Here is a 109,050-nt window from a genome sequence, read left to right as displayed (position 1 = left end):
CGGCGTCGGTGAACACCTGGCTCAACTCCTCAACCCGGCGCAGCAATTGTTGGCGGGCCTGATCCGGATCCGTATCTCCGGACAAAACAAGCTGGGCCGCGTAGCACACCCGTCGGACAGGTGTATTGACCTCGTCCGGATGAATGGCGTCCCGCAACCGCAATACATTTGCCTCCGGCGTCATGATCGAGAACCGGCTGCGCCGGTCTCCGTTTTCGATCACCACCCCGTTGATCAGCACCCGTTCCTTTGGGGCAAGCTTCAGAACCAGCCCGCTCATCTTGGGTCTCCGTTTTGGCGAAGACCGCGCAGGACGGCCATGTTGATCTCAAGCAAAGGGTCCACCATTGCGTCGCTGCTTAGCACTTTGCTGCTGTGCTGTTCCGTGAACTCGGCCAGATAGAATATCCGGGCACGCAGTACGGCGGGCAGCGCATTTTCGGAATTTGAAACACCGCTGGCAAGCACCGACCACAACCGCCGGTTTTCGTGCAGCGCATGAACAAACCCGCCATAATCCGCATTACGGCGCGCGGATGCGGCCTTCAGCCTGTGAGTGATCTTGGAAATCGCCTCGTATTCCGTGTCGCGCGGCGTTCGTGTCGGCGCAGCGGTTTGAGCATAAGCGCGTTGGGCTAGAGTGAGAGGGGTCACATGAAATCCTTCCAGCAGGTCGTCTTCAGGCTGTCATTGCCGGGGCGGATCGCGCCCGCCCCGACAAGGTTTGGATATTACCGGAACAGCGACAGGATCGACTGCGGTGCCTGGTTGGCGATCGAAAGCGACTGGGTGGCCAACTGCTGCTGTACCTGTAGCGCCTGCAGGCGCGCCGAGGTCTCTTCCATGTCGGCGTCGACCAGCGAGCCGATCCCCGATTTGAACGAGTCCGCAAGGTTCGAAATGAACGCTTTTTGGGTTTCGATTCGACCCTGCGATGAGCCAAATGCCGCAGATGCGTCAATCGAGGTGTCGATCAGCGATTCGACCGCTGCCAGAGCCGCGGTCGCTCCTGCTCCGGTGGAGACATCGATCCCCGCCAGCGCGCCCAGGCCGCCGGATCCGGCGTTCACGTACTGGGCCGAGAACGAGATATCCTCGCCGGTGCCATTGGTCACGGACAGTGTCCCCGCCGTGCCTGAATCGTAATCGACGGTCAGGCCGGTAATGCCCAATTCCTCAATCTTTGCTTTCAGACCTACGGCGACCAGATCGCCGGTAGTGGTCGCAGCGGCATCCGCTGCCGACACCGTGTAGGATACAATCTGATCGTCAATCGCGACGACAACCTTGTCACCGGCGGCGAAGGCACCGCTGGATTCATCCGTCACCAGGGCGGTGGCGGACGTGGCGCCATTGTCAATTGTGGCCCCCACGCGGTCGTTGCCGGTCGACGCGCCGGTCGAGCCATCGAACACCTGCGCCGCCACATAGCCGCCCGTCGAAAGGTTCTGGCCTGCAACCGTGATGGACGACGCCGTTACCGCACCGGTATTGTCGCGATCCAGAGAGGCCAGGATTGACGCCGACCCGGCAGAGCCGTCCACCAGATTCAGGCCGTTGAACTGGGCCGCGCTGACCACGGACGCGATCTGGTCCTTCAATGCGGTCACGTCGTCATTGATCTTGCTGCGATCAACGTTGTCTTCCTGCGCCGCAACGATCTTGGCCTTCATTTGGGTCAGCAGATCCGTCACCGTCTCGGACGCATTGCGCGCCACGGCGACCGTCGATTCACCCAGTGCGAGGCTGTCCTTGATGGCGTTGAACCCTTTGACGTCCGACTCCATCACCTTGGAAATCGCCCAGACGGCAGAGTTGTCCTTGGCAGTCGCAACGTCTTTGCCTGTCGAGATCGCGTTCTGGGTCTGTGCTAGGTTCTTGTTGACCGACTTCAAGGTTTGCAGCGCCACCATTGCGCCGTTGTTTGTCAGAATACTGGACATGTCATTCATCCTTCTCCGTTCGGGCATTTCGGGCCCATGCTGTCCCGCCAAATTGGGCGGGCTTTGATGTCTTTCTGACGGATGCGATGCGCCGTTCGGTCGTTCGCGCCACCTGCTGTTTCCAGATGCAGGCTCACTATTGGTGCCGATCCCCTAACGGAGTGCTAAAGCGAAATGCCGCTAAAATTCCGATTTGAATCAAACCTGCGGCTATGCCCGTTTTTCCAGCTTTGCACTGCGCCGAACGGAAAAGCCGCTGCGTTGCCCGTCTGCCCCATAGGTGCTGAACTCCTGCTGAACACGGCGCAGCTCGGCGATGCGGTCAGCCACCGACCGGATACCTTCGGCCGCGCTTTTCAGCAGATCCTGATTCCGCGAAACCTTGCCTTGAACCCGCATCAGTTCATCCCGGCGAAAAACCTGCAGGTCATTGATCGCGTTAATCAGTTTTTCCTTCTCGGGCTCCAGATAAGCCACACGATCCAGATCACCTTCGGTGAGCGCGATGCGCTCAAGCTCCAGGATGCTTTCCAGTGACTTCAGCAGGTCAGCGTTTCGTTCAGTCGGCATCGGTGTTCTCCATCATGGCTTTCAACAGGATCTCGGACAGGCCCACACCGCCCGACAGGGCCAGTTGCTTTGCCTGATGCTGGACCAGAAAGGTCGAAAACTGATCTTCTCCTGCGCCGCCACCAAAGGTCTTGCGCGTATCGCCCAACCCGGCTGATTTCAGCATCTCGGCCAGAAACGTGGCCTCGAGCTCGATCGCGGCGGCCTGCAACCTGGTCAGAGGTGAAGACGGCTGAGGTGAGGCGGAAGGGGCGGCGATCTTCATGGCTTTCTCCGAAAATTGGATCGAACTTTCCTGATCAAAGGGGAAAGCGGTTAAAATAAACGTAACTTCCGCAAGGCATGTTTCCGGATACGCAAACGGAGCCCGGAGCAAAATGCCCAACCCGATTCTGATGTCCGCCCCGTCAAAACCTGTGCCCGCTAAAGCGGACGCGAACCCGCACCCGCGTGGTGACGTCAAAAAGGAGGCGACCTTCCAGGACATTCTGGCAGGGGAGATCGACACAACCGAGACCGTGGTTGATCCCGAAGCCCCTGAGGTGACGGACGCGGTGCCAGAGCTCAAAAAACAATTGCCGATGGAACAGGCCGAACCGCAAGCGACGCCGGAACAGCCCGCTCGCCCGGCACCTTCGGATGTGCTGGCGGCCGACGCTCCAGAAGTTGGTGGGGGACCGGATGACTGGACGGGGATTTCCGTGCCGCCGGACGGGGGGACAGACTTCAACGCATCACTAGAACCTCGGGCGGAAACCGCTCAGGCTTTGAGTCACCCCGTGCAGAGGGTGGAAATGGCTGATCAGGTCGGGCGCAAACCGTCATACTCTCCCATGCCCGCAAACCCTGAAGCTGCGCCGATCCAAGCGGCTATGTCTTCCCTGATAGACAAGCACGTGGTGGTGACTGCCACTACCGGGTCTGAACCGAAACAGCAGGGGGTCAGTGCCAACCTTGCGGAGATACCTCAGTGGGATAGTTCGGTCGCTTCGGAATTCAGGCCCGCACCCGCCCGCACCATCGGTGTGGCAGCTGCACCGGGCTTTGCTCAGATGCAATTGCTCGCGTCAGCCAAATCGGGCTCCAAGACCGAGCAGTCAGCGGTTCAGGAACTCGACATTTCACAATCGCCGGGTGACACCCGTTCACCTGTCGCGTCGCGCGAAGCATCACTTATGAGCAGCCCGCCGCCCACGCCCCCCGCAGATGTCGCGCGTGCCGTCGCAGGGCAGATGGCCGCCGTCATCTCGTCAAGGCCCGGCACCGGAGCCGTTGAGATCGCCCTGAACCCAGAAGACTTGGGACGGGTCTCGATTGTGTTGAACGGACGCGAGGACGGGTTGCACATGAGCATTACCGCTGAGCGTCCGGAAACGCTGGACCTGATGCGCCGGCATATCTCGGTTCTGGAAAGCGAGTTTCAGAAACTCGGTTTTGGGGGGCAGTCCTTCGAGTTCGGCACATCACCCGATATCGGATACGGCGGGTCGGACGCCCATCGCCCTGCAAGCGCGGACACCGGTTTGGCCGAGGCCGACCAGATCCTTGATCCGTCCGTTCCAAAAACAGGCCCTTCCAGGGGCATCTACATAAGGCTTTGACGCATGATCACACCGGCCCAATCCGTCACGCAGTCTACGACTCAGCTGCCTACTGCGGCACAATCCCGGGCATCTGCCCTTACATCGGATTTTGAAACCTTCCTTTTGATGCTGACAGCACAGGCCCGCAATCAGGATCCTTTGGAGCCCCTGGATTCGTCTGAATACGCATCTCAGCTGGCGCAGTTTTCAATGGTTGAGCAACAGGTCCAGACCAATGATTTGCTGACCAGCCTTGCCATGGCGATGACAGGAGCCAATCCCGAGCAACTTGCCAACTGGGTCGGAATGGACATCCGGTCTGCTTCGGCGTTTCAGTTTGATGGCCAGCCTGTCACCCTGTTTGTCGAACAGGAACCGGCTGCGGACCAAACCGTGCTGGTCATCCAGAATGCCGAAGGCGTTATCCTCGACCGGATAACCCTGCCCGACACAGAAACCGAACTGGACTGGGCCGGGGTGGATCCGTCCGGCAATCCTCTGCCTTCGGGCAGCTATTCCGCTACATTGGAAAGCTACAAAAGCGGCGAGTTGATATCGCGCAAGCTGGCCTCGGCCTACACGCGCGTTGTCGAGGCTCAGGTCGCGGAAGGAACGGTTCTTTTGATTCTGGAAAGCGGTGCGGCGGTTTCCACCGGCGATGTCACCGGTATCCGAACCGGCGCTTGATCTGCCGGGCCGTACAGGCCAAAGGTTGGCAAAACCCGACTCGTTATTAATCCCGGTAAAGCCCCTGTCCCGTCCGCTTCATCCTCCGACCGACCTTGTCGATCACCTCTGCCGTCAGAAGCTGATCGCGACCGATGCACAGTTTGAGACGCTTTATGGTGGTCGCACCAATCAGGTGTGGAAGGTGCTGGGCGAGGAGTATGACAGGGTGCTCAAGCTATATCGCACGGCACTGCGAAACCCTCTGTTCCGCAACGACGCGGGTCTGGAAGCTGGTTGTCTGCAAGCGCTGGCGCATACCGGGTTCGTACCGCGCCTGCGTGGTTCGGGGCAGTACGGAACGGATCGATGGGTTTTTTATGACCACGCCCCCGGATCGCCCTGGCAATCCGGGCCGGAAGAGGTCGCATCGCTGCTGAACAGGTTGCATTCCCTGCCTCCGGCGGTCGAGGCCCCGGACGGTTGCAACGGCAGCGCCGATCTGGCCCGTCATGGCCAGCAAATCCTTGAAGCCTGCACGTCCGCAGACCGGTCCCGGCTTGAGGGTTTGAAGCCGGACCGGCCTGTCGCCTCGTTGCCCCATCGCTGCCTGATCCACGGGGACCCGGTTCCGGGCAATATCCTTGTTGCATCATCGGGCCTGACTCTGATCGACTGGCAATGCCCGGCTTTGGGGGATCCGTGCGAAGACCTTGCCCTGTTTCTGTCGCCCGCAATGCAGGTTCTGTATCGCGGAGCAGCTTTGACGCGGGATGAAGAAGACCGGTTCCTGTCAGCCTACCAAAACGCAGCGGTTACGGATCGGTACCGGAGCCTGCGCCGCTGGTACACGTGGCGCATGGCGGCCTATTGCCTGTGGCGCAAGGAAAATGGCGCACCGGATTACGCAAAAGGGTTCGAATTGGAACTGGCCGCGCTTTGATCCGTGCTCAGAGATCGTCCAGCGCGAGCAGCGCATAGGCGGGGGGCATCAGGGCGCGCCGCCAGGGCCCTAGTGGGAAACGACGCGGCAAGCGGGCCATTGGCGGCGGAAGATCGTCAGGCTGTCCCAGGACAAGCCGGGCCAAGGCGCGGCCGCTATAGGTCCCCATGGCGACCCCGTTGCCATGGTAGGCAAAGCCGGCGAACATCCCGGTCTGCCCGGGAACAGCCCCGACAAATGGAACCAGATCGCGGGCCAGGCACACCATTCCGGACCATGTGTGCGTTACGTCCACATCGGCCCAGCCCGGGAACATGCGCCTGAAATCCTGTTTCACTTTCCGGCGAATGGCCGCCTCGGCGCGGGCCGAGGACAGCAACCCGCCGCGCATTCCGAACAAAAACCGCCGGTCGGGCATCAGCCGGAAATAGTGCAACAGGTTCCGGCTATCGTATGACATCTGATCCGTGGTCCAGCCCTGCGCCTGCAACTCGGCTTCGGACATGGGTCGGGTGACCAGAACCGTCGACTGGGCGGGCATGTACCGGCCCGCCATCCAGGGCGGGATGTTTTCACTGGAATAGCCGTTGGTGCAGACCAGCACGTTATCCGCACGCAAGTTGCCGTTCGGTGTTTTGAGTTCGAAGCCACCGCGGGTCTTTTCTATGTTTGAAACCGGACTGGACTGAAAGAACTGTGCACCGGACGATCCGGCGGCTGCTGCCAGACCGAACAGGTATTTCCGGGGATTCAGGGCAAAACCAACGGGAGTTGTGTAACCGCCGTAAAACGGACCGCCGAACCCCAAGTGCAACAATTCTTCCCGGTCGTGCAAGACACCGGACGCGTCCGCCTTTTTGCGCAGTGCATCCATCGCGCGTTTTGAATGGGCAAGCTGTGTCTCACCACCCGAATGGGTATCGGCCTCAATGCCGTGGGCCGAGAGCAGGTCGGCAACAAGCGCCACGGCGTCCTGTTCGGCCTGTTCATAACGCTCGGCTGCGGGTTCCCCAAAACGGCGGGCCAATCCCTTTCGGGTCAGTTTCGATCCCCCCAGACAGCAAAACCCGCCATTGCGCCCCGAGGCGCCCCAACCGGGCGTTGCCGCTTCGAGCACGGCGACCGAAACGCCTTTCCGGGCCAGGTGCAAGGCGGCGGAAACACCTGTGAAGCCGCCCCCGATGATGGCGACGTCAACCTGCGACCCGCCAGGAAACGTGGGCCAGTCCGGTGCTGCGATGGTTTCGTCCCACCAGCACCCCTGCCGGGGGGCGGGGCCGTAGGTATAATCAGGAAACAGGCGCTTCATTCAGTGCGCGCCGCCGCCGTCTCGTCCTGACGTTGCCGTACCATGGCCCTCTTGGTCACCAGTGACGCGGTGATTACCCCGACCGTCACCGCCGCAATCATGAGCGTGGACAGCGCATTGATCTCAGGGCTGACGCCCAGCCTGACGGCCGAGAATATCTTGATCGGCAAGGTCGTGGCCGACGGCCCCGAGGTGAAAGATGCGATCACCAGATCGTCCAGTGACAGGGTGAAAGCCAGCAGCCAGCCGGAGATCACCGCAGGCGCGATGATCGGCAACGTGACCAGCCGGAACGCCTGCGCCGGAGAGCAGCCCAGATCAAGCGCTGCCTCTTCCAGAGACTGATCGAACGTCACCAGCCGCGAGGAGACCACGACCGAAACGAAGCACATCGAAAAGGTTGTGTGGGCCAGAACGATGGTCAGGATGCCCCGGTCCAGACCGATGCCGATGAACAGCAGCAGCAGGGACAGGCCGGTGATCACTTCGGGCATGACCAGCGGCGCGTAGATCATGCCGGAGAACAGCGTACGGCCAAAGAACCGCCCGCCGCGCACCAGCACATAAGCCGCCGCCGTGCCCAGAATGGTGGCCAGCGTTGATGAGAATACCGCAACCCGGATCGTGACCCAGGCGGCATCCAGAAATGCTTCGTTCTGGACCAGTTCCCCATACCATTTGGTCGAGAACCCGGCCCAGACCGTGACCAGTTTGCTTTCGTTGAAGCTGAAGATGATCAGGATGATCATCGGAATGTAAAGGAAAGCGAAGCCCAGTGTCAGGGAAACCGCGTTGAACCAGCTTAGCCTGTTCATTTCTCGGCCTCCGTCTGTTTCTGCTGATTGCGCTGGAACAGCACGATCGGAATGATCAGGATCAGCAGCAGAACCACCGCCACGGCGCTTGCCACAGGCCAGTCGCGGTTCGAGAAGAACTCTTCCCACAACACCTTGCCGATCATCAGCGTTCCGGATCCGCCCAGAAGCGACGGGATCACGAACTCGCCAATCACGGGGATCATCACAAGGAAGCATCCGGCGATGATGCCGGGCCGCGACAGCGGGATTGTCACCAGCCAGAACGCCTGCAGACGTGAACATCCCAGATCTTCTGCGGCTTCGATCAGCGATCCGTCCATCCGTTCCAGCGCCGAATAGACCGGCAGGATCATGAAGGGCAGATATGTATAGACGATGCCGATATAGACCGCCGTGTTGGTGTTCAGGATGGTCAGCGGGGTCGAGATGATCCCGGTCGACAGCAGAAACTGGTTCAGATAGCCTTCGTTGCTCAAGATGCCCATCCAGGCGTAGACCCGGATCAGGAACGAGGTCCAGAACGGCAGGATCACCAGCATCATCAGCGTCGGGCGCCATTCCTCGGGCGCGCGGGCCATGCCGTAGGCAATTGGGTAGCCCACGATCAACGTCAGAACGGTCGAGATCAGGGCGATTTTGACGCTGGACAGGTAAGCCTTCCAGTAAAGGTCATCCTCGGTCAGCCAGACGAAATTCTCCAGATCCAGTTCACTGAAGAAGGCCTTGATGCCGGCCCACCCTTCGGACAGGTCCAGCGTCGGCGTATAGGGCGGGATGGCAAGGGCCGTGTCCGACAGCGAAATCTTCAGGACAATGAAGAATGGCACCATGAACAGCGCCAGCAGCCAGACATAGGGAAGTGCGATCAGCAGGGCCCGGCGCATCAGCGATCCAGCAGAACCGCGGCGGTCGCTGTCCAGGACAGCCAGACCGGGTCTTCCCATGTGAAGGATCGGCGCGAGATGCGGCGCGTATTGGCCGTTTGCGCCTTGATGATCGTGCCGTTCGGCAGTTCCACGTGATAGGTGGACAGATTGCCCAGATAGGCAATGTCATGCACCTTGCCCTGCACCGCGTTGATCGCGTCGGCGGGGCGTTCGGCCGAAATTGTCACTTTTTCGGGGCGGATCGCCAGATGACAGGTCTGACCGTTTGAAAATCCGCTTCTTGACTGTGCCGTCAGCGGTGCCTGCCCTTCGGCCCAGTCGATCTTGTACGTCTCTTCGCCATTTGCGGTCGCCCGGCCCTCGATGATGTTCACATCCCCGATGAAGTCTGCCACGTAGACCGAGTTTGGCGTCTCGTATATCCGGTCGGGGGTGGCCACCTGCTTGAGCTGCCCCTGATCCATGACGGCGACGCGGCTGGCGACGGTCATGGCTTCTTCCTGGTCGTGTGTCACGATTACGAAAGTGGTGCCCGTCTTTTCCTGAATATCCATCAGTTCGAACTGCGTGTCCTGCCGCAGTTTCTTGTCCAGCGCGCCCAACGGCTCGTCCAGCAGCAACAGTTTGGGCGCTTTTGCCAGCGAGCGTGCAAGCGCGACCCGCTGCCGCTGACCACCCGAGATCTGATGCGGCTTGCGGCGGGCAAACTGCTCCAGCCGGGTCAGACGCAACATTTCTTCGACCCGGTTTTCTAGATCACGCTTTGGCATGTTGTCCCGACGCAGGCCAAAGGCGATGTTGTCCCAGATGCTCAGGTGAGGAAACAGGGCATAGGACTGGAACATCATGTTTACCGCCCTTTTGTTGGGCGGGATCGGATCGATGTCCTGACCGCCAAGCATGATGTGCCCTTCGGTCGGGGTTTCGAACCCCGCCAGCATCCGCATCATGGTGGTCTTGCCACATCCGGACGGCCCGAGCAGAGCAAAGAACTCCTTTTCGAAGATATCCAGAGACAGATTGTCGATGGCGGTAAAGGCCCCAAAACGTTTGGTCACGTTCTGAAACTGGATCAGCGGTTTCGCCTGTGGGTCATCCCATGGCGCAAAGACGTCAGAAGTCACTGTGGCCCCCGTGTTGCCGGACTGGAAACAGGCGCAGGGCAGCCAAGGCCGCCCTGCGCCGATAAATCGGTCAGGTGCCCGATTTGATCTTGGTCCAAAGACGAGTCACAACCCGCTGGGTCTTCGACGGATAGGGTGTCGTGATGTACAGGTTCTGCATGGTCGCCTCATCCGGATAGATCGCCGGATCACCGATCACGTCTTCCTCGAGGAACTCCTGTGACGCCTTGTTGCCGTTGGCGTAGTAGACATAGTTCGAGGCGGCGGCCATGTTGTTGGCATCCAGAATGAAGTTCAGGAACTTGTGCGCGCCTTCCGGGTTCGGGGCATCCGCAGGAACCGCCATCTGGTCGAACCACATCAGCGAACCTTCGGCAAACGGGTGGTATTCGATTTCCACACCGTTTTCGGCCTCAGCCGCGCGATCCCGCGCCTGCAGGATGTCGCCTGACCATCCAACGGCCACACAGATGTCACCGTTTGCCAGCGCGTTGATGTACTCGGAGCTGTGGAATTTCTGAATATACGGACGTACACCCATCAGAACTTCCTCGGTCTTGCCGATTACGTCCTTGTCGTGGCTGTCCGGGTCCTCACCGATATACTGCAGCGCCATCGGAATGATTTCGGCAGGTGCATCCAGGAAGTGCACGCCGCATGAGGCCAGCTTCTCCATGTTCTCCGGCTTGAGAACCAGATCCATACTGTTCAGGGCAACGTCCTCGCCCAGCACTTCTTTGACCTTGCCGACATTCACGCCGATACCTGTGGTGCCCCACATATAGTTGATCGAATAGGCATTGTCCGGGTCATACCCTGCGGTACGGTTCTGAATGACATCCCAAAGGTTGCCCGCGTTGGACAGCTTTGAAGTATCCAGCTTCTGGAACGCGCCGGCCTGGATCTGACGCTGAAGGAATGTGCCGGATGGCACCACCACGTCATAGCCCGAGCCGCCCGCCAACATTTTGGTTTCCAAAACCTCGTTGCTGTCGAACACGTCATAGATCAGGGTCAGGCCCGTTTCTTCCTCGAACTTATTCAACAGTTCTTCGTCGATATAGTCTGACCAGTTGTAGACACGCACCTCTTCGGCAAATGCTGCCGAAGTCCCCAGTGCGACCACCGCTGTCAGTGTCAGCGTTTTGATGTTCATTTTCTTCTCCCTGCTTATTCACGCGTATTTTCACTTTTTTTGAGATTTGATCAAGTTTTGTGTTTTCTTGCAAGACCGACTAAGATTCATCCCGAACCAAAAGCTGCTGGTTCAGGTCCAGACAAACAGGGTGAAGCAATTGGATTTGATCAAAAATAAGCCATCCGGAACTTCGGCGGACAATGAAAAAAGCCCGGCACATGCGCAGGTCTATCACAGGCTGAAGTCGCAGATCCTGTTCGGTGAACTGGTCCCCGGTCAACCGGTGACGATCCAGGGTTTGACCGAATCTCTCGGTGTCGGCATGACCCCGGTGCGCGAGGCAATCCGCCGGCTGATCTCGGACGGTGCGCTGGTGTTTCAGGGCAACCGCCGTGTCAGCGTGCCTCTCTTGTCGAACGAGGATGTCGAGCAGGTGATATTCGCCAGAATATCAATAGAATCAGAGCTTTCCCGCCGTGCTGCGGCGCGTATTAGCCCTGCGGACATTGATCGGCTGGAAGAGATCGACCAGCGGCTGGACCGCACCATCGCGGATGGTGATGTCAGTGGATACCTGCGTCTGAACCATGAATTTCACGAGACGCTTTATTCCCATGCAGACGCCCCGATTCTCAGCGATCTGGCCGAGCGTTTGTGGTTGCGATTCGGCCCGTCCCTGCGGGTTGTCTGTGGTCGTTTCGGTACACAGAGCCTGCCCGACCGGCACAAAGACATTATTGGCGCGCTTCGCCGTGGGGATGCGGAAAGTGCCGGAAAGGCGGCCGCGCAGGACATCGAGCAAGGCATGGCACTGATGGCTGACACGCTGACTGACGCATAATGTGAAGTGATTCGATTGACAGCGTAGAATTTGATCATATTGTGTGACGCAACCATCGTTGCAGGGGATTCTCGGATGTCCATCATAACCAATCACATGCCCACCGCCGAACTTCAGGCCCTGGATGCGGCCCATCACATACACCCGTTTTCCGCAAACGGCTCTCTCGGAAAGGAAGGGGCCCGCGTCATCACCCGCGCCAGCGGCGTTTACCTGACTGACAGCGAAGGCGAAGAGATTCTTGACGCCATGGCCGGACTGTGGTGCGTCAATATCGGCTATGGCCGTGATGAACTGGCCGACGTGGCCGCGCGTCAGATGCGTGAACTGCCCTATTACAACACCTTCTTCAAAACGACCCACGTGCCCGCCATTGCACTGGCCGCCAAGATCGCCGAACTGGCCCCGGGCGACCTGAACCACGTCTTCTTCGCCGCCGGCGGGTCCGAGGCCAACGATACCAATATCCGCCTCGTGCGGACCTATTGGGCCGAAAAAGGCCAGCCCGACAAGAACATCATCATCAGCCGCCACAACGCCTATCACGGCTCGTCTGTGGGTTCGGCTTCGCTGGGCGGTATGGCAGGCATGCATGCGCAGGGCGGCATCCCGATCCCGAACATCCACCACATCAACCAGCCCAACTGGTGGGCCGAAGGCGGCGACATGTCGCCGGAGGAGTTCGGCCTGGCCCGCGCGCGAGAGCTGGAAGAAGCCATTCAGGAACTGGGCGAAGATCGGGTCGCGGCCTTTATTGCCGAACCGGTTCAGGGTGCAGGCGGCGTTATCGTCGCGCCCGACACATACTGGCCCGAGATCCAGAGGATTTGCGACAAATACGATATCCTGCTTATCGCCGATGAGGTGATCTGCGGTTTTGGCAGAACTGGAAACTGGTTCGGATCGCAAACCGTTGGCATCAAACCGCATATCATGACCATCGCCAAGGGCCTCAGCTCGGGCTATGCGCCAATCGGCGGCTCGATTGTGAACGATGAGATTGCCGAGGTCATCGGCGGCACTGAATTCAACCACGGCTACACCTACTCTGGTCATCCGGTCGCCGCGGCCGTCGCGCTGGAAAACCTGCGTATTCTCGAAGAGGAAAAGATCGTCGAGCATGTCCGCGATGTGGCCGCGCCTTATCTGAAGGAAAAGTGGGAGGCTCTGGCCGATCACCCATTGGTGGGTGAGGCGAAGATCGTCGGCATGATGGCATCGATCGCGCTGACCCCGGACAAGGCCAGCCGTGCCAAGTTCGCGTCCGAACCGGGCACGATCGGGTATATCTGCCGGGACCGCTGCTTTGCCAACAATTTGATTATGCGCCACGTGGGTGACCGCATGATCATCTCGCCGCCGCTGATCCTGACCCCGGCGGAAATCGATGAGATGTTCGTGCGCATCTACAAGTCATTGGATGAGGCGCAGGCCGAGATCATCAAGCAGGGGCTGATGAAGGCGGCATCCTGACGCCATTGCGCCGCGCCGCGTGATTGGGCCCCGAAATCCTGACAGGATTTCGGGGTCGTTTTCTTTCAGGAAAGCTGAGAATTTCGGGCAAGCCTAAACCAGAGCGGCCGGTCAGGGTTATTTCAAAATTAACACGCGCCGCATATTGCCACGTCTCACCCGGACCGGCACTGTCATCGGGATGACCCGCGATGAATTCAACACCTTCTGCGCCTCGCTCACAGCCACCAGACATGTGGTGCAGTGGGGCAACGCGGATGTGTGGAAAGTGGGCGGCAAGGTGTTTGCGATCTGCGGCTGGAACGAAGGGCGCGATGCGTTCACCTTCAAGGCTACCGATCTGGCTTTCGAGGTGCTGGGCGACGAACCCGGCATCCGCCCCGCGCCCTATCTGGCGTCGCGCGGGATGAAATGGCTGCAGGTCTATGAGCCGCGCGGAATGAGCGATGCCTCGCTGCGCGAGCATATCGTCACCTCATACGAAATGGTCGTGGCCAAGCTGACCAAGAAGGTAAGGGCGGAGTTGGGGCTGCAGGGTCGATGACCCATCCGGCCCGCCGACCGATCAGGACAGCTGGGCCCCGGCGCAGTCTCGAAAGATCCGAACTTGCGGTGCCGCGCCGGCCAATGGAAACTCGGTCAGCTTGTCCTGCGTAAATGCATAGGCGGTCTGATTGTATTCCAACCCATCCAGAACATTGCCAAACCCGGTATCCGTGACGGTCAGAGATTCGGCGTTTTCGGACAAAACATGGCGCGGCGTCGCGATTTCGATCGGGTTCGGTCCGTCAAAGCGCATGGCGAACCACGGCGCCTGCGTCCAACCCTCGGTCTTGCGGGTGATGGTCAGCGTATAAAGCGGTTGCGCCGGGTCATAGGTCAGAAAGATTTCGGCCGTGCTCGTGTCATGCGACAAGGTGCAAATCGACCCGACCGTGGCTTCCCAGGCGGAGGCTGGCGTGGCTAAGAGAAGAGACAAAAAAACAAAGCGCATCCTTTGGTAACTAGCCGCTGACCGCGTTGAGGCAAGTGTGACTATCCCTTCATCGCGTTCAGCAGGTCCAGCAACCGTTTCCGATCATCGTCATCCGCATAGTCGCCGGTGGCCAGACGTTCCGCGATGCTCAGGCGCAAACGTTCCCGCTGGGTGCGTACCTCTTCGCCAGCGGTTTCGGCCAGCGTCTTCATGATCACCGCCACTGCCTGTTGCCGCTTGGTGGTGGGGTTGGCGATATAGTCGACAAGGCTCTGCTGCCCGGAATCTAGGATGTTTTCGGCCAGAGCCCTCAACTGATCGCCATTCGGCAGCAGCGGGGCGGGGGTGCCCCCGGGCGGCAGGATTTCCGGCACGCTACGCGGGGTCTCGGCCAGAGCATTTGCGCCGTCGACAAAGGCCTCAGTAATCATCCGGGTGATCCTGATCGCGCGCGGGTCCTTGAACAGGGCTGAGGCGATGGCCACGCCGTAATCGGTATAGACCCACGGATTGACCCGCCGCCCACCGCGGCCCATTGGTTTTGAAATCACATTCCGTGATTGCAAATCGGCGACCTCGGCATCGGTCAGCTGAAAGCGATAACCCTCGAACAGGTCCTTGTTGCGCGACACGGCTTGGTTGAAGGCGCTGACGGACTTTCCGTAGAACTGTGCCAGATCCTCGGCCAGCACCACACGGGCACCGCGTACCCGGTGAATGGCGCTTTGGACCTCGTGCGTGCTGGGCAGGGTGTTCGGGTTCGACATGGCAACCGTCTGGAATCACAATTTGTGATTTCAAAAGTGAAGCAGCGGGCGCTGGGCTGCAACCTTGAAGTGTCAGCCGCCCGAATACGGTCAGGCGTAAAGTTGAAAACGCCCACATATCCCTCGTGTTAATGCGAGATTTCGCGCTGTCGTGCTAGGGTGCGCCCGGCGAGGCCGCTCCGGCCCCGCCACATGGCAATTTCGCCAGACGAGGGAGGAAAGTGATGTTTGCGCGAATTACTCAATACAAAATGAAGCCCGGCACGCGGGAAGCGGCGACGGCGAAGATGAGTGCATTGAAGTCAGAAATCATGGGTATGCCCGGGATGCACTGCTTTACCAACGTGATGAACGAGGACGGTTCGGGCTATGTGATCTCGGTCGTCGAGAGCGAGGCGACCTCGAACGCAAACGCGCCCAAAGTGGCCGAACTGTGGGGCCATTTCGCCGAGTTTATGGAAGGCCCGCCCTCACCGGTGGGATACGATGTGATTGCGCATTGGGACAAGGGGTAAAGGTTTGGGCGGGGTTACCCGCCCTTCTATTTTGTCGGAGAGAACGGCGCTTTGGACCTCATGCGTGCTGGGCAGGGCGTTTGGGTTCGTCATGGTAACCGTTTGGAATCACAATTTGTGATTTCAAACGTGGATAAGGGGGTGAGTGGCAAAGTTGAATTGGTGTGGAACGCAGCGGAGGTGCCCTGTAGGATGTTTGCTAGCGCAGGAAGCTACCAAGTCAGATATCCTGCCATTAATTGAACCAACTCGTTGGGTTATTGGGTAGTAATGTACTTAGTGCTTATAGAATACTATAGCTGCCTGTGAGCGCGCCTGAATGGAGGCGACGTTGGGACGGTTGTGATTTTCGCGGTGACAGGGCTGACAGCTTTGTACCGCTCAGAACGCAAGCGCATAGACTGGGTAGGTCATTTGACCGAATCCAACAAAGCTTTGTCTTGTTGTCAAAAGAGGACTCAGTTCAATCTTGCTAGGCTAGCGTGCATGAGGGTCCACAATTGCTGGCAATGCCCTCTCTTCGTGGTTAGGAAAACCACAATGCTGCTCCGTTACCTTCGGACCATTCGCCCAAGATGGCTAGTCGCAAAAGTGCAAGCCAACATCAAAAACCATTATAATAATCAAGCTTTTGTAAACCGTGTTTGCCAAGCAGAGTCTGCAATAAGGTATATAGTTGACCAAAGGTTTGCGCTTGATGCATTTGGCTTTTTTTCAGAGCCGGTCGCAAACTATGTCATTGCTACAGACCTCTATGCCCTCCATCTTGATTGGCGCGGATTGAATTCAAGCGATCTAGCAATATGTGCGATGCTGCTTAGAAGTCGTATTGAAGCGTTAGAGGCCGGTCTAGGTCAGTTTAACGAAGAAGAATCTAGTTTTGTTGCCAGTCGAATGGCGCGTTGGAAATCCAGCTTGCGCGCGTTTGAAACGCGATTGGAAGAAAGATTCTATACTAATTTCGCAACTGCTTGATGATTTAAGGGGGGGCTAACTCTGTCGCTCGACGGATACAGCACGCGTGCGGCAAATTGAAAGATGAAGAGGCTGAGTTTCCACATTCGACTACCGCTTCCGCCTCTTCACATTCCCACCCCGCTGCCCCGGCCTGCCAGCCGTTGACCGTCCGCGTGATTTCACGGCGTCTTCGGATGCTTTCTCGACCGCCCATTGGCGCGCCATGGGGTCGTCGGCGATGGCCAGGTCGACCGCTTCCAGACGTTTGATCTCATCCCGGATGTTGGCGGCCTCTTCGAATTCCAGGTTCTCGGCGGCTTTGCGCATCTGGTCGCGCAGACCGTCCAGATGGGCCTCGAGGTTCGCGCCGTGCATCGGTTTGTCGATCGTGGCGGTGACGCGGTTCATGTCGACGTCGCCTTCGTAGAGACCGGCCAGAACGTCCTCGACATTCTTCTTCACGGTCTCGGGCGTGATGCCGTGTTCCTGATTATAGGCAAGCTGCTTGGCGCGGCGGCGGTTGGTTTCGCCCAAGGCGCGCTCCATGGAACCGGTGATCTTGTCGGCATACATGATCACGCGGCCATCGGCGTTCCGCGCGGCGCGGCCGATGGTCTGGATCAGCGAGGTTTCCGAGCGCAGGAACCCCTCTTTGTCTGCATCCAGAATGGCGACCAGTCCGCATTCGGGGATGTCGAGCCCCTCGCGCAGCAGGTTGATGCCGACCAGTACGTCAAAGGCCCCCAGCCGCAAGTCGCGCAGGATTTCGATCCGTTCCAGCGTGTCGATATCCGAGTGCATGTAGCGGACCTTGATGCCCTGTTCGTGCAGGTATTCGGTCAGGTCCTCGGCCATGCGTTTGGTCAGGGTGGTGACCAGCGTGCGGTAGCCATTGGCGGCGACCTTGCGTACCTCGTCCAGCAGGTCATCGACCTGCATCGAGACGGGGCGGATTTCGACCTCGGGGTCCAGCAGGCCGGTGGGGCGGATCACCTGTTCGGTGAAGACGCCGCCGGTCTGTTCGATCTCCCACTTCGCCGGAGTGGCCGAGACGAAGACGGATTGCGGGCGCATGGCGTCCCATTCCTCGAACTTGAGGGGTCGGTTGTCCATGCAGGACGGCAGGCGGAACCCGTGTTCGGCCAGCGTGAACTTGCGCCGATAGTCGCCCCGGTACATGCCGCCGATCTGCGGCACGCTGACGTGGCTTTCATCGGCGAAGACGATGGCATTGTCAGGGATGAATTCGAACAGGGTTGGGGGAGGCTCGCCCGGTGCGCGACCCGTCAAGTAACGTGAGTAGTTCTCGATCCCGTTGCAGACGCCCGTGGCCTCGAGCATCTCAAGGTCAAAGTTGGTGCGCTGTTCCAACCGTTGCGCCTCCAGCAGTTTGCCTTCGCCGACGAGTTGGTCCAGACGGATACGCAGTTCTTTTTTAATCCCGATGATCGCCTGCTGCATTGTCGGCTTGGGCGTCACGTAGTGGGAATTCGCATAGACCCGTACCTGTTCCATCGACGCGGCGCGTTCACCGGTCAGGGGGTCGAATTCGGTGATCTGTTCCAGTTCCTCACCGAAGAACGAGAGCTTCCACGCGCGATCCTCAAGGTGGGCAGGCCAGATTTCCAGACTGTCGCCGCGCACCCGGAACGACCCGCGCTGAAACGCCTGATCGTTGCGCCGGTATTGCTGGGCCACCAGATCGGCCATCACCTGCCGCTGGTCGTATTCGTTGCCGACCTTCAGGTCCTGCGTCATCGCCCCGTAGGTCTCAACGGACCCGATACCGTAGATGCAGGAGACCGAGGCGACGATGATCACGTCATCGCGTTCCAGCAAGGCCCTGGTGGCCGAGTGGCGCATCCGGTCGATCTGTTCGTTGATCTGCGATTCTTTCTCAATATAGGTGTCCGACCGCGGCACATAGGCCTCGGGCTGGTAATAGTCGTAGTAGGACACGAAATACTCGACCGAGTTTTCGGGAAAGAACCCTTTGAACTCTCCATAAAGCTGCGCCGCCAGCGTCTTGTTCGGCGCAAGAATGATGGCAGGGCGTTGGGTTTCCTCGATGACCTTGGCCATGGTGAAAGTCTTGCCCGTCCCGGTCGCACCCAACAACACCTGATCGCGTTCGCCGTCCAGAACACCCCCGGCCAGTTCCTTGATGGCCGTGGGCTGGTCACCCGCCGGCGCAAATTCGGTGTGCATGACAAACTGCTTGCCGCCCTCGAGTTTCAGGCGCGCGCGAACGTCCTCTGCGGTCAGTTGGGTCTTGTCGGAATGGGCATAGGGCATAGGCAGGCTCCGGGTCAGGCCCCTACATTTGTTCTTATTTTGTCCAACTGCAAGGGCTGATCCGGATTAGAATGCGCAGTTCTAATAATAGGCAAACTGCAGGTAAGGAATGTGGTCCGACTGCACTTTTTCAGCGAGCGCTTTCAGGTTGCGGTCCAAAACCCGCCCGATCATCGGCTTCAGTAGCATCTGCCCCAACAGCCAACCCAGAGGCCCATATTTCATTTGAAAGTCCATGCTCCAGACCACCCTTGAGCGGTTGTTCGCAAGTGGTTCGATAGCAATCGCTGCGTGCGCTTCGGTCAAAGGCATGGCAGACATGTCCGACAGTTGAACACGATAGCCCCGGTTGATTTGCCAGTCCGTGACTTCTTCTACCAATGAGGTGCCGTTTTCAAAGTGGCAGCGCCGTTTTGATCCCACGCCATTCTGGCCTCGTGTCAAGGCATCCACGGATTTTACCTGAGGAGCGAATTCGTCGATATTCATGAACCGGCTCAGTACAGACCAGATGGCCTCGGGCCGGGCATCGATTTCCAGGGTTCTTTCGTGATGGATCATCTGTCTATCCTCGTCATGGGGTTCAACAATATTTAGATGACCATGATGACAGTTTCTGGCATCAGCAGAGCCGTGCGATGCCGAAAGCCTGCGGGCGCGCCGCGACAATTGCGGACTTGTCCCCGTGCGCGCTCTGACGCATAACATCCAAAGCCAAGTGAGTACGGAGAGGCGACATGCGCGCACGGATTTACCAGCCTGCAAGGAATGCGATGACCTCGGGGATGGCCAAGACCCGCAAGTGGGTTCTGGAATACGCCCCTGCATCCGCGCGTGAGGTTGATCCGTTGATGGGCTGGACCTCATCCAGTGACACACAGACCCAGGTGCGTCTCAAGTTCGACACCAAGGAAGAAGCGTTGGACTATGCCAAGAGCAATGGGATTGATGCGGTTGTCAGCGAACCGCACAAGCGCAAACCGAACCTGCGCGCCCGTGGCTATGGCGAGAATTTCGCAACCGACCGGCGCGGTCCCTGGACCCATTGAATGATCGAAATCCGCGAGGCCGACCCAACCTCGGACGCATTGCGCCCGGTGGTCGAGGCGCATTTTGCCCATAGCGAAACGGCAGGGCCTGCAGAAAGCAACCACACCATGGACGCCGAGTCGCTGGCAGGGCCGGGCATTCGGTTCTGGGCGATGTATGAGGCCGGCAAGCCGGTCGGGTGCGGTGCGCTTAAGACCCTGCCGGACGGTACGGCCGAGGTGAAATCCGTGCATATCATCTCAGAAGTGCGCGGGCGCGGGCTGGCGCGCACCATGATGAACCACCTGGCAATTCTGGCGCAGAGCGAAGGGTTTTCCGCCCTGGTTCTGGAAACCGGTGCCGACCACCTGCCCGAATATGACGCGGCCCGAAAGTTGTATGAGGCGCTGGGATATGCGTATTGCGGGCCGATCTACGGTTATGAAGACGACCTCAACAGCGCCTTCATGCGCTTGGCCCTTGAACCCCGCCCGTAAAAACCGCAAGAAGGGCGCAGCGGTCCCTTAGCTCAACTGGATAGAGCAGCTGACTTCTAATCAGCAGGTTGAGGGTTCGAGTCCTTCAGGGATCGCCATTTTACAACAACAGGTTAACATCCTGAGCTTACAAAACGTGTGGCTTTCATTGTTGTTTGGGCGAAAATTGGCGACAGAGCTTCATAAATGGGCTGCTCGAAATTTGGCGAATGGCCATACTATGCCATCTCATAAGCTGAACGATTTCCCGCACCGTAACGAAAAAGTGGTAATCCAACGCGACGTGGGGCAGTCTGGAAACCTGCGCCCAGCCAGGAGGTTTCGAAATGCCCCGCTACAACGACATGTTCGAACTGTCGGTCAAGGACATCGACCTGATCGAAAGCTCTCTCCGGATCGCTTTGGCATCGCAGTCTCACGCATCTGCGCAAGAGGATGAAGACGAGAAATCGAAGCGCGAGGAAACGCTTCGCGACATTCAGGAATTGTTGGGGCGGCTTCACGACCAGAAGATATTCTACCGGCCAAAAAGCGGCGTTTACGTCGGGGGTTAGGCTGGGGACACGCGGCCCGAACTCGGGCTGTGTTCTGTGCGCTTCGTGAATACGTCACAGACGGATTGGCCCGATCAATGTACCTTTCGAATATTTTTAGAAAGGTCATTGTTATGCGAACATACAAAATCCCGACACAAAAGCTGAGCGTTGCGCCCGGAATCACGGTGAAGTTTCACGGAAAAGTCTATGTGGATTTCCCTAAAGCCAGGATTGAGGTTCCAACAAGCGTAACAGGCTGCAAGGACCACACCTACCGCATCACTCTGGACCCCGCCAAAGGTCATTGGGACGGTCAGGACAGCCACAAATGGACGCTTGCAAACTACGAGGTGGTTGTTCGGCTGAGTATCGATCCAATCAGGCCTAGATTTGTCAACGCCGAAGTCTTTCACCCGGTCAAGGGGAAGCGCCACCGGTTATGGCACGATGAGTTCGACATCTATGACCCTTACAAAGAGCGCAAGGTCGAGATGTTCGCGCAGGGCGCTTTTATCGATCCGATCAAATCGAATGCCGACCATACATATGCGGTTGGATACGATGATGCCGGTAAGCGGAACTACCTGTGGCCTTGCGGGGGCGATCACGACGAAAATCAGCGGTCCATTGGTCATGGAATGGCCTTTCAACCCGAATGTGATTGCCTGTCGCAAATGCGAACCGACCCGCTGACAAAGGGTCTGGCCGGAATCCGGTACGGTCTCGACGGTGTCTGCCATCAGGCGACCAACAGGATCATGTGTACGGCCGGGCTCGAAGTGAACGACGCAAAAGGTTATAAATCAAAGGGCTGGACAAATCTGACGCACACGCTTTACGGGCGGTTGGGTCTGTTGGCCATTGACGGTCTGGGTGTCAAAAAGTGGAAAAGCATCTGCGACGGCTGCCTGACTAAGCGCTACCCGCGGTGTTCGGAAGAAACAGAGTTTTTGGTATCTCCAAACGAACATCCGGGACTGATGCAATCGCACGTGGATTTGCATCAGGAAATGATCGTCCAGTTGCGTCATGACCTGCTGGATGCCTACACGAAGCTTGCTGCCGGAAAGCTGACGCCAACGGAATACGCGGATGTGCTGAACGCATCCATCAATGGCCACAAGGCGCAGATGCAGGACTTTCTGGGTGACACCCTGCATGCAGAGATTTTTGAGGATATCGCCACTGTCGACGTGGTCGTCGTTGACCCCAAAATCGCCGAAGCTGTTTTTGCAAACGGTGTGTCGTAGGCACGCTTCAAGTGCAGTCAGGCAGCAGATCCGGCAACGAAGAACACGGCAAAGCCGGGCCTGCCACATCGGGTCTGACAGGCTCATGCGACCGGATTCTGCACCAATTTTCAGCAGTGCGCAAAAACATCTTGCAACCGGTTGCAAAGCGAAACATTCTGTCACGCGAATAAAGGATTCGGGAGAATTGAATGCTGAGGATCGGATTGCTGGGGGCCGGACGTATCGGCCGCGTGCATGCGCAGGCGATCACCGCCCACCCAAAAAGCCAGCTATGTGCTGTGTCCGACGCGGTGGCAGAGGCGGCTGAAGGCCTTGCCTCGGACACCGGGGCCGAGGCCCGCAGTTCTGACGACATCATCGCGGACCCAGCAATCGATGCGGTGCTGATCGCCACGCCAACGGACACTCATTCCGGCCTGATCGAAGCGGCAACCCGTGCCGGAAAGGCGGTTCTGTGTGAAAAACCTGTTGATCTGAACCTCGAACGCGCCATCGCCTGTCAAAAGGCCACGGCGGACAGTGGCCAACCTGTCATGATCGGGTTCAACCGCCGGTTCGACCCCAATTTTTCCGCGCTTAAGGCTGCGTTGGACGCAGGGGAAATCGGCAAATCCGAAATGTTGTCGATCACCTCATTCGACCCCGCTCCACCGCCGGTCGGTTATATCAAGGTGTCCGGCGGCTTGTTCCGGGACATGATGATCCACGATTTCGACATGGCGAATTATCTGATGGGTCAGCTGCCAAAAACCATCTCCGCCGTGGGGACATCGGTTGTGGACCCCGAAATCGGCAAGGCCGGAGACGTGGATACCGCTGTTGTTACAATGACTTATGATGATGGTCGGATAGCCGTCATCAAGAACTCCCGCCGGGCGGCCTACGGATATGATCAGCGCGTCGAACTGCTGGGTTCTGAGGGTTTGTTGCAGGCTCACAATATGCTGGAAAACACGGTGGTCAAATCCACCGACAAAGGCGTTGTCGGGGCGAAACCAACCTATTTCTTCCTGGAGCGTTACATGCCGGCCTATCAGGCGGAATGGGATGCGTTTGTACAGGCGGCCCTGACGGGTGCCGCGCTGCCGGTGACGCTGGAAGACGGGGTTGCCGCGCTTGCAATGGCCGAGGCCGCGACGCGGTCGGCGCAGTCCGGAAGGCCGGTTGACATGTCTGAAATTTTGAAACCGGTTGCAAAATGACCGGAATGCTTCAAACTGACATCAGCTCCGTATCAGATCGGAGTCGCAGAGATTCGGCGCTGCCGAATGATTGGGGCTGACACCCCGACACGAAAATAGACTGTTCTAATGGGAGGACACAGAATGAATAAGTTCGTAAAGGGCGCACTGGCAGCAGGGGCTCTGGCGCTGGCGACACCTGCATTCGCGCAGGAGATTGTTGTCGTTTCGCACGGCCAGGCCAATGATGCCTTCTGGAACGTCGTCAAGAACGGTGTTGAGCAGGCCGGCAAGGACGTGGGCGTGAACGTCGAATATCGCGCGCCTGAAACTTTCGACATGGTGGCCATGTCGCAGCTGATCGACGCTGCCGTGAACCAGGAACCCGATGGTCTGATCGTTTCGATCCCGGATGCGGATGCGCTTGGCCCGTCAATCGAACGCGCAGTTGCAGCCGGTATCCCGGTGATCTCGATCAACTCGGGTTCTGACGTTTCCAAGGAACTGGGCGCCTTGCTGCATGTCGGTCAGGACGAGTTCGACGCGGGCAAGGCTGCTGGCGAAAAACTGGCGTCGATGGGCGGCAGCACGGCGATCTGCGTCAACCACGAGGTGGGCAACGTCGCGCTTGACCTGCGGTGCGCGGGCTTCACCGAAGGTTTTGGCGGCAATGTCGAAGTTCTGCCGACCTCGAACGATCCGTCGGAAATCGAATCGAAAGTAGCCGCTGCGCTGGCCGCTAACGAAGCCATCGACACCGTCATGGCGCTGGGTGCCAGCTCGGCCGGTGAGCCTGCGGTTGCAGCCGTCAAAGGGTCTGGCCGCGACGTGAACGTCGCCTCGTTCGACCTGTCGGCAAACTTCCTGCAGTCGATCGCGGATGGCGACGCGGCCTTTGCCATCGACCAGCAGCAGTATCTGCAGGGCTACTTGTCGGTGAACTTCATGGGTCTGCACGCCAAATATGGCCTGATGCCCGGCGGCAACGTGCCTTCGGGTCCGAACCTGATCACGCAGGAAAAGGCGGCGCAGGTGATCGACCTGTCCGCGCAGGGCATCCGCTAGTCCCGGAAAGTTCCGGCAAACAACAGGATCGGCGCCAGCGCGCCGATCTCACCGAATTGGGAGGAAACCATGAGTGAGTCAGCGCCCGTCGTATCGGACGAAAGGGTCAAGAAAGAACCGTTCCTAACCAAACTCATGAAACGGCCTGAGTTGGGCGCCATGGCAGGTGCCGTCCTGGTTTTCGTGTTCTTTGCGATCACTGCGGATGAGTCGATGTTTACCCTTGCCGGCGTCATGAACTTCATGACCCCCGCCGCGCAGCTTGGGATTCTGGCCATCGGGGCCGCGCTGCTGATGATCGGCGGAGAGTTCGACTTGTCGATCGGGTCGATGGTCGCGTTCTCGGGGCTGTTTTTCGGCGTCTGCGTCGTGACCTGGCAATTGCCGCTGATCTTCGCCATCCCAATGACATTCCTGTTCGCGGCCTGTGTCGGTGCGATCAACGGCAATATCGTGATCCGCTCGGGCCTGCCATCGTTCATCGTGACGCTGGCGTTTCTGTTCATTCTGCGCGGCCTGTCCCTGGTTGGTTTGAAAATGGCGACAGGCGGCTCGACCCAGTTGCGCGGTGTGCGCGATGCGGTCGAAAACGACTGGCTGGCACCATTCTTTTCGGGCGAAGCGTTCGGCGGCCTGTTCGCCTGGCTGGCGGCCAATGGCATGATCGACACGTTCAAAAGCGGTGCGCCCAAGGTGCCGGGCATCCCGGTCGAAATCCTGTGGTTCATCGTCATCACGCTGGCGGCGACTTATGTGCTGCTGCGCACTCCGGTCGGAAACTGGATCTTCGCATCGGGCGGGGACAGGGTTGCGGCCTCGAACTCGGGTGTTCCGGTCAACCGCGTCAAGGTTTCGCTGTTCATGCTGACCGCATGCTGCGCCGCATTGGTCGCGATCATCACGGTGATGGACGCTGGTTCAACCGATGCGCGCCGGGGCTTCCAGAAAGAATTCGAGGCGATCATCGCTGCAGTGATCGGCGGCTGTCTGCTGACCGGCGGATATGGTTCCGCCATCGGGGCATTCTTTGGCTCGATCATCTTTGGCATGGTTGTCATCGGCCTCACTTATACCGACTTCGATCAGGACTGGTTCCAGGTCTTCCTGGGCGCCATGCTGCTGATCGCCGTTCTGTTCAACAACGCGATCCGTAAACGCGTAACCGGGGAGCGCTGATATGACCGAAGACACCAAGTTTCACCACGGCGACGCGACCGATGCTGCCCCGATCGTGGAAATGAAAAATATCGAAAAGCACTTTGGCAATATCATCGCCCTTGCCGGCGTCAGCTTTGACGTCAAGCCCGGGGAATGCCACTGTCTGCTGGGCGACAACGGTGCGGGTAAATCCACCTTCATCAAGACCATGTCCGGCGTGCACAAACCCACCAAGGGCGAGATTTTTTTCGAAGGTCGGCCCCTGCATTTCGACACGCCGCGCGATGCGATGGAGGCGGGCATTGCGACCGTGTTCCAGGACTTGGCGATGATCCCGCTGATGAGCGTGACGCGCAATTTCTTCATGGGCCGTGAGCCTACCAAGGGAAAAGGTCTGCTCAAGCGGTTCGACGTCGATCAGGCAAACGATGTCTGCATGGAAGAGATGCGCAAGATGGGCATCAACCTGCGTGGGCCGGATCAGGCTGTGGGCACCCTGTCCGGGGGGGAGCGTCAGACCGTTGCCATCGCCCGCGCTGTCTATTTCGGTGCCAAGATCCTGATCCTGGACGAACCGACATCGGCGCTTGGTGTGCGCCAGACTTCGAACGTGCTGGCCACCATCGACAAGGTGCGCAGCCAGGGCGTCGGCGTTGTCTTCATCAGCCACAACGTTCGCCACGCGCTGGCGGTGGGCGACCGCTTTACCGTGTTGAACCGCGGCAAGACTCTGGGAACGGCAAAGCGTGGCGAGATTACGCCGGAACAGTTGCAGGACCTGATGGCAGGCGGTCAGGAGATGGCCCAGCTCGAAGGATCGCTCGGCGGGACCGTCTGAGCGAGGAACAGCAGGATGTTCCGCCGCAACAGGTGGGCCATCCAAACCCCGTGGCACCAGACGGCCGCACCCTGATCAGGCCGGTTCATGCGCCTGAAACCTTCAAAAATGCGAAACCCGACAGATTGCCCGCAGCGGCATGTGTTGAAAGGGATCAAGATGAGCAAGACAATCCGACTGACCGCCGCGCAAGCTCTGGTGCGCTATCTGGGGGCACAGATGAACGAGGGCGGAGAGCCTTTCATCGCCGGTGTCTGGGCGATTTTCGGTCACGGCAACGTGGCCGGTCTGGGCGAGGCCTTGCATGGTGTAAGGGACAGCCTGCCAACCTATCGCGGTCATAACGAGCAGACCATGGCGCATGCGGCCATTGCATATTCCAAACAGATGCGCCGCACGCGTGCCATGGCCGTGACCTCGTCAATTGGTCCCGGCGCCACCAACATGGTGACGGCAGCGGCGCTGGCCCATGTGAACCGGCTGCCGGTTCTGCTGCTGCCCGGCGACGTGTTCGCCACGCGCGGTCCCGATCCGGTTCTGCAGCAGATCGAGGATTTCGGAGACGGTACCGTCAGCGCCAATGACTGCTTCAAACCGGTCAGCCGTTATTTCGACCGTATTTCCCGCCCCGAGCACCTGCTCACGGCGCTGCCGCGCGCCTTCCGCACCATGACCGACCCCGCCGATTGCGGGCCGGTAACGCTGGCCTTCTGTCAGGACGTGCAGGCCGAGGCCTACGACTACCCCGAAAGTTTCTTTGAACCCCGTGTCTGGTATCAACGCCGCATCCGCCCGGACGAGGGCGAACTGGCCCGCGCCGTGGCCGCGATCAGGGCAGCAAAACGCCCGGTTATCGTTGCCGGCGGCGGGGTGCACTATTCAGGCGCGACCGATGCGCTGCAAAGCTTTGTTGAAACGCACAACATTCCGATTGCCGAGACGCAGGCGGGCAAATCCGCGCTGGCCTGGGATCATCCGCTGAATCTGGGCCCCATTGGTGTGACCGGCGGGCAACCCGCCAATGATATCTGCGCCGAAGCCGATCTGGTCTTGGGCATCGGTACGCGTTTGCAGGATTTCACTACCGGCTCGTGGGGTCTGTTCTCGAACCCCGAACGCGAGATGGTCTGCCTGAACACTGCTACTTATGACGCCGAGAAACATGGCGCGATGCCCCTGCAATCTGATGCGCGTGTCGGGTTGGAGGAGTTGGGCGTCGCTCTTCAGGGCTACCGCGCTGATCCCGTGGCTGACACGCTGAAGGCGGAATGGTTCGGCAAGGTCGACAAACTGACAGACGCGCCCGGCGACGGCAATGCCCTGCCCACGGACATGCAGGTGGTGGGCGCGGTTCAGCGCGCCGCGCATGACGATACAGTGGTCATGTGCGCGGCGGGCACCATGCCGGGTGAGTTGCACAAGCTGTGGAAAGCGCCGCGCCCCGGTGCCTACCACATGGAATACGGCTTTAGCTGCATGGGGTACGAGATCGCGGGGGCGATGGGCATCAAGATGGCCCAGCCCGATCGGGACGTGATCTGCTTTACAGGCGACGGCACCTATATGATGGCGAACTCGGAAATGGCGACGGCGGCGATGATGGGTGTCTCTTTCACCGTGGTCATTACCGACAACCGCGGCTTTGGCTGCATCAACCGTCTTCAGATGGGTACGGGTGGGGCCGAGTTTAACAACCTGCTGGATCATGCGGTGCATGAGAACCCCTCGGCCATTGATTTTGCAGCCCATGCGGCGGCGATGGGGGCGACATCGGTCAAGGTCAGCAGCATTGCCGACCTGGAAGATGCGCTTGCCAAACGTGGCGAGGTCACAGGGCCTTACGTGGTGGTAATCGACACCGATCCGTACCCCTCGACCGAATATGGCGGCACATGGTGGGAAGTTGCGGTTCCCGAGGTCAGCATCCGCCCTGAAGTGAATGAAAAGCGCGCGGCCTATGAAGTCGCCATCAAGGAAAGAAACACGAAATGAGCGTGAAAATCGGGATCTCTCCGATCGCCTGGCAAAATGATGACCTGCCGGACCTGACCGCGGCCTATACAATGGAGCAGGCGCTGAAGGAGTCGCGTGAGATCGGTTACACCGGTGTCGAACGCGGCCAGCGGATGCCCGGCGACACTGACGGGCTGCGTGCCTATCTGGAAGGCAATGATATCGCGCTATGCGGTGGCTGGTGCTCGGGCGCGTCGCTGGTCAACGATTTCGCGACGGAGCGCGAGGCCGTGCGCGAGCAGGTTGAGCAATTCGTGGCTCTGAACAGTCCGTGCATCGTTTATGCCGAATGCTCGAACACCGTGCAGGGTCAGATCGGCACCCCGGTCAACAACCGCCCGAAAATGTCCAGGGACGAGGTCTTGGCCTATGCCGCCAAGATCACCGAGCTGGCGAAATGGATGGCGGATCAGGGTATGCCGATGGCCTACCACCACCACATGGGCACGATCATCGAAACCGAAGATGACGTGAACTGGCTGATGGAAGGGTCGGGCCCAGAGGTAAATCTATGTTTCGACACCGGCCACCTGCTGTTTGGCGGTGGGGATGTTCTGGCCACCCTGAGCCGCTGGGGCGACCGGGTGCACCATGTCCATTTCAAGGACATCCGTCCGGCGGTCGTGCAGGACGTGCGCGAGAACAACCGCAGCTTTCTGGATGCGGTGATTGCCGGCGCGTTCACGGTTCCGGGCGATGGCTGCATCGACTTTCAGGCCGTGTCCAATGCGCTGAAAGCGATGGATTACGACGGCTGGATCGTGGTCGAGGCCGAGCAGGACCCTGCCAAAGCGCCACCCTATGAATACTCCAAGAAAGGCTACGACCACATCGTCGAGGTCTGTGGTCAGGCCGGATTGGAGATCGTCGCGTAACATCCGCCCAATTGGGCAACACCTTGGCCATGAGAAAGGAGAACGTCATGGTAGATCGGGACCTTGGTTTTGTCGGTTATTTCGACCGGGAATCCTGTGATCTGGATGAATTCAAGGTGCTGACCTCTCAGAATCTCGACGCCGACGCGGTGCCTCATGCCGCGTCGGTCGAAAAGAACGTTCCGATCTACGACATGCAGGCCCTGCGCCCGACGCTGGAACAGGCGGATCAGCGCAAGGCGCTGTTGGCAGAATGGGGCCGCGTTCTGGGCAAATCCGCGGGTGTGATTGCCCTGAAAGGTGCCTTCGCGGACACGTCCGTGATCGACCGGGCCAGCGATGTCTTCCATCGGATCATCGCGGAAGAACGCCAAAGCGGCGCGGGTGAGGGCGATCACTTTGCCGCATCGGGCGCCAATGACCGGGTCTGGAACGCGCTGCAAAAGCAGTGCCTACGTGACCCTGAAGGCTTTGCGCTTTATTTCGGAAATACGGTCATCTCCGCCGCTTGTGAGGCGTGGTTGGGGCCGAACTATCAGGTCACGGCCCAGATCAATCAGGTACGTCCCGGAGGCAAGGCCCAGCAGGCGCACCGCGATTACCATCTGGGGTTCCAGAGCGCCGACACGGCCGCGCGCTATCCGGCGCACGCCCATCTGGTTACCGCATCTTTGACCTTGCAGGGGGCGGTTGCCCATTGCGACATGCCGATCGAAAGCGGCCCGACCAAGCTGCTGCCGTTCTCGCAGCTTTATCCGCCGGGCTATCTGGCCTTTCATGACGCGGCGCATCGGGCGCATTTCGAAGAAAACTGTATTCAGCTGCCTTTGGAAAAAGGGGATGCGGTGTTCTTCAACCCGGCCCTGTTTCATGCCGCAGGGGAAAACAGCAGCGCGGATATTCACCGGATGGCGAACCTGCTGCAGATTTCATCCGCCTTTGGCCGCGCGATGGAGGCGATTGACCGGCGTTCCATGTCTCAGGCTGTGTTTCCGGCGCTGATTGCACTGAGACAACGCGGTGAACTCAGCACGGCAGAGTTGGACGCAGCTATTGCCGCAACGGCCGAGGGGTATTCGTTTCCAACTAATCTGGACACCGATCCGCCCATCGGTGGCAACGCGCCCGAAAGTCAGGCCGACATCCTGCGTCGGGCTGTGTCCGAGGGATGGACCGAAGCGCAACTGTCCGAGGCTTACGCAGTCCTGCAAACAAGGCAAGCTGCCTGAATTCAAGACGCTGGCGGGCCGTCAAGGCCCGCCCAATAAGGAGAAAACACATGGCAGACCTGCTAAAAAAGCCGTTCGGAACCCGGGGCAAGGTGCACGATATCACGCCTGCAAGTGCCGGGTGGCGCTATGTCGGTTTCGGGCTTTACCATCTGAAAGCGGGCGACCGGGCAGCCGAGGCAACCGGCGACCGCGAGGTCATTCTGGTGATGGTTGAAGGCAAGGCACAGATCAGCGGAGCGGAGCAGGACTGGGGCGTTCTGGGCGACCGGATGAGTGTTTTTGAGAAAACCCCGCCGCATTGCCTGTACCTGCCGAACGGAACCGAGTGGGAGGCTGTGGCCGAAACCGATTGCGTCATCGCCGTATGCTCGGCCCCGGGCAGGGGCGTACATCAGGCCCGCCGCATCGGCCCCGATGGGATTACCCTGACCGAACGGGGCAAGGGTGTGAACACGCGCTACATCAACAACATCGCGATGGAGAATGAAGACTACGCAGACAGCCTGCTGGTAACTGAAGTGTTCACGCCGAACGGGCACTGGTCCAGCTATCCCAGCCACCGCCATGACGAGGATGATTATCCGCGCATCACCTATCTTGAGGAAACCTATTACCACCGCCTGAACCCCGCCAATGGATTTGGCATTCAAAGGGTCTATACCGATGACGGGCAGCTGGATGAGACGATGGCCGTCTCGGATGGCGATGTTGTGACCGTCCCGTGCGGACATCACCCTTGCGGTGCGCCATATGGTTTTGAGATGTATTACCTGAATGTCATGGCCGGGCCGCTGCGAAGGTGGCGCTTTGTTCCGGCCCCCGAAGTTGAATGGATCATGGAGCGGGACGGTTGACCGATAGCTTTGCCAGTTACCCCAGCCTTGCAGGCAAAACCGTCTTCGTCACAGGCGGCGCTTGCGGCATCGGGGCCGAAACCGTGCGGGCCTTTGCCGCACAGGGTGCGAAGGTAGGGTTTCTGGACATCAACGCGGATGCCGGGCTCGCCTTGCTGGCCGATCTGGACGGCGAGCACGCCTTTGCCCAATGCGATCTGCGCGATATCGAAGCCCTGCAGACAGCAATCGGAGAACTGGCCGACGAATTGGGTGCTGCCGATGTACTGGTCAACAATGCCGCCCATGACGACCGCCACGACTGGCGCGAAGTGACGCCTGAGTATTGGGATGAACGTATGGCGATCAACCTTCGCCACATGTTCTTTGCCATTCAGTCTGTTGCCCCGGGCATGATTGCAAAAGGCGGCGGCTCAATCATCAATCTTGGCTCGAATTCCTGGTGGGAGGCCGGTGCCGGTTTCCCCGCCTACGCCACGGCAAAATCCGCCGTTCACGGCCTGACCCGAACCATGGCGCGCGAGCTTGGAGACCACCGGATCCGCGTCAACACCGTTGTGCCCGGCTGGATCATGACGGACCGGCAGAAAGACCTGTGGGTGACGCCCGAAGCGCTGGCAAAACAGGTAGACCGGCAATGTCTGCCCGACCCCATCAATCCCGTCTACGTGGCCCGCATGGTTCTGTTTCTGGCCTCTGATGATGCCGCGATGTGCAGCGCTGGCAATTTCATGGTCGAAGGCGGCTCGATCTGATCTGCACTTTCTAGGAGAGCTGGCATGTCCCATCCGTTTCAACTTGCGGCCTGCGCCGAGATGCTCTGGCTGGATAAACCTCTGCACTGGCGGGCGGCGCGGCTGAAGGAAATGGGGTTCGGCGTGGGGCTTTGGAGCTGGTCTGATCTGGACATACCAAAGCTTGAAGCCACCGGCGCGGAATTCACCATCATGGACGGCTATGTCGAAGGACGACTGGCCGATGATGAAGGCGCCGAGATGCTGCTGAAAACCGCACGCGAGTCGGCGCAGGTCGGCAAGCGGCTGGGTGTACAACGCCTGAATTTGCACGGAACGGGTCTGGGCGAAAGCGGCATACCAATCTGGCAGCATGACGTCGTCACCGGCCGGATGTGGCTGAAAGCGCGCGATACGCTGAACCGCATTTGTGATCTGGCCGAGGAGGAAGGCGTGGTCTTCACGCTGGAAAACCTCAACCAACTGGACCATCCCGGTTGTCCGTTCGGATCGACCGAAGACGTCCTGGCCCTGGTGTCGTCCGTTGACCGCCCTCAGCTGCGCATCAATCTGGATCTCTATCACACGCAGATCGGCGAGGGCGACCTGATCCGCTGGTGCGACAAATGCCTGCCCTGGATCGGTGAGATTCAGGTGGCTGACAATCCCGGCCGATGCGAGCCGGAAACGGGCGAGGTCAACTACGCGTCGGTCGCGCGTGCGCTATGTGATCTCGAGTACCGGGGACCGGTGGGCATGGAAGCCTACGCGCTGGAGGATCCCGAAACTGCGCTGGCCGCGTTCCGAGCGGCATTCACGGTCTGACGATTATCGCTGAGGTGGGGCGCCGAATGCGCGGATCACCGTGCGGGCGGCGGCTTCGACCGGATCGTGCGTCTCTTTCAAAATGGTGACACGATCGAATCGGTTGGGGTCGCGGTTGACCGCGTCCCGCAATGCGGCGCCAAAGGCCATGCGCAGCTCGGTTCCGATGTTGAATTTGCAAATCGAGCTGTCGCGCGCCAGCCGACTGCGCTGTTCCACCGGTACGCCGGAGCCGCCATGAATCACCAATGGCACGTCCGTCATCGCGTCGATCCGCGCGATGCGGTCCTCGTCCAGACCGCCTTCCTTGTTTTCCTGCAAATGGACATTTCCGACCGAGATCGCCATCGCATCCACACCGCTTTCGCGGGCGAATTTTGCAGCTTCTTCCGGATCGGTTCCGTTTGATCCCTCGCCCCCCGAATAGCCGACAAAACCGATCTCGCCCTCGCAGGAAATCCCTGCCGCATGGGCCATTTCGGCAATCGCCGCCGTTTCATCGATATTTTGCTGCAGTGGCTTGCGCGACCCATCGAACATCAACGAGGTAAAGCCGCTGTCCAGCGCTATTTTGCACTCCTCGAACGTGTAGCCATGGTCCAGATGCGCGACGACAGGAACCGAGGCGTTTTCGGCCAGATGCCGGAACATCTTGCCAAGAATCGGCAACGGCGTGTGCTCGCGGCAGCTGGGGCCCGCCTGCAGGATCACCGGCGCGTTTTCCGCCTCGGCCGCAGCTACATAGGCGCGCATGTCTTCCCAGCCCAGCGTGACAAGGCCCCCCACGGCATAGCCCTGTTCATAGGCGGGCCTCAGAACTTCGGAAAGCGTAACAAGGGTCATTTGAATTTCGCGATCATGTCTTTGATGCCCGGAATCGTCTCAATCTGGTAGGCATGTGTCGGCTGGAAATACTGCACCAGCGAGCGCTGGCTGAGGCCGCCGAGGATGGTGAAATAGTACATCTCATACCCCGGCAGTACGCAGCAGGGATGATAGCCGTTGTCGATGCAGATCGTGGATCCGTCGACAATATGATAGGCATCGCCGGGTTCGTTGTCCTCGCGCTGCAGCATTTGCAGGCCAGACCCCCAGTTGGGTTTGAAACGGAAATTGTAGGTCTCGTCATGCCGGGATTCGTCCGGCAAGCGATTGGTGTCGTGTTTGTGGCTGGGGAAGCCCGACCATCCGCCCTGACCGACGGTGAACAACTCGCTGACCAGCAGGCGACCAACCTTGTCATGCTGTTTCTGGCCGAGGATGTGCTTGATCTTGCGGTGCGTTTTGGTGTCGTCGCTGCCGTATTGCACAAGGTCATGCTGGCGCACATCGAACGGATCCAGAACCTTGTCGTATTTTGCACCCGCAACAAACACCTCGGTCTCGTCCGACACGCAGACCATCTGCGCCTTTGCGCCCACCGGCACATAGACACCTTCCGGCTCGCCGTCCCAGACATCGTCGCCCCGGTTGCCCAACCGGGGGAACTGAACCCCTTCGACATCGACATCGACACTGCCGGTGGCGGGCACGATGCAGGTCTCATAGCCGGGCACCTGATATTCGAACGCCTCGCCCTTCTTCAGCTTGACGATGTTGAAATAGTTCAGCGGAACGGTCGGATCGTCCGCGTCGACGATCGGGTTGTTCCGGTTGTCATAAGGCGCGATATGCATATCAAACTCCTATGAGGTGGGGCCGGGATGCGCGGCCAAAAAAGCGTTCAGTTCCGGCGTCGTCGGCATGGCGGGGGCGCAACCGGGTTGCGACACCACAATCGAGGCACAGGCCGAGCCACGCATCACGGCATCTTCCAGCGAATACCCCGCCGCAATCGAGGCCAGCAGACCGGCCATGAAACTGTCGCCGGCGCCGACGGGCTTGATCGCATCGACAGGGTAGATTCCGGTCGTGATCTCCTGACCGTCAGCAAGGGTCACGGCACCTTTTTCGCCCATCTTGTAAATCACGACGCGGCCCGGTTTTGCGGCCAGTTCACGGGCCTTGGCAAACCCCTTGTCGATGCCACCCGCCATGAACCCGAATTCTTCGTCATTGCCCACGATCAGGTCGCTCGCTTCGCCTGCCCGGGACAGAACGTCGGCGGCAACCTCGGGCGAAGGCCAGCTATAGGGGCGATAGTCGATGTCGAAAATCACCGGCAGACCTGCGTTGCGCGCGTTCTCGAAGGCGCGGAACGTGGCGCTGCGTGATGGTTCCGAAGCAAATACCGTTCCGGCAGAAAGGACGGCTGAGAAGGCGCCGTAGTCGACCTTGTCCACATCCTCTTCCGTGACCTGGAAATCGACCGCGCCGTTGCGATAGATCACGTTCTGGAAGTTCTCGGTCGTGCTTTCATAGATCGCCATGGACATGCGGTATTCACCGCCGACCACGCGGATGTAGGATGTATCCACGCCGTAGTGCCGCAACCGGTTCAGGCAAAACCGCGCAACGGCGTCGTCCGAAACCGACGTGACCAGCGATGCCCGGCTGCCCAGCTTGACCAGACCGGCACATATGTTGGCGGACGAGCCACCCAGATCGGCGTGGAAGGTATCGGCATCCTCGCTTTTGACACCGATCGGGGTCGCGAACAAATCCATGCCTGCGCGCCCGAAAACGGCAAACCGGTTTCCTTTGATACCATCTATCAAAGCGCTCAAGTCATGTCCTCCGGCAAAATGGGGTCGGCAAAGTTTGGACCTTGCGTTGAATCGATTCACACGATACTGATTTTGCAACCGGTTGCAAATGATATGTTCGGAGCCGTGACAGATGCCTGAAATCGGAATTGGAATTGTTGGTGGCGGCTATATGGGCAAGGCCCATTCCGTTGCCATGGCGGCGGTGGGCGCGGTGTTCAACACCGCGTTGCGTCCGCGTCTCGAGATGATCTGCGCCTCAAGCCCTGAAAGCGCAGAACGGTATCGGGCGGCCTATGGATTCAAGCGCGCGACCGGTGATTGGCGGGCGCTGGTCAACGATCCGGAGATCGAGGCCGTGGTCATCGCCTCGCCGCAGGAAACCCACCGTCAGATTGCCGAGGCGGCCTTTGCCTTGGGCAAGCCGGTGCTGTGCGAAAAACCCCTGGGCGCATCGATGGAGGATGGCGAGGCAATGGTTGCCGCAGCCGAAGCGGCCGGTGTCGCGAACATGGTCGGGTTCAACTATGTCCGCACGCCTGCGACACAATTTGCACGGAAACTGATTGCTGACGGAGAATTGGGTGATGTCACCTGGTTCCGGGGCGAACATACCGAGGACTTTTATGCCGATCCCGACGCTCCGGCCACGTGGCGCACGACGGGCATGGCCAACGGAACCATTGGCGATCTTGCGCCCCATATGGTCAATGGCGCGCTTGCCTTGATTGGACCGATTGCCGAGGTGATGGCCGAGGTTGAAACCGTCCACGAAAACCGTCCGGGCGGCAAAGTCACCAATGACGACCATGCCCAGATCATGTGCCGGTTCGCAAATGGCGCGATGGGCAATATCTATGTCAGCCGCATCTCAACCGGGCGCAAGATGGGCTACGCGTATGAGGTTTCGGGTACTAAGGGCGCGCTTCGGTTCGATCAGGAAGACCAAAACGCCCTTTGGTTCTATCGCCGCGAAGGTCCCGAGGCGCATCGCGGATTTACCAAAATCCTGACAGGCCCCGCACACCCCGACTATGAACCCTTTTGTCAGGGTCCGGGTCACGGCACCGGCTATCAGGACCAGATCATCATCGAGGCCAAGGATTTCCTGCAGGCCATCGACACTGGCGAGGCGATCTGGCCAACTTTCCGCGACGGGCATGAGGTCAACCGCGTGCTGGCGGCTGCACTGGCATCTTCGGAGCAGCGGCGATGGACAGAGATCCGCGATTTCTGATCGCAAAAACACCAAATTTCTACAGAGAGAACAAACCATGGCAAAGCTGAAATGGGGCATGATTGGCGGTGGCGAAGGCAGCCAGATCGGACCCGCGCACCGTCTGGGCGCTTTGGCGGACGGGCAGTTTGAATTTGCGGCAGGTGCGCTGGATCACCGCCCCGATGTGGGCCGCGAATATGCGCAGCGTCTGGGCATTGCTGCCGATCGCGCCTATGGCGGCTGGCAGGACATGCTGGCGGGCGAAAAGGACCGCCCCGACCGCATCGATCTGGTGACGATCGCCACCCCCAATGCGACGCATTTCGAGATCGCAAAAGCCTTTCTTGAGACCGGGTTCAACGTGCTTTGCGAAAAGCCCATGACCATGACCGTCGAAGAAGGCGAAGAGATCGTCCGCATAGCGCAGGCCTCGGGCAAGATCTGCGCCGTGAACTATTGTTATTCCGCCTATCCGATGGTGCGCCAGGCTCGCGCCATGGTGCGGGCGGGAGAGATCGGCAATGTGCGGCTGGTGGTGACCAATTTCAGCCACGGACATCACGGCGACGCCACGGATGCCGACAACCCCCGTGTGCGCTGGCGTTATGACCCGGCGATGGCTGGCGTTTCGGGCCAGTTCGCTGATTGCGGCATTCACGCCCTGCACATGGCCAGCTTCATCTGCGACGACGAGGTTGAAAAGCTCTCGGCCGATCTGGCCTCGACCATTACGAGCCGCGTGCTTGAAGACGATGCGATGATCAATTTCCGCACGCAGAAAGGCACGGTTGGACGGCTCTGGACATCGTCCGTGGCCATCGGACGTCAGCACGGGTTCGACATTCAGGTGTTTGGCGAAACCGGTGGGTTGCGTTGGACCTCGGAACAGCCCAACCAGCTGATTTACACACCCGTGGGCGGCAGAACCCAGATCATCGAAAAAGGCGAGGGCGGTCTGCATGAAGAGACTCAGCGTCTGTCCCGCGTCGCCATCGCCCACCCCGAGGGTTTCCCACTGGCCGTGGCCAACATCTATTGCGATCTGGCCGATGCCATCCGGGGTGAGCTGCGCGACGGTCTGCCTACGCCGTCGGACGGCGTCCGCTCGATCGCGGCGGTTCATGCTGCGGTCGCTTCGTCGAAAGAAGATGGCGTCTGGAAAGACGCCCGTCCGCCGATGTTCCGCTGATCAGGGCCGGGGCCGTAACGTGCCCCGCTCAATCACCCGGCAGGGGAAGATACGTGCTTCGGGATACCGGGCGGGGTCCTTCAACATCTCCTCGACCAGATCGACGGACGAGGTGATGATCTGCTTGATCGGCTGGTGAATGGTCGTCAGATTCACGCTTTCCCAGCGCGACATTTCCATATCGTTCAGACCGATGATGCCGATATCGATGCCCGGCTTCAGCCCGTGATCCGACAGCGCGGACAACGCCCCGATCGAAAGGATGTCATCGCCGCAGAAATACCCATCAGCCGGAGCCCCTTCCAGGAGTCGCAGCATCTCGGCGCGCCCGGCTTCAAACGAATAGTTGTCGGCGAAAGAATGGGACACTTCCAGGTCGGTGTATTTTTCGACCTCTTCCATAAACCCGCGATATCGGTCCATGGCCGAAGTCGCATCCTTGGGGCCACCTAGATATCCGACACGCTTGTAGCCGCGTGCCATCAACTCGCGCGCGGCCATGCGCCCGCATTCCACGTTGTCGATCCCCACGACGTGGACTTCGGGCGAGGTGGCAGACCGACCGAACGTGTGCACAACAGGGACGCCTGCATCGTGAAACGCCTTGGCAAAGCTTGGCGGCAGAGTGGACGAGGCGACAATCACCGCATCAACCGAATACTGCCGCAGCATCCTGACCGAATTCGCGGGCTCCGTTTCGTCCGTCAGATTGACAATCAGCGGGCGCAGCCCGCGTTCCTGCAGGGCGCGGGTGAACTGGTCGAACACCTCAAGGAAAATCGGGTTGTGAAAGTTGTTGGAAATCAGCCCGATCAGCTTGGTCCGCCCTGTCGTCAGAGAGGATGCAAGCGCGTTGGGGCTGTACCCCAGTTCCTGCGCGGCTTTTTCGACCTTGCTGCGGGTCTTGGCCGAAACCGACGCGCCCTCGGTAAACGTGCGCGAGACCGCCGAGCGCGAGACGCCGGCAAGGGCTGCAACATCTTTGAGCGTGACACTCATGTTTGGTGTCTGTGGATTGGGGGGAGGCTAGGAAGCAATTTCATAGTAGCACTATGCACCTTTGCACGAAACTTGCAATCGGTTGCAATGCGGCGGTTGCAATGGCGCAGATGAAGGGGTCAGCCCCTTGAAGCAGGCGGCGTGTCATGCCCAAAAAACACATAAGTCTGGCGCGCCCTCAAGCTCTTCGTATGTCAGCCGTCCAGCACCGCGTCCGCAGCCGTTTTGAGAGCAAATGAGATTATGGGCTGCGATACATTGTGCAGCCTGACCTCTCCCAGGGGAACGGCGTTCGAACAGGCGGGTTCAATGTCCTTTGACACGACGATCCTGTGGTTTGCCGACTTCCCGTATTCACCAAGCCGGGCCGCAATATTGGCGGCCTGACCGATGACGGTGAAATCCAGCCGCTCGCGAGAACCGACATTGCCATACGTCACCCGGCCATAGGCCAACCCGATCGAGCAGTCGCAATGCGCATCCAAGCCCTCCCCGCGCAGAGTGGCCAGTTTTTCCACGATCCCGATGGCCGAACGCTGCGCATTGGTGCGGGCGGCGGCGGCATCGTCGCCTGCCGGAAACACCGCAAGAACCGCATCACCGATGAATTTCAGAACCTCGCCACCGTTTTCGTGCACAATCCCCGAAACCGTTTCGAAGAAATCGTTGAGCAGGTTGATATAGGCCGATCGGCCCAGTTTCTCTTCAAGGCTGGTAGAATTGCGAAGGTCGCAGAACATGATAGCGGCATCGATTTCGTCGCCGTCGCCGCGTCGGATCTCGCCGCCCAGAACCCGTGCGCCCGTGCGTTTGCCGACATAGGTTTCCAGCAGTACCTGCGCGTTTTCGCGCTGCATGAACACCTCGTAAAACCGCGCGATTACGGCTGAGCATTCAAAGACCAGCCCGAGGTTTTCGGTGGTGAACCCATCCGGGTGATCGCAGGTCAGGGTCAGTACATTGGTGCGCCCGTCCGAAAAGCGCAGCGGCATGGCAACGTAATCAGTGGCGCCTTTTGCGCGCAGGTCTTCCATGATCGGAAAGCTGTTATGGGGGTTATCGTCGTTCAGCCGCTGACGTACCCCGCCCAGCCCGTTTGAGACGTGGCGCAACGGGCTGTTGATATAGGCGGGGTGATCGTGAATTTCATAGGTCGGGACGTTGGTCGAAATCTCGGCCGCGCCTTTTTCCCAGATGTAGTGTTTTCCCGCGATCAGCGGGTGCAGGGACCAGGCCAGAATGCTGAGGCGCTGAATGTGAATACCATGGTCCAGCATCTTTTCCGCAAGGGCTTTGGTAAAGGCTTCGGGCGTTTCGTTCTCTGATGCACCGCGCATCAGCCAATCGATCAGAGGGCCGCTGATGTTGCCATCCTGCGGTTCGCGAAGCGTGTTTTCCCCTAGATCCAGATCGGTATACGCATTGCGCATGAACCCGATGTGACCTTGTATGGCGGCGCTTTCGGGCAGGGCGTCCTCATAGGCCCAGACGGAGTTTCCCAGGCGCTCGCCGGCCAGAATCACATCATGGTAGGTCGCGGTGCCTTTGAACGGGCAGAAGGTCTGCAATTCGGTTTCATAGCTCAGATCAACGCAGACATCCTCGCGGGGTATGTAGATCGTCGGCGCAAGGCGTGTTTCATACATGACCTTGGCGTTTGCGCTTTCCGCCAGAAGGATCTGATCGCGGTATATCGCAATCCGCCCCTTCAGCCGTTCGACCGAGATTCCATATCCTTTGGTTTCAGGTGTGGCGTGGATGTTCATCATCAACCTCCGCTGGCGCAGGTCTTTATAGGATGGGCCTTCACCGCCGGTTTTCCAAGGGCGTTAACGTTGATTTGCAGAATTGTGCGCGGCAATGCCTGCGGATCAGACCATCTGAATGACGTCTTTTTCGATCGAAAGCATATAGCCCTTTTTGGCAATATTCTTGACCAGCAATTCGCTGACCATCTGATTGCCCAATGCATCACGCAGCCGCTTGATCCGGGTGGCACCGGCGGCCTCGTCGCAGTCGGCGGCATCCCTGCCCGAAATCATCGCTTCGATCTGAGCGCCGGACAGAACCTCGTCATCAAGCCGGGACTCGGCCAGAACCGACAGGGTTTCCATCGCCGCCGGGGTCAGTTTGAAGTCCATGTTGTTGAGATAGACGGTGTTTTCCTCGCGGCTGATCAGCAGCGACGTCACCTGAATGCCCGTCCGTTCGATCTGCGCCATGCGCCGGTTCAGCAGCACGAGCATCACCAGAAACACCAGGGCCGAGATCAGCATCGCGCTGGCAAAGACCAAAAGGACAAAGATCACCATCCGGTAGCTGGACAGCGTGTCGGCAAATGCTGTGCCGGATTGGGCCAGAATCTCCAACAGGCGAATCTCGGTTTGCGAAGTCAGGTCGGACTCGATGAACAGGCGCTCGACACGGGCGTTGAAGGCGTTTGCATCTGGCAGGGTCCAGAACAGGAAGACGGCTGCCGTAACCAGAATCAGGACAATCGCGGCAATGCCCGCGCCAACTAGCCGCGCACCGGATCGCCGGGCCTCAGAAACGGAGAAAGAACTTTCCGGCATTTGCCTTCCTTTGATCCAATCCTTCGGGTCCGAATACGGATATGACGTTCAACAAGGTCCAGCCCGAAGCGCCGAGGCGTTGGGCGACCTCGGATTTGGCCTGTCCCTTGTCGCAGGCTGCAACCTGCATGACGCCGTAATGCAGCCGCAGGGGGTTGTCCTGTTTGGCCTTGTAATCCGCATAACACTGGGCCGCCGCCGCAGTGGGTCCCAGCGATATCAGGGCCATGCAGGCCAGAGAAGAGAGGATCTGTTTCATAGGCCGCATCCTGCGCATGAGGTGGCCGGAAATTCAATATCTCAAGGGGTTTGCGACGCTGATATCGGATAACAACCGCCCGTTATTGCTTGTCCGGCATGGTCGGCCCCAGGTTCTGGTCATCAAGTTCCCGGCCGTGAGCAGGCCGCCCGCAAAAAGACAAAGGACAGGCATAATGCACAGGAAATTCATTGCGCTGATCGTTGCGACCGCCATCACGATAACCGGCATTTCCGTGTCACAGGCGCGCGCAGCCGACACCAGGGATCTGCTGGGCGGATTGGCTGCGCTGGCCCTGATTGGGGCAGGTGTTCACTACTACAACAAGGAAAGGCGCGCGGATCAGGCAACACGGCGGCACGCGCCGGTCTACCAGCCCCCTGTCGTCGATCACTACCCGGTGCGCCCGCGGCCGCAGCGGCTGGCGCGATATGACCTGCCGCAACGGTGCCTGCGCACCTTCAAGTCGTATTCGAACAAGCGCCCCCTGCTGACGCCGAAATGCCTCGGCAAGCATTACCGATACTCCGATAGCCTGCCCCGCCAGTGCGAAGTTGGTTTCTGGGATGGCAAAAAGGTCAAGCGGGCATACGAACCCGCATGCCTGCGCCAGCAAGGATACCGTGTGGTTCATAAGTAACGGGTTTCGAGCAGGAGCGGCGCCACAGAAGCGCCGTGCAGGAGAGGGTGGCGCAGGCTGCCCTCTCTTTTTTCTTGCGGTATTGGCCGAAAAGCGCTTTGCCGGACGTATGACACAACCGAATTTCGATCTGGAACAGGCGCTTCTGGCGCGGGGGCATATCAGGGTTGCCGGCGTTGATGAAGTCGGGCGCGGTCCGCTGGCCGGACCTGTGGTTGCCGCTGCGGTCATCCTGAGCCCCGATGATATCCCCGAAGGTTTGAACGATTCCAAAAAACTGAGCGCAAAGCGCCGCCAAGCGCTGGACGTTGCGCTGCGCGAACGGGCCGAAATCGCGTTGGGCGAGGCTTCGGTGGCGGAAATAGATGAACTCAACATATTGCGTGCCTCGCATCTGGCCATGACGCGCGCGGTTCAGGCTTTGGACCCGGCCCCGGATTTTCTGCTGATCGACGGCAACATGATTCCGCGCGGGCTGAAACTGCCGTCCCAGGCGGTGGTCAAGGGGGACGCCCGATCGCTGTCGATTGCTGCGGCCTCGATCATCGCGAAAAACTGGCGCGATCAGGTGATGGTGGATTTGGCGCAACAGCATCCCGGCTATGGGTGGGAGGCAAACGCCGGATATCCGACAAAACAGCACCGTGACGCGCTGCGAAATCTTGGTGTCACCCCACATCATAGACGTTCGTTTAAACCGGTCCACAATATCTTGTATCAAGAGTAAATCGTAAGTCGCTGATTCAAAAAAGAAATTGACGGCGAATCGTCTTTGACTCATCCTTGTCTCAACCAAATGAGCGCAAAAGCGCCGTGGAACCGAGGCAGTGAAATGACCACAATCAAGACAAAGGGCGCGGCGGCGCTCCCTATAAACACGATTCTATCCGGCGACTGCATCGATGTGATGAACAGTCTGCCTGAGGCGTCGGTGGACCTGATCTTTGCAGACCCGCCATATAACCTGCAACTGAAAGGCCAGCTTCACCGCCCTGACAACAGCCAGGTGGATGCCGTCGACGATCATTGGGATCAGTTCTCCAGCTTTGGTGCCTACGACCAGTTCACGCGGGACTGGCTGAAGGCGGCGCATCGCCTGCTGAAGCCGAATGGCGCGATCTGGGTGATCGGCTCTTACCACAACATCTTCCGCGTGGGATCCGCCCTTCAGGATGCCGGGTACTGGATTCTGAATGACGTCGTGTGGCGTAAATCCAACCCGATGCCGAATTTCCGTGGCAAGCGGTTTACCAACGCACACGAGACGATGATTTGGGCGTCCAAGCGCGAAGGCGCGAAATACACGTTCAACTACGAAGCTCTGAAGGCCCTGAACGAAGGCGTGCAGATGCGCAGTGACTGGGTGCTGCCGATCTGCACCGGGCACGAGCGTCTAAAAGATGAAAACGGTGACAAGGCGCATCCGACGCAAAAGCCGGAATCGCTGTTGCATCGGGTACTGATTGGATCGACCAATCCCGGCGATGTCATTCTGGACCCGTTCTTTGGCACCGGTACGACCGGAGCTGTCGCCAAGATGCTGGGACGTGAGTTCATCGGGATCGAGCGCGAAGAAAGCTATCGCAAGGTTGCCGAGAAACGCATTGCCAAAGTGCGCAAGTTTGACCGTGAAGCGCTGGAGGTCAGCGCCAGCAAACGCGCCGAGCCGCGTGTGCCGTTCGGCCAGCTGGTTGAACGCGGTATGCTGCGCCCGGGCGAGGAGCTGTATTCGATGAACCAGCGCCACAAGGCCAAGGTCCGTGCGGACGGAACGCTGGTGGGCCAGAATGTCAAAGGCTCGATTCATCAGGTCGGTGCACATCTGGAAAATGCGCCGTCCTGCAACGGCTGGACCTACTGGTGCTTCAAGCGCGACGGCAAGACGGTGCCGATCGACGTGCTGCGCCAGCAGATTCGGGCCGAGATGCACAACTGAATTTACCAATACCGCCGGTGCCTGTGGCCTGACACAAGGCACTAAGCCTTGCCCCGCCGTTTTCGGCGGGGTCTTTTGTTTTGCGCCGCACGATGCTTGGATAGCTACAATTCCGGTTCCCAGCCGTGCAACAACGGAGCAGCAACCATGACGGACACCACGGCCAGCACATCCCGATTTAACCGTTTTTTCTTCACGAAACCGGACAGTTACGATCTGGACAACAAGTATACTCTGGCAGCGATGGAACAGCACAAGCGCGAGGGGCTGGAACTGGCTGTACGCGCGCGGTGGATCGCGATGGGATTGACGGGAGTTCTGCTGATCTATCTGAACCCGCACCCTGAGGTTTTGTATTACCATTTTATTCTTCTGCTGATCTGCGCAAATGGCTGGCTGATCCGGCGTGCGGGACGGGTCGGGCAATCGCGAATCGAACTGTTGCTGATCTTTGTTGATCTGATGATCATGACCCTGGGGATGATCATCCCAAACCCATTCAGCGACGATGTCCGGCCGTTGGCCATGCAGTACCGGTTCGATAACTTCCAGTATTTCTTCATTATTCTGGCTGCGGGTACGCTTGCCTATTCCTGGCGCACCGTGGTTGCGCTGGGAACCTGGACGGCGGCCATGTGGACAGTCGGCTGGATCATCGCCTGGTGGGTGGCAACGCCCATTCCAGGCATCAGTGAGCGGGTGGCAGAAGCCCTGAAAGGGTATCCGGATGTGGCCGAACTGCTTGATCCCAACAGCTTCATGGTGTCGCAGCGCGTACAGGAGGTGATTGTCTTTCTGATGGTCGCAGTGACCCTTGGCGTATCGATGCGGCGTCTCAACCGGCTGCTGCTGAGCAATGCGGGGCTTGTGCGCGAGCGGGCCAATCTGTCGCGGTATTTCTCGCCAAATGTAGTCGACGAGTTGAGCCAGAATGACGAACCGCTCAAGCAAATCCGTAAGGAAAACATCGCTGTCCTGTTCATCGACATTGTCGGGTTCACCAAGTTTGCGGCCGGTCGTGATCCTTACGAGGTGATCGAGGTTTTGCGCGGGTTTCACGCGCGCATGGAGACCGAGGTGTTTCGGCATCACGGAACGCTGGACAAGTACCTTGGGGACGGGTTGATGGCCACGTTTGGTACCCCGGTGCCCACATCATTGGACGCTAGCAACGCGGTGGCCTGCGCCCGCGACATGGTGGGTGTGATTGATAGATGGAATCTGGAACGGCGGCGCGCGGGTGAGCCCGAGATCCATGTGGGGATCGGCGTTCACTATGGTTCGGTGGTGCTGGGAGATATCGGGGCGAACCGGCTGGAATTCGCGGTGATCGGAGACGCAGTCAATGTGGCGGCGAAACTTGAGGCGACGACCCGAACCCTGGGCGCGCGGGTTGTCCTGAGTGACGCAGTGTTCAGGCAGGCGAAGCAGGAAAACCAGCTCTCATCGCTGGATGGGTTCACAAAACGGGAAAACCAGGCCGTGCGCGGTGTTGAGACACCCGTGGATGTCTGGGTACTTTGAGCAGCAAGCGCTCCCGCCGATTAATCCTGCATCGCAGATGCAATCCAAATCGTTGGGCCGGGCAGCACGCCGGGGCGTGCTGCGGTCAGGCTTTGGGCATCGGGTTCTGCGCCTTGTTGTAGGGGCCCCAGTCCGTGATATCGGGGTAATACTGGCGCCGCCATGCGCGAACCCGCTGGTTCATCACCTGCCGCCAGAAAGGCGGGATCATCGCGGCAATGGTCATGACCGGATAGCCGTGTGGCAGTTGGGGGGCGGTGTCCTCGGAATGGTGTTGCAGAAGCGGGAAGCGGCGGTTCGGCTTGTAATGATGGTCCGAATGGCGCTGCAGGTTGATCAGCAGCCAGTTCGATGCCTTTTGCGATGCGTTCCACGAATGGTGCGGGTGTACGTGTTCGTATTTCCCGTCGCCCAGATGTTTCCGGGTCAGACCGTAATGTTCCACGTAGTTCACCAGTTCAAGCTGCCAGACCGCGACTCCGGCCTGCAGCAGGAACAGGCCCAGTCCGGACCAACCGCCCAGTGCAACCGCCAGCAGCAGCATCCCCCCTTGCAGGGCCCAATACCGCCAGAACGGATTTGACCGATCGGTCCAGGGCCGGTCCTTGCGGCCGAGTTTGGCCTTTTCCGCACGGAACGCCGAGACAAGACATTCGCGCAGGACACGGGGATAAAACCGGTGAAACCCTTCGTTGTAACGCGCGGTGACCGGATCGCGCGGCGTGCCCACGTAGCGGTGATGCACCAGCAGATGTTCAGAGCGGAAGTGGGAATACAGAACCATGGACAGCAGGATGTCTCCCAGCCAGCGCTCAAGCCGGCCTTTCTGATGCATCAGTTCATGGCTGTAATTGATCCCGATTGTGCCCGAGAGCACACCCATGCCGAAGAAAAGGCCGATCTTCGCAGCCACGCTCAGGTGGTCCGTGTGCGTGGCGTACCAGATCAGGCCGAACAATGTCAGGAACTGCAGCGGGACCCAGATTTTAGTCAACCAGATATACCAGCCAAGCATGGAATCGGGCGTATCCGGGTCGCCATTTTCAAGCTCCATCCCCGTCAAACGGTCGAGCAGGGCAAAGGTCCACCATGTCGACAACGGAACCAGCAGAACCCATGCGCCGCCTAGAACGGCCGTTACCCAGATCACGGGGATCAGAAGGATAGAAAGCCAAAAGGGCAGGGCCGATTGCCAGCGTGACAGGGTGTCTTGTGCGATCATGGTCGGGCTCCGCAAGTGTGGCCCGACACTAGCCGGGCATTGAGCTGTGATTCAACGGCTCAATGGTCGCGCCACAGATCATAAGCCTTGCGCATGACGGTCGGCAGGTCACCGGGTCGGAATGCGTGTTTTTCAATGATGGTCAAGCCCGCCGGGGCCGTGTTTTCAGGCAGGGGCGCCGCCCAGATGCGCAGCACCAGATGGAAATGGGTGAACGTGTGGCGCACTTCCGCTGGCAGGACCTGCCAGTTTCCCGCAAAAGGTGGCGATTCGATCTGCGTGTCGGACCAGTCCGAACCTGGCCAGCCCAGCATCCCCCCCAGCAATCCCTTGTCCGGTCGGCGTTCCAGCAGCATCGCACCATCCCCGCGCTGGGCAATATAGACATGCCCGTATCGTGTGGGCTTCGGCATTTTGGCCGTCTTCCGGGGCAATTCCGCCTGCGTGCCCACTAGGCGGGACTGGCAGGGCGCGCGCAGGGGGCAAATGCCACAGGCCGGAGATTTCGGGGTGCAGATCGTCGCGCCAAGATCCATGACCGCCTGAGCATAATCGCCGGGCCGTTCCAGCGGGGTCAGGCCGGCCGCCTTGTCCTTCAACTGTGGCTTCGAACCGGGCAGGGGATCGTGAATGTCGTAAAGCCGGGACATGACCCGTTCGACGTTGCCGTCCAGAACCGTTTCAGGGCGGTCGAAGGCGATGGAGGAAATGGCGGCAGCGGTATAGGGACCGATACCCGGCAGTTTCAACAGGCCATCATGGGTGTCCGGGAACTGGCCTGCATGCACATCAGTCACGATGCGCGCGCATCTCAGCAGGTTGCGGGCGCGGGCGTAGTAACCCAGACCGGCCCATTCCCCCATGACCTGATCGTCAGGCGCCGCTGCCAAGGCGTCAACGGTCGGCCAGCGCGCGGTGAAGCGCAGGAAATAGTCCCGCACGGCGGCAACGGTGGTCTGCTGCAACATCACCTCGGACAGCCAGACATGGTAGGGGTCGGGTCGGACCCCGGCAGCCCGGTCCGCGGGGCCGACACGCCACGGCATTTTGCGCGCGTGACGGTCGTACCAGTCCAGCAACGCCGTGCTGACGTTAAATTCAGTGGTGTCACGCAAGTTTTATGCCTCTCCTTGTCGGGTTTCGCTGGCGCCGGTTGTTCTGCCCATTACAATAGCCGCGCAGGAGATGGAAACCAGATGCGACCGAGACGTTCGACCACCCGCGGGTTCAAACGGACCGCAACATTGCTGAACAATCAGATCCGTCAGGCCGGTGAAAGCCGGGGGTTTGCCGTATCGCGTCTGCTGACCCACTGGGCCGAGATCGTGGGGCAGGACATTGCGGCCATCGCGCGGCCCGTCAAGGTTGGGTACGGCAAAGGGGGGATAGGCGCGACGCTGACCCTGCTGACCACCGGCCCGCAGGCACCGATGCTGGAAATGCAGAAAGAACAGCTGCGCGGCAAGGTGAATGCGGTTTATGGCTATAACGCGATCAGTCGCGTGCGCATCACACAAACCGCTCCAACAGGATTTGCCGAGGGGCAGGCCAGTTTCGACCACAAGCCGAAACCGGCGAAACCCGAAATCAAACCCGAAATCGCTGCCGAGGCAGACAAAGTGTCGCGTGACGTAAACGATGGTGATTTGCGCGCGGCCCTTGAACGCCTGGGCCGCAACGTTTTATCCAGACAAAAACGCTGAGAAAGGGCTGAGAATGAGCCGAATTGCAACCGTAATCTGCGCGGCGGTCGCCGTTGCCGCTGGCGGCTATTGGCTGTCGCTGTCAAATTCCACCCCCGCCAACCCGCTGATCAGCAGCGCCGAGGCGCAGGAAGCCGACCTGGACACCTCGACCATTAAAGAAATGGTGCAGGGGGCCGCAGATGCTCCGGTCGAGATCATCGAATATGCATCCTACACCTGTCCGCATTGCGCGAATTTTCACACCGGGCCGTACAAGCAGCTGAAAAAGGAATTCATCGACACAGGCAAGGTGAAGTTCATCTACCGCGAGGTTTATTTTGATCGCTACGGTCTGTGGGCGTCGCTGGTGTCCCGTTGCGGCGGACCGGAAAAGTTCTTTGGCATCACGGACCTGATCTACGAAGGCCAGTCCGATTGGTCCCGCGCGGGTGGTCCCGCCGAAATCGTTGACGAGCTGCGCAAGATCGGTCGTCTGGCCGGTATCGGCAACGACGAGCTTGAGGCCTGCCTGCAGGACGGAACGCGCGCACAGACACTGGTTGCCTGGTATCAGGAAAACGCCGAGCGCGACGGCATCACCGCGACACCGACATTTGTCGTTAACGGCAAAAAGGTCTCGAACCAGTCCTACGAAGAGTTCAAACAACTGATCGAAGACGAGTTGGGCAACTGATGGCGGCCCCGCTGGCCGGTCTGAAGGTTGTCGAACTGGCACGAGTTTTGGCCGGCCCCTGGGCCGGTCAGACCTTTGCGGACCTTGGGGCCGAGGTCATCAAGGTCGAATCTCCGGACGGGGATGATACCCGCGCTTGGGGACCACCCTTTGTAACGCGGGATGACGATGTATCGGCGGCGTATTTTCACGCGACCAATCGGGGCAAGGCGTCTGTCACGGCGGATTTCAGAACCCCCGAGGGTCAGGAAAAGGTGCGCGCGCTGATTGCGGATGCAGACGTCCTGATCGAAAACTTCAAAGTCGGCGGCCTGAAGAAATACGGGCTGGACTATGACAGCGTAAAACAGATCAATCCGCGTCTGGTCTATTGCTCGATCACCGGGTTCGGTCAGACCGGTCCCTATGCCAACCGGGCTGGGTACGATTTCATCATTCAGGGCATGTCCGGACTGATGTCCATTACCGGTGAGGCGGACGGGCAGCCACAAAAGGCGGGCGTTGCGACAACGGACGTGTTCACAGGGGTATATGCAGTCGCGGGCGTACTGGCCGCTTTGTATCAGCGCGAGACAACAGGCCGTGGGCAACATGTGGACATGGCGCTGCTGGATGTCGCCGTGGCTGTTACCGCCAATCAGGCGCTGAACTACCTGACAACCGGTGTTGCGCCTTTGCGGATGGGCAACGCGCACCCCAACCTGGTTCCGTACCAGGTGTTCGACTGTGCCGACGGCCATATTGTCATCGCCACCGGCAATGACCGCCAGTACCAAAGCCTGTGCCATATCCTCGGGCTGGCAGAACTGGCCGCCGCGCCGGATTTTCTGCACAACAAGGACAGGCTGGCCAACCGCCGGGTGCTGATCGCCCGTCTGAATGGCGAAACGGCGCAGCGCAACAAGGCTGAACTGCTGGCAGCCTGCGAAGCCGGGGGCGTTCCCGCCGGTCCAATCAATACGATGGACGAGGTGATGGTGGACCCACAGGTCATTGCGCGTGGAATGCAGATTGAACTGGACGGTGTGCCCGGTGTGCGCACGCCGTTTGTGTTTTCCGATGCCGAGCTTGCCCTGACCCGCCCTTCGCCGAAGCTGGGCGAGGATAACTGATCAGGGCGACGGGACCGCTTTCAGCACCATGTCCCGGACCAGATCGGATTGGTCCACCTGGAGACGGACGGGCAGGGTGATCACCTTGCTACGGAACGCGGGCGGCAGGCGCACGGCGTCTTTTTCGGTTGTGACCATCTGTGCGCCCAGCAAGCGGGCATCGTTTTCCAGTCGGGTCATCAGGGCGGGTGTCAGAGGCTGGTGATCATCCAGCGCCTCGGCCCGAAGCAGGCGCGCGCCCTGCTGGCGCAGGGTCCGAAAAAACTTCTCCGGATGCCCGATGCCGGCGAATGCCAGAACCGGGGCGTTGTCCCACTCCATGCCTGTTTGCAGCGGTTCTACCAATCCGGTGGCGTGCGGCACGTTCAGACGTTTGCCCCACTGCGCGGTAAATGTGTTCTGTGCGTCGGAATCGCCAAGTGACAGAACCAGGTTCGCACGCTGCAGACCGGCGTCGACGGGTTCGCGCAGGGGGCCGGCCGGCAGGCACAAACCGTTTCCGAACCCGCGTGCAGCATCCACCACGATGACCGAGAAATCCTTGGCAACGGACGGATTCTGAAAACCATCATCCAGAATGATCGCGGTGGCGCCTGCATCGGCCGCCGCTTGTGCACCTGCTGCCCGGTCCTTGGCCACCCAAACTTCGGCAAAGGCCGCCAGCAACAAAGGCTCGTCTCCGACCTGTGCGGCAGTGTGTTGGCCCGGATCAACGCGCATGGGCCCATCCAGCGAGCCGCCATGGCCGCGCGAAACCACATGCGGTTCGTGCCAGGCGTTGCGCAGTTGTTCGATCATCCAGATCACGGTGGGTGTCTTGCCAGTGCCGCCAGCATTCAGGTTACCGATACAGATGACCGGCACGCCCGGCCTGATCCCCGGTTCCGAGGCGACACGCCGGGCAGTCGCCGCCGCATAGAGCCGCCCCAGCGGCGCCAGCAACCGGGCACGCAATGCGGGACGGTCGGGCGGGGAATTCCAGAACTCAGGTGCCCGCATGCTGTGTCCTCCGGAGGTCCAGCAGGTCCTGAACCAGGTCGATCAGCCGATCTGCCTGTGGGGCGCCCTCGGTCACGATCTGCCATCCGGCCAGGGCCATATCGGCCGCGCGGTCCGGCGCCAGCAATTCCTCGACCGCGTCGCCAAGTTCGGTTGCGGTTCTGACTGTGCGGGCGGCATCCACCATGTCCAGACTGTCATAGAGCTCCTGATGGCGGTGGACGAACGGTCCATGGATAACCGCCGATCCAAGTGCCACCGCTTCAAGCGGATCATGACCGCCCATGCCTTTCTCCAGCGAACTGCCTGCGAATGTCACGGCGGAAACCCGTTGCCACAGGCCCAGATCCTCGCGTTCGGCGGACAGGATCACCTGTGTTGTGTCTTCGATCGGTTCGCCGTTGTCCCAGTTGACACAGCGCAGGTCCATGGCCGCAAGCCGCCGGTGCAGGGGGGGCGCTTCGGACGCGTCCGCCACATGCAGAACCAGCGCCAGCCTGGGCAGCATCCGCAACGCCTGCCGGTGCGCGCTGAGCACCGAGATGAATTCCTTGTCCTGCACGCATGAGGCAAGCCAGACAGGCCGACCGGCCAGCACGTGGTTGGTCTCGATCAACTCGTCTTCGGGCCATGGGCGCGGGTTGGGGCTGATGTGCAGCGGCGGAGATTCCGTGACCTTGGCCGAATGTATGCCCAGCCGCCGGATCTGACGGGCGGCTTCAGGCGTGGTCGTGAGAATCGTGTGAAAACAGTCGAACGTGTATCGGGCAAGGTCGGGCAGCCACCTGGCCCCCCGCGGAATCACGACATCGACCTGAGCTTCGACCAGGATCAGCGGAATGCCGTTTTCTTCCGCCTGGGTGATCAGGTTGGGAACAAGCCCGCCGCCAACCCAAACACCAATGTCCGGTCGCCAGTGTTCCAGAAATCCGCGAACCGCGCCGGTTTGCTCGGCCGGAAGGGAAACAACCGGAAAGGTGCTATCCGCCCAAAGCGCCAGGTCGGCGCCGTAAGGGGCGGTAATCAACACCGACAAGTCAGGACGGGACCGCGTCAACCTGTGGCAAAACTCATCAACGACGCGCAAGCGCAGGTGGCTGTTGACGTGAACCCAAAGCAATTCGCCATCCGGGCGCGCCTGCTGCTGTTGCCCTCCGGTTTTGGGCACGCCCCAGGACAGTACCCGATAGGCCGCAAGGCTGAAGGACCTGGGCTTGCTCATACCGGCAGCCCGTGCCCGTCCGGGTCAAGCTGTTCGCACAGCAACCTGTAGGTTTCGGCACCCGCCGCGATCACACCGTTCAGGCGCGGTTGGGGGTTATTGAAGCGCAACGGCTGTCCTTGCCGGTTCGAGCAGATGCCACCGGCTTCGCGGATGATCAGATCACCGGCTGCAATATCCCATTCCCAACTGGGTCTTAAGGTCAGCATTCCGTCAAACCGCCCCTGCGCCACTGCGGCCATTCGATAGGCCAGGGATGGGCGGTAGTTGCGTTTGAAATCGGGCACCTGCCCGTGCTTCCAGTGAACGGGTTTCAGGTTAGGTTTGGCAGCCAGAATTTCGGCGTCATGCAGGCGGTTTGTCTGCGTGGTATGAATCCGCTCACCGTTCAGTGTTGCGCCCTGTTCAGCCGCTGCAGCATAAAGAAGGTTTCGCATCGGCAGATAGATCACCGCCGCCGTCACCTTGCCCTGATCCGCGACCGCCAGGGAATGTGCCCAGGTTCGCGACCCTTCGGCAAAGCTGCGGGTTCCGTCGATCGGATCGATGATGAATGTCCTGCGGCGTGACAGCCGGTCGGGTGAATCTTCGGTCTCTTCGCTCAGCCAGCCATAACCGGGGCGTGCCGAAGGCAACATCTGTTCGAGCATCGCGTTGACGGCCAGATCCGCCTCGGTCACGAGGCCGGTGCCATCGGGTTTGTCCCAGCGCTGCGCATCTGCCCCCGAATATCGGGTGGCGATCTTGCCAGCCTCCCGGGCGGCCTCGATCAGCAGGGGCAGGTCAGTTGCCGGCAAGTGTCATTCCCTCAATCAGCAGCGATGGGACAACCCGTGACAGATAGGGGCGCGCGTCATTTGCCGGAACGATCCGTTTCAGCATGTCGCGCAGATTGCCCGCAATCGTGCATTCGTTGACCGGGTGGGTAATCTGCCCGTTCTCGACCCAGAACCCGGATGCGCCACGGGAATAGTCGCCCGTGTTGGGGTTGATGGTCGACCCGATCATCGATGTCACAAGCAGCCCGGTGCCCATGTCGCGCAACAGGTCCTCGCGGCTTTGGTCGCCCTGCGTCAGGCCCAGGTTCCAGTTGCTGGGCGAGGGCGGTCCGGAAACGCCGCGTGCGGCGTTGCCGGTGGACAGCATTTCAAGTTTGCGGGCACTGGACAGATCGAGGGTCCAGCCGGTCAGAACACCGTTTTCGACAATTGTCCGGCGGCTGGTCGGCAGACCCTCGGCGTCAAACGGGCGTGATCCCGAAATGCGCGGGCGGTGCGGGTCTTCGATCAGCGACAGATGATCGGGCAGGACCTGCTGTCCCAAACAATCGGTCAACCATGACGCCCCGCGCGCGATTGCAGACCCGTTGGCGGCCGCCAAAAGATGGCCGATCAGCGAGGATGAGATGCGTTCGTCAAACAAAACCGGGAAACTGCCGGTTGCCGGTTTGCGGGCTCCAACCTGCTGGACGGCGCGTTCCCCCGCAGTGCGCCCGATCTCTTCGGGGCTGCGAAGATCGCTTTGGAAGGTGCGGCTGTCGCCGTCGTAGTCACGCTCCATCCCGGTGCCTTCGCCCGATATTGCGACACAGGATGTCGATCGGCTGCTGCGCAGATACCCCCCGGAAAATCCGTTCGTGGCCGCAAGATGCACCCTGTGCGTGCCATACGCAGCAGCGGCGTCTGACACTTGTGAGACGCCGGTCACGGCCAGTGCAGCAGCTTCGGCCGCCAGTGCGTCCTGCAGCAGGTCTTCGGCCGCGGGCTCGGGGGTTGGGTCGAACATTTCAAGCGAAGGCATGTCCCGTTCGGTGGCCAACTGGCCGGGATAGGCCAAACCGGTGAACGGGTCTTCGGGGGCTTCACGCGCCATCGCCACGGCGCGTTCGGCCATCGCGCTCAGCGTTTCGGGGCGGCTGTCAGAGCTTGAGACAATCGCCTGACGTTTGCCAAGAAACACGCGCAGACCCAGATCGGTTCCTTCCGAGCGTTCGGCATGTTCCAGAGAACCCTCACGCACTTCGACCGACACCGAGGAGCCGTCAATCACGATCGCATCTGCGGATTCTGCCCCGGCCTTGCGCGCAGCATCAAGCAGGTGATGGCTGATCTCTTCAGGTGTTCGGGTCATGACGCCTCCGCTCTGATTATTACTGGACCTAGCCTTGGACTGCGCGCCCCGCAAGTCCTGCGGCCGGATTGAGCGTGACGAAGCACCGGATCAGTCTGAGTTTGGGGTATCGGAGGGATGCGTGTCCGGTTCGGCAGGGCGGAACGGCGCTGTTGTGTCCGCTATACCCGAGCTGCCGCGGGTCACGGTATTTGCTGAAGTGCGAGGCTGGCACCACAGGCCGTTCAGACCCGTGGTGCCAGTGGCTGGCTTATTTGATGCGCTGGCCGTTCGCCAGAATCTGACCGTCTTCGGTGAACTTGATGGTCGAGTTCAGCGTGTCCGGCGCGTCACCCGGTACGGCCATCAGCCCCATCATCATCCGGGCACCCAGCGCGTCGTTGTCCGAAATCACTCCCATGCCGATCAGCTTGTCGATCAGGGCGTTCGCCCCGACAAGCTGCAGATTCGCTTCGCCGGCGGGAACGGGCATGCCGCCAGGTTGCTGGGTGTTGGTATTGTCGAACGTGAAGTCACCGTCGCCGGTCAGGCGGGCACCCACCAGTGAAACCAGAAGCTCGGTGATTTTCAGCGAGTGCAACTCGCCCGGTGCTTCGCCGGTCAGATCTTCTGCCACTTCGGGATCGAAGATATTCATCAGCACCTTGGCCGTTCCGGTGCTATTCAGCGCGATGGTCGCCGGGTCGCGGGGCAGCGCGCCCGCAGGGTCGAAGATGCCCCACAAAACATCGGACATGGTGAAGTCGGTCAGGTTCAACCCAAAGGCAAAGGGCTGGACCTCTTCCGATTGCTGAACCGGCAGTTCGAATTTCAGCCCGGCATTGGTCATCGCGATTTCGATCGGGAACGGCAAATCGGCGGTGGTGACGGCCAGCCTGGTGCTGTTTTGGTTGATGTCGTAGGCAATCCGCTGCGCGTCGAGGCTAGCGCCGAACTGGCCGCCTTCGGACTGGCTGCTCATGGAAAAGGCTTCGCCCTTGCTCGTGCCGGCGATATTGGTCTGGCCAGATGCATAGGTGAACCTGCCGGAAAAGGCGAAACCGGCCTCGTACAGCGCCGCCGGGTCCGACATGTTGAAGTCGGCGGGTATCACGCTGTCGCTGTCCATGACAAGCTGGTCCAGCTTTCCGTCGATTTTGCCGGTTTCACCGCTTTCGGGATCGTCAAAGGCAAGCCCGTACGTCAGGGCGGTCACCGCAAAGGACTGTTTGATGTCGCGCCCGTCGCGGATTTGCATCTGCGAACTGCCGGTCAGGCCGGTCATCGTCATGCTGGCGTCCAGAATTTCCCGGGGCACTGGCTGGCCGTCGACCTGAATGTTGTCCAGCGAGACCGCCATGGAATTGGCCGTGTAGGTATAGGTCATGTCGTCCGGGGTGCCGGAAACAACCATGTCCAACCCATCCAGGGCGTAGACAACATCGGCAGAGAATTCCTCGCCCTCGGCATTGCCTGTGACGCTCATGGGAAAGGAGTCGGGAAAGCCAATGCTGACGGTCCCATCGCCGTTGTCGCCCAGCGTCATTTCCGGGACCTTGATCACGAACTGCCCTTCTTCTTCGGGCAAGGCCATTGCAAGCGTCATGTCCGAGATGGTGGTTACGGCACCGGACACCGACTGTTCGCCGTTTACGGTATAACCCATTTGCGTGAAGTAAGCCTGCCAGTCGGCCCAGACGTCGCTGGCTGTTACGTCGGCCAGCGCCCCCTGGCTGACAACGGCATAAGCCAGAACAGCGCCGCAACTGCGGCGAAGGAAATGCGACATAGGATTACCCTTCTCGATGAATTTTTGCGCATATCGTCGTGCCTGCGGCGGCGGGCGTCAAGGGGGCAGGGCTGGACCAATTCCCCTTGCGCGCGTTACAGAGTCCCCAGATATGATTTCAATGGGGGCAGAGTATTCCGATGCAAGGGAAAACTGTACTGATAACCGGCGCCAGCCGGGGTATCGGCGCCGAAGCGGGGCGCGTATTTGCCGCAGCCGGCGCCAATGTTGCATTGGTGGCGCGCAGTCGCGACCAAACCGAGGCTTTGGCCTCGGAGCTGGGTGACAACGCCATCGCTCTTAGCTGCGATGTCAGTGATTTTGCGCAGGTGGAACAGGTCGTGGCCGATTGCGTGGACCGGTTTGGCGGCCTGGATGTTCTGATCGGCAATGCCGGTGTCATTGAGCCGATCTTTCATCTGTCCAATGCCGATCCCGTGGCCTGGAGCCAGGCGATCGATATCAACCTCAAGGGTGTGTTCTACGGGATGCGTGCGGCGCTGCCCGTCATGCGTGCGGCGGGCGGTGGTACGGTTCTGACAATATCCTCGGGCGCGGCCTCCAGCCCGGTCGAAGCCTGGAGCCATTACTGCGCGTCCAAGGCCGGAGCCAAGATGATGACCGAGTGCCTGCATATGGAAGAGGCCCATCACGGTATTCGCGCGATGGGGCTGTCGCCGGGAACGGTTGCGACGGACATGCAGCGGGTGATCAAGGCCAGTGGTATCAACGCCGTCAGTCAGCTGGACTGGAGCGACCATATTCCGGCCGACTGGCCTGCACGGGCCCTGTTGTGGATGTGCACGCCGGACGCGGATGAGTTTCTTGGGACGGAAATCTCGCTCAGGCAGGAAGACATCCGCAAAAGGGTCGGGCTGACGTGATTGAACTGGATAAGGCCGACGGGTTGTGGACCGTCACCATCAACAACCCCGGCAAGGCTAACGCGCTGACCGGGGACATGCTGGCGCGTCTGGCCGAGATCGCCGAAAGTGCAACACAGGCCCGCGCATTGATCCTGACCGGTGCCGGCAAGGTGTTCAGCGCGGGCGCGGATCTGGACGAGGCCCGGGCCGGCCTGGCAATTTCGGACGTGTGGGAACGCCTTTCGGGCGCCATTGCCGCATTGCCCTGCCTGACCATCGCCGCGCTGAACGGAACTCTGGCCGGGGGCGCGAACGGTATGGCCCTGGCTTGCGATATCCGCATCGCAGTGCCGACGACGAAGGTCTTTTATCCGGTCATGAAGCTGGGCTTTCTGCCACAGCCATCCGATGCCAAACGCATGACGGCGTTGATCGGACCTGCGCGGACAAGGCTGATCCTGATGTGTGGTCAGAAAATTTCCGCGCAAGAGGCTTATGCTTTTGGTCTGGTCGACAGGATCGTCGAGCCGGATCATCTGATGACCACTGCCCGTGATCTGGCAGCCGACAGCCTTGCGGCCAATCCCGAAATCGCCGCCGGGATCGCAAGGATGTGCCGATGAGGTTGTCCGCCCTGCGCCTGCGTGTTGACGACCCGGATGCTCTTGCGGGGTTTTACCGCGATGCGTTTGGAATGTCCGTGCGGTGGGAAGGTCCGAACCGGCGGGTCGGTTATGCAGGTCAGGATGCGGATCTGTTGCTTATGCCCGGAGGTGGTGGCTATCGGCACGACCGGGGTCAGCGATACTGGAAGATCGGGATCACTGTGCCCGACGTTGATCTGGCCGCCGCCCATCTGCGCCGAATGGGCGTCGATGTCAGCGCGCCAAGGCAGTTCCTGGATATCGGATATATGGCACATCTGAGCGATCCGGACGGCTTTGTCATCGAATTGCTACAGCATGATTTTGACGGCAACCGCCCGGACGGGGCCGCCGATCCAGAGGACCCCTTTGCGCGGGCCCGTATCGGACAGGTAACGCTGCGAACGGGTGACATTGCGTCCGAAGACCAGTTCTGCAGGGCGCAGGGCATGCGGTTGTTGTCGATGCAGGATGTCGCGCTGTATGGATTTGATCTGCAATTTTACGCTTTTACGAAAGACGTGCCGCCAAGTGGTGATCTTTGGGCCGTCCAGAACCGCGAATGGCTTTGGAAACGCCCCTATACCACGTTGGAGTTTCAGCATGTCCCGGATGCGCAATTCTCGCCGGTTCCGGATTATCGGGGGCTGGAAATAGAAGGGCTGAGTGCTGCGGTCAGCGATGCCGCCGGGGATCGATGGTTGCCTGCATAGTCAGCGCCCGCGCCGCTTGCCCGGAACCCTGGAACGGAAGCCGGGCGGTCGCTTTCGCACCCAGATCAGAAACTTCTCAAGCCGGGGATGTGCGCGCAGGGCTTCGACCGTACTGTAACTGCGCGCGAGTTCGGCTTCGGTCAGCGTGGCGTGAACTTCTTTGTGGCAGATCTGGTGCAGCAAAACGGTGGGTCCGCCCTTGCCACCTTTGAGTTTTGGGATCAGATGGTGCACGCTGCCGCTCCCTTCCGGGATCGGGCGGTCGCAAAGCGGGCAGATCGGATCGGTTGTCAACATGGTATGGCAGAGTCGCGCCGTCCGAAGCACATGACAAGAGGGCAATGATGGCGCAGGCTGTGGTGATCGGAGCAGGTCCGGCGGGTCTGATGGCGGCAGAGCAACTGGCCCGTGCCGGCCATGACGTGCTGGTGCTTGAGGCCAAACCATCCGTTGCGCGCAAATTCCTGATGGCAGGCAAGTCCGGATTGAACCTGACCAAGGATGAGCCCTTTGATACACTGATCCGGTCTTATGGCAGCGCGGCAGACTGGTTGCGCCCGATGATCGCGGAGTTCGATGCGCACGCCGCGCAGGAATGGGCGCGCGATCTTGGGCAAGAAGTGTTTACCGGCTCGACAGGTCGCGTGTTTCCGAAGGCGATGAAAGCATCGCCCTTGTTACGGTCCTGGCTAAGGCGACTGGATACGTCCGGTGTGCAGATCAGAACGCGCTGGCGCTGGCTGGGTTGGGAAGGACAAAAACTGCTGTTTGAGACACCCGGTGGTCGTCAAAGCCTGTCCGGTGACGCCACGGTGCTGGCACTGGGCGGGGCCAGTTGGGCGCGACTGGGATCGGACGGTGCCTGGGTGACGCATCTTGCGCAGAAAGGTGTTCCTCTGGCCCCGTTCGCCCCATCGAACTCGGCCCTTTTTGTTTCCTGGAGCCCGCATATGCAGCCGCATTTCGGCGCGCCGCTTAAATCAGTTGAATGGCGCGCCGGTGATCTGCGGTCTCGAGGAGAGGCGACCCTTTCGGCGACGGGGCTGGAAGGGGGCGGGTTGTATGCCTTGACCCCGGCGTTGCGCGACGGCGCGGAATTGCAGGTCGATCTCTTGCCCGATCTGGCAGAGGATGTGCTGCACCGCCGGTTCTCGGACAAAAAAACCAAGACGACGCTGTCTCAGTGGTTGAAAAAGAGTTTGCGATTGCCGCCGCAGAAAGTCGCATTGTTTCACGAAATGACGGCGGGGCAGTCACTTACGCCAAAACAGACGATCGAAATGCTCAAGGCTTTGCCCGTGCGTGGCGCGGAATTGCGCCCGATGGACGAGGCGATCTCGACCGCAGGTGGTGTTGTCCGCGCGGCTTTGGACGACGGGTTTATGCTCAGCGCCATGCCCGGCGTGTTCTGTGCGGGCGAGATGCTGGACTGGGAGGCTCCGACCGGCGGGTATCTGTTGACTGCATGTCTGGCGACCGGGCGATGGGCAGGCAGATCGGCGGCGGAATGGCTGGAACGGGCAGGGTGAACTAGCGCGACCGTGCCAGCATTGCCAGACGGATCATTGCCCGTTCGACCAGTGCCAGCGCGGGTGCGGTCTGACCGGCTGATCGCAGGGAAAGGTCCGTATCGGTCAGCACCGTCAGCGCGGTTTGCAGTTTTTGCGCACCCCAACCCTGTGCCTGCCGCAAAATCCGGTCGCGGCGCTTGCCGTAAACAGGCGGACGCAGCTTGCCGATACCCTGCGCTGCACCGCCCGGATCTGAAGCGCAGGCATAAAGCGTGCGAAAATGCCGGGTTGCCCCGATGCACAAGGTGACTGCGTTTGTGCCCTGCGCCTGCAAACGGCGAAGCAATGGCCCGATTTCGGCCGTTCGTCCTTCGGCAACCACATTCAGGACATCGTCCAACGCCGCTTCGGTCGAGCGCGGCGCGCAAGATTCGACATCTTCGATGGTCAGCTCAGAAGGGTCGCCGCGCTTGTATAATGAAATCTTTTCAACGGTCTGGGTGAAATCCCCAGGGCTGAGCGCAACCGCCAGTTCGGCCAGCGCCGACATGGTGTCGCGGGGAATGTTCTGAAGACCTGCTTCGGATAGAATCCGTTCGACCTCGGCCCGGGAAGGCGGATCGTCGTAGATACCCACGGCATAAGCCGCCGGATGGGTTTCGAACGCCTTGCGGATTTTCGAACTTGGTTTGAGCTGGCCGGCGGTCACAAAGATTTGCGCGTCGCCAAGCGCCCAGTCTTCCAGCGCTGCCAGAATCGCAGGCGCTGCGGTCTCCGTCGCATCCTCGACAAAGGCGGCCCGGGGGCCGGGAAAAAACCCAACCGCCTTGATGGCATCCAGCAGCAACGCCGGATCGCCGCGCAATTCCGATCCCGGGATCCGGGTCAGCCGCATCTCTTCCTCGGCGGCGGGGCCCAGAAGGGCCGCCAGAACCTGCTGCCGTTTCAGCGCAACACGCATCGCATCCGCGCCATAGATCAGCAGCCCGGCCTTGTCCGCGTCGGGCCGGGTAAAATACCCCTCGGCCTCGCGCGGGCTGAGCTTCATGTGGCCGGACCTGTGGTGGCGTACAGGCGATTGACGATCTGATCCGAAAGCATCACCATCAGACGTTCCTTGGCCGCGCGTTCCCCGGCCAGGGTCGAGACGGTTGAACCGGCAGCCGAATAGGCCACGAAATTGGTCTCTGAACCTGATGCAACCACCTGCCCCGTGGCTTTCGACACAAGCGTAAAGTTGGCCCGGCCATTGATGGTCAGGCGGTTGATTTCGTTGGTCGTAGTGATGGCCGCTGCCAAAGTCGTGGTCGCGACCTGAACATTCAGGTCGTAATCCTCAACCTGTTCCGCGCTGCGCCCCAGACGCTGTTCTAGGTTCTGAACCAACAGATAGCTGTCGACGTCATTCGGGGCAGACACGACAACCTTCCCGTACAGCGCTTCGCCTGTACCGCCGGGGGCATAAACCGGCTGGAAGCCGCAAGCGGCAACAATCAGAGAAGCTGCAAGCGGCAGCATCCGCCACGATTTGCGATCAAACAACGACATTCACGATCCGGCCCGGCACTACGATCACTTTCTTCGGCGCTGCACCGTTCAGCGCCTTTTGCACAGCTTCGGTGCTGAGCGCGACTTTTTCAACCTCGTCCTTCGCCAAATCCTTGGACACGCTGATTTCCGCGCGGCGCTTGCCGTTGATCTGAATCGGCAACGTGACCGTGTCGTCGATCAGCATCGTCTCATCTGCGACGGGCCATGGGGCGACCGCCACCAGACCTTCTCCGCCCTGATGCGCCCAGATATCTTCGGCCAGATGCGGTGTCATCGGCGACATAAGCTGTGCCAGCGTTTTGATTGCCTGCTTCTGGGCCGAAGCCCCTGCCTTTGATTTGGCCAGCGTGTTTGTGAAGGCATAAAGCTTGGCGATGGCCGCGTTGAAGCCGAAGCTTTCGACACCCAGCGACACATCGCGGATGGTTTTATGCATCTCGCGCAGCAGTTCCTCATCCCCTTCGCCTTTTGCGTCCGGGTCCATGGCACCGATCTTGTCGCAAAGGTTCCACACGCGATTGAGATGCTTGTAGGCCGCTTCGGCACCGGCCGCGGTCCATTCCACGTCCCGTTCGGGTGGCGAATCGGACAGCACGAACCAGCGGGCTGTGTCGGCACCGAAGGCAGAAATGATGCTGACCGGATCGACCACGTTTTTCTTGGATTTCGACATCTTGGCCGAGGGGATGATCTCAACCTCGGTGCCATCTGCCAGTTTGCCGTCGGTCACATCCTCGGGCAGGTGATAGACTGGGCGGCCATTGGCGTCGCGGGTCTGGTAGATTTCGTGTGTCACCATGCCTTGGGTGAACAGCGCATCGAAGGGCTCGATGGCTTTTTTCGGCAAGTGGCCCGTGATGTTCATCGCCCGTGCGAAGAATCGGGAATAGAGCAGGTGCAGAATCGCATGCTCGATGCCGCCGATATACTGATCGACATTCATCCAGTATTCGGCTTCCGCCATATCTGTCGGCGTTTCTGCACGCGGGGCGGTGAAACGGGCGAAATACCACGACGAATCGACAAAGGTGTCCATCGTGTCGGTCTCGCGTTTTGCCGGGGATCCACATTTCGGGCAGGCGCAGTCACGCCAGGTCGGGTGACGGTCCAGCGGGTTGCCGGGTTTGTCGAACGTGACATCGTCGGGCAGGCGGACCGGCAGGTTTTCCTTTTTCTCGGGCACCACGCCGCAGCTGTCACAATGAACAACGGGAATCGGGCAGCCCCAATAGCGCTGGCGGCTCAAACCCCAGTCGCGCAGGCGGTATTTGGTGACGCCTTCGCCCCAGCCGGCCTTTTCGGCAAAATCGACGGTGGCGTCGATCGCCTCGTCACCCGTCGCCTCGGTCAGGCCAGCGAAGTGATTCACCCAGCGAACCTTTTCGGATTTGGGCGGGACAAAAGCGATCTTGTCGACCGGCGTGTCGTCATCCAGCGCAAAGAAGGTGTCCACCACGGGCAGGCCATATTTGCGGCAGAAATCGAGGTCGCGCTGGTCATGCGCCGGGCAGGCAAAGATCGCGCCAGTGCCGTAATCCATCAGGATGAAGTTGGCGATCCAGACAGGAAGTTCCCAATTCGGGTCCAGCGGGTGTTTGACGCGAATGCCAGTGTCATAACCCAGCTTCTCGGCGGTCTCAATCGCCTCTTCCGTGGTGCCACCCTTGCGGCATTCGGCAACAAATTCAGCGACTTCGGGGTTTTCGGCCTCAAGCTGCTTGGCAATCGGGTGGTCTGGTGAGATGCCGACAAAGGACGCGCCCAGCAGCGTATCGGGGCGAGTCGTATATACGGCGATCGGCTCTTCGCCATCGGTACGTTCGAACCCAAACTGAAGGCCGCGTGACTTGCCGATCCAGTTTTCTTGCATCAGGCGTACCTTGGCGGGCCAGTTATCCAGAGTGTCCAGCGCGTCGAGCAGTTCCTCGGAATAGTCCGATATCTTGAAGAACCACTGGGTCAGTTCGCGACGTTCCACCAACGCTCCGGACCGCCAACCGCGCCCGTTTTCCACCTGTTCGTTGGCCAGCACGGTCATGTCGACCGGATCCCAGTTCACCACGGCGTTTTTGCGATACACCAGCCCGGCTTCGAGCATATCCAAGAACAGCGCCTGCTGCTGGCCGTAATATTCGGGATCACAGGTAGCGAACTCACGAGACCAGTCGATCGAAAGGCCCAAAGGCTTCATCTGCCCGCGCATGTCTGCAATGTTGCCGTAGGTCCAGTCCTTCGGGTGGCCACCAATCGCCATCGCGGCGTTTTCCGCTGGCATCCCGAACGCGTCCCAGCCCATCGGGTGCAGCACGTTGTGGCCGGTCGCCAGCTTATGCCGCGCGATCACGTCGCCCATCGTGTAGTTGCGCACATGCCCCATATGGATTCGGCCCGACGGGTAGGGGAACATCTCGAGCACGTAGTATTTCGGCTTGTCCGCCTTGTGGTCGGCGGTGAAGATCCCGGCCCTGTCCCAGGCCTCCTGCCATTTTGCTTCGATTTCGTTGGCCGAGTAGCGCGACATGGTGCGGTCCTTCGTGAATGAAAACGCCGGGCATGAACCCGGCGTGGTAATATTGCGATTTGCGGCGGGTGGCTAGAACTTGTTGTCCGCAATGCGTAGCTGGCGTGCGCGGGACAGGATCGCATCCTCGACCGCGCGGGTGGTTGCGGCACTGACCGGAGCACCGCCACTGGTTTGCAGCGAAACGGTCAACGAGCGCGCCGCCAGCGCCGGATCACTGATATGGACCGTCGCCCGGTACGAGCGCCCGCCACCCGGCGGCTTGCCATAGCCGGTCACGATCACACCGGTAAACGGGTCAACTTCCTGTACTGGAAGGAAATTCAGCACATCCAGCGAAGCGCGCCACAGATAGCGGTTCACATTTGTGACCTGCTCGGAGTTGTTCGGTCCGAAGACATCCCAGATCGTTGTACGGCCCGGATCGCTGAGTTCGCGTTCGTCTGTCGAAGAGCCATCGACAGTCAACGAGCGTGCATCCCCCGGCAATGGCTGGCTGCGCCCGCAGGCGGCGACAGCGGCGGTCATTATTATCAAACCCAGAATCGTTTTCAGGCGCATCGTCGACAGGTCCTGCTTCATTGGTTTTGCATTGTTGGTTGATACTCCTAGACAAGGCGCAGTGCAGCAACAAGCCTATTCTTTTCTTATGTTGGCGCAGAATGCGGGTTCCGGGGGTGGAAATCGACTGTGGCATCCTTGCACCAATCCGGGGCCAATGCAGGCGGCGCAATTAAGGTAAGCTTGCGCGAAGGGGGTAAAAAGAGCGAAACGGTGTCCGTGCTGAGACATGTGCTGAGGCATATGTCGAGTAGAAAAACTTTTGAAACCGAGGGAAACAAGATGAAAAAAGTTCTCTTCGCATCGACCGCTCTGATTGCAACCGCAAGCGTTGCAGCGGCTGATGTTCGCTTCAGCGGTTACGGCCGTTTTGGTATCGGCTACCAGGAAGACCGTAGCTTCTCGACCTCCGCCGTTGTCCGCTCCGTGACAACCGGTGGTGCTGTCACCACCACAACCCTGACTGCATCGGTTCAGGGCTCGGACACCATCCTGGTATCGCGCTTCCGTCTGAACATCGACGCAAACGTTGAAACCGACGGTGGCGTAGAGTTCTCGGGTCGTGTTCGTCTGCAGGCTGACGAAAACGCGGCAACCGGCGAAGCCAACTCGGCTGGCCTGAACGGCGCACGTTTCTCGGTCATCTACGGTGGTCTGCGTGTTGACGCCGGCAACGTTTCCGGTTCGTTCGACAACTTGGCAAACTACTACGGTAACGAGCCTGGCCTGGAATCGTTCATCGGTCAGTACTCGGGCGTTGACTACAGCTTCCTGTCGTACTCCTCGACCGGTTCGGGCGCAAACGCTGTGTTCTTCCAGTACGCAGTTGGTGATTTCGCCTTCGGCGCGTCGTACGACCAGGTTGACACTGTGACCACCACAATCGGTACCGTCGCAGGTGGCCCGGCTCTGACAACCGTCACCGGTTCCGGCGACCGTTGGGACGTCAGCGCGACCTACAGCTTCGGCAACATCACTGCCGCTGTTGCTTACGGTCAGACCGACGTTTCGGGCGGCGGCAGCAAGCCTAGCCTGGCTGTTCTGACCCTGGGTGGCGAATGGGGCGACTTCTCGGGCACCCTGTTTGTTGCTGACGACAAAACCCGCGTAAGCGGCACCGACGGCACCGCATACGGTCTGTCGCTGGCGTTCAACGTTGGCGCAGCAACCACCATCACCGCAGCATACGGTGACGGTTCGGCAAGCAACGACACCCGTCAGTATGGTATCGGCGCCATCTACGACCTGGGCGGCGGTGCATCGCTGCGCGGTGGTGTAGGCAGCTCGAAGCCGGGCGGCGGAAGCAGCACCATCCGTGCTGACTTCGGTGCTCAGTTCAACTTCTAAGTTGATCTGAAACCGCAAGGTTTGAGGGCAGGTCGAAAGACCTGCCCTTTTCTTTTGTGCCGACTTGGTGTTTGTCTGCGCAGGTAGGCAGATTGAGGAACCCCATGTCGCTGCAGGAAATCACCGACCGTATCGTCAAGGCGGAAATTGCCAATGGACGGCCCGCTGGCGCGGTAAAGCTGATCGCCGTTTCCAAGGTTCAGCCCGATGAACGGGTTCAGGCCGTGCTGGATCAGGGTCATCGGTGTTTCGGTGAAAACCGGGTGCAGGAAGCAGCAGGAAAATGGCCCGCCTTCAAAGAGCGGTACGACGGCATTGACCTGCATCTGATCGGCCCGCTGCAAACCAACAAAGCACGTCAGGCGATGGAACTGTGCAACGTGATCCACTCGGTTGACCGCCCCAAACTTGCCAAGACACTGGCGCGTCTGGCGCAGGAACTGGGCCACTGCCCTGACCTTTTCATTCAGGTGAATACCGGGGAAGAGGAGCAGAAGGCCGGAATCATGCCTTCAGATGCGGATGCGTTTGTTGCCGAGTGCCGGGACCTCGACCTGCCGGTACAGGGATTGATGTGCATTCCTCCGATAGAGGAGGAGCCTTCGCTGCACTTCGCTTTGCTGGCAAAGATCGCAGCACGAAACGGCTTGTCCGGACTTTCCATGGGCATGAGCGGGGATTTCGAGAAAGCCATCGCGCTGGGTGCAACGCATGTTCGCGTCGGTTCGGCAATTTTTGGCGAGCGGGTCAGGCCGCAGGGATAATCAATCGCGTGCCTTGGGCGACACGCCTGGCAATCCATTTCAGATGGTCCCAGCGAAAGGCCACGCAGCCTTCGGTGGGAAACCCCTGTCGCCGCCATTGATGAATAAAGATGGCCGAGCCGCGCCCTGGAATCGCGTCGGGCCAGTTCCAGTCAACGACGAGCACAAGATCGTACAAAGGGTCTGATCTGCGCAGTTTTTCGTGGCTGTGGGCGTAGGGCGCCCGGACCAGATGGTTATAACCCGCATCCTGCATGTCGTCAGACCAAAGATCCCCCGGACCAATCGGACGCGCCCATGGCACTGGCCGGCAAATGCGGTCCGGCCGGTACAGCATGGCCACAATCCGGTGCGTTCCAACCGGCGTTGCGCCGTCGCCTTCGCGCTTGTCCGCGCTGATCCCGCCTTTGCCGATGGTGCAGGGGAAGACCCGGCCCAGAAACCGGACACCGCACGGCGTCAGCACAAGATCATTTGGTGTCACAGCAGATGGCCTGACTTTGCCGCCTTGGTCGCCAGATACCCCCGGTTATGCGCCGTTTCGCCAACTTGCAGCGGCACCCGTTCTGTTACGGCGATTCCTGTTTTCTCCATCATCGCAATCTTTGCCGGGTTGTTGGTCAGCAAGCGGACTGCGTTGAAGCCAAGGGATTTCAGGATATCCGACCCCAGGCGAAAATCCCTCTCGTCGTCCTCAAAGCCTAGGCGGTGATTGGCCTCGACCGTGTCAAACCCTTGATCCTGCAGGAAATATGCGCGCATCTTGTTGGCCAGTCCGATGCCGCGACCCTCCTGATTGAGATACAGCAGGACGCCGGCACCTTCCGTGCCCATCTGGGCCAGGGCCCCGCGAAGCTGCGGGCCGCAGTCGCATTTCAGGCTGCCCATCAGATCGCCTGTAAAACAGGCCGAGTGCAATCTGGCCAGAACCGGCTTGCTCCGATCCGGGCGTCCGATCTCGATGGCATAATGCTCTTCTCCGCCGTCTTCGGGGCGGAAAATGTGCAACCGGCCTGCCTCGGACACTTCCATGGGCAGGCGCGCCGCAACGACTTCGTGCAAGGCGCTGCGGTCGGCCAGATGAGGTGCCGCGCGCGTATGATCAATGCAGGTCAGTCCATGCGCTGCCGCAAAGGCGCGGCCGTCTTCAATTGCCGTGACAACTGCGGAAGGTAACAGGCGCGCGGATTTCGTCAGCGCAATCGCGATCCGGTGCAGATTGGTATGTCCCTGACGCTCGGACATCAGGGGGCCTTTCATCGGCGCGTTCAGATCGTCTGACGGATCGGCGACGGCCTGCACCCATCCAATATCCGCATCCGCCGGAAGGATCACGCGCGCCAGATCGCCGTCATATGCCCGGGCCTTGAGCGTTTCTGCCCGCCGTCCGGTGATCGTGACAACCGGGTCGCTGCCAAGACCCCTGAGATCGGCAAGCCTTTGCGCGCTGAGTGTTTCCGTCGCCACGGCCAACACGCTAAGTCCGCTGTCATCTGTCAGGACCACAGGCAGGCCCATGCGCAGATCTGCCCGCGCCCGTGCCAGCAATTCCGAGATGTCTGGAATGAGGCTCATCCGTGTTATCCTATAATGTTTCGTCCATCAGGTAGCCTGATCCGCGGAAAATGTGAAACATTTCCTATACGTCAGACACGAGGTCGTGAGACAGTTGCAGCAAATCTTGTTGATTGCATATTCCACACGCAAGTGATGCAAAAGGCATAGGAGGACGGGAACATGGCTCAGCTCAAGAAAATTCTGCTTGTGGATGATGACGAGGATCTGCGCGAAGCTCTGAGTGAGCAGCTTGTGATGACCGAGGATTTTGATGTCTTCGAAGCATCCGACGGGTCGTCAGCCATGGAGCGCGCCCGCGAGGCGATCTACGATCTGGTGATTCTTGATGTTGGCCTTCCTGACACCGACGGGCGCGAACTATGCCGCCTGATGCGTAAACAAGGTGTAAAAAGCCCGATTCTGATGCTGACTGGCCATGACAGCGACGCCGACACCATCCTGGGTCTGGACGCCGGCGCAAATGATTACGTCTCGAAACCGTTCAAATTTCCGGTTCTTCTGGCTCGTATCCGTGCCCAGCTGCGCCAGCACGAGCAATCTGAAGATGCGGTGTTCGTCCTGGGCCCCTACACTTTCAAACCGGCGATGAAGATGCTGATCACCGAAGAGGATCGCAAAATTCGCCTGACCGAGAAAGAAACCAATATTCTCAAGTTCCTGTACCGGTCCACCGACGGCGTTGTTGCCCGCGATGTCCTGCTGCACGAGGTCTGGGGCTACAATGCAGGTGTCACAACCCACACGCTGGAAACTCATATCTACCGCCTGCGCCAGAAGATCGAGTCCGACCCGTCCAATGCGCGCCTTTTGGTCACAGAATCGGGTGGCTATAGACTCGTTTCGTAACTGGGTGTGGATTGAGGTGGATCAAAGTGATACTCTGTAAACATATTTAAGGTGATCGTATCCCGCGCATGTCCGGGTCATGACATGTACCTCCCTGTTGGACTGCCGGGCCTCCGGGCCCGGCTTTTTTTATTGCAACCGAAGGTTTACGCGTGAATTTCGGCGCTCCGGCCGTGTGGTTGCGCGCTGGCATTATGTAAGTCAGTTGTCTTTCCAGCGGTCTTCATACTCTCCGAGCAATCTGGACATTGTCAGCAGTGATGCGAAAAGCCGGGCGTAAACGTCCCGTGACAACATCGGTTTGTTGTCGTCCAGCAACTGCACGAGATCGCTCACACCTTCGGCAAAGGCATCGCACACCTGGTGGTCCGCGATCGTGGGGTCCAGCGTCCAGATGCCGTTCTGATCGTAGTACGCTGCAGGCTGCGGTTCGTGTTCAATCATGGTGTGGCCTCATTCATCCGATGCACACCTGTGACCGCGACATACAGCGGGCAAGCCTGTTGGCGGGAAGTCACAAGAAATTGGCAAACTCGATAAAGCAATGAAGTAAACGAGCGCCTCATATCAAATTACATGCGGGTTCTTTTTCTCATGGCACCCTGACCACCGGGGCGTTAGGTTGCACCAACCGCGATACAGGAGACCTTCTACATGCCCTTCACAATTGCCACATGGAACATCAACTCGGTCCGGCTGCGCGAACCTATCGTGTTGAAATTGCTGCGGGAAGAGGCCCCCGACGTTCTGTGTCTGCAAGAGTGCAAGTCACCGGTCGAAAAAATCCCCACCGAAGGGTTTGCCGAGTTGGGCTATACCCATCTGATCGCGCGGGGTCAGAAAGGGTATAACGGCGTGGCAATCCTGTCGCGTCTTCCGCTGGAGGAGGTGGGCGATAGGGATTTCGCCGGGCTGGGTCATGCCCGCCATATCGCCGGGCGGCTGGAAAACGGCGTGGTGATTCACAACTTCTATGTCCCGGCAGGCGGCGATGTGCCGGACCGTGAGGTGAACGAGAAATTCGGTCAGAAACTGGATTACCTGACGGATATGCGGGACTGGTTCCATTCGAAGAAACCCGAAAAATCCATCCTGGTCGGTGATCTGAACATCGCCCCGCGCGAAGATGATGTCTGGTCGCACAAACAACTGCTCAAGGTGGTGTCGCACACACCCATCGAGGTCGAGCAACTGGCCGAAACGCAGGATGCGGGCGGTTGGGTCGATGTCACACGCAAGGACATCCCCGAAGGCCAGCTTTTCAGTTGGTGGTCCTATCGGGCGCGGGATTGGGATGCTGCGGATAAGGGACGGCGGCTTGATCATGTCTGGGCGACGCCGGATATTTCGAACGCGGGCCATTCCAGCCGCATTCTGCGCGAAGCGCGCGGTTGGGAGAAACCCAGCGACCATGCGCCCGTCTTTGCGACATTCGACCTTTGAACCCGCAACTCTACTATTGGTTTCTGCCCTTTGTGGTTGCATATAGAGGCCAAGTTCGAACGAGAGAGTGTAAGCCATGGAACTTCTGAACGCCGCAGCCGGCGCTGATGTCACCGATCTGATCAAGGACGGAACCGAGGCCACGTTCATGGCCGATGTTGTCGAAGCGTCGCAGGAAACTCCGGTCATCGTCGATTTCTGGGCACCGTGGTGCGGGCCGTGCAAGACACTTGGACCCCAGTTGGAAGAGGCCGTGACCGCCGCCAAGGGCGCGGTGAAGATGGTCAAGATCAATGTGGATGAGGCCCAGATGATCGCCTCGCAGATGCGCGTTCAGTCGATTCCGACCGTCTATGCGTTTTTCCAGGGCCAGCCCGTTGACGGGTTTCAGGGCGCGGTGCCGGGTTCCGAGGTCAAGGCGTTTGTGGACCGCGTGATCGAAGCGGCCGGTGGCCAAAGCCCGGGCGGACAGTTGGATGATGCCGTTCAGGCCGCCGAAGAAATGCTGGCCGAAGGGGCTGCCGTCGATGCGGCGCAAACCTTTGCCGCCATTCTGGGCGAAGATCCGAACCATGCCGGCGCCTATGGTGGTTTGGTGCGTGCGCATATCGCGTCTGGCGATCTGGAACAGGCCGAAGCCATCCTGAACGGGGCACCGGTCGAAATCTCTGGCACAGCCGAGCTTGAGGCCGCGCATGCCCAGCTGGAACTGGCCAAACAGGCAGCCGATGCAGGCCCGGTGGCCGAGCTGAGCGCCGCCGTCGAAGCCGAACCCGGCAACCATCAGGCCCGGTTCGATCTGGCGCAGGCCCTGCATGCCAATGGCGACGTCGAGGACGCGGTGGCGCAATTGCTGGAACTGTTCCGCCGGGACCGCGAATGGAACGACGGAGCCGCCAAAACCCAGCTGTTCACGATTTTCGACGCGCTCAAGCCAAATGACCCTGTGGTTCTGAACGGGCGGCGCAAGCTCAGCTCGATGATATTTGCCTAATTCCGGATCAGGGCTACACTCGGATACATGATGCATCCCGCCGATCTGCCGGAAACGGTATCCGTTTTTCCATTGCCCGGGGCGTTGCTGTTGCCCCGTTCACGCCTGCCGCTGCACATTTTTGAGCCGCGTTATCTTCAGATGCTGGACGACGCGCTCAAGACTCAGGAACGGCTGATAGCCATGGTTCAGCCGAATCCGTGCCAAAGCGACGAAAGCAAGCTGCACCAGATCGGATGTGCCGGGCGAGTAACACAGTTTTCCGAAACGGAAGATGGCCGATATCTGATCACACTGACCGGGATTTCGCGGTTTCGGGTCAAGTCCGAACTGGATGCATTTACGCCCTATCGACGGTGCTCGGTCTCGTGGGATGGGTTTGACCGCGATCTGGGCAAGGCGGAACAGGATGACGGGTTCAATCGCACAAGGTTTCTGAACCTGCTGGAGCGATTCTTTTCCTCACGCCATCTGTCGACGGATTGGGACACGTTGAAGGATGCAGATGATGAGTTGCTGGTCAACTCTCTGTCGATGCTGCTGGATTTCGACCCCGAGGACAAACAGGCTCTGCTCGAGGCGCCCTGTCTGCGCACCCGGCGTGAAACGCTTGTGACGCTGATCGAATTCGCCCTGCGCGGCGGCTCTAACGAGGAAAAACTGCAATGAGCGAACCCGACACCACTTTTGATCGCCGCATGCTCGAGGCGCTGATCTGCCCGCAAACCCATACGACGCTGCATTATGATGCCGAAAAGCAGGAGCTTGTGTCGAAAGCCGCGAATCTCGCCTTTCCGATCCGCAACGGCATCCCGGTGATGCTGGTGGATGAAGCACGAGAACTCGACTGATCGTCTCAGGGTGCCCGGCGGTGTTTTAGATCGCGCGCCCCTGCAGCAGTTTTGGCAGGTCTCCGGTCAGCCCGGCGGCCTCGCGCACAAAGCCCCGGCGCAACCCGGGCATAGAGCCGACGATGCCCATGCCGATGTCGCGACCGATCCGCAGCAGCGGGTTGTCGTTGGAAAACAGCTTATTGAACACATCCGTCGCCATGGCCAATGCGGCTGTATCGAACCGCCGCCACTCCTGATAGCGTTCCAGCACCAGAGCCGAGCTGAAATCCTCGCCCCGCCGTCCGGCCAGCGTCAGCACCTCGGCCAGCGCGCCGACATCGCGCAATCCGGCGTTTAATCCTTGCCCCGCGATCGGGTGCATGCCGTGCGCGGCATCCCCAACGAGTGCCAACCGCTCGCCGATGAAGGAATTGGCGATGGTCAGGTTCAGCGGGTAGGTGAACCGGTCGCCCTGCAAACGGATGTCGCCCAGGAAATCCCCGAACCGGGGGCGCAGGACCTGCAGATAGTCGGCTTCTGACAGGGCGTTGATGCGCCGGGCCGTGTCGGTCCGTTCACTCCAGACAATGGAGCTGCGATTGCCGGTCAACGGCAGAATAGCCAGTGGACCTGGTGGCATGAAGAACTGGTGGGCAATGCCGTGATGGGGCAGGTCATGTTCGATGGCGCAGACCAGCGCCGTCTGCCCATAATCCCAGCCGGTGCGTCTGATGTCTGCCCGCGCGGCAGTGCCGCTTCGGCGCCCGTCGCATCCGACAAGCAGGCCGCCGGTCAGAACAGAGCCGTCGTCAAGTGTCAGAGACACGCCCGTTGCATCGCATTCCTGCGCCACGACTGTTTTCCCGCTCCGTTGTGTTATGCCCTTTTCCTCGGCCATCGCCTCCAGAAAAGCGCGACGCAGATGGCGGTCTTCGACCATGTAGCCCATCGGGCCTTCTTCGATCTCGGCATGGTCGAAATGCATGAAGAAGGGCGACGGGCCGGCCCCGGCATGCCCGTCGGTGACCTTGATCTCGAGCATCGGTTGCGCATGCCCGGCAACCCTGCTCCAGACGCCGGTCGCCGCCAGCAATCTTTGCGAAGCAAGCGCAAGTGCGTAGGCCCGGCCGTCAAATGCGGCGTCCTTGCGCACGGTCTCGGCAAGAGCGTCGATTACCGTTACAGAATGCCCGGTCTGCGCCAGTGCCAGTGCCAGTGCGGGGCCGTTCAGGCCGCCGCCAACGATCAGGATATCCGAAGCCTTAGTCATGCCCCGCAATATGCGCGCCCTTTCGGGATTGTCCATGTGCGGTCGTGTCGCTACCGTCCCCTCATCGTAGATAAATGGAGGTGAGGGATGCAGGAGTGGCTGACCATGACCGCGTGCGATCTGGGGCGCGGCATCGGAATGGGGCAGATCGACCCTGTGGATCTGACCGAAACCTATCTGGTGGCCATCGACGCGCATCCGCATCGTGATCGTATTTATGCCCGCGTTACCCATGACCGCGCCCGGGCCGAAGCGAAGGCCGCAAAGGAACGAGCTGGCTTGGGCCTGCGCCGATCCCTGCTGGACGGTGTGCCAATCAGCTGGAAAGACCTGTTTGACACGGCAGGCATCGCAACCGAGGCAGGCACGGCCCTGCTGAAAGGTCGCGTTCCGGATGCCGATGCCGTGGTCGTGCGCAACGCCACCGCCATGGGAACGGTGTGTCTGGGCAAGACACATATGAGTGAGCTCGCCTTTTCCGGCCTTGGACTGAATCCCATCACCGGTACGCCGCCCTGTATTGACGATGAAGAGGCGGTGCCCGGCGGCTCATCCTCGGGCGCGGCGGCTTCGGTAGCGTGGGGCCTGGCGGCTTGCGGGATCGGATCGGATACCGGGGGGTCGGTACGCATCCCGTCGGCCTGGAACAATCTGGTGGGCCTGAAAACAACAGCCGGACGGGTCAGTCTTGAGGGCACTGTGCCATTGTGCCTGCGGTTTGACACGGTTGGGCCGCTGGCCCGTTCGGTCGAGGATGCCGCGCACGTGCTGGCATTGTTGGAAGGTGGCACTCCCGCCGACTTGCGGGGGGCCAGCCTGAAAGGGCGGCGGTTCGCCGATCTGCAGAATGTTGCCAGGGATGATTTGCGGGACGGCCCGCGCAAGGCGCATGAGGAAGCCCTGAACCGACTGCGGGAGGCCGGCGCGCAAATCGTACCGCTGGATGTTCCTGAACTGAACGACGCCATGGGTCTGACCAGTGTAGTCTATACGACAGAAGCGTATGGGCTGTGGCGTGACGTGATCGAAGCGAACCCCGATGCCATGTATCCGGAAATTCTGGAACGATTCCGCATCGGCAAGGCGCATTCCGGCCCGGACTACGTAGCGGCCTGGTCCAGGCTCAAGGCCTGCCGCAGCGCATGGGACGCCGCAACCGCCGGGTTTGACGCGGTTCTGGCCCCGACGGCACCCATTCTGCCGCCGAATCTGGACCGTCTGATGACCGACCATGACTACTACGTCACCGAAAATCTGCTGGCCCTGCGCAACACGCGCATCGGCAATCTGATGGGTTTGGCTTCTCTGACTTTGCCCACCGGAACACCCGGTTGCGGATTGATGATGCTAGGCTATCCCGGTTCGGAAGAAGCGCTGTTACGGCTGGGATCTGCGGCCGAATCCGCGTTGGCCTGAATGCCACAATCCCCTGATTCGGCACCTCTTTGTCTGGACGAGGCGGGGTGCGCCCTGTAATCTGCCAAAAAATCGGGACAAAAACGATCCCGGCATTGAGGCAGTTGTTATGAATTTCCCCGAGCGGTTTTCGGACCTACCGGCATATGCATTCCCGCGTCTGCGCGCCCTGTTGGATCACCATCAGCCGGGCGGTGAGGTCATTCATATGACTATCGGCACGCCAATGCATGATTTCCCGGCGTGGGTGACGGATATCATCGCCGAAAACGCTGCTGATTTTCAGGGATATCCGCCGAACGAAGGCTCTCCCGCGCTGCGGGGTGCGATCACCGATTGGATCGAACGTCGTTACGGTGTTTCGCTTGATCCCGAAACCAACGTTATGGCCCTGAATGGCACGCGCGAGGGCCTGTATAACGCAGCTATGGCGCTGTGCCCGGAGCTGAAAAACGGCCAGCAGCCGATTGTGCTGTGCCCGAACCCGTTTTATCAGGTCTACATGGTCGCCGCGATCTCGGTCGGGGCGCAGCCGGTTTTTGTTCCGGCCACGGCCGCCACTGGTCACTTGCCGGGCTATGCCGGTCTGCCCGAGGACGTGCTGAACCGAACTGCGGTGGCCTATATCTGCTCGCCCGCCAACCCGCAGGGCGCGGTTGCGTCGCGGGACTATTGGGCTGAACTGATCCGTCTGGCCGAGAGATACGATTTCCGCATCTTCGCCGACGAATGTTATTCCGAGATTTACCGCGACGAAGCTCCGACAGGTGTTCTGACCGTGGCGCAGGAACTGGGAGCGGACCCTGAGCGGATCGTCCTGTTCAATTCGCTGTCCAAACGATCCAATCTGGCCGGACTGCGTTCGGGTCTGATTGCTGGTGGACCCGAGACGATCAAAAGGGTCAAACAGCTGCGGGCCTATTCCGGCGCGCCTCTGCCAGCGCCTTTGCAGGCCGCTGCCGCCAAGGTCTGGGCGGATGAGGCGCATGTAAGGGAAAACCGCGCGCTTTATCAGGATAAATACGCCATTGCGGATGAGGTGTTCGCTGGTGTGCAGGGCTATATGCCGCCTGAGGCCGGGTTCTTCCTGTGGCTGCCGGTTGAAAACGGCGAGGAAACAGCGTTGAAGCTGTGGCAGGAGACCGGGGTGCGTGTCCTGCCAGGCGCATATCTTTCTCAAGGCGATCCGGGACAGAACCCGGGCGAGCAATTTATCCGGGTCGCCATGGTGGCCCCAAAAACAGAGTTGCAGCGCGGGCTGATCACGCTTCGCGACTGCATCTATTCGTGAGGTACGAGGGCAAAATGGCATCATTGAACGCGCGCAACCGCGATCCTTTACTGGACAGCACAACGCAGGCCGCGATTGAGCGGCGCAGCAAGGAATTGATCGGGATCGCCCTGATCCTGCTGGGTTTTGCGGCAGCGGCAATGATCTGGTCCTACACGCCGGATGATCCGAACTGGATGGTATCGACAGACGCGCCGGTGCAGAACTGGATGGGCCGTATCGGGGCCTCGATCGCTGCGCCCCTGTTCATGATTGTGGGCTGGGGAAGCTGGAGCATCGCTTTGGTGTTGATCGGCTGGGGCATCCGCTTTGCCGGTCACTTCGGCGAAGACCGCGCCGTTGCGCGCCTGATCTTTGCGCCGATCTGGATCGCGGTTGTATCGGTTTATGCAGCGACTTTGGTGCCGGGCGACGCATGGCGCGCCACCCACAGCTATGGTCTGGGCGGTTTGTTTGGCGATACCGTGATGGGTGCGTTGCTGACATTGTTGCCGATTTCCTCGCATTTCATGGTCAAGCTGATGTCGCTGGCGATGGCGGTGGGGATGCTGGCGCTGGGCATTTTTGTGCTTGGGTTTACCAAAGACGACGTCCGGCGCGGGTTCCGGGCTTTCCTGCTTGGTCTTGTTCTGTCCTACGACATGCTGATGAAGGGTCTTGGCCGCAGCGCATCTGCTACGGCGCAGGCCGCGCGTGACCGCCGCGCGCGGTGGGAAGATCGCAAGGCCGCCCGTGTCGAGGCTGATGACCTCGTGTTCCAGGACGATATGGATTTTGGCGATCCGGTATTCGAAGAGCCTGAATTTGAGCCCGGGCCGCAGAAAACCGGCCTGCTGGCCCGAATGCCCGCGTTGATACGGCGACCGGAACCGATGCCGGAACCCGAGCTTGTCGACCCTGAACCGGTTGCGGGTTTCGACGAAATGCCGGGAGAGGATCGTATCCGTTCAAAAATTTCGGCAGCCGTCCGCAGCCGCCGGGTCGCCACCGGTGAGATGACGCCCGAACCCGATCCGAACCTTCCGCTGACCAAGGGCCGCGGCAGAGGGCCCGACCCACTGATCCTGAACACAGCGCGGGCCGGAGAATTGCCGCCCGAGCCACCCATTACTGCGGGCGGGTTGCCACCCGAACCGCCGTTGACTTCAGGGGCGGCGCCGGAATGGCAGGCACCTGATCCGAACGCGTACCTGCCTGAACCCGATCACATGCAGGGCTTTCAGCCGGAACCCGATTTTGACGACGATGACGTGTTTGAGGACGCGCCCGAACCCACGCCAGAGCCGCGCCCTGCAATGAAAATCCCGGTGGCCGAACCGCGCAAACCGGTCGTGGCACAGCCTGTTCGCCGCAGCCCGCCACCGTCGCGCCGTGCCCAGGCCGAAGCGCAGCCGACCTTGTCGTTCGAGGAACGGCATTCGGATTTCGAATTGCCGCCGCTGGGCCTGCTGTCCAATCCGGCCAGCATTCAGCGCCACCATCTGAGCGATGAGGCGCTGGAGGAAAACGCGCGGATGTTGGAAAACGTTCTGGACGATTATGGCGTCAAGGGTGAGATCGTCAGCGTCCGCCCCGGCCCTGTGGTGACCATGTACGAACTTGAACCAGCTCCGGGCCTGAAAGCCAGCCGCGTGATCGGTCTGGCGGACGATATCGCGCGGTCCATGTCCGCCTTGTCGGCGCGGGTTTCGACATTGCCGGGGCGTTCCGTGATCGGTATCGAACTGCCCAACGAAAACCGCGAGATAGTGGTGCTGCGCGAAATCCTCGCCAGCCGGGACTTTGGCGATGGCAACCACGCGCTGCCTTTGGCACTGGGCAAGGATATCGGCGGGGAATCCGTTGTCGCAAACCTGGCCAAGATGCCTCACCTGCTGATCGCGGGTACCACGGGCTCCGGTAAGTCGGTGGCGATCAACACGATGATCCTGTCGCTGCTGTATAAGCTGACGCCGGATGAATGCCGCCTTATCATGATCGACCCGAAGATGCTGGAGCTGTCCGTTTATGACGGCATCCCGCATCTGCTGTCACCCGTTGTGACCGACCCGAAAAAGGCGGTTGTGGCTCTGAAATGGGTCGTGGGCGAAATGGAGGACCGTTATCGCAAGATGTCCAAAATGGGCGTGCGCAATATCGCGGGCTACAACGGCCGCGTGAAGGATGCGCTGGCCAAGGGCGAACTGTTCAGCCGCACGGTCCAGACTGGGTTTGACGATGACACCGGCGAACCCACATTCGAGACCGAAGAATTCGCACCCGAGGCGATGCCCTACATCGTCGTCATCGTCGACGAGATGGCCGACCTGATGATGGTCGCGGGCAAGGAAATCGAAGCCTGCATTCAGCGCCTTGCACAGATGGCGCGGGCTTCGGGTATTCACCTGATCATGGCCACGCAACGTCCGTCGGTCGACGTGATCACCGGTACGATCAAGGCGAACTTCCCGACGCGGATTTCATTCCAGGTGACCTCGAAAGTCGACAGCCGTACCATCCTAGGTGAAATGGGGGCTGAGCAACTGTTGGGGCAGGGCGATATGCTCTACATGGCTGGGGGGGCCAAGGTTACCCGCTGCCATGGGCCATTTGTCTCGGACGAAGAGGTCGAGGAAATTGTCAACCACCTGAAACAGTTCGGTCCACCGGACTACATGAGTGGGGTGGTCGATGGCCCCGCCGAGGAAACCGCTGACAATATCGATGCTGTTCTGGGCTTGAATACCGGTGGAAACACCAACGGTGAGGACGCCCTGTACGATCAGGCAGTCGGGATTGTAATCAAGGATCGCAAATGTTCGACTTCGTACATTCAGCGGAAACTTGCCATTGGCTACAACAAGGCCGCGCGGCTTGTTGAGCAAATGGAAGACGAAGGCGTTGTTTCGTCAGCAAATCACGTCGGCAAACGCGAAATTCTCGTCCCCGAGCAGTAGGATATTTAATAACAAGGGCAAAGCGCTTATCTGGTGTTTCATGAAACAGATAGCCTTTGCCCTTGCTTTGACACTGGCCGCGCCTGCGGCCTGGGCGGCAGACAAACTGCCATTGTCGCAGATTTCAAAATACCTGAACGATATGAAAACCGTTCAGACGTCGTTCACTCAGGTCAACGATGACGGATCGCTAAGTACCGGAAAGCTTTGGATCCAACGCCCCGGCAAGATGCGGTTCGAATATGACCCTCCTAATGATGCCGTCGTTCTGGCGCGGTCCGGATCGGTGATGATCTTTGATCCGAAATCAAACCAGCCGCCCGAGCAATACCCGCTGAACCGGACGCCGTTGTCACTGGTGCTGAAGCGAAATGTAAATCTGGGTGAGGCGAATATGGTGGTGGGGCACGAGTTTGACGGAACGGCCACGATCGTTACGGCGCAGGACCCCAAAAACCCCGACGCAGGCCGGATCGAGCTGATGTTTACAGGCGATCCCATTGAGCTGCGTAAATGGGTGATTCACGACAATGCCGGGGGGCAGACCACGGTCCTGCTGGGCGCATTGGAAACAGACGGACGCTTGAACCAGAGCCTGTTCTCACGCCCGAATTAGGACAGGCCGGGTAACTTTCGGCCTGCGCAATGGTGTCAGATTCGGCAGGACGCCAGCTGGGCCTGATAAAGACGCGCCCGCGCATCGACATCATCGGCCACGTTGAGCAACCAGGATTTGCCGTTGTAGGTGCCACGCGCAAAGCCGGCGTGACCTTCGTGATAGGCCAGGTACTGGTTGCGGGTGTCGCTGGGGTGGATGCCGTTGCGTTCGTAGCTTTTGTTCATGTACCAGCCGATGAAGTCCGACGCGTCGCGAATGCGATCCCGCTTGGCGCGCCGTTTTCCGGTTTCGCGCTGATATTGCTCCCACGTGCCATCAAGGGCCTGGCTGAAGCCGTAGGCGCTGCTCTGACGGCCTAGCGGGATCACTCCCAGTGCGTATTTGTGCGGGGTCCGTGCATCGTGGCGATAGCGGCTTTCCTGATAGATTGTCGCCATCTGAACGTGAATGGGCACCCCCCATTTCCGTTCGGTGGATTTGAACGCCTTGATATAGTCCGGCCTTTCGCGCGCAATACTGCACGCGTCATTCAATCTGCTGGGCGGTTGCTTGGAACCGCCTCCACAGGATGCCAAAAGCAGCACCCCAAGGAGTACAACTAGAATTCTGCTCATGTGCCTCGTGCCTTTTTTGTTCATTCTAGCGCAGATTGTAGTTTGAGGAAATCACTTTCGTTACAGAACAATAGCCAGAATGACAGGTAATGCCCCAACGGAAAGAAGGGTCGAGACCATGACCATTCCGGCAACCGCGTCTGAATCGGCCTTGAACCGCTCGGCCAGAAGGTACGATGTGACTGCCACCGGGGTGCACATCTGCAAGACCAGCACACCGAATGCCACGGCCCCAAGATCGAACGTCACTGCAACGGTCCAGCCCAAAACAAAGCAAACGCCAAGCTTCAGAACAGACAGCCAGATTGCCTGCCCCAGCTTGTCCGTGGTCAGACGTGCAATCGCGACGCCGAGCGTGATCAGCATCATGGGCACCGCCATCTGCCCCAGCAACTCGAGCGTATTGGTCAGAAATCGGGGCGTTTCCCAGCCTTGCCACAAAAACAGCGCGCCAAGCAGCGTTGCCCAGACCATCGGCTCGCGTATGACTTTGCCAAACGCGCCTTTTCCGGCGACCAGATAGATTCCGTAAGTGAATGAAAACAGGGCCGTGACCGCCAGAAAGATCACCGCATAGCCCAGTCCGGCCTGCCCGAATGCAAAAATACACAGAGGCAAGCCAAGATTTCCGGTATTCCCGAAAATGAGCGGCGACAGATACGTGCGCTGCTCCAGTTTAAAAAGATGAACGGTCACTTTGAAGACCACGGCAAGTGCCAGATTCCCGGCAATGGTGGCCAGCGTGAACCGTGACAGATCCCCGCCCGGAATCTCGGTCTGCATCAGGGCGACGAAGATCAGACTTGGCACGGCCAGTGTCATTGCAAACCGTGTCACGAACTGCAAACGGTACTCGAATCCCAGCCTGACCCAGGTAAACCCAATCCCTGAAAGCAGAAATACCGGAGCGACGATTTCGAACACTGTCAGTAGTAGGTTCACAGACTGTTTCCCTGAATTTCAGATCAATGATTGGCATTTTGGCCAGGAAAGAGGTAGTAAGACCTCCGGGGGCTGAAACAATGCTGAAGACAAATGCCAAATACGGCTTGGGCCAGGTGGTCCGCCATAAGAAACATCCCTTTCGAGGGGTGATTTTTGACGTGGATCCGGAGTTCTCGAATACGGAAGAATGGTATCAGGCGATTCCTGAAGACAGTCGGCCGATAAAGGATCAGCCGTTTTATCACCTGCTGGCTGAAAACGACCAATCCTTCTATGTTGCTTATGTTTCAGAACAAAATCTGGTTGCCGACCAGTCCGGAGAGCCGGTTGAGCACCCCGATATTCCCAACATGTTCGGCCCGTTCGAGGATGGCGCGTACCCGCTGCACTTTCATCTGAACTGATGACCGCATAGCTGCCGCCTTCCGGTCGCCGAAACTTAATACCCAAGCGCACATCCGTCTTTTCTGGGGTCACTTGCCCCCTCAAGAACACCGCTTTCACAGATTCGGATCGCCTGTGCACCGCCGAGGGGTGTGTCAGGAATTGAAACAGTGTGGCCAATGTCAGACAATTGTTGCGCTACTGCTTGCGGATATCCGCGTTCCAGTTTCAGTACCCCACCATCGGCAAAGGCGCGCGGCGCATCGATGCTGCCCTGAAGACTCAAATCAAAATCGACAAGATTGGACAGGAATCTGGCGTGTCCGGTCGGCTGGTAGGCCCCGCCCATGACGCCGAATGGCATCACTACCCGGCCGTCCTGTTTCAGCATTCCGGGAATGATCGTGTGCATCGGGCGTTTTCCACCGCCCAGCTCATTGGGATGCCCGGCTTGCAGCGTAAAGCCCGCCCCGCGGTTCTGCAGCAGAATACCATATTTTTCAGACGCAATCCCTGATCCGAAGCTGTGGAAGATCGAGTAGATGAGCGATACGGACATCCGGTCCCGGTCGACCACCGTGATATAGACGGTATCCTTGTGAACGGACTCGGTCAGCGGTGCGGCGGCGGCCATAGTGCTTTTGGGGTCGATAAGTGCAGCCAGCCTGTCTGCAATGTCCTGATCTGTAAACCGTTCGGCCCTGGCCATATGATCGGGGTCCGCAATAAATCGATTACGGGCATCGTAGGCCAGTTTGGTGGCCTCGGCCTCGATATGAACCCTTTGCGCACCAAAAGGGTCCATCCCGGCCAGATCAAAGTTCTTCAGAATATTGAGCAACAGGATCGCAGTCGCCCCTTGCCCATTTGGCGGGTGTTCGACAAGGTCCGTGCCTTTGTAGTGCCCGCTCATTGGGTTGGTTTGCGTCCATCTGGTGGCTTGAAAGTCATCCGATGTGTGGACCCCACCCAATGTGTTCAGGGCGGAAATCATGTCTTGCGCGATGTCACCGGTGTAGAATGCTTCGCGCCCGTGACGAGCAATTTGGCGCAGAACCTCCGCCTGACCCGGAGCGCGAAAGACCTGACCTGTTTCCGGGGCCTTGCCATCGATCAGATAGTGGTCGCGGGCCGCACCCTGCAATACAGCCGCGCCGGATTTCCAGTCGAAGGCCACGCGTGCGGCCACCGGAACACCGGTCTCGGCGTAGTCGATGGACGGTTGCAAAATCGCCTTAAGCCCCAGCCGCCCTTCCGTTTCCGCCAGGTGGCAAAACGCATCAACAGCACCCGGAACTGTCACCGCATCCGGGGTGTTCAGGGGCACGGTCTTCAGGTCCTTTGCGCGCAACGCCTCGGCATTTGCTGCTTGGGGCGCGCGGCCTGAACCGTTCAGCGCGCGAATTTCGTTCTCGCCTGCGCGATTGAACAGGACAAAACAATCGCCACCCAGACCGGTCATTTGTGGTTCGCAAATACCCAGCAGAATCGCACCGGCGATGGCGGCGTCCATCGCGTTTCCGCCCTGCGCCAGTATGTCCAGCGCCACCTTGGCCGCCAAAGGGTGTGACGTCGCACACATGCCTTCGGTCGCCAGCACTTCGGAACGTCCGGGTTTGTGCAGATCACGCATTACGGGGCTCTCCTCATTTTACGCGCAGACCGTATCGCGCGGCAGAGGAATGTCCAGTCAACTTGAGGGGAGGTTCCTCGGCGCCGGTCACTGGGTGGGGGCTGTGATGCTAGGCGCCGAGGGAAGCTATCTGAGCTACAAGACCCTTTTGCCAATTATTTGCGGCGCGACAATGTTTCGATCTGGGCCTTATTGTGGCCATTTCGGGTCAATTCGCGTCATCCGGGAAATCGAAGCGCAAAGACAACCTATTGCACCCTTCGCGCCGCTCATAGTGGATGGCGTTGGTCAATTGGTGAATCAGGAACCATCCGAATCCCCCTTCGGGCAGACTCTGTCTGGTTGTGTTGACGTCCGCCGGAATTCCATCGGGCACTCGACACCCCGGCAAAGGGTTGCCGGTATCCGTAATGACAATGACAAGCCAATCCCTGTGCAGGCGGCACCTGACAAGAACACGGGCTGGGGCGATGCCTGCGTAGGCATGTTCGACCACGTTGTTTATCGCCTCGGCCAGCGCGATTTTGACGTCGCTTGCTTTTGGCGCGGGCAATCCGCGCTCGGCGAGGCCGGCGCTGAGACGGGCGATACCCATGCTCGCCTCAGCTTCGGTTGCGGCAAAGCTCAGTTCCAGAAAGTCATGATCATGAACAGAGGCCACGCGAATGGTTTCCTGTGCAACTTTAATCCGCAGCCGGCGTCAGGGCGTCTTCCAGCGTCGCAAACAACCGGAAAACTGTATCCATGCGGGTCAGCCGAAATACTTTCTCGACAAACGGGTGCAGACCCGCCAGATCCAGTCTGCGGTCATCGCCAAGCTGTTTCATGGATGCCACGATGGCACCCAGTCCGCTGGAATCGATGAATTCGACATCCGACAGGTCCAGCACCACCCGGCCCGCGCCGCCGTCGGTCTGATTACGCATATCTTCCTTGAACTGTATCGCAATGGCGGCGTCGATCCGGTCGGCCTGAACCGTGATCACCTGCGTCTCACCGGTTGTCGTACTGATCAGACCCATGTCCAGTTGCCCTCCAGAATGAAAAAACCTCGTAGAAATACGCTAGACGGCAATTCTTACCATTCGGTATTCAGAACCTGGAAAACCAGAAGGAGAATCCGGATGAAGCAGGTCGTGATCGCGGGTGCAGCCCGCACCCCAATGGGCGGATTTCAGGGCATGTTCGATGGGGTTGCGGCGGCCGATCTGGGTGGCACGGCCATTCGAGCGGCCATGCAGGGGGCCGGAGTACAGACCGTGGACGAGGTGCTGATGGGCTGCGTTCTGCCCGCCGGTCAGGGGCAGGCTCCGGCGCGGCAGGCCGGTTTCGCCGCCGGTTTGGGCGAAGACGTGCCCGCAACGACCCTGAACAAGATGTGCGGGTCCGGGATGAAGGCGGCGATGATGGCGTTTGACCAGATTGCGCTGGGTCATGCCGACACCATGGTCGCGGGCGGTATGGAAAGCATGACAAACGCCCCCTACTTGCTGCCCAAAATGCGCGGCGGGGCGCGCATCGGTCACGGTCAGGTGGTGGACCATATGTTTCTGGACGGGCTTGAGGACGCGTATGACAAGGGCCGCCTGATGGGCACCTTCGCCGAAGACTGCGCCGAGGCCTATCAATTCACGCGTGAGGCACAGGACGAATACGCGCTGCAGTCTCTGTCCAACGCGCTGGCCGCTCAGGAAAACGGGGCGTTTGACGGCGAAATTGCGCCGCACGTCGTGCGGACCCGCAAAGGTGAAGTCACACAAGATATTGACGAACAGCCAAAATCGGCGCGGCCGGAAAAGATTCCGACCCTGAAACCCGCGTTTCGCAAGGACGGGACCGTAACAGCCGCCAACTCCTCATCGATCTCCGATGGTGCGGCGGCGCTGGTTCTTGCCTCCGCCGAAGTGGCCGAGGCGCAGGGCCTGACCGTTCGTGCGCGCATCCTCGGGCATGCCAGCCACGCGCAGGCTCCGGGCCTCTTTACGACCGCTCCGGTTCCGGCGGCGCAAAAGCTGCTGTCCCGCATCGGATGGAGCAGGGATGACGTCGATCTGTGGGAGGTGAACGAAGCCTTCGCCGTCGTTCCCATGGCGTTCATGCGCGAAATGGGTTTGCCGCGTGAAAAAGTGAATGTGAATGGCGGCGCCTGCGCCCTGGGTCATCCGATCGGCGCATCAGGTGCCCGAATCATGGTGACGCTGCTCAATGCTCTGGAAAAACGAAACCTCAAGCGGGGTGTGGCAGCCATCTGCATCGGCGGCGGCGAAGGCACCGCAATTGCAATCGAGCGGGTTTGACCCTTCATCTTTTTCCAAATACTCCGGGGGTGAATTGAGCCAACGGCTCAAGAGGGGGCAGCGCCCCCTTACCCACCACAGACGGGATTTCCACCATGACTGCAGACTACACCATGCTGGCCAGAACCATTGCCGCTCTGACCGAAGGCGAAAGTGACGAGGTTGCACTGATGGCCACCGTCGCCTGCGAGGTGCATCATTCCGACGACCGGTTCAACTGGACCGGGTTTTATCGGGTGACCGAACCGGGGTTGCTGAAAATCGGCCCTTACCAGGGGGGCCATGGCTGTCTGGTCATTCCCTTCGACCGGGGTGTTTGTGGTGCGGCGGCGCGCACAGGGCAGGTGCAGCTTGTTCCGGATGTCGACGCGTTCCCGGGGCATATCGCCTGCGCGTCCTCAACCCGATCCGAACTGGTCCTGCCTGTTCACAATGCCGCAGGTGAGGTAATCGCGGTTTTCGACATCGACAGCGATCAGCCCGATGCGTTTTCGGAGGATGACGCTGAATACCTGACGGAGATATTGTCCAAGACTTTCGCGCGAGCCTGATGGAAACGCAGGGGGCGAAAGGCCCACTCTCGGACTTCGACATTTTGCTTCACGCAAAGACCCGCTAAACTCCGAAGCCCTCGAAACCTGGCGGGTCCGGCATGATTCCACACCAATTCTCTACTCAACGGCTTTCGGTCAGCCACTGGAAAGACCATCTTGCCCAACCGCACTTGCGGCGCAAGCTAGCTGACGATCTTGCCGCGCTTCTGATCCCTGCGGTCCTGAAAAACCTGCCGCCGCCCATGCAGTTGCGGGACCGGAACATCTCAGCCTGGATCGAGGCCCGTCACGCCGAAAGCGACATTCTGCTGGTGCGTCAAGGCACCGACAATGAGCTGATCGGACTGATGGTGCTGGCCGTCGATACGGAGAGTGATCCGCCTCCGAGTGTCCATATCGGCTATCTGATTGGAGAAACTGCCTGGGGAAACGGATATGCCTCCGAACTGTTAAAGGGGCTTCAGACCGAAGTGTCGTCAGGCCCTGCCATGCGACTCGTTGCTGGTGTCGATCGCGACAATCCAGCCTCTGCCCGCGTGCTTCAGAAAGCGGGTTTCAAACTTTGGACGGAACGCTGTTCCGCCACCACCGAGATGTATGTCTGCGACGTCGGCTGATTGACGGTGCAGTCAGGTCTTGTCACTGTATAAGGGTCGGCAGGCCGTTGGTCATGACAAGATACAGGGCCAAGACCTGCAACGTGGCAACTCCGAACAGCCAGGCCGAGAATCCGCGTTTTCGGGATTTGTGCCGAAACAGCCATCGTCCAAGCAACGCGCCGGGGCTGCCGCCGAGGGCTGCAAGCCACAACAACCTGCGTTCTGGAATTCTGCGCTTGCGCCGCTGAGCCCGGACCTTGTCCCAGCCGAAACACAGCAGGGTCAGACCGTTAACCGCCCAAAGATAGATCACTGCAATCCACATGAGTGGGACATAGCCAATCGGACAGGTCGACCCAAGTGAAAAAATGCTTGGAATTTTCACGGAATCGCGTCATCGTGAAAAACGAGGAGAAAATTTCACGAGAATCGGAGTGGCCCCCTTGAACAGCCAGGCCCCGCAAAGCGCGACACTCGGAGCGGACATCCGCGCCCTGCGCAAGGCGCGCGGGTTGACGCTGACCGATATCGCGACACGGCTGGACCGGTCCGTCGGCTGGCTCAGCCAGGTTGAGCGCGACAAATCCGAACCATCGATCTCGGATCTGCGCCAGATTGCCGAGTGTCTTGGCGTTCCGATGTCGATGCTGTTTGCGCATTCCGCGGCGCCGGCCGCCGAACAGGGCTATGTCGTCCGGGCCGGATCACGGCGACCGATGGGGTCTGGCGAAGAAGGGCTGATCGAAGAACTGCTGTCTCCTGATCTGACCGACGATTTCGAGATGGTGCATTCTACCTTTCGACCCCAGTCTCGCATGCAAACCCCTGCAAATCGCCCGACGCAAGAGGTCGGTTACATGGTCTCCGGGCGGCTTGATCTCAAAATCGGCGATCGTGAATACACGGTCGGTCCGGGTGACAGTTTTCGGATCAAGCACGAGCCCTATCAATGGTCCAACCCCTATGACGAGCCCGCGGTTGCGGTCTGGGTCATCGCCCCGCCGGTATACTGATGAGCTTTGAGGCCTGGACCATATTCGCGCTGTTCTGGGTGGTATTCGTTACCACACCGGGGCCGAACGCGGTCAACTGCATCTCGAACGGGATGAACCTGCCATTTGCCAAGGCGATGTTGGGTGTTCTGGCCATTCTGACTCAGGCCAGCGCGTTTCTGATCCTGTCGGCGCTGGGCGTGACCGCATTGATCGCGGCCTCGCCAACCGTGTTTTTCATCGCCAAACTGATCGGGGCAGGGTTCCTGATCTGGATGGGCGTGCGCGGTTGGATGAACGCGGCAAAGCCGGCACCTGCCACGGAACGTCCAGCGCGGCATGTCTATCTGCACGCGCTGGCCATTGCCACGATCAATCCCAAAAGCGTCGCAGGATACCTGGCCGCGTTTTCGCAATTCGTGCAGCCCGATGTGCCGATCTGGCAGCAAATGTCGGTCATCATGCCAACAGCGCTGGTCATTACGACACTCAGCTATACCGGTTTCACACTTCTGGGCGCGCTCATGGGCAAGGCGGCGCTGGGCGCGGTGTTCAACATCTGGGTGCGCCGGATCATGGCTGCATGTTTCATCATTTACGGTGTGCTGCTGGGAACCAGCACCACGCCGACAGCAAGGGGGTAATAGAATGCAGACAGGTTCTTGTTTGTGCGGCTCGGTTGCCTTCGCGGTCGACGGTGAGCTTTCGCCGCCATCGGCCTGCCATTGCGGTCAATGCCGCAGGCAGTCGGGTCATATCTGGGCGTCCGCCTCGACGCATCAGGACAATCTCAGTTTTTCCGCCAGTGACACGCTCAGCTGGTTTCGTGCCTCGGATATCGCCCGACGCGGCTTCTGCAGCGCCTGCGGCTCGTTCCTTTTCTGGCAACACAATGACGAAGACACGATTTCTATTTCCATGGGGGCGCTTGACGAACCCACGGGCCTCACGCTCGCCCGCCACATCTTTGTGGCCGACAAGGGCGAATACTACGACATCACGGACGATCTGCCTCAAGAGGCACAGTAACAGGGATCAAACAACATGAGTGATTTTCCGACAAAAGCCCGCGTGGTTGTTATCGGTGGCGGTGTGGTGGGGGCTTCCTCGCTGTACCATCTGGCCAAGAAGGGTTGGACCGACTGCGTTCTTCTGGAAAAGAACGAGCTGACCGCAGGTTCAACCTGGCACGCGGCGGGCAACGTGCCGACGTTTTCGACCTCGTGGGCGATCATGAACATGCAGCGCTACTCGACCGAGCTGTATGCGCGGCTGGGCGAAGAAGTCGACTATCCGATGAACTACCATCAGTCCGGCTCGATCCGTCTGGCGCACAGCAAGGAGCGGATGCAGGAATTTGAGCGGGCGATGTCGATGGGCCGTTACCAGGGCATCCCGATGGAGATGTGGACCCCGGAAGAGGCCAAGGAACGCTATCCTTTCCTTGAAACGCATGATCTTGAGGGCGTGCTGTATGATCCGACCGATGGCGACATCGACCCCGCGCAACTGACGCAGGCGCTGGCCAAGGGAGCCCGCGACATGGGCCAGAAGATCATCCGTTTCTGCCCGGCAACCGGCGTGACCCAGCATGACGACGGCACCTGGACCGTGCACACGGACAAGGGCGATATCGCCTGTGATTATGTGGTCAACGCCGCCGGTTACTACGCGCAGCGTGTGGGAGAGTGGTTCAAAACTTATGGCGGCCGAACCGTTCCCGCGATGGTCATGAGCCACCAGTATCTGCTGACCGACGAAATCCCCGAAGTCCAAGCGTGGTCCAAGGAAAACGGGGGCAAAAAGCTGCCGCTGCTGCGCGACGTGGATATCTCTTACTACCTGCGTCAGGAGAAGAACGGCTTCAACCTTGGCCCGTATGAGCCCAATTGCAAGGGCCACTGGATGACAGAAGATGACCCGATGCCCGAGGACTTCAGCTTCCAGCTGTGGAATGACGATCTGGATCGCATCGAAGACATCGTGACCGACGCGATGGAGCGGGTGCCGCTGATGGCGACCTCGGGCGTTGGCCGCGTGATCAACGGCCCGATCCCTTATGCACCGGACGGTCTGCCGCTGATCGGCCCGATGCCCGGAGTGAAGAACGCGTTCGAGGCGCACACCTTTACCTTCGGTATCGCGCAGGGCGGGGGTGCCGGCAAGGTGCTGGCCGAATGGATCGTCGATGGCGCGACCGAATGGGATATGTGGGCTGTCGATCCGCGCCGGTATACCGATTACACCGATCAGGACTACTGCAACCAGAAAGGTCTGGAGGTTTATGGCAACGAATACGCCATGCACTTCCCTCATCACGAATGGCCTGCGGCGCGCGACAAGAAACTGTCGCCGGTTCATGCCAAGGTGAAAGAGCTGGGCGGTGTCATGGGGGCCTATAACGGCTGGGAACGGGCCAACTGGTTTGCGCAGCCCGGCGACGACACGTCGCTTGAAGCCACCCACACATGGGGCCGCTCGGGCCCGTGGGAGCAGCGCGTAAAGGAGGAATGCGAGGCCGTGCGCGACCATTGTGGTGTACTGGATCTGCCGGGTTTCTCGCGCTTCATGGTCAAGGGCGAAGGTGCTGCCGAGGCGCTGCGTGGTCTGGTCACGGGTGGCCTGCCCAAGACCGGTCGCATGAACCTTGTCTATATCTCTGATGATCGTGGTCGCATCCTGACCGAGATGTCCTGCATCCGGATGGGCGAGGACGAGTTCGTCATGATCACGGCCGCAACTGCCCAGTGGCATGACCGCGACATTCTGCTGAACGCTATGCCCGAAGGCGTTTCGGTCGAGGATGTGACCACCACCCGCGATACACTGATCGTCACGGGGCCGAAGTCGCGAGAGATCCTGTCGGGCATGACCGATGCGGACCTGTCGACCGGATGGCTGACCCACCAGTCGGCAACCGTCGCCGGGCAACCCGCTTACCTCATCCGTGTTTCCTTCGCAGGTGAGCTGGGTTGGGAGGTTCATGCCCTGAACGAACACATGCCAGCGATCTATGGCGCCATCATTGACGCGGGTGCCAAGCCCTTCGGGATGTATGCGCTCAATTCCCTGCGTGTCGAAAAGGGTTATCGTGCGTGGAAAGGCGACCTGTCGACCGACTACTCGCTTCTGGAAGGCGGTTTGGAGCGGTTCGTGAAACTGGACAAACCACAGGACTTCCCTGGCAAGGCTGCGATTCAGAATGAAAAGCAGCAGGGCGTGAAAAAGCAGTTCGTCACCATGCTGGTCGAGGCCGGAGATTGCGACGCACCGTACATGTCGTGCCTCTGGCATGATGGTCAGATCGTGGGTGAAACCACATCCGGTGCATGGGGGTATCGCATCAATGCGTCGGTCGCACTGGGCATGGTGCGTCCTGATCTGGCTGCTCCGGGCACCGAGCTGGAGGTCGAAATCTACGGCCAGAAATGCCGAGCGGTCGTGCAGCAGGATCAGCCGCTCTGGGATCCGGAAAACGCACGGTTGCGCGCATGATCCATCAGGGAAAACTGCGGGTCGGCCAAAAGTCGGGCGGACCCGCAATTTGATGCAACACCGCTGTCGGGCATAATGCATCCGCAAAACCTGCAACGGGGAGAGATGGCAATGACCCAACCGGAGACAATGTCCGGTGTTTACCTGACACGCCATGGCGGGCCGGAGGCACTGGAATGGCGTCAGGATATTCCCCTGCCCACCCCCGGACCCGGGCAGGTTCTGGTCCGGGTGGCTGCGGCAGGCGTCAACAATACCGATATCAACACGCGTGTTGGCTGGTATTCACCGGATGTCACGGGTGCAACGGACGCGGTCGATCAGGATGTCGATGCCGGCGGTTGGGGCGGCGCTCTGCAGTTTCCCAGAATACAGGGCGGTGATTTGTGCGGCATCGTTGAGCGGACAGGGTCCGGCACCGGTTTCCAGCCAGGTCAACGTGTCACCTGTCCGATCAACTTGCCGCGCCCGCGCCCCGGTCAACCCAGCGGTTTCATTGCATTGGGTTCTGAGATTGACGGCGCCTTCGCGCAATACTGCCTGGTCGAGGCAAGCGACCTCTATGACGTGTCCGCGTCACCCCTGTCGGACACCGAGATTGCGGCAATCCCCTGCGCTTTCGGCACGGCCGAAAACCTGCTGACCCGCACAGGTGTAACGGCCGGACAAAAGGTTCTGGTAACCGGGGCATCCGGTGGGGTCGGGCTGGCTGCCGTCCAACTTGCAACATTGCGCGGGGCTTCCGTCTGGGGTGTCACCAGCGCTGCCAAAGCAGACGTGGTCAAGGGACAGGGTGCGATAGATACCTTTGATCGCGACGCCGCCTTGCCGCCAGACATGTTCGATGTGGTGGTCGACGTCGTCGGCGGACCGGCATTTCCGGGGTTGATTCCGGCGCTGAAGCCGGGCGGGCAATACGCCGTTTCCGGCGCCATAGCAGGCCCGATTGTACAAGCGGATCTGCGCGATATCTACCTGAGGGACATCACCATTCATGGCTGTACGCACCAGGCATTTGACGTTTTCGGACGGCTTGTCGAACTTATCAATGCAGGGCGGATCAGGCCGCTTGTTTCGAAGACGTATCCTCTGAAAGACATTGCCCGGGCGCAGGAAGATTTCCAATCCAAAGCGTTTCCGGGGAAACTGGTCCTGATTCCGTAACGAGGTAAGACATGGCAGACATCACCCTTCTGGACGGCTCCATCGGGCAGGAACTGGTCAAACGCAGTGGCGACCGGGCAACGCCGCTTTGGTCAACGCGGGTGATGATGGATCACCCGGAACTGGTGGGCGACGTTCACGCTGATTATTTTCGCCGCGGCGCTACGATCGCGACCACCAATACCTATGCCGTTCACCGTTCACGCCTGGAACGTGTGGGATTGGAAGACCAGATCGGAGCGCTGACGGACACCGCCCTTTCTCAGGCAGAACGCGCACGCGCGGGAACCAAAGGTCGCATTGCAGGGTCGCTGGGTCCGCTGCTGGCCACCTACAGGCCCGACCTGCGGCCCGACCCTGAGGACGCCGCTCCGAAATACGCCGAACTCGTCGAACTGATGGCAGACAGGGTCGACCTGTTCCTGATTGAAACCGTTTCGTCGGTACAGGAAGCAGAAGGTGCGTTGCGCGGCACAGTCGATGGCGGGCGTCCCGTCTGGCTGGCCCTGACCGTCGATGACACAGACGGTACACGCCTGCGGTCGGGTGAACACCTGTCGGAAATCACACCTCTGGTCGACCGCTTTGCGCCAGAAGCCGTGCTCATCAATTGCTCGCCACCCGAGGCCATGCCTGCGGCTTTGCAGATCATCGCGAACATGGGAAGACCGTTTGGCGCCTATGCGAACGGATTCACCGAAATTTCCGAGGGATTTCTGAAGGACGCCCCGACCGTCGACGCGCTTGAACAGCGCAGCGATCTGGGGCCTCAGGTCTACGCCGAACACGCCATGCGCTGGGTGGAACAGGGGGCCACGATCGTGGGCGGTTGTTGCGAGGTCGGTCCGGACCATATCGAGGCACTGGCCGAACAGTTGCGCGCAGCCGGGCACATGATTGTCTGAGGGCACGAGAATGCAAAAGCGGACAGGACCCGAACCGCAAGGATCCGGCAAACAGTATCAGTTCGATATCATGGTTGCGCCGGGATACGTTTTGCTGGAGCTCGCGTCATTGGTCGATGTCCTGCGGATTGCCAACCGCGTTTGCCCGAATCCTCCGTTCCGGTACACCTATCGGTCGCTAAGAGGCGGCCCTGTCGAAAGCAGCAGCGGTGCGACCGTTTCAACCGAACCGGTTTCTGCACAACCTGATGCCGACTATCTGTTCGTGATCGGCAATTCCGACCCGGACCTGCCGGACCTGTCACTTGGGCGGGTGGTGTCGGACTATACCTACCGCGGCGCGCAGGTGTTTTTGCTGGCCGAGGCCGCCAGCCGCTATATTGACGAGCAGGGCACGGATGACATGGCCACCCACTGGGAAAACGCATCTTTCCTGCGCGAAAGGGGCGCCCGGTTCGAAGCCAAGATGTCCATCGCAACCCAGCAGGGTTCGGTCGTCACCTGCGCCGGAATGGAGGCGACCACCGATGTCGCCCTGGCCGTTATCGGGCGCCATGTTTCGGGCCCTGCCAGGATGACGGTTGCTGACATCATGTTGCACGAAAACATCCGGGACTTTTCCTCGCAGCAGCCGTTTTCCGGAGTTCGGACCACGGCGACCGGGGATGCAAAACTGGACCAGTGCATCAAGCTGATGCAGGCCAATATCGAAGACCCTTTGCCGATCCAGGACATCGTCAATCTGCTGGGGCTGTCGAATCGGTCGCTCGAACGCAAGTTCCGGTCGATCTTTGGAACCACACCAAACGGTTTTTACCGCGAAATGCGGCTGGCGCGCGCGAATAATCTGCTTCTGAACACCACCATGAGTGTGCGCGAGATCGGCCTGGCTTGCGGTTTCCCCAACGGTTTCTCGTCGATCTACAAAAGCTTTTACGGAATCACGCCGTTTGTTCTGCGGCGGGAAAAGCGGGCGTCTTCGCAAAGGTGATTTTTGCAGAGGACCTGACGATTTTGATGCATTTGTTGTCGCACATCCGTGGCATTTTATCCCAAACCTGACACAGCGGAGACATCAGGATGGTTGATCTTCCCACCAAGGCCCGAGTGGTCATCATCGGCGGCGGCGTTATCGGATGCTCGGTCGCGTATCATCTGACCAAGAAGGGTTGGACAGATGTCGTGCTGCTGGAACGCAAGCAACTGACCAGCGGCACGACATGGCACGCCGCGGGTCTGATCGCGCAGCTGCGCGCGACGGCCAACATGACCAAACTGGCGAAGTACAGTCAGGAACTCTATGGCTCGCTTGAGGAGGAAACCGGCGTTGCGACCGGGTTCAAGCGCTGCGGATCGATCACCGTGGCCCTGACCGAAGAGCGCAAGGAAGAAATTTATCGCCAGGCCGCCATGGCGCGGGCATTCGGGGTCGAGGTTGAAGAAATCTCGAACGAGCGGGTTGCGGAGCTTTATCCGCATCTGAACCTCGAAGACGTCAAGGGTGCGGTTTACCTGCCGCTGGACGGACAGGGCGATCCAGCCAACATCGCGCTGGCACTTGCCAAGGGCGCACGGCAGCGCGGCGGCATTGTCAAAGAACGCGTGAAAGTCACCGAGATCGTCAAACAGGGCCGCAAGGTGACAGGTGTGGACTGGGTTGCCGATGACGGCAGCGCCTCGGGCCACATCGAATGCGACATGGTGGTGAACTGTGCAGGCATGTGGGGGCACGAGGTTGGCCGGATGGCGGGCGTCAACGTCCCGCTGCACGCCTGCGAGCATTTCTACATCGTTACCGAGAACATCGATGGTCTGACGCAGCTGCCCGTGCTGCGGGTGCCGGATGAATGCGCCTATTACAAGGAAGACGCGGGCAAAATCCTGCTGGGCGCGTTCGAGCCGAACGCCAAGCCATGGGCCATGGACGGTATCCCGGATACCTTCGAATTCGACCAGTTGCCCGAGGATTTCGACCATTTCGAACCGATCCTCGAAGATGCCTGCAACCGGATGCCCATGCTGGCCGAGGCAGGTATCCATACCTTCTTCAACGGCCCCGAGAGCTTTACCCCCGACGATGCCTACCACCTTGGCCTTGCGCCCGAGATGGACAATTTCTGGGTCGCGGCAGGGTTCAACTCGATCGGCATTCAGTCCGCCGGTGGCGCGGGGATGGCACTGGCCGAATGGATGGATACGGGTGAGAAACCGTTTGACCTTGGCGATGTGGATATCAGCCGGATGCAGCCGTTCCAGGGCAACAAACAGTACCTGTTCGAACGCTCGAAAGAGACGCTGGGCCTGCTCTATGCCGATCACTACCCCTATCGTCAAAAGGCGACCGCGCGCGGTGTGCGGCGGACGCCGTTCCACCACCACCTGAAGGAACAGGGCGCGGTATTTGGTGAACTGGCCGGATGGGAACGCGCCAACTGGTACGCCAGTGAAGGGCAGGAGCGTGAGTATCAGTACAGTTGGAAGCGCCAGAACTGGTTCGAGAATTCGGCAGCCGAGCATCGCGCCGTGCGTGAGAATGTCGGCATGTACGACATGTCGTCGTTCGGCAAGATCCGGGTGGAAGGTCCCGATGCCGAGGCGTTCATGAACTATATCGGCGGCGGCGACTACTCGGTGCCCAATGGCAAAATCGTCTATACCCAGTTCCTGAACCGCAGCGGCGGGATTGAAGCGGACGTGACGGTCACCCGCCTGACTGAAACGTCCTATCTGGTGGTCACTCCGGCGGCGACCCGTCTGGCGGATCAGACCTGGATGCAACGCCATGCCGGCAATTTCAACGTGGTCATCACTGACGTCACCGCGGGCGAAGGGGTGCTGGCCGTGATGGGCCCGAACGCCCGCGCGCTGCTTGAAAAGGTCTCGCCCAACGACTTCACCAACGCAACCAATCCATTTGGTACCGCACAGCAGATCGAGATCGGCATGGGGCTCGCCCGCGCGCATCGCGTGACCTATGTGGGTGAACTTGGTTGGGAAATCTATGTCTCGTCTGACATGGCGGGTCATGTGTTCGAAACACTGCACGAGGCTGGTCAGGACATGGGGCTGAAGTTGTGTGGGATGCACATGATGGACAGCTGCCGGATCGAAAAGGGCTTCCGCCATTTCGGCCACGATATCACTTGCGAAGACCATGTTGTCGACGCCGGACTCGGGTTCGCTGTAAAGGTCGACAAGGGCAGTGATTTCATCGGCCGCGAGGCGGTAATCGCGCGCAAGGAAAGCGGGCCAAAGAGTCGCCTGGTGCAGTTCAAGCTGACCGATGCAGAGCCGCTGCTGTTCCACAATGAACCGATCATTCGCAATGGTGAGTATGTCGGCTATCTCAGCTCAGGCAACTATGGCCACACGCTGGGCGGCGCCGTTGGTATGGGATACGTGCCATGTGAGGGCGAGAAGGCGGCTGATGTATTGGCATCGAGCTATGAGATCGACGTGTGCGGTGTGAAGGTTTGGGCAGAGGCATCGCTGAAGCCGATGTACGACCCTAAATCCGAGCGCGTCAAAGTCTGAACCGGTGCTGTGGGGGCGCTGCCCCCGCCGCAGCAAGCTGCGCCTCCCCCGGGATATTTGGGGCCAGATGAATGAAGGATCCCTTGTTCATCTGGCCAAAAATATCCCGGAGCGCGAGGCAGAGCCTCGCAAACGGTGAAAAGCCAGCTGAAAGCCCAAGGCGCGATCCTATCAAGGTTCGTGATACGAGCCTTCACAGAATTCACAGTTCCCAACCCGGCCTGAACTGCCGTAAAGACGAACGGTATCAGCCGGAGACCTGACATGGCGGACATCGCTGCTCCAACTCAGAACGTCGATACGCCGCGCGGTCTGGCGCTGGCTGTAACCGCCTATGTACTGTGGGGGTTTCTGCCGCTGTACATGAAGGCGATGGCGCATATCGGTCCGGTCGAGGTTGTGGCTCATCGGGTGATCTGGTCCGTGCCGGTCGCCGGTCTGTTGCTGATCGCGCTGGGGCGTACAGGCGATCTGAAGGCGGCACTGCGAAACCCAAAAATGCTGGGCATGGCCTGCCTGACGGCCGCTTTGATTTCAGTGAACTGGGCGATCTATGTCTGGGCTATTGCCACCGGGCGGGCGCTGGACGCGGCATTGGGGTACTATATCAACCCCTTGTTCAGCATTGCGCTGGGCGCAGTTTTGCTGCGCGAACCTTTGAACCGAACGCAGATAGTAGCGGTTGGGCTGGCAGCGCTGGGCGTCATCATACTTGTGCTAGAAGCCGGAGCACTGCCCTGGGCCGCACTGGGTATGATGTTTACTTGGGGCTTTTACGCGTTCTTCAAACGCTCCCTTCCTATCGGACCAAACCAGGGGTTCCTTCTCGAGGTTCTGGTTCTTCTGATCCCGGCGCTGGCCTACGTGACCTGGCTGGGTGCGCAAGGCCGCGGACATTTTGGGTTGGCCGGGGCGGATACGATGCTGCTGGCGGGTGCCGGTTTGGTGACGGCGGTGCCTTTGCTGGTTTACGCCAACGGTGCCAAGCTGGTGCGGTTGTCCACCATGGGCATTCTGCAATACATCGCCCCAACCATGATCTTCATCACCGCGATTACCTTGTTTGGAGAACAAATCGATCGTGGTCGCATGATCGCCTTTCCGCTGATCTGGGCGGCTTTGGTTGTCTATTCGGTTCCGATGATCCGGCAGATTCGGGCTCAGTCCTGACGCAGCGCGCGGTCAACTTCATCCGCCCAGATCGCGTAGGTTTTCGGACTGGGGTGATACCCGTCGGGCGCGGCAAGCGCCGGGTCATCCGGCAAATCCAGCACGAGGTGCCGGCACTGAGGGCGCTCTGCGACCACCTTCTGCAGCGCCTGATCCAGCCGTCGCGCCTGCCGGTCCAGAACCCAGGCCAAAGGTTGGGGTAGGGCCGGAAAACGGCCCATTTGCGGGACTGCAGTAACAATCACGCGCCGCGCGCCCATGGCGCCTGTCAGCAGGGACATCAGGCGGGCTTGTCGTTCGGCAAACCGGCGTTGCGTCACGGCGCGGGTGACGTCATTCACACCCAGCGCCGTCACCACGGCATCGAACTGAGTATTCAGCGTCCCAAGACGGTCTATCGTATCCTGCGTTGTATGGCCGGTCGTAGCCTCCAGCCGCCATTCAACACAATAGTGCCGCGCCAGGCGCTGGACGAGTTGCCCGGACAAGGCCTGTTTCTGCGTGCCTGCGCCTACGCCGGCAGCCGAACTGTCACCCGTGATCAGCAACCGCAGCCGGGGGCCGCGGCCTTCGCGGCCTTCGCGCGGCCCTGATGGCTCGGGCAGCATCTGGGCATTGCGCCGGACAGACAGACCCTGCATCGCCAGAACTGGCAGCAGCGGAAGGCGCAGAAGCTGATCAGCGGCGACAGGAGCACGCATGGTCAGCTCAGCGCCTTGCGAAATTCCAGAAAGCGGGCGTCGCTCATCACCCGCGCCATCATCGCCTCGCGCAGGGCGCCGACGGTTTTGTGCGGGCGCATGACCACTTCGAATTTCTGGATCAGGCCATCGTCATCCAGCGTAATCAAATCCACACCCACGGCATCCAGTTCACCGACCTTGCATTGGAACTCCAAAGCCCAGTCGCAACCCTCGCCCATGACGCGGCGATAGCGAAACTCGGAAAACACCTGGCTGACATGCCCAAGCACCGCCGCAACAGGTGCACGCCCGGTCCATGTGCTGTAATAAGTCGGCGGCAGGAACTGCACATCCTCGGCCAGCAGATCCGGTATCCGGGCCTCGTCACCTTTTGCAACCGCGTCCTGCATGCGCTCGATTGTCGGATGCATCTCTGTTCCTCCTCAACTGGGTCCGAGAGTTGCCGAACGATGGGTCGCAAGCAAGGACGACGTTGCGGGAGGTCGCGCGCTGCGATAGGCAAGCCCGCATGAGCGAGAACTACACCCCCCCGAACACGCCACTGGATGTGCTGCATGAAGACGCGCAGCTGATCGTGGTGAACAAACCGCCGGGCCTGCTTTCGGTACCCGGCCGGGGGGAGCATCTGTCGGATTGCCTTCTGACCCGGGTTCAGGCGGCTTTTCCTCAGGCCCTGCTTGTTCACCGGTTGGACCGGGACACGTCAGGTGTGATGGTGTTTGCACAAACACCGCATGCGCAACGCCATCTGGGTCAGCAGTTCGAACAGCGCCAGACGCGCAAAACCTATGTAGCGCGAGTGTGGGGCCTGGTTGAGTCCAAATCCGGAATGGTTGATCTGCCTCTGATCGTCGACTGGCCAAACCGGCCGCGCCAGATGGTGTGTCACGAGACGGGCAAACCTGCGGTGACGGACTGGCGGGTCGTCCGACATGAGGACCGCAGCACGCGCATTCGGTTGTTTCCCAAAACGGGCCGGTCGCATCAGCTGCGGGTTCACATGCAGGCATTGGGGCACCCGATCCTGGGTGATCCGTTCTATGCGACGGGTGCGGCGCGGGATTACCCGCGCCTGATGCTGCATTCCGAAGAGCTGCGCCTGAAGAACCCCGAAGGCGGAGTTGCGATGAAATTCAGGGCCAAGCCCGATTTCTGAAGCTAAAGCACCCAGCCCCATATCATCTTGAGGTTGCCCAGAGAAAATCGTCTGACGCGTCTTCGCTGTTGCATGGACCGACAGTGGCGTTCGGCCATGATCTGGCGTTCAATCTCAAATCCGCGCAAGGTGTGATCCTGCGACCATCTTCCGAGTTTCAGCGTCATCATGACGTGGTTGTCGCGGCTTGGCATGATTGCTCTCCATTTTTGCGTGATGTGCCAAGCATTGCAGTCCTCTCCTGACACCACCCTGTCAGTGGGGTGTGCTACTGTGTCAGCAGACCGTCAGGAGGATGCGATGGGCCGATCTACCCGTCTGTTTGAAATTATCCAGATCCTGCGCATGTCCGATGCGCCGGTGACAGCGGATGCGCTGGCAGAGCAACTGGAAGTATCTGTTCGCACCGTGTACCGCGATATCGCGGCGCTGCAGGCGCAGCGGACGCCGATCGAAGGAGAGGCGGGCGTGGGCTACGTGATGCGCCGGGGGTATGATCTGCCGCCGCTGAACTTTGATGCGGAAGAAATCGAGGCGCTGTGGGTTGGGCTGTCAATGCTGGCCCGCACGGGTGACAGCACGCTGCAACAGGCCGCAGACCGCGTTTGCCGGAAAATCGAAGCGCTGCAGGTGCCCGCAGACTGGTTGCAGGTGGCGCCGTGGGGGGCGCCTCGGGACGATCCTGACAAAGGGTGTGTTCCGGTTGCCAGCTACCGCGAGGCAATCCGGGCGGAACAGAAACTCAGGCTGGTTTACGTCAATTCCGAAGACGAGCGTACGGAACGCGTCGTGCGCCCGGTTGCGCTGATCTATCACATCGAATGCACGATGCTGGCGGCATGGTGCGAGTTGCGAAACGGGTTTCGACACTTTCGCACGGACCGTATCTGGGCGTGTGACGTTCTGGACGCGCATTTCTGCGGTCAGGGCCAGCCGCTGCGCGCCATCTGGCAAGAGAAGAACAATTGGGATGGCTCATCAGCCCCTGCTTGACTGGCAGGTAATTGCCGATTTCACCGGAATGTTGCTTGAGGCTTCAGCGGCCTGCCGTGATATACTGGCCCAAACAAATCAAACCCGATGAACGGGTTCATGAGCAGAGGGTAAATCCATGACGATTTCCAAGTTTGTTATTTCTGCCGGGCTGTGTTCGGCCCTTGTTCTTGGCGCATGTACCGACCCAGGCACGCTTTCAGTGCAAAGCGACCCCAATCAGAACGCAAAGCAGGGTGCCTTGCTGGGCGGTTTGATCGGTGCAGGCGTCGGCGCTATTGCCAATGACTCGGATCCGCTTCTGGGTGCGCTGGCCGGTGGTGCCATTGGAGCCGCAGGTGGCGGCGTCATCGGCAATCAGCTTGATCGCCAGGCGGCGGAGCTGCGTCAGCAACTGGCCAATGACGGGATCACCATCGTCAATACAGGCGACCGCCTGATCGTTACCGTCCCCAATGACATCACCTTTGACACCGACAGCTCGACCGTGCGTCCGGGGCTGCGGTCCGATCTGGTGAAGGTGGGGCAGAATCTGGTCAACTACCCGAATTCGAACGTTCAGATCATCGGACACACCGACAGCGACGGCGACGCCACCTATAATCAGGGCCTGTCCGAGCGGCGGGCCAATGCCGTGGCCGATATCCTGCAGGCCAATGGCGTCAGCTATTCCCGCATCACTACAATCGGTCAGGGTGAAAACAATCCGGTCGCTTCGAACCTGACGCCGGATGGCAAGGCGCAGAACCGTCGGGTCGAGATTGTCGTCGTGCCCAGCGGCAACGCCTGATCTGATCCAACAATCGTGGACAGGGCACATTCTCTTGCCCTGTCCATGCGCACTGACTGTGCGTCAACAGGGCTATGGTCCCGGTCCATCCCCGTATAAGTTCCCGAAAACAACAAAGCGGAGTTCCCGATAATGTCCGAACCGACCCTTCTGGGCCTGTCCGGTTCGTTGCGCCAGAACGCGACAAACCGAAAGTTGCTGCGCGAGGCCGCGCGGTTGTTCGAGCCCGGCACTTTCATCGAGGCCGACCTCAACCTGCCTCTGTATGACGGTGATCTGGAGGCGGGTGAGGGCATTCCCGCGTCGGTTCAGGTGCTGGCTGACCAGATTGCGCAGGCCCATGCGGTGATCATTTCGACCCCGGAATACAACAAGGGGCCGTCCGGTGTGCTGAAAAACGCGCTGGACTGGGTCAGCCGAACCAGTGGCAAACCATGGGCGGACAAGCCCGTTGCGGTGATGTCCGCCGCCGCTGGTCGGGCCGGCGGCGAACGCGCGCAGATGATGTTGCGCGCCTATATGGTGCCGTTTCAGACGCGCATCTTGCAAGGTCCTGAAATCCATCTTGCCGACAGCTCGAACGCATTTGACGATCAGGGGCGGCTGAGTAGCGAGCGCTATGAGAACCCGCTGCGGACGCTGATGCAGAAGCTGAAAGCCGAGGCCGGTTTCTGAGGCCAAGGCGCGGTACTTGTTCCGCAATGCCCTGGCGCGTAACGTGCGGGCATGTCAGATGAAACTCGGGCCGAAACACAGCAGGACATGATGGATCCCGCGCGCGCCGCTGCCTTGCAGGTGGCGCTGGGACAACCAGTTTCCGTTGCGGCGGGCGCACCGCTTCCGCCGTTTTTTCACCAGTTGTATTTCTGGTCACCGCTTCCACCCGATCAGCTTGGCAGGGATGGGCACCCCAGGGTGGGCGGCGGCCTGATCCCGGATCTGGGCCTGCCACGTCGCATGTGGGCCGGAGGCCGGTTGCGGTTCCGCGCGCCCCTGGTCGCGGGCAAGCCAGCCCGGCGCCGGTCCTTTCTGGAAAGCGCCACGTCAAAAACTGGCCGGACCGGGCCGCTGGGTTTTGTCACCTTGCGGCACGAGATCTGGCAGGGGGAAGATCTGTGTCTGACGGAATGGCAGGATCTTGTTTACCGTGAAGACCCTTCGGCTGATGCAATCAAGCCGAAGCCGCCAACGGCCAGAACCGACCAAACGGATCGCCGAGAGCTTAGGTTTTCCTCAACTTTGTTGTTTCGGTATTCGGCACTGACATTTAATGGCCACCGGATCCACTATGATCTGGACTATGCGCGCGACGTCGAAGGCTATGACGGGCTTGTCGTTCATGGACCGTTGCTGGCGCAGCATCTGATGTTGTTTGCAACCGATCTGATGGGGCCGCTGTCCGAGTTTTCGTTCCGCGCGTCCTCCCCACTCATGCACTTCGAAACGGCGGCCCTGTGCCGGAACGGTCGCGAGCTGTGGGTCGCGGGGCCGGACGGCCGGAAATGTATGCAGGCGGTTGCCACTCCGGTGTCAGAGTGAGGCTTCGGGTCTGAATCCCTCCGGTATCTGATCGCGTTTTTCCAGTATCAGATCGGCCATGACATCGGCCACTTTGGGGGCCATACCGAAACCGATCTTGAAGCCGCCATTGGCAATGTACTGACCCCGGTGCATAGGATGTTCGCCCAGCATTGGTGCGCGGCTTTTGCTGCGGGGGCGGACCCCGGCCCAGCGTTCAATCACTTCGGTGCCGTGCAGAACGGGAACGGCGCGCGTGGCGCGGTCGATCACGTCTTCCAGGGCGCTGTCGGTGCTGGAAGGGTCTTCATAGTCCCGCTCGGATGTCGATCCGATGGCCAGAGTGCCGTCCGCATGGGGCACGATGTGAATTGCATCAACAAAAAGCTGAGGCACCGTCCCTGCATCGAACCTAAGCAGGGCAGCCTGGCCCTTGACCCCATTGCCAACAGTTTTGCCATAGTGGCGGTTCAGTTCCAGTAGGCCCGCCAATCCGGTGGCGTGTACGACCCGACCCCGGTCGGGCGCGTCTGTGGCAATTTCGACCCCCATCACGGACAGGGCCGCAACCAGCGCGGCACAGGCCCGTCTGGGATGCATGCGCGCACTCAATGTGTCGTGGATGACGTATCCGGTCGGGCTGGGCGGGCACCAGGCGCCAGCCTTGGCGGTTTCAACAACGCGCCATTCTGCCTGTCCCTGCCACAGTTCGATGGCCGTTTTAGCGCGCTGATGCGCAAGATCCAGATTGCGCTGGTCAGCGATGGGCTGCAGGCGACCCAGACGCGCATAACCGGGTGACACGCCACCTGTCGCCTCGACCTGGTTCCAGAACGCTTGGGCCATGATCAGGCTGTCGAACTGAAATGCCTTTTTGGCATTCCAGTTTTCCGGCACATGAGGCGCCAGTGCGCCGACCAGACCGCCGCTGGAGCCCGAGCCGGGACCAAAAGGATCGACCACCTGCACCTTTGCGCCGCGCCGCGCGCAGGTCCAGGCAATGGACAGGCCGAAAATACCCGCGCCACGCACTGTCACATCGACCATTGCCAATCCCCTTTTCCTTGTTCAGTGTCGCGCCGCCTAGCTACAGGATTCCCCGATGGCAGACCAGCGCGCCGAACTGACCTGGACGGACGAGCAGATCCCGATTTCGGACCGGTTCGACGATCCATATTACTCGCTCCAGAACGGGCTGGAAGAGACACGGCATGTGTTTCTGGCAGGCAACGATCTGCCCGGTCGCTTTGCGCCGGGTTTTCGAATCGCCGAGCTTGGTTTCGGAACCGGCCTGAACATGCTGACGGTCTGGTCCGCGTGGGAGGCATCCGGTCAGACAACACCACTGACCTTCACCAGTTTCGAAGCCTTTCCGATGGATCCTGCAGACATGGCACGCGCACTGGCATGTTTCCCAGAGCTTCAACCCTGGAGCAGCCGGTTTCTGGCGCATTGGCAAGGTGGCGAATGCGATCTTGGCACGCTGCACCTGAAAGTGATCGAAGGCGACGCGCGTGAAACCCTGCCCGCTTGGTCGGACATTGCGGACGCCTGGTTTCTGGATGGGTTTTCCCCGGCCAAGAACCCGGAGTTGTGGCAGGCGGACCTGTTAAAGCAGGTCGCCGGTCACACTGCGACCGGCGGCACAGTCGCGACATATACTGCGGCCGGTTTCGTGCGGCGTGCGTTGACCGAGGCCGGGTTTTCAGTCACGCGTTCGCCCGGATACGGGCGCAAACGGCACATGACACGGGCAATCAAAGAATGAGTCAGCAGAACAATGTGCGGGCCGGGATTGCCCTGATGGTCGCGGCCACAATCGTCTTTGCGTTGCAGGACGGGATTTCGCGTCATCTGGCCGGAACCTACAACACCTACATGGTCGTGATGATCCGGTATTGGTTCTTCGCGGCATTTGTCATCACCATCGCGGCCCGTGCACCCGGCGGGCTGAAGGCGGCAACACAAACCAGCCAGCTTGGGCTTCAGGTCATCCGGGGAGTGTTGTTGGCGGCCGAGATCTGTGTGGCCGTTTTCGGTTTCACGGTTCTGGGTCTGATCGACAGCATGGCCGTTTTCATCTGTTATCCCCTGTTAGTGGCCGCGCTCAGCGGGCCGGTTCTGGGTGAAAAGGTGGGCTGGCGGCGCTGGTCTGCGATCGGGGTTGGATGCATCGGGGTCCTGATCATTCTCGAACCCGGTGTTGGCGTCTTCAACCCCTGGGCGGTCATTCCATTGATTTCGGCGCTGATGTTTGCGGTCTATGGGTTGTTGACCCGATACGTTGCCCGTCGCGACAGCACGGCCACCAGCTTTTTTTGGACGGGTGTCGTCGGGGCGGTGGCCATGACGCTGGTTGGCATGTGGTTTTGGGAACCGATGGCCCAGGCGGACTGGTTGTGGATGGCACTATTGTGCGTCAGCGGCGTGACAGGGCATTGGTTGCTGATCAAATGCTATGAAATGGCGGAAGCCAGCGCAGTTCAGCCCTTTGCCTATTTCCATCTGGTCTGGAGCGCACTGTTGGGCATTTCGATATTTGGCGAAACGCTGCGCCCAGCTGTTGTCGTGGGCGCGGCGCTTGTCGTGGCGGCAGGCCTGTTCACCCTATGGCGCGAAAGACGCCAGGGTTGAGCCGGTAAGTTCCTGCGAAAACGGAATGGGCAGGGCGGGTTTGCCCAGACGCGCGCGATAGACGGGCATGCTTTCCGCGACGCGCATTACATAGTTGCGCGTTTCGCTGAACGGGATGGTTTCGATCCAGTCGATGACGTCGACCTCTCCGGCGCGGGGATCGCCAAAGCGTTCCATCCACGAAATCGGACGCTTGGGTCCCGCGTTGTACCCGGCCGCCATCATGACCACGTTGCCGTTGAACTCGGCGGCCAGCCCGGATAGGTAGTTCGCCCCCAGCTTGGCGTTGTATTGCCAGTCCGATGTGAGGCGTCCGGTCTGATGACCGCTGAGGATGCCCATCTCCTGCGCGACCAGCTTGGCGGTGGCTGGCATGACCTGCATTAAACCGCGTGCGCCGGCTCCGCTGACCACGACCGGGTCAAACTCGCTTTCCCTGCGGGCAATGGCCAGGGTCATTTCCTTCGCCATGGGCAGGCCCATATCGGCCACCGGATGGACAGGGTAGTAGGCCGCAGGCAAAACCGATCCTGTTCTGGCGGCGCGCTTGGCGATCATGACTGCCAGATGTGGCTCCTTCAGTTCCAGCACCAGATCACCCAGTTGACCGGCCTCAACCGGATCGAGACCTTCCACCAGATGGGTCAGAAACTGTTCTGTCAGATTGTCCTCGCCGGCTCGCAGCAGCAGAAGCCCCGCTTCCAATACACTGGAATTCGCAAAACCCGCCTGTTTCCAATGCGGTGCGCGGCGCGGGTTGGCAAGCTCGCTGTCAAACGGGCGCCCGATGCGCTCGGCCGCCAGCAGGCCATAGAAGGAAGTCTGGTAATCCGCGCCGATTGCGTAGGCGTCATAGGCCTTGTCCGCATCGCCCTGCGCCGCATAGGCCCGGCCCAGCCAATAGCCGCCGCGCCCTTTGGAAATTGGCGACTGAACCGCGGCCGAGAAATTCTGGAAATGGCGCACGGCCGTGTCCGGATCGTTCAGTTTGCGCAGCGCGAGGAACCCGGCGAGCCATTCCAGATCAGCGTAACCATAGCCCATTTCGGGCGTCATGTGATGGTTGGCCGCCACGTCATAGGCGCGTGCGATATTTCCGTTGCGCATCTCCAGCCGCGCCAGCCTGCGCCGCCCTTCGGCCCATTTGCCCGGCTCGCCCAAAGCCTGTGGGCTGGTTGAGCGTTCCAGCATCAAATCGATGGCGCTGTCGTCAAGTTCCTTGCGGTCCCGCCATACGAATCGGTCGAAGGCCAACCCGGCTGACGACGCCAGCGAGTCCGGCACTGCCGAAATCTTTGCATCCACACCGGGCTGGCGTTTTTGCAGCGCGATTCTGGCTTCGGCCAATTTGCGTTCATCCGCACTGACCAGCGGCAACATCTGATCAGCGCTGACCAGATGCCCGTCCCAGAGCATACGGTCCAACCGGGCCGCGTGATGCGGTTTCAGCAATTTACCGAAGTTTTCCAGATAGTCCTTCTGCAAACCCGACCCCATGGGCATCGTGCGCCAGGCCATCACGATATCCGCTTCGGCATCGCCCCTGCGACCCTTGGCCATCAGGGCAACCGCGAAATTCAAGGCACCCTCGGCGGTTTGCGGCGGTGAGCCGTCGTAGAACTTCAATACCCGGTCCGGGTCGGCCCCGGTGAACGAAGGTTCGCTTTTGCGGCGCAGCCAGGCCAGTCCGGGCCAGTCCGACCGGCGGTCGAGAAAAACCAGTACGTCGCCCGAACTGCCAAAGCCGCTGCGCAACCAGTGCCAGACGATGATGTCACGGGACACCGACCCGCGCGTTCCTGAGACGCGCAGGGCCTCGTTCCAGTCGCCTTTGCGCATCTCGTTCAGCGCGGCGCGCAGGTCCGCGGCGGCATCCGCGCGCGCCTGAGCCGTCGAACAAAGAATCACGGTTATCAATACCGCCAGAAAACGTGTCATCCCTTGCATTTCCCAACCAACCAAGGATACAGCCATTCAGGATAAACCTTGCGCCGCCGGGATCAACTCACAAACCGAAGATTGTGATAAAGGGTGGCGCGTTCACAGCAAACTGTACGCTAAGGAGCGTTCCATGTTCAAAGGCTCGATGCCAGCACTCGTCACCCCGTTCCGAAACGGTGAGTTGGACCTGGACACGCTCAAACATCTGGTGGAATGGCAGATCCAGGAAGGTTCGACCGGGCTGGTGCCGGTGGGAACCACGGGCGAAAGCCCAACGCTCAGCCATGAAGAACACGAAGTGGTGGTGGAAGAGGTCGTCAAGGCCGCTGCCGGCCGCGTACCGGTCATCGCGGGTGCCGGATCCAACAACACGGTCGAGGCGATCCGGTTCGTGCAGTTCGCCGAGAAGGTCGGCGCGGCTGCGGCTCTGGTTGTCACGCCGTATTACAACAAGCCGACCCAAAAGGGTCTGATTGCCCATTTTAGGGCGTTGCATGATTGCGCGGGAATTCCGATTGTCATTTACAACATCCCGGGCCGCTCGGTGATCGACATGACACCGGCGACAATGGGCGAACTGGCACAGCTGCCGCGCATTGTTGGGGTGAAGGAT

116 protein-coding genes and 1 tRNA gene (2 of these 117 only partly in view) are annotated in these 109,050 nt (G+C 59.9%); 68 read left to right on the top strand and 49 right to left on the bottom strand.

Features of this window, described 5'->3' with window-relative positions; translation table 11 throughout:
• The 6 genes from flbT to ACR0JW_RS10535 form a co-directional block, all read right to left on the bottom strand.
• A protein-coding gene (gene flbT / locus ACR0JW_RS10560) for a flagellar biosynthesis repressor FlbT (RefSeq protein WP_170679323.1) crosses the window boundary here: on the bottom strand, positions 1-280 show its 5' portion. Its footprint begins 119 nt before the window's first position; 280 of the gene's 399 nt are visible here — the first part of the coding sequence; its start codon is at positions 278-280; its stop codon lies off the left edge, out of view.
• Complete coding sequence (flaF, locus tag ACR0JW_RS10555) at positions 277-654, bottom strand: flagellar biosynthesis regulator FlaF (protein ID WP_170679325.1); 378 nt, start codon at positions 652-654, stop codon at positions 277-279. Before flaF ends, flbT begins: the two co-directional genes overlap by 4 nt.
• Before the next feature lie 77 nt (positions 655-731).
• Positions 732-1,943, bottom strand: a complete 1,212-nt coding sequence (locus ACR0JW_RS10550; RefSeq protein ID WP_170807256.1) for a flagellin N-terminal helical domain-containing protein — start codon at positions 1,941-1,943, stop codon at positions 732-734.
• A 5-nt stretch (positions 1,944-1,948) separates the two neighbouring features.
• Entirely contained in the window at positions 1,949-2,080 is a 132-nt protein-coding gene (locus ACR0JW_RS10545) for a hypothetical protein (protein WP_480440811.1), read from the bottom strand.
• Between the two features lie 73 nt (positions 2,081-2,153).
• Positions 2,154-2,513 (bottom strand): flagellar biosynthesis protein FlgN, encoded by a 360-nt coding sequence (locus ACR0JW_RS10540; RefSeq protein ID WP_170679329.1) that lies wholly within the window; start codon positions 2,511-2,513, stop codon positions 2,154-2,156.
• Complete coding sequence (locus ACR0JW_RS10535) at positions 2,503-2,778, bottom strand: rod-binding protein (protein ID WP_480713879.1); 276 nt, start codon at positions 2,776-2,778, stop codon at positions 2,503-2,505. Before ACR0JW_RS10535 ends, ACR0JW_RS10540 begins: the two co-directional genes overlap by 11 nt.
• Before the next feature lie 112 nt (positions 2,779-2,890).
• Between ACR0JW_RS10535 and ACR0JW_RS10530 the strand changes: the two genes are divergently transcribed.
• Genes ACR0JW_RS10530 through ACR0JW_RS10520 form a run of 3 tightly spaced genes read left to right on the top strand, consistent with a single transcriptional unit; the run spans position 2,891 to position 5,705 of the window.
• Positions 2,891-4,114: a flagellar hook-length control protein FliK gene (locus tag ACR0JW_RS10530; RefSeq protein WP_480713878.1), complete on the top strand. Its 1,224-nt coding sequence runs from the start codon at positions 2,891-2,893 to the stop codon at positions 4,112-4,114.
• A 3-nt stretch (positions 4,115-4,117) separates the two neighbouring features.
• Entirely contained in the window at positions 4,118-4,783 is a 666-nt protein-coding gene (locus tag ACR0JW_RS10525) for a flagellar hook capping FlgD N-terminal domain-containing protein (protein WP_170679335.1), read from the top strand.
• Positions 4,755-5,705, top strand: coding sequence for an aminoglycoside phosphotransferase family protein (locus ACR0JW_RS10520; RefSeq protein WP_170679337.1), 951 nt, complete (start codon positions 4,755-4,757; stop codon positions 5,703-5,705). The genes ACR0JW_RS10525 and ACR0JW_RS10520 overlap by 29 nt, the downstream gene beginning before the upstream one ends.
• A gap of 7 nt (positions 5,706-5,712) precedes the next feature.
• On the opposite strand, the gene ACR0JW_RS10515 is transcribed toward ACR0JW_RS10520, so the two are convergent.
• The 5 genes from ACR0JW_RS10515 to ACR0JW_RS10495 all read right to left on the bottom strand — a co-directional run bounded on the left by ACR0JW_RS10515 (position 5,713) and on the right by ACR0JW_RS10495 (position 10,999).
• Positions 5,713-7,014, bottom strand: a complete 1,302-nt coding sequence (locus ACR0JW_RS10515; RefSeq protein WP_170679338.1) for an NAD(P)/FAD-dependent oxidoreductase — start codon at positions 7,012-7,014, stop codon at positions 5,713-5,715.
• Entirely contained in the window at positions 7,011-7,829 is an 819-nt protein-coding gene (locus ACR0JW_RS10510; RefSeq protein ID WP_170614186.1) for an ABC transporter permease, read from the bottom strand. The genes ACR0JW_RS10515 and ACR0JW_RS10510 overlap by 4 nt, the downstream gene beginning before the upstream one ends.
• Entirely contained in the window at positions 7,826-8,716 is an 891-nt protein-coding gene (locus ACR0JW_RS10505) for an ABC transporter permease subunit (protein ID WP_170679760.1), read from the bottom strand. The genes ACR0JW_RS10510 and ACR0JW_RS10505 overlap by 4 nt, the downstream gene beginning before the upstream one ends.
• Positions 8,716-9,843, bottom strand: coding sequence for an ABC transporter ATP-binding protein (locus tag ACR0JW_RS10500; protein ID WP_170614188.1), 1,128 nt, complete (start codon positions 9,841-9,843; stop codon positions 8,716-8,718). Before ACR0JW_RS10500 ends, ACR0JW_RS10505 begins: the two co-directional genes overlap by 1 nt.
• 70 nt (positions 9,844-9,913) lie before the next feature.
• A complete protein-coding gene (locus ACR0JW_RS10495) occupies positions 9,914-10,999 on the bottom strand; it encodes a polyamine ABC transporter substrate-binding protein (protein WP_170679340.1) in 1,086 nt (361 codons plus the stop codon).
• A gap of 139 nt (positions 11,000-11,138) precedes the next feature.
• On the opposite strand from ACR0JW_RS10495, the gene ACR0JW_RS10490 reads away from it, so the two are divergent.
• The 3 genes from ACR0JW_RS10490 (at position 11,139) to ACR0JW_RS10480 (ending at position 13,839) form a co-directional block, all read left to right on the top strand.
• Positions 11,139-11,822, top strand: coding sequence for a GntR family transcriptional regulator (locus tag ACR0JW_RS10490; RefSeq protein WP_170679342.1), 684 nt, complete (start codon positions 11,139-11,141; stop codon positions 11,820-11,822).
• A 75-nt stretch (positions 11,823-11,897) separates the two neighbouring features.
• The gene (locus ACR0JW_RS10485; RefSeq protein WP_170679344.1) at positions 11,898-13,295 is read left to right on the top strand and encodes an aspartate aminotransferase family protein; all 1,398 of its coding nucleotides are present in this window, start codon (positions 11,898-11,900) and stop codon (positions 13,293-13,295) included.
• Positions 13,296-13,476: 181 nt separating this feature from the next.
• Entirely contained in the window at positions 13,477-13,839 is a 363-nt protein-coding gene (locus ACR0JW_RS10480; protein ID WP_170679762.1) for an MmcQ/YjbR family DNA-binding protein, read from the top strand.
• A 21-nt stretch (positions 13,840-13,860) separates the two neighbouring features.
• Here the strand turns inward: ACR0JW_RS10480 and ACR0JW_RS10475 are convergent, their stop codons facing one another.
• Positions 13,861-14,289, bottom strand: coding sequence for a hypothetical protein (locus ACR0JW_RS10475; protein ID WP_170679346.1), 429 nt, complete (start codon positions 14,287-14,289; stop codon positions 13,861-13,863).
• Positions 14,290-14,330: 41 nt separating this feature from the next.
• Positions 14,331-15,038 (bottom strand): ORF6N domain-containing protein, encoded by a 708-nt coding sequence (locus ACR0JW_RS10470; RefSeq protein ID WP_170679348.1) that lies wholly within the window; start codon positions 15,036-15,038, stop codon positions 14,331-14,333.
• Positions 15,039-15,262: 224 nt separating this feature from the next.
• Here ACR0JW_RS10470 and ACR0JW_RS10465 point away from each other — a divergent pair, with 224 nt between their 5' ends.
• Complete coding sequence (locus tag ACR0JW_RS10465; protein ID WP_170679349.1) at positions 15,263-15,553, top strand: hypothetical protein; 291 nt, start codon at positions 15,263-15,265, stop codon at positions 15,551-15,553.
• A 540-nt stretch (positions 15,554-16,093) separates the two neighbouring features.
• The gene (locus ACR0JW_RS10460) at positions 16,094-16,528 is read left to right on the top strand and encodes a hypothetical protein (protein ID WP_170679351.1); all 435 of its coding nucleotides are present in this window, start codon (positions 16,094-16,096) and stop codon (positions 16,526-16,528) included.
• A gap of 90 nt (positions 16,529-16,618) precedes the next feature.
• Here ACR0JW_RS10460 and uvrB read toward each other — a convergent pair whose 3' ends face one another.
• Together uvrB and ACR0JW_RS10450 are read right to left on the bottom strand one after the other, a co-directional pair.
• A complete protein-coding gene (gene uvrB / locus ACR0JW_RS10455; protein WP_480713877.1) occupies positions 16,619-18,805 on the bottom strand; it encodes an excinuclease ABC subunit UvrB in 2,187 nt (728 codons plus the stop codon).
• A gap of 81 nt (positions 18,806-18,886) precedes the next feature.
• Complete coding sequence (locus tag ACR0JW_RS10450; protein ID WP_170614196.1) at positions 18,887-19,366, bottom strand: SRPBCC family protein; 480 nt, start codon at positions 19,364-19,366, stop codon at positions 18,887-18,889.
• Between the two features lie 176 nt (positions 19,367-19,542).
• On the opposite strand from ACR0JW_RS10450, the gene ACR0JW_RS10445 reads away from it, so the two are divergent.
• The 15 genes from ACR0JW_RS10445 (at position 19,543) to ACR0JW_RS10375 (ending at position 32,895) form a co-directional block, all read left to right on the top strand.
• Positions 19,543-19,854, top strand: a complete 312-nt coding sequence (locus ACR0JW_RS10445) for an ETC complex I subunit (protein WP_170614197.1) — start codon at positions 19,543-19,545, stop codon at positions 19,852-19,854.
• The gene (locus ACR0JW_RS10440; RefSeq protein ID WP_170679355.1) at positions 19,855-20,331 is read left to right on the top strand and encodes a GNAT family N-acetyltransferase; all 477 of its coding nucleotides are present in this window, start codon (positions 19,855-19,857) and stop codon (positions 20,329-20,331) included. It begins immediately after the preceding gene.
• 21 nt (positions 20,332-20,352) lie between these two features.
• Positions 20,353-20,429 (top strand) — tRNA-Arg (locus ACR0JW_RS10435).
• A gap of 228 nt (positions 20,430-20,657) precedes the next feature.
• Positions 20,658-20,885 carry a hypothetical protein gene (locus ACR0JW_RS10430; protein WP_170614199.1) on the top strand — a complete coding sequence of 76 codons (228 nt, stop codon included), beginning with the start codon at positions 20,658-20,660 and terminating at the stop codon, positions 20,883-20,885.
• Positions 20,886-20,998: 113 nt separating this feature from the next.
• On the top strand, positions 20,999-22,117 hold the full coding sequence (locus ACR0JW_RS10425) for a hypothetical protein (protein WP_170679357.1): 1,119 nt from the start codon (positions 20,999-21,001) through the stop codon (positions 22,115-22,117).
• A 191-nt stretch (positions 22,118-22,308) separates the two neighbouring features.
• The gene (gene iolG, locus ACR0JW_RS10420; RefSeq protein WP_170679359.1) at positions 22,309-23,322 is read left to right on the top strand and encodes an inositol 2-dehydrogenase; all 1,014 of its coding nucleotides are present in this window, start codon (positions 22,309-22,311) and stop codon (positions 23,320-23,322) included.
• Positions 23,323-23,445: 123 nt separating this feature from the next.
• Entirely contained in the window at positions 23,446-24,366 is a 921-nt protein-coding gene (locus tag ACR0JW_RS10415; RefSeq protein ID WP_170614202.1) for a sugar ABC transporter substrate-binding protein, read from the top strand.
• Positions 24,367-24,435: 69 nt separating this feature from the next.
• On the top strand, positions 24,436-25,542 hold the full coding sequence (locus ACR0JW_RS10410; RefSeq protein ID WP_170614203.1) for an ABC transporter permease: 1,107 nt from the start codon (positions 24,436-24,438) through the stop codon (positions 25,540-25,542).
• Between the two features lies 1 nt (position 25,543).
• Positions 25,544-26,362, top strand: a complete 819-nt coding sequence (locus ACR0JW_RS10405; protein ID WP_170679361.1) for an ATP-binding cassette domain-containing protein — start codon at positions 25,544-25,546, stop codon at positions 26,360-26,362.
• 159 nt (positions 26,363-26,521) lie between these two features.
• Complete coding sequence (gene iolD, locus ACR0JW_RS10400; RefSeq protein WP_170679363.1) at positions 26,522-28,354, top strand: 3D-(3,5/4)-trihydroxycyclohexane-1,2-dione acylhydrolase (decyclizing); 1,833 nt, start codon at positions 26,522-26,524, stop codon at positions 28,352-28,354.
• Positions 28,351-29,250, top strand: coding sequence for a myo-inosose-2 dehydratase (gene iolE / locus ACR0JW_RS10395; protein ID WP_170679365.1), 900 nt, complete (start codon positions 28,351-28,353; stop codon positions 29,248-29,250). Before iolD ends, iolE begins: the two co-directional genes overlap by 4 nt.
• A 47-nt stretch (positions 29,251-29,297) precedes the next feature.
• Complete coding sequence (locus tag ACR0JW_RS10390) at positions 29,298-30,479, top strand: phytanoyl-CoA dioxygenase family protein (RefSeq protein ID WP_170679367.1); 1,182 nt, start codon at positions 29,298-29,300, stop codon at positions 30,477-30,479.
• A gap of 50 nt (positions 30,480-30,529) precedes the next feature.
• Positions 30,530-31,336: a 5-deoxy-glucuronate isomerase gene (gene iolB / locus ACR0JW_RS10385; protein WP_480713876.1), complete on the top strand. Its 807-nt coding sequence runs from the start codon at positions 30,530-30,532 to the stop codon at positions 31,334-31,336.
• Positions 31,333-32,091, top strand: coding sequence for an SDR family NAD(P)-dependent oxidoreductase (locus ACR0JW_RS10380; protein ID WP_480713875.1), 759 nt, complete (start codon positions 31,333-31,335; stop codon positions 32,089-32,091). The genes iolB and ACR0JW_RS10380 overlap by 4 nt, the downstream gene beginning before the upstream one ends.
• Before the next feature lie 24 nt (positions 32,092-32,115).
• Positions 32,116-32,895 (top strand): TIM barrel protein, encoded by a 780-nt coding sequence (locus ACR0JW_RS10375; protein ID WP_170679373.1) that lies wholly within the window; start codon positions 32,116-32,118, stop codon positions 32,893-32,895.
• A 3-nt stretch (positions 32,896-32,898) separates the two neighbouring features.
• Here ACR0JW_RS10375 and ACR0JW_RS10370 read toward each other — a convergent pair whose 3' ends face one another.
• Genes ACR0JW_RS10370 through iolC form a run of 3 tightly spaced genes read right to left on the bottom strand, consistent with a single transcriptional unit; the run spans position 32,899 to position 35,561 of the window.
• Positions 32,899-33,738 carry a class II fructose-bisphosphate aldolase gene (locus ACR0JW_RS10370; RefSeq protein ID WP_170679375.1) on the bottom strand — a complete coding sequence of 280 codons (840 nt, stop codon included), beginning with the start codon at positions 33,736-33,738 and terminating at the stop codon, positions 32,899-32,901.
• Positions 33,735-34,571, bottom strand: a complete 837-nt coding sequence (locus ACR0JW_RS10365) for a 5-deoxy-glucuronate isomerase (protein WP_170614212.1) — start codon at positions 34,569-34,571, stop codon at positions 33,735-33,737. The genes ACR0JW_RS10370 and ACR0JW_RS10365 overlap by 4 nt, the downstream gene beginning before the upstream one ends.
• Before the next feature lie 9 nt (positions 34,572-34,580).
• Positions 34,581-35,561, bottom strand: a complete 981-nt coding sequence (iolC, locus tag ACR0JW_RS10360) for a 5-dehydro-2-deoxygluconokinase (protein WP_170614213.1) — start codon at positions 35,559-35,561, stop codon at positions 34,581-34,583.
• Positions 35,562-35,673: 112 nt separating this feature from the next.
• Here iolC and ACR0JW_RS10355 point away from each other — a divergent pair, with 112 nt between their 5' ends.
• A complete protein-coding gene (locus tag ACR0JW_RS10355) occupies positions 35,674-36,777 on the top strand; it encodes a Gfo/Idh/MocA family protein (RefSeq protein ID WP_170679377.1) in 1,104 nt (367 codons plus the stop codon).
• 37 nt (positions 36,778-36,814) lie between these two features.
• Positions 36,815-37,948, top strand: a complete 1,134-nt coding sequence (locus tag ACR0JW_RS10350; protein WP_170679379.1) for a Gfo/Idh/MocA family protein — start codon at positions 36,815-36,817, stop codon at positions 37,946-37,948.
• On the opposite strand, the gene ACR0JW_RS10345 is transcribed toward ACR0JW_RS10350, so the two are convergent.
• The 4 genes from ACR0JW_RS10345 to ACR0JW_RS10330 form a co-directional block, all read right to left on the bottom strand.
• Positions 37,949-38,947, bottom strand: coding sequence for a LacI family DNA-binding transcriptional regulator (locus ACR0JW_RS10345; RefSeq protein ID WP_170679381.1), 999 nt, complete (start codon positions 38,945-38,947; stop codon positions 37,949-37,951).
• Positions 38,948-39,141: 194 nt separating this feature from the next.
• Positions 39,142-40,713, bottom strand: coding sequence for a DUF427 domain-containing protein (locus tag ACR0JW_RS10340; protein ID WP_170679383.1), 1,572 nt, complete (start codon positions 40,711-40,713; stop codon positions 39,142-39,144).
• Positions 40,714-40,818: 105 nt separating this feature from the next.
• A complete protein-coding gene (locus tag ACR0JW_RS10335) occupies positions 40,819-41,520 on the bottom strand; it encodes a helix-turn-helix domain-containing protein (RefSeq protein ID WP_170679385.1) in 702 nt (233 codons plus the stop codon).
• Entirely contained in the window at positions 41,492-41,779 is a 288-nt protein-coding gene (locus tag ACR0JW_RS10330) for a hypothetical protein (protein WP_170679387.1), read from the bottom strand. The genes ACR0JW_RS10335 and ACR0JW_RS10330 overlap by 29 nt, the downstream gene beginning before the upstream one ends.
• Before the next feature lie 175 nt (positions 41,780-41,954).
• Between ACR0JW_RS10330 and ACR0JW_RS10325 the strand changes: the two genes are divergently transcribed.
• The 4 genes from ACR0JW_RS10325 (at position 41,955) to ACR0JW_RS10310 (ending at position 45,879) form a co-directional block, all read left to right on the top strand.
• Entirely contained in the window at positions 41,955-42,419 is a 465-nt protein-coding gene (locus ACR0JW_RS10325) for a hypothetical protein (protein ID WP_170679389.1), read from the top strand.
• A gap of 109 nt (positions 42,420-42,528) precedes the next feature.
• The gene (locus ACR0JW_RS10320) at positions 42,529-43,146 is read left to right on the top strand and encodes a ribonuclease HII (RefSeq protein ID WP_170679391.1); all 618 of its coding nucleotides are present in this window, start codon (positions 42,529-42,531) and stop codon (positions 43,144-43,146) included.
• A gap of 105 nt (positions 43,147-43,251) precedes the next feature.
• Positions 43,252-44,355, top strand: a complete 1,104-nt coding sequence (locus ACR0JW_RS10315) for a site-specific DNA-methyltransferase (RefSeq protein ID WP_170614222.1) — start codon at positions 43,252-43,254, stop codon at positions 44,353-44,355.
• A 147-nt stretch (positions 44,356-44,502) separates the two neighbouring features.
• A complete protein-coding gene (locus tag ACR0JW_RS10310) occupies positions 44,503-45,879 on the top strand; it encodes an adenylate/guanylate cyclase domain-containing protein (RefSeq protein ID WP_480713874.1) in 1,377 nt (458 codons plus the stop codon).
• 85 nt (positions 45,880-45,964) lie between these two features.
• On the opposite strand, the gene ACR0JW_RS10305 is transcribed toward ACR0JW_RS10310, so the two are convergent.
• Both ACR0JW_RS10305 and mutY read right to left on the bottom strand, forming a co-directional pair.
• Positions 45,965-47,101: an alkane 1-monooxygenase gene (locus ACR0JW_RS10305; protein WP_480713873.1), complete on the bottom strand. Its 1,137-nt coding sequence runs from the start codon at positions 47,099-47,101 to the stop codon at positions 45,965-45,967.
• Between the two features lie 59 nt (positions 47,102-47,160).
• Positions 47,161-48,216, bottom strand: coding sequence for an A/G-specific adenine glycosylase (gene mutY, locus ACR0JW_RS10300; protein WP_480713872.1), 1,056 nt, complete (start codon positions 48,214-48,216; stop codon positions 47,161-47,163).
• A gap of 81 nt (positions 48,217-48,297) precedes the next feature.
• Between mutY and ACR0JW_RS10295 the strand changes: the two genes are divergently transcribed.
• From ACR0JW_RS10295 to ACR0JW_RS10285, 3 genes are read left to right on the top strand one after another with little or no spacing between them, the layout of a single operon-like run.
• Positions 48,298-48,804: a DciA family protein gene (locus ACR0JW_RS10295; RefSeq protein WP_170679399.1), complete on the top strand. Its 507-nt coding sequence runs from the start codon at positions 48,298-48,300 to the stop codon at positions 48,802-48,804.
• Between the two features lie 13 nt (positions 48,805-48,817).
• Complete coding sequence (locus tag ACR0JW_RS10290) at positions 48,818-49,480, top strand: DsbA family protein (protein ID WP_170679401.1); 663 nt, start codon at positions 48,818-48,820, stop codon at positions 49,478-49,480.
• A complete protein-coding gene (locus ACR0JW_RS10285) occupies positions 49,480-50,592 on the top strand; it encodes a CaiB/BaiF CoA transferase family protein (protein ID WP_170679403.1) in 1,113 nt (370 codons plus the stop codon). Before ACR0JW_RS10290 ends, ACR0JW_RS10285 begins: the two co-directional genes overlap by 1 nt.
• On the opposite strand, the gene lpxK is transcribed toward ACR0JW_RS10285, so the two are convergent.
• From lpxK to ACR0JW_RS10260, 5 genes are all read right to left on the bottom strand, one after another.
• Entirely contained in the window at positions 50,593-51,591 is a 999-nt protein-coding gene (lpxK, locus tag ACR0JW_RS10280) for a tetraacyldisaccharide 4'-kinase (RefSeq protein ID WP_170679405.1), read from the bottom strand.
• Entirely contained in the window at positions 51,578-52,813 is a 1,236-nt protein-coding gene (locus ACR0JW_RS10275; protein ID WP_170824890.1) for a glycosyltransferase N-terminal domain-containing protein, read from the bottom strand. The genes lpxK and ACR0JW_RS10275 overlap by 14 nt, the downstream gene beginning before the upstream one ends.
• Complete coding sequence (locus tag ACR0JW_RS10270; RefSeq protein WP_170679409.1) at positions 52,810-53,610, bottom strand: 3'(2'),5'-bisphosphate nucleotidase CysQ; 801 nt, start codon at positions 53,608-53,610, stop codon at positions 52,810-52,812. Before ACR0JW_RS10270 ends, ACR0JW_RS10275 begins: the two co-directional genes overlap by 4 nt.
• The gene (locus ACR0JW_RS10265) at positions 53,597-54,943 is read right to left on the bottom strand and encodes a TldD/PmbA family protein (RefSeq protein ID WP_170679411.1); all 1,347 of its coding nucleotides are present in this window, start codon (positions 54,941-54,943) and stop codon (positions 53,597-53,599) included. The genes ACR0JW_RS10270 and ACR0JW_RS10265 overlap by 14 nt, the downstream gene beginning before the upstream one ends.
• Positions 54,944-55,193: 250 nt before the next feature.
• Positions 55,194-56,711, bottom strand: a complete 1,518-nt coding sequence (locus ACR0JW_RS10260; RefSeq protein ID WP_170679413.1) for a DUF2125 domain-containing protein — start codon at positions 56,709-56,711, stop codon at positions 55,194-55,196.
• A 134-nt stretch (positions 56,712-56,845) separates the two neighbouring features.
• Between ACR0JW_RS10260 and ACR0JW_RS10255 the strand changes: the two genes are divergently transcribed.
• From ACR0JW_RS10255 to ACR0JW_RS10245, 3 genes are read left to right on the top strand one after another with little or no spacing between them, the layout of a single operon-like run.
• Positions 56,846-57,595: an SDR family oxidoreductase gene (locus ACR0JW_RS10255; RefSeq protein ID WP_170679764.1), complete on the top strand. Its 750-nt coding sequence runs from the start codon at positions 56,846-56,848 to the stop codon at positions 57,593-57,595.
• A complete protein-coding gene (locus ACR0JW_RS10250; RefSeq protein WP_170679415.1) occupies positions 57,592-58,200 on the top strand; it encodes an enoyl-CoA hydratase/isomerase family protein in 609 nt (202 codons plus the stop codon). The genes ACR0JW_RS10255 and ACR0JW_RS10250 overlap by 4 nt, the downstream gene beginning before the upstream one ends.
• Entirely contained in the window at positions 58,197-58,934 is a 738-nt protein-coding gene (locus ACR0JW_RS10245) for a VOC family protein (protein WP_170824891.1), read from the top strand. The genes ACR0JW_RS10250 and ACR0JW_RS10245 overlap by 4 nt, the downstream gene beginning before the upstream one ends.
• Here the strand turns inward: ACR0JW_RS10245 and ACR0JW_RS10240 are convergent, their stop codons facing one another.
• A complete protein-coding gene (locus ACR0JW_RS10240; protein ID WP_170679419.1) occupies positions 58,935-59,231 on the bottom strand; it encodes an HNH endonuclease in 297 nt (98 codons plus the stop codon).
• 47 nt (positions 59,232-59,278) lie between these two features.
• Between ACR0JW_RS10240 and ACR0JW_RS10235 the strand changes: the two genes are divergently transcribed.
• Positions 59,279-60,463 (top strand): TIGR03862 family flavoprotein, encoded by a 1,185-nt coding sequence (locus ACR0JW_RS10235; RefSeq protein WP_170679766.1) that lies wholly within the window; start codon positions 59,279-59,281, stop codon positions 60,461-60,463.
• A gap of 1 nt (position 60,464) precedes the next feature.
• On the opposite strand, the gene holA is transcribed toward ACR0JW_RS10235, so the two are convergent.
• The 4 genes from holA to ACR0JW_RS10215 all read right to left on the bottom strand — a co-directional run bounded on the left by holA (position 60,465) and on the right by ACR0JW_RS10215 (position 65,078).
• On the bottom strand, positions 60,465-61,493 hold the full coding sequence (gene holA / locus ACR0JW_RS10230; RefSeq protein ID WP_170679421.1) for a DNA polymerase III subunit delta: 1,029 nt from the start codon (positions 61,491-61,493) through the stop codon (positions 60,465-60,467).
• Positions 61,490-61,993 carry an LPS assembly lipoprotein LptE gene (lptE, locus tag ACR0JW_RS10225; RefSeq protein WP_170679423.1) on the bottom strand — a complete coding sequence of 168 codons (504 nt, stop codon included), beginning with the start codon at positions 61,991-61,993 and terminating at the stop codon, positions 61,490-61,492. The genes holA and lptE overlap by 4 nt, the downstream gene beginning before the upstream one ends.
• On the bottom strand, positions 61,980-64,517 hold the full coding sequence (gene leuS, locus ACR0JW_RS10220; protein WP_480713871.1) for a leucine--tRNA ligase: 2,538 nt from the start codon (positions 64,515-64,517) through the stop codon (positions 61,980-61,982). Before leuS ends, lptE begins: the two co-directional genes overlap by 14 nt.
• Before the next feature lie 72 nt (positions 64,518-64,589).
• A complete protein-coding gene (locus ACR0JW_RS10215; protein ID WP_480713892.1) occupies positions 64,590-65,078 on the bottom strand; it encodes a DUF3576 domain-containing protein in 489 nt (162 codons plus the stop codon).
• A gap of 282 nt (positions 65,079-65,360) precedes the next feature.
• Here ACR0JW_RS10215 and ACR0JW_RS10210 point away from each other — a divergent pair, with 282 nt between their 5' ends.
• Both ACR0JW_RS10210 and ACR0JW_RS10205 read left to right on the top strand, forming a co-directional pair.
• Positions 65,361-66,425 carry a porin gene (locus ACR0JW_RS10210; RefSeq protein ID WP_480713870.1) on the top strand — a complete coding sequence of 355 codons (1,065 nt, stop codon included), beginning with the start codon at positions 65,361-65,363 and terminating at the stop codon, positions 66,423-66,425.
• 104 nt (positions 66,426-66,529) lie between these two features.
• On the top strand, positions 66,530-67,189 hold the full coding sequence (locus ACR0JW_RS10205) for a YggS family pyridoxal phosphate-dependent enzyme (RefSeq protein ID WP_480713869.1): 660 nt from the start codon (positions 66,530-66,532) through the stop codon (positions 67,187-67,189).
• On the opposite strand, the gene ACR0JW_RS10200 is transcribed toward ACR0JW_RS10205, so the two are convergent.
• On the bottom strand, positions 67,173-67,673 hold the full coding sequence (locus ACR0JW_RS10200) for a L,D-transpeptidase family protein (protein WP_170679430.1): 501 nt from the start codon (positions 67,671-67,673) through the stop codon (positions 67,173-67,175). The genes ACR0JW_RS10205 and ACR0JW_RS10200 overlap by 17 nt on opposite strands.
• Positions 67,670-68,764, bottom strand: a complete 1,095-nt coding sequence (gene ribA / locus ACR0JW_RS10195; protein ID WP_170679432.1) for a GTP cyclohydrolase II — start codon at positions 68,762-68,764, stop codon at positions 67,670-67,672. The genes ACR0JW_RS10200 and ribA overlap by 4 nt, the downstream gene beginning before the upstream one ends.
• A 162-nt stretch (positions 68,765-68,926) precedes the next feature.
• Between ribA and ACR0JW_RS10190 the strand changes: the two genes are divergently transcribed.
• Complete coding sequence (locus tag ACR0JW_RS10190) at positions 68,927-69,613, top strand: response regulator transcription factor (RefSeq protein ID WP_480713868.1); 687 nt, start codon at positions 68,927-68,929, stop codon at positions 69,611-69,613.
• A 201-nt stretch (positions 69,614-69,814) separates the two neighbouring features.
• Here ACR0JW_RS10190 and ACR0JW_RS10185 read toward each other — a convergent pair whose 3' ends face one another.
• Positions 69,815-70,057 carry a hypothetical protein gene (locus ACR0JW_RS10185; protein ID WP_170679434.1) on the bottom strand — a complete coding sequence of 81 codons (243 nt, stop codon included), beginning with the start codon at positions 70,055-70,057 and terminating at the stop codon, positions 69,815-69,817.
• Positions 70,058-70,267: 210 nt separating this feature from the next.
• Between ACR0JW_RS10185 and ACR0JW_RS10180 the strand changes: the two genes are divergently transcribed.
• The 4 genes from ACR0JW_RS10180 to ACR0JW_RS10165 all read left to right on the top strand — a co-directional run bounded on the left by ACR0JW_RS10180 (position 70,268) and on the right by ACR0JW_RS10165 (position 72,901).
• The gene (locus ACR0JW_RS10180; protein WP_170679436.1) at positions 70,268-71,056 is read left to right on the top strand and encodes an exodeoxyribonuclease III; all 789 of its coding nucleotides are present in this window, start codon (positions 70,268-70,270) and stop codon (positions 71,054-71,056) included.
• Between the two features lie 76 nt (positions 71,057-71,132).
• A complete protein-coding gene (gene trxA / locus ACR0JW_RS10175) occupies positions 71,133-72,050 on the top strand; it encodes a thioredoxin (RefSeq protein ID WP_170614248.1) in 918 nt (305 codons plus the stop codon).
• 27 nt (positions 72,051-72,077) lie between these two features.
• Positions 72,078-72,719, top strand: coding sequence for an LON peptidase substrate-binding domain-containing protein (locus ACR0JW_RS10170; RefSeq protein WP_170619278.1), 642 nt, complete (start codon positions 72,078-72,080; stop codon positions 72,717-72,719).
• A complete protein-coding gene (locus ACR0JW_RS10165; protein WP_170679437.1) occupies positions 72,716-72,901 on the top strand; it encodes a Trm112 family protein in 186 nt (61 codons plus the stop codon). The genes ACR0JW_RS10170 and ACR0JW_RS10165 overlap by 4 nt, the downstream gene beginning before the upstream one ends.
• Positions 72,902-72,926: 25 nt before the next feature.
• On the opposite strand, the gene ACR0JW_RS10160 is transcribed toward ACR0JW_RS10165, so the two are convergent.
• A complete protein-coding gene (locus ACR0JW_RS10160; protein WP_170679439.1) occupies positions 72,927-74,153 on the bottom strand; it encodes an FAD-dependent monooxygenase in 1,227 nt (408 codons plus the stop codon).
• Positions 74,154-74,240: 87 nt separating this feature from the next.
• On the opposite strand from ACR0JW_RS10160, the gene ACR0JW_RS10155 reads away from it, so the two are divergent.
• The 4 genes from ACR0JW_RS10155 (at position 74,241) to ACR0JW_RS10140 (ending at position 80,412) form a co-directional block, all read left to right on the top strand.
• Positions 74,241-75,569: an amidase family protein gene (locus tag ACR0JW_RS10155; protein ID WP_170824893.1), complete on the top strand. Its 1,329-nt coding sequence runs from the start codon at positions 74,241-74,243 to the stop codon at positions 75,567-75,569.
• Between the two features lie 109 nt (positions 75,570-75,678).
• On the top strand, positions 75,679-76,860 hold the full coding sequence (locus tag ACR0JW_RS10150; protein ID WP_170679443.1) for an aminotransferase class I/II-fold pyridoxal phosphate-dependent enzyme: 1,182 nt from the start codon (positions 75,679-75,681) through the stop codon (positions 76,858-76,860).
• 14 nt (positions 76,861-76,874) lie between these two features.
• Positions 76,875-79,796, top strand: coding sequence for a DNA translocase FtsK (locus ACR0JW_RS10145; RefSeq protein ID WP_480713867.1), 2,922 nt, complete (start codon positions 76,875-76,877; stop codon positions 79,794-79,796).
• Positions 79,797-79,836: 40 nt separating this feature from the next.
• On the top strand, positions 79,837-80,412 hold the full coding sequence (locus ACR0JW_RS10140; protein ID WP_170614254.1) for a LolA family protein: 576 nt from the start codon (positions 79,837-79,839) through the stop codon (positions 80,410-80,412).
• Between the two features lie 35 nt (positions 80,413-80,447).
• Here the strand turns inward: ACR0JW_RS10140 and ACR0JW_RS10135 are convergent, their stop codons facing one another.
• Together ACR0JW_RS10135 and ACR0JW_RS10130 are read right to left on the bottom strand one after the other, a co-directional pair.
• Entirely contained in the window at positions 80,448-81,029 is a 582-nt protein-coding gene (locus tag ACR0JW_RS10135; protein ID WP_170679447.1) for a transglycosylase SLT domain-containing protein, read from the bottom strand.
• A 60-nt stretch (positions 81,030-81,089) separates the two neighbouring features.
• Positions 81,090-81,971, bottom strand: coding sequence for an AEC family transporter (locus ACR0JW_RS10130; protein WP_170679449.1), 882 nt, complete (start codon positions 81,969-81,971; stop codon positions 81,090-81,092).
• A gap of 80 nt (positions 81,972-82,051) precedes the next feature.
• Here ACR0JW_RS10130 and hspQ point away from each other — a divergent pair, with 80 nt between their 5' ends.
• A complete protein-coding gene (gene hspQ, locus ACR0JW_RS10125; protein ID WP_170614257.1) occupies positions 82,052-82,378 on the top strand; it encodes a heat shock protein HspQ in 327 nt (108 codons plus the stop codon).
• 35 nt (positions 82,379-82,413) lie between these two features.
• On the opposite strand, the gene ACR0JW_RS10120 is transcribed toward hspQ, so the two are convergent.
• From ACR0JW_RS10120 to ACR0JW_RS10110, 3 genes are all read right to left on the bottom strand, one after another.
• Positions 82,414-83,991, bottom strand: a complete 1,578-nt coding sequence (locus ACR0JW_RS10120; RefSeq protein ID WP_480713866.1) for a gamma-glutamyltransferase family protein — start codon at positions 83,989-83,991, stop codon at positions 82,414-82,416.
• Positions 83,992-84,199: 208 nt separating this feature from the next.
• Positions 84,200-84,652: an ATP-binding protein gene (locus ACR0JW_RS10115; RefSeq protein ID WP_480713865.1), complete on the bottom strand. Its 453-nt coding sequence runs from the start codon at positions 84,650-84,652 to the stop codon at positions 84,200-84,202.
• Between the two features lie 22 nt (positions 84,653-84,674).
• The gene (locus ACR0JW_RS10110) at positions 84,675-85,013 is read right to left on the bottom strand and encodes an STAS domain-containing protein (RefSeq protein WP_170824895.1); all 339 of its coding nucleotides are present in this window, start codon (positions 85,011-85,013) and stop codon (positions 84,675-84,677) included.
• Positions 85,014-85,115: 102 nt separating this feature from the next.
• Here ACR0JW_RS10110 and ACR0JW_RS10105 point away from each other — a divergent pair, with 102 nt between their 5' ends.
• From ACR0JW_RS10105 to ACR0JW_RS10095, 3 genes are all read left to right on the top strand, one after another.
• Positions 85,116-86,288, top strand: a complete 1,173-nt coding sequence (locus ACR0JW_RS10105; RefSeq protein ID WP_170679455.1) for an acetyl-CoA C-acyltransferase — start codon at positions 85,116-85,118, stop codon at positions 86,286-86,288.
• 95 nt (positions 86,289-86,383) lie between these two features.
• A complete protein-coding gene (locus ACR0JW_RS10100; RefSeq protein ID WP_170679457.1) occupies positions 86,384-86,839 on the top strand; it encodes a GAF domain-containing protein in 456 nt (151 codons plus the stop codon).
• Positions 86,840-87,012: 173 nt separating this feature from the next.
• Positions 87,013-87,459, top strand: coding sequence for a GNAT family N-acetyltransferase (locus ACR0JW_RS10095; RefSeq protein ID WP_170679459.1), 447 nt, complete (start codon positions 87,013-87,015; stop codon positions 87,457-87,459).
• Between the two features lie 22 nt (positions 87,460-87,481).
• On the opposite strand, the gene ACR0JW_RS10090 is transcribed toward ACR0JW_RS10095, so the two are convergent.
• Positions 87,482-87,826: a DUF1294 domain-containing protein gene (locus ACR0JW_RS10090; RefSeq protein ID WP_480713864.1), complete on the bottom strand. Its 345-nt coding sequence runs from the start codon at positions 87,824-87,826 to the stop codon at positions 87,482-87,484.
• Between the two features lie 58 nt (positions 87,827-87,884).
• Here ACR0JW_RS10090 and ACR0JW_RS10085 point away from each other — a divergent pair, with 58 nt between their 5' ends.
• The 9 genes from ACR0JW_RS10085 (at position 87,885) to rarD (ending at position 98,701) form a co-directional block, all read left to right on the top strand.
• Complete coding sequence (locus tag ACR0JW_RS10085; RefSeq protein ID WP_170679460.1) at positions 87,885-88,454, top strand: XRE family transcriptional regulator; 570 nt, start codon at positions 87,885-87,887, stop codon at positions 88,452-88,454.
• Entirely contained in the window at positions 88,454-89,077 is a 624-nt protein-coding gene (locus ACR0JW_RS10080; protein WP_170679462.1) for a LysE family translocator, read from the top strand. Before ACR0JW_RS10085 ends, ACR0JW_RS10080 begins: the two co-directional genes overlap by 1 nt.
• Positions 89,078-89,081: 4 nt before the next feature.
• Positions 89,082-89,462, top strand: coding sequence for a GFA family protein (locus ACR0JW_RS10075; protein ID WP_480713863.1), 381 nt, complete (start codon positions 89,082-89,084; stop codon positions 89,460-89,462).
• A gap of 15 nt (positions 89,463-89,477) precedes the next feature.
• Positions 89,478-91,928 (top strand): GcvT family protein, encoded by a 2,451-nt coding sequence (locus ACR0JW_RS10070; protein WP_170679466.1) that lies wholly within the window; start codon positions 89,478-89,480, stop codon positions 91,926-91,928.
• Positions 91,929-92,039: 111 nt separating this feature from the next.
• Positions 92,040-93,092, top strand: a complete 1,053-nt coding sequence (locus ACR0JW_RS10065) for a zinc-binding dehydrogenase (protein WP_170679468.1) — start codon at positions 92,040-92,042, stop codon at positions 93,090-93,092.
• An 11-nt stretch (positions 93,093-93,103) separates the two neighbouring features.
• On the top strand, positions 93,104-93,997 hold the full coding sequence (locus tag ACR0JW_RS10060) for a homocysteine S-methyltransferase family protein (RefSeq protein ID WP_170679470.1): 894 nt from the start codon (positions 93,104-93,106) through the stop codon (positions 93,995-93,997).
• Between the two features lie 10 nt (positions 93,998-94,007).
• On the top strand, positions 94,008-94,988 hold the full coding sequence (locus ACR0JW_RS10055; RefSeq protein ID WP_170679472.1) for a helix-turn-helix domain-containing protein: 981 nt from the start codon (positions 94,008-94,010) through the stop codon (positions 94,986-94,988).
• 89 nt (positions 94,989-95,077) lie between these two features.
• Entirely contained in the window at positions 95,078-97,531 is a 2,454-nt protein-coding gene (locus tag ACR0JW_RS10050) for an FAD-dependent oxidoreductase (protein ID WP_170679474.1), read from the top strand.
• A gap of 264 nt (positions 97,532-97,795) precedes the next feature.
• The gene (rarD, locus tag ACR0JW_RS10045; RefSeq protein ID WP_170679476.1) at positions 97,796-98,701 is read left to right on the top strand and encodes an EamA family transporter RarD; all 906 of its coding nucleotides are present in this window, start codon (positions 97,796-97,798) and stop codon (positions 98,699-98,701) included.
• Here rarD and ACR0JW_RS10040 read toward each other — a convergent pair.
• Positions 98,692-99,402, bottom strand: a complete 711-nt coding sequence (locus ACR0JW_RS10040; protein WP_170679478.1) for an SGNH/GDSL hydrolase family protein — start codon at positions 99,400-99,402, stop codon at positions 98,692-98,694. The genes rarD and ACR0JW_RS10040 overlap by 10 nt on opposite strands.
• A gap of 2 nt (positions 99,403-99,404) precedes the next feature.
• Positions 99,405-99,815 carry a nuclear transport factor 2 family protein gene (locus tag ACR0JW_RS10035; RefSeq protein ID WP_170679481.1) on the bottom strand — a complete coding sequence of 137 codons (411 nt, stop codon included), beginning with the start codon at positions 99,813-99,815 and terminating at the stop codon, positions 99,405-99,407.
• A gap of 98 nt (positions 99,816-99,913) precedes the next feature.
• On the opposite strand from ACR0JW_RS10035, the gene ACR0JW_RS10030 reads away from it, so the two are divergent.
• Positions 99,914-100,561: an RluA family pseudouridine synthase gene (locus tag ACR0JW_RS10030; RefSeq protein ID WP_480713862.1), complete on the top strand. Its 648-nt coding sequence runs from the start codon at positions 99,914-99,916 to the stop codon at positions 100,559-100,561.
• 2 nt (positions 100,562-100,563) lie between these two features.
• Here ACR0JW_RS10030 and ACR0JW_RS10025 read toward each other — a convergent pair whose 3' ends face one another.
• Positions 100,564-100,755 carry a hypothetical protein gene (locus ACR0JW_RS10025; protein WP_170679485.1) on the bottom strand — a complete coding sequence of 64 codons (192 nt, stop codon included), beginning with the start codon at positions 100,753-100,755 and terminating at the stop codon, positions 100,564-100,566.
• Between the two features lie 106 nt (positions 100,756-100,861).
• Here ACR0JW_RS10025 and ACR0JW_RS10020 point away from each other — a divergent pair, with 106 nt between their 5' ends.
• The 4 genes from ACR0JW_RS10020 (at position 100,862) to ACR0JW_RS10005 (ending at position 103,883) form a co-directional block, all read left to right on the top strand.
• Positions 100,862-101,554 carry a helix-turn-helix transcriptional regulator gene (locus ACR0JW_RS10020; protein ID WP_170679487.1) on the top strand — a complete coding sequence of 231 codons (693 nt, stop codon included), beginning with the start codon at positions 100,862-100,864 and terminating at the stop codon, positions 101,552-101,554.
• Positions 101,555-101,672: 118 nt separating this feature from the next.
• Positions 101,673-102,344, top strand: a complete 672-nt coding sequence (locus tag ACR0JW_RS10015; protein ID WP_170679489.1) for a YiaD family glycine zipper/OmpA-like lipoprotein — start codon at positions 101,673-101,675, stop codon at positions 102,342-102,344.
• Between the two features lie 132 nt (positions 102,345-102,476).
• Entirely contained in the window at positions 102,477-103,019 is a 543-nt protein-coding gene (locus ACR0JW_RS10010) for an NAD(P)H-dependent oxidoreductase (RefSeq protein WP_170614278.1), read from the top strand.
• Between the two features lie 51 nt (positions 103,020-103,070).
• A complete protein-coding gene (locus ACR0JW_RS10005) occupies positions 103,071-103,883 on the top strand; it encodes an HTD2 family dehydratase (RefSeq protein WP_170679491.1) in 813 nt (270 codons plus the stop codon).
• Here ACR0JW_RS10005 and ACR0JW_RS10000 read toward each other — a convergent pair.
• Positions 103,875-104,909 carry an NAD(P)/FAD-dependent oxidoreductase gene (locus tag ACR0JW_RS10000; protein WP_170679493.1) on the bottom strand — a complete coding sequence of 345 codons (1,035 nt, stop codon included), beginning with the start codon at positions 104,907-104,909 and terminating at the stop codon, positions 103,875-103,877. The two genes, ACR0JW_RS10005 and ACR0JW_RS10000, sit on opposite strands and share 9 nt — an antisense overlap.
• Before the next feature lie 55 nt (positions 104,910-104,964).
• Between ACR0JW_RS10000 and mnmC2 the strand changes: the two genes are divergently transcribed.
• Both mnmC2 and ACR0JW_RS09990 read left to right on the top strand, forming a co-directional pair.
• Positions 104,965-105,630, top strand: coding sequence for a tRNA (5-methylaminomethyl-2-thiouridine)(34)-methyltransferase MnmC2 (mnmC2, locus tag ACR0JW_RS09995; protein WP_170679495.1), 666 nt, complete (start codon positions 104,965-104,967; stop codon positions 105,628-105,630).
• Complete coding sequence (locus tag ACR0JW_RS09990; protein WP_170614282.1) at positions 105,627-106,496, top strand: DMT family transporter; 870 nt, start codon at positions 105,627-105,629, stop codon at positions 106,494-106,496. Before mnmC2 ends, ACR0JW_RS09990 begins: the two co-directional genes overlap by 4 nt.
• Here the strand turns inward: ACR0JW_RS09990 and ACR0JW_RS09985 are convergent.
• Positions 106,470-108,434: a lytic transglycosylase domain-containing protein gene (locus tag ACR0JW_RS09985; RefSeq protein WP_170679497.1), complete on the bottom strand. Its 1,965-nt coding sequence runs from the start codon at positions 108,432-108,434 to the stop codon at positions 106,470-106,472. The two genes, ACR0JW_RS09990 and ACR0JW_RS09985, sit on opposite strands and share 27 nt — an antisense overlap.
• Positions 108,435-108,567: 133 nt before the next feature.
• On the opposite strand from ACR0JW_RS09985, the gene dapA reads away from it, so the two are divergent.
• Positions 108,568-109,050 carry the 5' portion of a 4-hydroxy-tetrahydrodipicolinate synthase gene (gene dapA, locus ACR0JW_RS09980; RefSeq protein WP_170679499.1) on the top strand. It continues 390 nt past the right edge of the window, so the window shows 483 of its 873 coding nt (coding positions 1-483); its start codon is at positions 108,568-108,570; its stop codon lies beyond the right edge, outside the window.

The sequence above is a fragment of the Ruegeria sp. BG6 genome (genome assembly GCF_056538465.1).
The sequence above is the reverse complement of the archived record's forward strand: the minus strand, read 5'-3'. Positions and strand labels throughout refer to the sequence as shown.

What these genes read in the sequence shown, in the direction of transcription:
- ACR0JW_RS10550 (WP_170807256.1), bottom strand. Translation starts at nt 1,943, where the DNA reads ATGTCCAGTATTCTGACAAACAACGGCGCAATGGTGGCGCTGCAAACC.
- ACR0JW_RS10540 (WP_170679329.1), bottom strand. Translation starts at nt 2,513, where the DNA reads ATGCCGACTGAACGAAACGCTGACCTGCTGAAGTCACTGGAAAGCATC.
- ACR0JW_RS10535 (WP_480713879.1), bottom strand. Translation starts at nt 2,778, where the DNA reads ATGAAGATCGCCGCCCCTTCCGCCTCACCTCAGCCGTCTTCACCTCTG.
- ACR0JW_RS10530 (WP_480713878.1), top strand. Translation starts at nt 2,891, where the DNA reads ATGCCCAACCCGATTCTGATGTCCGCCCCGTCAAAACCTGTGCCCGCT.
- ACR0JW_RS10525 (WP_170679335.1), top strand. Translation starts at nt 4,118, where the DNA reads ATGATCACACCGGCCCAATCCGTCACGCAGTCTACGACTCAGCTGCCT.
- ACR0JW_RS10520 (WP_170679337.1), top strand. Translation starts at nt 4,755, where the DNA reads ATGTCACCGGTATCCGAACCGGCGCTTGATCTGCCGGGCCGTACAGGC.
- ACR0JW_RS10515 (WP_170679338.1), bottom strand. Translation starts at nt 7,014, where the DNA reads ATGAAGCGCCTGTTTCCTGATTATACCTACGGCCCCGCCCCCCGGCAG.
- ACR0JW_RS10510 (WP_170614186.1), bottom strand. Translation starts at nt 7,829, where the DNA reads ATGAACAGGCTAAGCTGGTTCAACGCGGTTTCCCTGACACTGGGCTTC.
- ACR0JW_RS10505 (WP_170679760.1), bottom strand. Translation starts at nt 8,716, where the DNA reads ATGCGCCGGGCCCTGCTGATCGCACTTCCCTATGTCTGGCTGCTGGCG.
- ACR0JW_RS10495 (WP_170679340.1), bottom strand. Translation starts at nt 10,999, where the DNA reads ATGAACATCAAAACGCTGACACTGACAGCGGTGGTCGCACTGGGGACT.
- ACR0JW_RS10485 (WP_170679344.1), top strand. Translation starts at nt 11,898, where the DNA reads ATGTCCATCATAACCAATCACATGCCCACCGCCGAACTTCAGGCCCTG.
- ACR0JW_RS10480 (WP_170679762.1), top strand. Translation starts at nt 13,477, where the DNA reads ATGACCCGCGATGAATTCAACACCTTCTGCGCCTCGCTCACAGCCACC.
- ACR0JW_RS10475 (WP_170679346.1), bottom strand. Translation starts at nt 14,289, where the DNA reads ATGCGCTTTGTTTTTTTGTCTCTTCTCTTAGCCACGCCAGCCTCCGCC.
- ACR0JW_RS10470 (WP_170679348.1), bottom strand. Translation starts at nt 15,038, where the DNA reads ATGTCGAACCCGAACACCCTGCCCAGCACGCACGAGGTCCAAAGCGCC.
- ACR0JW_RS10465 (WP_170679349.1), top strand. Translation starts at nt 15,263, where the DNA reads ATGTTTGCGCGAATTACTCAATACAAAATGAAGCCCGGCACGCGGGAA.
- ACR0JW_RS10460 (WP_170679351.1), top strand. Translation starts at nt 16,094, where the DNA reads ATGCTGCTCCGTTACCTTCGGACCATTCGCCCAAGATGGCTAGTCGCA.
- uvrB (WP_480713877.1), bottom strand. Translation starts at nt 18,805, where the DNA reads ATGCCCTATGCCCATTCCGACAAGACCCAACTGACCGCAGAGGACGTT.
- ACR0JW_RS10450 (WP_170614196.1), bottom strand. Translation starts at nt 19,366, where the DNA reads ATGATCCATCACGAAAGAACCCTGGAAATCGATGCCCGGCCCGAGGCC.
- ACR0JW_RS10445 (WP_170614197.1), top strand. Translation starts at nt 19,543, where the DNA reads ATGCGCGCACGGATTTACCAGCCTGCAAGGAATGCGATGACCTCGGGG.
- ACR0JW_RS10440 (WP_170679355.1), top strand. Translation starts at nt 19,855, where the DNA reads ATGATCGAAATCCGCGAGGCCGACCCAACCTCGGACGCATTGCGCCCG.
- ACR0JW_RS10430 (WP_170614199.1), top strand. Translation starts at nt 20,658, where the DNA reads ATGCCCCGCTACAACGACATGTTCGAACTGTCGGTCAAGGACATCGAC.
- ACR0JW_RS10425 (WP_170679357.1), top strand. Translation starts at nt 20,999, where the DNA reads ATGCGAACATACAAAATCCCGACACAAAAGCTGAGCGTTGCGCCCGGA.
- iolG (WP_170679359.1), top strand. Translation starts at nt 22,309, where the DNA reads ATGCTGAGGATCGGATTGCTGGGGGCCGGACGTATCGGCCGCGTGCAT.
- ACR0JW_RS10415 (WP_170614202.1), top strand. Translation starts at nt 23,446, where the DNA reads ATGAATAAGTTCGTAAAGGGCGCACTGGCAGCAGGGGCTCTGGCGCTG.
- ACR0JW_RS10410 (WP_170614203.1), top strand. Translation starts at nt 24,436, where the DNA reads ATGAGTGAGTCAGCGCCCGTCGTATCGGACGAAAGGGTCAAGAAAGAA.
- ACR0JW_RS10405 (WP_170679361.1), top strand. Translation starts at nt 25,544, where the DNA reads ATGACCGAAGACACCAAGTTTCACCACGGCGACGCGACCGATGCTGCC.
- iolD (WP_170679363.1), top strand. Translation starts at nt 26,522, where the DNA reads ATGAGCAAGACAATCCGACTGACCGCCGCGCAAGCTCTGGTGCGCTAT.
- iolE (WP_170679365.1), top strand. Translation starts at nt 28,351, where the DNA reads ATGAGCGTGAAAATCGGGATCTCTCCGATCGCCTGGCAAAATGATGAC.
- ACR0JW_RS10390 (WP_170679367.1), top strand. Translation starts at nt 29,298, where the DNA reads ATGGTAGATCGGGACCTTGGTTTTGTCGGTTATTTCGACCGGGAATCC.
- iolB (WP_480713876.1), top strand. Translation starts at nt 30,530, where the DNA reads ATGGCAGACCTGCTAAAAAAGCCGTTCGGAACCCGGGGCAAGGTGCAC.
- ACR0JW_RS10375 (WP_170679373.1), top strand. Translation starts at nt 32,116, where the DNA reads ATGTCCCATCCGTTTCAACTTGCGGCCTGCGCCGAGATGCTCTGGCTG.
- ACR0JW_RS10370 (WP_170679375.1), bottom strand. Translation starts at nt 33,738, where the DNA reads ATGACCCTTGTTACGCTTTCCGAAGTTCTGAGGCCCGCCTATGAACAG.
- ACR0JW_RS10365 (WP_170614212.1), bottom strand. Translation starts at nt 34,571, where the DNA reads ATGCATATCGCGCCTTATGACAACCGGAACAACCCGATCGTCGACGCG.
- ACR0JW_RS10355 (WP_170679377.1), top strand. Translation starts at nt 35,674, where the DNA reads ATGCCTGAAATCGGAATTGGAATTGTTGGTGGCGGCTATATGGGCAAG.
- ACR0JW_RS10350 (WP_170679379.1), top strand. Translation starts at nt 36,815, where the DNA reads ATGGCAAAGCTGAAATGGGGCATGATTGGCGGTGGCGAAGGCAGCCAG.
- ACR0JW_RS10345 (WP_170679381.1), bottom strand. Translation starts at nt 38,947, where the DNA reads ATGAGTGTCACGCTCAAAGATGTTGCAGCCCTTGCCGGCGTCTCGCGC.
- ACR0JW_RS10340 (WP_170679383.1), bottom strand. Translation starts at nt 40,713, where the DNA reads ATGAACATCCACGCCACACCTGAAACCAAAGGATATGGAATCTCGGTC.
- ACR0JW_RS10335 (WP_170679385.1), bottom strand. Translation starts at nt 41,520, where the DNA reads ATGCCGGAAAGTTCTTTCTCCGTTTCTGAGGCCCGGCGATCCGGTGCG.
- ACR0JW_RS10330 (WP_170679387.1), bottom strand. Translation starts at nt 41,779, where the DNA reads ATGAAACAGATCCTCTCTTCTCTGGCCTGCATGGCCCTGATATCGCTG.
- ACR0JW_RS10325 (WP_170679389.1), top strand. Translation starts at nt 41,955, where the DNA reads ATGCACAGGAAATTCATTGCGCTGATCGTTGCGACCGCCATCACGATA.
- ACR0JW_RS10320 (WP_170679391.1), top strand. Translation starts at nt 42,529, where the DNA reads ATGACACAACCGAATTTCGATCTGGAACAGGCGCTTCTGGCGCGGGGG.
- ACR0JW_RS10315 (WP_170614222.1), top strand. Translation starts at nt 43,252, where the DNA reads ATGACCACAATCAAGACAAAGGGCGCGGCGGCGCTCCCTATAAACACG.
- ACR0JW_RS10310 (WP_480713874.1), top strand. Translation starts at nt 44,503, where the DNA reads ATGACGGACACCACGGCCAGCACATCCCGATTTAACCGTTTTTTCTTC.
- ACR0JW_RS10305 (WP_480713873.1), bottom strand. Translation starts at nt 47,101, where the DNA reads ATGATCGCACAAGACACCCTGTCACGCTGGCAATCGGCCCTGCCCTTT.
- ACR0JW_RS10295 (WP_170679399.1), top strand. Translation starts at nt 48,298, where the DNA reads ATGCGACCGAGACGTTCGACCACCCGCGGGTTCAAACGGACCGCAACA.
- ACR0JW_RS10290 (WP_170679401.1), top strand. Translation starts at nt 48,818, where the DNA reads ATGAGCCGAATTGCAACCGTAATCTGCGCGGCGGTCGCCGTTGCCGCT.
- ACR0JW_RS10285 (WP_170679403.1), top strand. Translation starts at nt 49,480, where the DNA reads ATGGCGGCCCCGCTGGCCGGTCTGAAGGTTGTCGAACTGGCACGAGTT.
- lpxK (WP_170679405.1), bottom strand. Translation starts at nt 51,591, where the DNA reads ATGCGGGCACCTGAGTTCTGGAATTCCCCGCCCGACCGTCCCGCATTG.
- ACR0JW_RS10275 (WP_170824890.1), bottom strand. Translation starts at nt 52,813, where the DNA reads ATGAGCAAGCCCAGGTCCTTCAGCCTTGCGGCCTATCGGGTACTGTCC.
- ACR0JW_RS10265 (WP_170679411.1), bottom strand. Translation starts at nt 54,943, where the DNA reads ATGACCCGAACACCTGAAGAGATCAGCCATCACCTGCTTGATGCTGCG.
- ACR0JW_RS10260 (WP_170679413.1), bottom strand. Translation starts at nt 56,711, where the DNA reads ATGTCGCATTTCCTTCGCCGCAGTTGCGGCGCTGTTCTGGCTTATGCC.
- ACR0JW_RS10245 (WP_170824891.1), top strand. Translation starts at nt 58,197, where the DNA reads ATGAGGTTGTCCGCCCTGCGCCTGCGTGTTGACGACCCGGATGCTCTT.
- ACR0JW_RS10240 (WP_170679419.1), bottom strand. Translation starts at nt 59,231, where the DNA reads ATGTTGACAACCGATCCGATCTGCCCGCTTTGCGACCGCCCGATCCCG.
- ACR0JW_RS10235 (WP_170679766.1), top strand. Translation starts at nt 59,279, where the DNA reads ATGGCGCAGGCTGTGGTGATCGGAGCAGGTCCGGCGGGTCTGATGGCG.
- holA (WP_170679421.1), bottom strand. Translation starts at nt 61,493, where the DNA reads ATGAAGCTCAGCCCGCGCGAGGCCGAGGGGTATTTTACCCGGCCCGAC.
- lptE (WP_170679423.1), bottom strand. Translation starts at nt 61,993, where the DNA reads ATGTCGTTGTTTGATCGCAAATCGTGGCGGATGCTGCCGCTTGCAGCT.
- leuS (WP_480713871.1), bottom strand. Translation starts at nt 64,517, where the DNA reads ATGTCGCGCTACTCGGCCAACGAAATCGAAGCAAAATGGCAGGAGGCC.
- ACR0JW_RS10215 (WP_480713892.1), bottom strand. Translation starts at nt 65,078, where the DNA reads ATGCGCCTGAAAACGATTCTGGGTTTGATAATAATGACCGCCGCTGTC.
- ACR0JW_RS10210 (WP_480713870.1), top strand. Translation starts at nt 65,361, where the DNA reads ATGAAAAAAGTTCTCTTCGCATCGACCGCTCTGATTGCAACCGCAAGC.
- ACR0JW_RS10205 (WP_480713869.1), top strand. Translation starts at nt 66,530, where the DNA reads ATGTCGCTGCAGGAAATCACCGACCGTATCGTCAAGGCGGAAATTGCC.
- ribA (WP_170679432.1), bottom strand. Translation starts at nt 68,764, where the DNA reads ATGAGCCTCATTCCAGACATCTCGGAATTGCTGGCACGGGCGCGGGCA.
- ACR0JW_RS10190 (WP_480713868.1), top strand. Translation starts at nt 68,927, where the DNA reads ATGGCTCAGCTCAAGAAAATTCTGCTTGTGGATGATGACGAGGATCTG.
- ACR0JW_RS10185 (WP_170679434.1), bottom strand. Translation starts at nt 70,057, where the DNA reads ATGATTGAACACGAACCGCAGCCTGCAGCGTACTACGATCAGAACGGC.
- ACR0JW_RS10180 (WP_170679436.1), top strand. Translation starts at nt 70,268, where the DNA reads ATGCCCTTCACAATTGCCACATGGAACATCAACTCGGTCCGGCTGCGC.
- trxA (WP_170614248.1), top strand. Translation starts at nt 71,133, where the DNA reads ATGGAACTTCTGAACGCCGCAGCCGGCGCTGATGTCACCGATCTGATC.
- ACR0JW_RS10170 (WP_170619278.1), top strand. Translation starts at nt 72,078, where the DNA reads ATGATGCATCCCGCCGATCTGCCGGAAACGGTATCCGTTTTTCCATTG.
- ACR0JW_RS10165 (WP_170679437.1), top strand. Translation starts at nt 72,716, where the DNA reads ATGAGCGAACCCGACACCACTTTTGATCGCCGCATGCTCGAGGCGCTG.
- ACR0JW_RS10160 (WP_170679439.1), bottom strand. Translation starts at nt 74,153, where the DNA reads ATGACTAAGGCTTCGGATATCCTGATCGTTGGCGGCGGCCTGAACGGC.
- ACR0JW_RS10155 (WP_170824893.1), top strand. Translation starts at nt 74,241, where the DNA reads ATGCAGGAGTGGCTGACCATGACCGCGTGCGATCTGGGGCGCGGCATC.
- ACR0JW_RS10150 (WP_170679443.1), top strand. Translation starts at nt 75,679, where the DNA reads ATGAATTTCCCCGAGCGGTTTTCGGACCTACCGGCATATGCATTCCCG.
- ACR0JW_RS10145 (WP_480713867.1), top strand. Translation starts at nt 76,875, where the DNA reads ATGGCATCATTGAACGCGCGCAACCGCGATCCTTTACTGGACAGCACA.
- ACR0JW_RS10140 (WP_170614254.1), top strand. Translation starts at nt 79,837, where the DNA reads ATGAAACAGATAGCCTTTGCCCTTGCTTTGACACTGGCCGCGCCTGCG.
- ACR0JW_RS10135 (WP_170679447.1), bottom strand. Translation starts at nt 81,029, where the DNA reads ATGAGCAGAATTCTAGTTGTACTCCTTGGGGTGCTGCTTTTGGCATCC.
- hspQ (WP_170614257.1), top strand. Translation starts at nt 82,052, where the DNA reads ATGCTGAAGACAAATGCCAAATACGGCTTGGGCCAGGTGGTCCGCCAT.
- ACR0JW_RS10120 (WP_480713866.1), bottom strand. Translation starts at nt 83,991, where the DNA reads ATGCGTGATCTGCACAAACCCGGACGTTCCGAAGTGCTGGCGACCGAA.
- ACR0JW_RS10110 (WP_170824895.1), bottom strand. Translation starts at nt 85,013, where the DNA reads ATGGGTCTGATCAGTACGACAACCGGTGAGACGCAGGTGATCACGGTT.
- ACR0JW_RS10105 (WP_170679455.1), top strand. Translation starts at nt 85,116, where the DNA reads ATGAAGCAGGTCGTGATCGCGGGTGCAGCCCGCACCCCAATGGGCGGA.
- ACR0JW_RS10100 (WP_170679457.1), top strand. Translation starts at nt 86,384, where the DNA reads ATGACTGCAGACTACACCATGCTGGCCAGAACCATTGCCGCTCTGACC.
- ACR0JW_RS10080 (WP_170679462.1), top strand. Translation starts at nt 88,454, where the DNA reads ATGAGCTTTGAGGCCTGGACCATATTCGCGCTGTTCTGGGTGGTATTC.
- ACR0JW_RS10075 (WP_480713863.1), top strand. Translation starts at nt 89,082, where the DNA reads ATGCAGACAGGTTCTTGTTTGTGCGGCTCGGTTGCCTTCGCGGTCGAC.
- ACR0JW_RS10070 (WP_170679466.1), top strand. Translation starts at nt 89,478, where the DNA reads ATGAGTGATTTTCCGACAAAAGCCCGCGTGGTTGTTATCGGTGGCGGT.
- ACR0JW_RS10065 (WP_170679468.1), top strand. Translation starts at nt 92,040, where the DNA reads ATGACCCAACCGGAGACAATGTCCGGTGTTTACCTGACACGCCATGGC.
- ACR0JW_RS10060 (WP_170679470.1), top strand. Translation starts at nt 93,104, where the DNA reads ATGGCAGACATCACCCTTCTGGACGGCTCCATCGGGCAGGAACTGGTC.
- ACR0JW_RS10055 (WP_170679472.1), top strand. Translation starts at nt 94,008, where the DNA reads ATGCAAAAGCGGACAGGACCCGAACCGCAAGGATCCGGCAAACAGTAT.
- ACR0JW_RS10050 (WP_170679474.1), top strand. Translation starts at nt 95,078, where the DNA reads ATGGTTGATCTTCCCACCAAGGCCCGAGTGGTCATCATCGGCGGCGGC.
- rarD (WP_170679476.1), top strand. Translation starts at nt 97,796, where the DNA reads ATGGCGGACATCGCTGCTCCAACTCAGAACGTCGATACGCCGCGCGGT.
- ACR0JW_RS10040 (WP_170679478.1), bottom strand. Translation starts at nt 99,402, where the DNA reads ATGCGTGCTCCTGTCGCCGCTGATCAGCTTCTGCGCCTTCCGCTGCTG.
- ACR0JW_RS10035 (WP_170679481.1), bottom strand. Translation starts at nt 99,815, where the DNA reads ATGCATCCGACAATCGAGCGCATGCAGGACGCGGTTGCAAAAGGTGAC.
- ACR0JW_RS10030 (WP_480713862.1), top strand. Translation starts at nt 99,914, where the DNA reads ATGAGCGAGAACTACACCCCCCCGAACACGCCACTGGATGTGCTGCAT.
- ACR0JW_RS10025 (WP_170679485.1), bottom strand. Translation starts at nt 100,755, where the DNA reads ATGCCAAGCCGCGACAACCACGTCATGATGACGCTGAAACTCGGAAGA.
- ACR0JW_RS10020 (WP_170679487.1), top strand. Translation starts at nt 100,862, where the DNA reads ATGGGCCGATCTACCCGTCTGTTTGAAATTATCCAGATCCTGCGCATG.
- ACR0JW_RS10015 (WP_170679489.1), top strand. Translation starts at nt 101,673, where the DNA reads ATGACGATTTCCAAGTTTGTTATTTCTGCCGGGCTGTGTTCGGCCCTT.
- ACR0JW_RS10010 (WP_170614278.1), top strand. Translation starts at nt 102,477, where the DNA reads ATGTCCGAACCGACCCTTCTGGGCCTGTCCGGTTCGTTGCGCCAGAAC.
- ACR0JW_RS10005 (WP_170679491.1), top strand. Translation starts at nt 103,071, where the DNA reads ATGTCAGATGAAACTCGGGCCGAAACACAGCAGGACATGATGGATCCC.
- ACR0JW_RS10000 (WP_170679493.1), bottom strand. Translation starts at nt 104,909, where the DNA reads ATGGTCGATGTGACAGTGCGTGGCGCGGGTATTTTCGGCCTGTCCATT.
- mnmC2 (WP_170679495.1), top strand. Translation starts at nt 104,965, where the DNA reads ATGGCAGACCAGCGCGCCGAACTGACCTGGACGGACGAGCAGATCCCG.
- ACR0JW_RS09990 (WP_170614282.1), top strand. Translation starts at nt 105,627, where the DNA reads ATGAGTCAGCAGAACAATGTGCGGGCCGGGATTGCCCTGATGGTCGCG.
- ACR0JW_RS09985 (WP_170679497.1), bottom strand. Translation starts at nt 108,434, where the DNA reads ATGACACGTTTTCTGGCGGTATTGATAACCGTGATTCTTTGTTCGACG.